Here is a 112,173-nt window from a genome sequence, read left to right as displayed (position 1 = left end):
TGCTGGGTCGACTGCCACGTGGACGATCCGGCCGCGGCCGGGACGTTCTACGCCGGACTGTTCGGTTGGGATGTGCAGGGCGCCGACCAGGAACCCGGCGGCTATCTGATGGCGCTGCGGGAGGGCCGGGCCGTCGCGGGCATCGGACCCACACCCGAATCGGGCATGCCCGCGGCGTGGACCACCTACTTCGCGGTCGAGAGCGCCGACGCCACCGCCGAACGGGTGCGCGAGGCCGGTGGCACGCTGCTGCTGCCGCCGTTCGACGTCCTGGATTCCGGGCGCATGTTCGTCGCCGTCGATGTCACCGGCGCGCCGTTCGCGGTGTGGGAGGCGCGGGCGCACAACGGGGCCGCCGTCCACAACGAGCACGGCGCGTACCTGTGGAACGATCTGCACACCGGCGCCTACGAGGCCGCCAAGCGGTTCTACGCCGACGTCTTCGGTTTCGGCTACACCGAATACGACAACGAGGTGATGCGCTACGCGGTGTTCGCCCCGCCCGGCCGCGCGGAGGGCACGGGGGGTATCAGCGACGCCAGCCGGGACGGCGACGCGCCCGCGCGCCCGTACTGGCTCACCTGGTTCCGATACGACGGTATCGACGAAGGGGTCGCGCGGGCCGAGGAACTCGGCGCGACCGTACTGCTCGCCCCGGCGGACGGGCCCTTCGGCCGGATGGCGATTCTGGCCGCACCGCAGGGGGAGCTGTTCGCGCTGTCGGACCCGAGCCGGGCCGTCGGCGAGCTGCCCGACCCGATCGGGTGACCCGGCGTCATGGTACGCGCATACGCCGAGGGCCGGACCGATCACACGGTCCGGCCCGGCCCGGCGGGCCCGGGGCTACCTCGCTCCGGGCGATATCGGAAGTCGGTTCAGCGCACCGCTTCCGGGATGCGGTCGGCGGCCGCACCCCGCTCGCGGGCGTCACCGACCGGCGACAGCGCGGGCACCGCACCGGATTCCCGGCGGTCCGGGGCGACCAGAATGGCCGTGATCGGAATCGCCAGCGCCAGTGAGCCGATGATGAAGAACGGCACGAAGAAGCTGAACAGGTCCACACCCTCCGGGGTCGGCGCGGCATGGTCGACGTCGAAACTGACGCCGACCAGGCCGGTGTAGTGCATACCCGTCACGACCAGTGCCCACAGGGCGGCACCGCCCAGCATCAGCAGCGATGAGCGCACGGTGAGGCTGAACCACAGCACCGCCACCGACAGCACCAGCGCGATGGCGTACACCGCGATGATCGACAGCACATTGCGCTCCACCTCGCCCTGGACGTGCACCGCCAGCAGCACGACCAGTTCCATGGAGCCGAGTCCCGCGCCCATCACCGCCGCTCCGATCCCCAGCCGCACCCAGTTCAGCGTGCGCCCGGCGATGACGAGCGCGGCCAGCACTGTGGTCCCCGACAGCGCCGAGAAGACCGCGATCAGCATGCTGTCGTAGCGCACCGGACTGCCGTGCGCCCCCACACCCAGCATGGAGACGAAGATCGGCATGGCGACGCCGACGCCGCCGATGGAGCAGGCGGCCACGAACATCCACACGAACCGGAACCGTGCGGTCACCGACTTGGTGGACTGCCGGATGCAGGCCAGGCCGACCGCCGCCCCCGAAGCCGACACGATCAACGCCAGCGCGATGATCCAGTAGCCCATTGCGAAGTAGATCACGCGGTAAATACTCCCAGGTCTGTTCTGTCTGTCCGGTCCGCGCCCCGCCTGCCAACGGGGTACGGCTGCCTAACCGCGCCAGGCGCTTTCGCGCTGCTGGGCCATGAGACGTTCGATGGCGTACTCGGTGACCGCGGCGAGGGAACGGCGCACCTCATCGGGATCACGGGCGTCGATGTCGACGATCGGCACACCCTCGCGGATGCTGAGCGCTTCGCGGAGTTCGCCCACCGGGAAGCGGGGTGCGTCGGGGAAGCGGTTGACCGCGACCAGGAACGGGAGCTTCTTGGCCTCGAAGAAGTCGACGGCGGCGAAGCTGTCCTCGATGCGGCGGGTGTCCACCAGCACGACCGCGCCGATGGCACCGCGCACCAGGTCGTCCCACATGAACCAGAACCGTCGCTGCCCGGGCGTGCCGAACAGATAGAGCACCAGGTTGCCGGGCAGGATGATGCGGCCGAAATCCATCGCGACCGTGGTGGTTTCCTTGCCCGGCGTGGCGGCGAGGTCGTCCACGCCGTCGGACATCCCGGTCACCATGGCCTCGGTGCGCAGCGGCACGATCTCCGAGACCGCGCCGACGAACGTCGTTTTGCCCGCACCGAATCCGCCCGCCACGACGATCTTCGTCGAGGCGGTGCGGAATTCGCCGCCCTCACCGGGACGCGGGGGGTACTGCTGTGCCGCCCCGGTGTTCGGGTGCTGCGGGCCGCCGTTGTAGGGCGCGGCGTCAAAGCGCCCGGAGTCCATGCAGGGTCCTCTCCATCAAAGATCGGCGCTCGTCGAAGGAGGCCTGATCGCTCAGAGTCGAATGCACGCGCAGTGTTCCGGCGACCACCAGGTCACCGATCACCACACGTACCATGCCCAGTGGCCGCTGCAGGTGCGCAGCGATTTCGGCCACCGACAGCCGGGCCGTGCCGAGACGCAGGATCTCGGTCCGGATGTCGCCCGCCGGCCAGTCGAAATGGGCGGTGTAGGAGAGGGTCTCGACGACCGCCTCCAGCGGCAGTTCGACCGCCGGCTCGGTGCGGCCGGAGGTCAGTGCGTATGGGCGGACACGCGATGTCGGCCGGCCGGAGCCGTTCGGTGCGGACATGTGCGGTGGCCGATCACGCGGTCTGGCGGGCGGTGGCCTGCACCACGGACCCGACGCGGTCTACCAGGAGCGCCATCTCGTAGCCGATGCGTCCGATGTCGTGCTGCTTGTTGGCCAGCACCGCCAGGTGCGAACCGTTGCCGACACTCATGACGAGCAGGTAGCCGCGCTGCATCTCCACGATGGACTGCATCACCTTGCCGCCGTCGAACAGCTGGGCCGCGCCGGCCGACAGGCTGGCCAGACCGGCGGTGACGGCGGCCAACTGTTCGGCGCGGTCGTTGGGCAGGTGCGGACTGGTGGCCTGGAGCAGACCGTCGGCGGAAACCAGCACGGCGTGCGAGACCCCGGGCACCTCCCGGGTGAACCGGGTGACCAGCCAGTTCAGGTTCTCATCGGTTGTGGTGCGCTGTTCGGTCATGCGTGCCCTCCGTCGTTGTATGGGTCTCCGTCTTTGTGCTGGGCGTCTGCCCGTCCACTGAGAACCCCGCTCAGATGCCTGGTCAAGCTGTGACGAATCTCTTCCGGATTCCGCGCGCCCTCGTCGTCCGCGGGTACCGCCGCGCCGGGGACCAGCTGGGCGCCGGGGCGGCGAATCGGCAGGCCGCCCTGGGTCTTCCCGCCGGTCGTCGGTTCCATGGCCTGTTCGGCGGCGGCCCATCCGGCGTCCGAGGACGAGGTCCACGCGGCCCCGCCCTGCCCGCCGACCGCCGGTTCGACCAGCCATTCCGACACCATGCGCTGGAAGATGGGCGTCGGCGCCTCGCCGACCGGACGCAGCGCCTGGGCGGGCGCGGGCGGCCGCGGTGCGGTGGCCGGGCGCTCGGCGGCGCCGTCGGCGTTCGGGGCAGCGGAAGCGGTGCCGCCGCTGGTGGGAGAGTCGCCGCCGAATCCAGCGCCGCCGCTGGGGGAGTCGCCGCGCGCACCGAAACCGCCACCGCCGGTCGCGGAACCGTTGCCGTCGGTGCCGCTACCGCGGTTGCTGTTGCCGCTGTTGCCGTTACTGCCCGTGCCGCCATTGCCATTGCCACCATTGTCACGGCCGTTGCCGCCGATGGTGACGAAACCATTGCCAGGGGTGGTGGGACCGTTGTCAGGGGTGGCGGGACCGTTGCCCGGGATGGCGGCACCATTGCCGTTGCCGCCGAATCCGTACCCGCCGCCGGACCCGTTGCCGGTGGTGAATCCGGGGGCGGGTGCGAAGCCGCTGTCCCGGCCGCCGTCCGCGTTCTCGAAACCGTTGAAGCCCTGGCCGGCACCGGTCGGGGCCGCGGTGTCGGGTGCGGGCTGGTTGCGTCCGCCGCCGTGGGCGAGCCCCCAGGCCTCGACATCGCTGGCCTTGTACTGCTGGGTCTCGCTGTTGTCCCACTCCCGGTTCTCGCCCCAGAAGTCCACCGGCGTCGGTTCGGCGGGAGCGGCCTCCCGCGGCATCTCGCTCGGCGGTGGTTCGACCGGCTCGCTGGCGGGCGTACGCCGCTGCGGCAGGCCGGAACTGGTGACCCCGAACCGCGGCTTGGTTTCCGGCGGATTCGGCACCGGCATCAGCCGCGGCGGTGCGATCGCCGGGGTCGCGGGCGGGGTGATCGGCGAACTCAGGTTCGTGAACTGGGTGTTCAGCGCCGCGGGCTGACTCTGCGGATGCAGCGGCAGCGCGGGCGCGACCGGCAGCGTTCCGGTCAGCGGATAGCTGCCGGTGCTGCTGTCGTTGCGCTCCGGCGCGGGGGAGACCAGGCTGCCCGGCAGGTGCACGCTCGCGGTGATGCCCGGCTGTGCCACCATCGCGGAGGTGCGGCGCAGGCTGACCGTGATGTTGTGCCGCTTGGCCAGACGGCCGACCACGAAAAGGCCCATCCGGCGCGCGGTCTCGACATTGACCTCGCCACCGGAGGCGAGCCGGTCGTTGATGGACTGCAGGTCCTCGGCGTTCATGCCCAGGCCGCGGTCGGTGATCTCGATGAGGTAGCCGCCGTCCACGGCCCGTGCCACCGACACCGCCACCGGTGTCGTCGGTGGCGAGTAGCGCAGCGCGTTGTCGATGAGTTCGGCCAGCAGGTGTTCGATGTCGACCGCGGGCTCACCGGCGACGATGCCGTCGGGCACGGTGCCGATCTCGACGCGCTGGTAGTCCTCCACCTGGGAGACCGACGACCACAGCATGTCCGACAGCGGCACCGGCGGCAGGTGGCCGCGGCGCAGCGCGGTACCGGCGAGCACCAGCAGGTTGTCGCCGTTGCGGCGCATGCGGGTGGCGAGGTGGTCCAGGCGGAACAGCGATTGCAGCCGCTCGGAGTCGTCCTCGTCGCGCTCCAGCTCCTCGATCAGATTGAGCTGCTGCTCCACCAGGGATTGGCTGCGGCGGGACAGGGTTTCGAACATATTGCCGATCTGCAGGCGCAGTCGCGCCTGTTCACCGGCGAGGTGCAGCGCCTGGGCGTGGATGTCGTCGACGGCCCGGGCCAGCTGGCCGATCTCCTCGGTGGTGTGCACGTCGACCGGATTGATCTCGGGGGTGGTGCCGCCGGAACGCACCACCTCGAGCTCCTGCGGCAGGTCGATGTGCGCGACCTGGAGGGCGTCGCGGCGCAGGCGGCGGACCGGGACGACCAGCGAGCGCGCCACGACGAGCGCGATGGCCAGACCGGCCAGCAGCATGCCGATGACGATCGAGGTATCGCGCAACACGTTGTTGCGGGCCTCGGTGCTCAGGGCGGCGAGATTGTCGTCGAGAGCGGCGGCGAGTCCGGTGGCTTCGCGGTGGTAGGCGTCGACGCTGGTGTTGATGGACTCCGTCATGGCCGGGACGGCCATGGGGTCGGGCACGTTCTGCATGAGGATGCCGATGCGGGCCTGCGCGGCGTCGGTGAGCGTGGTGTAGGCGGCGGCCTGCTCGGGCTGCATGCCGCGGTACACCTCGAGCATGGTGACCTCGGCGCCGATGGCGGTGAGCAGCCGGGTCCGCAGCGCCGGGTTGGTGCCCGCGCCCGGGGTGGCCAGCATGATGCGCTCCTGCGTGAGCAGGCGGCTCGCGGTCATCACGGTGCCCATCTGCAGGAACAGCTGCTGCACCCGGAGGTCGGCGACGGACTGCGAGGTCGACAGCGCGTTCTGGATCTTGCCCGAGACGGTGTCGGCCTGTTCGCCGATGGTCTGTGCCGAACCGGTGCGCAGCGAGTTGCGCATGCTGCGGGCGATGGCGAGAGTCTGGGTCAGTTCGTCCGTGACGGCGGCGCCGGGCTTGGCGGTGCGCAGCACGGTCTCCAGGTCGGCGGCGGCCTGGTCGAACGTGGTGGTGGCGGTGTCGATCAGGGGGTCGGCCGCCGGATTGCCGAATCCGTTGATGGCCGCGACGGCGAGTTCCTGCGTGGCGGACTCGAACTTGATGGTGGGGTCGAAGACCACGGCCTGTTCGGTGCCGGTGCTCAGTTGGTTGATGGTCTGCAATTCGCCGTTGATGCGCAGCACCGCGAAGGTCGAGGCTAGGAGCACCGGTAGCACCAGTACGATGCCGACCTTGCGAGTGACGGGCCAGTTGGACAGGCTGAATTGCCAGGACCGGGGTGCAGCTTCCATCCCGTTTCCGTCGCCTCCGCTTTCACGAGTGGACCCCGGGGTCGTATGCGGTTGTACGGATGTGGGGTTCAACCCGCGCGGAACCAACTAAGGGTCTTCTTTTACGGCACGCAACATACCGCGAGAAGTGTGCATCGGCAATTCGGACGACTCACCGTGACGGACTCCGAAAGTAGCTGGGCGCAACATCTTTCGAATTCGCATTCGCGCACCAGAGCCGACACGCATCACTGTCGAATAGAAAGACGCAGGTCACTCCATGGTGTCACTCGGCGTGTCGGATGCCGCCTTCTCAGTCACCTCTCAGTCGCTGCGGTCAGACTGGATGCCATGCGCATTCTGGTAGTCGACGACGACCGCGCGGTTCGCGAATCGCTGCGGCGTTCGCTGACCTTCAACGGCTACACCGTCGACCTCGCCGTCGACGGCGTCGACGCCCTGGACAAGGTGGTCGGACAGCGCCCGGACGCTCTGGTGCTGGATGTGATGATGCCGAGGCTGGACGGCCTCGAGGTGTGCCGCCGCCTGCGCAGCACGGGTGACGATCTGCCGATTCTGGTTCTCACCGCGCGGGATTCGGTATCGGAGCGAGTGGCCGGCCTCGACGCGGGCGCGGACGACTATCTGCCCAAGCCCTTCGCGCTCGAGGAACTGCTCGCGCGACTGCGCGCACTACTGCGCCGCACGACCGCCGATCCGGCGGATTCCTCGGAGACGATGAAGTTCGCTGATTTGTCGCTGGATCCGGTTACCCGAGAGGTGTGGCGCGGTGAACGACAGATCTCGCTCACCCGCACCGAATTCTCACTGCTGGAAATGCTGATGGCGAATCCGCGGCGCGTGCTGACGCGCAGTCGCATCCTGGAGGAGGTGTGGGGGTACGACTTTCCCACCTCCGGCAACGCACTCGAGGTGTACATCGGATATCTGCGCCGTAAGACCGAGGCCGATGGCGAGCCGCGACTCATCCACACCGTGCGCGGCGTCGGCTATGTGCTGCGCGAAACCCCTCCGTAGGAGTCGCGCTCGTGGGTAGAACCGTTCCGCGGCGGCCGGTGGTCGCCGGAATCGGGCATCCGGCCGGTTCCTTCGGCAAGGACGCGGCCGAACTGCGCCCGCCCATGCCGCTGACCCGGTCGGTATCGCTGCGATGGCGGGTGACGCTGCTGGCGGCCTCGCTGGTGGCGGTCGCCGTCGCGGTCACCTCCATCGCCGCCTACGCCATGGTGGCGCGCTCGCTGTACGCCGACGTGGACGCACAGCTGCGAGCCCGCGCCGCACTGATGATCGACAACAACTTCGACAGCCTCGGTTTCCAGTCCATCGTGCTGGCCGGGCTGTACTCCAGCGACGTGGGCGTGGCGCTGATCTTCCCGGACGGTGCGGATCTGCAGCGCTATGTGCCCCCGCAGGCCACCAAACCGCCCATCGGCTCACAGGAGGAGGCGGTGGCGCGCGGCGAACTCGGCTTCTCGCTGCGCACCGTCGACAATCAGCGGGTGCTGGCGCGGCGCACCAATTCCGGCTCCACCCTGGTGGTCTCGCAACGGCTGCAACCCACCCGCGAGGTGCTCGATCGGCTGGCCTGGCTGCTGTTCGTGGTCGGCGGCTGCGGCGTGGTGCTGGCGGCTGCGGCCGGAACGGCGGTGGCGCGCACCGGTTTGCGTCCGGTCGCGCGGCTCACCGCGGCGACCGAGCGGGTGGCCCGCACCGATGACCTGACCCCTATCCCGGTGTCCGGTGACGACGAACTCGCCCGGCTCACCGAGAGTTTCAACACCATGCTGCGCGCCCTGGCCGAATCGCGGGAGCGGCAGCGCAGATTGGTGTCCGACGCCGGGCACGAACTCAAGACCCCGCTCACCTCGCTGCGCACCAATATGGAGTTGCTCATCGCCTCCAGCCGCCCGGGCGCGCCGCGTATTCCGGACGAGGACATGGCCGAACTGCGCGGTGACGTGATGGCGCAGATCGAGGAACTGTCCACGCTGGTGGGCGATCTGGTGGATCTGGCGCGCGAGGACGCCCCGGAGACGGTGTACGAGCAGGTCGATATCGGGGACGTGGCCGAACGCGCGCTGGAGCGGGTGCGGCGGCGGCGCACCGGCATCGAATTCGACGCCGCCCTGCGGCCGTGGTTCGTCTACGGCGACGAGGCCGGCTTGGAGCGGGCACTGCTCAATGTGCTCGACAACGCCGCCAAATGGAGTCCGTCCAAGGCCAAGGTCTTCGTCCGCATGACCGAGAACGGGCGCGGGCTGCTGGAATTCACCGTGGACGACGCCGGGCCGGGAATCCCGCCCGCCGAACGGGAACTGGTCTTCGAGCGCTTCTACCGCACCACTGCCTCGCGCTCCATGCCCGGTTCCGGGCTGGGCCTGGCCATCGTCAAGCAGGTGGTCACCAAACATGGCGGCACCATCACGATCGACGGTTCCGACCGCGGCGGCGCGTTGATCCGTATCGTTCTTCCCGGGACGGGCGCACCGCCTCCGGTAACCGCTTGACCTGGCACGAATGCTCGGCGAAAAGCCAGCGCGATCTCAGTCCGCTCTCAGCCGTCGCCACCAGGCTGGTCGTCAGACTCGAGGAGAAACGAGAGATATGACCGACGATTCGAAGGACAAGCGCAGCGATCGGCCCGAAGTGCCCGGCGCGGCCCACCCGGCCCCCGGCGACCCGGCCACCCGTCCGTTCGGCGATACGCCGGGCGACCCGGCCACCCGGCAGTTCGGCGACGCGCCGGGCGATCCGGCGACGCGGCAGTTCGGCGATGCGCCCGGTGGTCCGGCGACCGAGCAGTTCGGCGGTGCCTCCGATGACCATGCGACGTGGCAGTACGGCGGTGCGCCGGGGCAGCCGCACGGCGGCGGTAGATCCTTCGGCGGGGCAGTCCCTTTCGGCAGTGGGGCCACCCCGTACGGCCCCGGCACTCCGGCATACGGCGCGGCGGGGCAGGGCGCGGGCCACGATGTGTCGGGAACCGCGGAGATTCCCGTCGGTGAATCGCATCCGGCTGGGTATGCGTCGGGTATGAGTATTTCCGGGCAGGGCGGCTACCAGACCGGGTCGCACCCGACCACCGCTATGAGTGCGGGAGGTCCGGGTGGCCCCGGATATGCCGGTGGACCGTTCGGCTCGGGTAGCCCCGGCGGCCCCGGCGGCGCTGGTGGACCAGGCGGATTCGACGGCCCCGGCGGATTCGACGGACCTGGTGGGTCGGGCGGTCCCGGTGGGCCGGGTGGACCCGGTGGGCCGGGGCAGCACGGTTATCCGGGCGGCCCTGCGCCCAAGGGCGGCAAGCGCACCGCGCTGGTGGCGGGCGCGCTGGTGCTGGCGCTGGTGAGCGGTGGTGTCGGCGGCGTGGTCGGCGGCTCGTTGGCGACGCGCGACGGTGGTGGCGGCCCGGCCGTCACCAATGCCCTCGACGCCCCACGCGAGAAGGCCACCAATGTCGCCAACGCCCCCGCGGGGTCGGTGCAGGCGGTGGCCCAGAAGGTGGTGCCGAGCGTGGTCATGATCCGAGTGGAGGGCAATCGCGCCGAGGGCGAGGGCTCCGGCGTGGTGCTGTCCACCGACGGCCTGATCCTCACCAACAACCACGTGGTCAGCGGCGCGGGCCCGAACGCCCGGATGGAGGTCGCGTTCAGTGACGGCTCCACCGCTCCGGCCACCCTGGTGGGCACCGACCCGGTCTCGGACCTGGCGGTCATCAAGGTGAGCGGGAAGTCCGGTCTCACCCCGATCGAACTGGGCAGCTCGCAGAACCTCCAGGTGGGTCAGTCCGTGGTGGCGGTCGGCTCGCCGCTGGGCCTCGCGGGCACCGTGACCACGGGAATCGTCTCCGCCCTCAATCGCCCGGTGTCCACCAGCGGTGATGCCGGTTCGACCGGCACGGTGATCGACGCCATCCAGACCGACGCCGCCATCAATCCGGGTAATTCCGGTGGCGCGCTGGTGGATATGAACGGCAAGCTGATCGGCATCAACACCGCCATCGCCACCCTCGGCGTCTCCGATCTGTCCGGCGGCCAGAGCGGTTCCATCGGCCTCGGCTTCGCCATCCCGGTCGACCAGGCCCGGCGTGTCGCCGATGAGCTGATCAAGACCGGCAAGGTCACCTACGCCCAGATCGGGATCAAGGTGCGCGGCCAGGACGACGTGAACGGCGCGCGGGTGGTGGAGGTGACCCCGGACGGCGCGGCCGCCGCGGCGGGCATCCCCAACGGCGCGATCATCACCAAGCTCGATGACCAGGTCATCGATTCCGGTAACGCGCTCATCGCGGCGGTGCGCTCGCACCAGCCGGGCGACAAGGTGAAGATCACCTACACCGATGAGCAGGGCAACAATTCGAGAACCGTCGAGGTGACCCTCGGCGAGGTAGTGGAGGGCGGCCGATGAGCCAAGTACGCAGCAGACCGATCGCGCTGGCAGCGGAGCGAATCCTCCGAGACGGGGGTTGGGAGCCGTTGTCGGACAAGGACGCTACGGTGAGCACCATGGAAATCGATGCCGCTGTGGCGGGCCGTGCTCTTGTCGTGGTCGTCGACGACCGAACCGCCCATGGCGGGGTGGACTCGCTGGGTCCGCTGGTCACCGAGCTACTCACCGAGGCGGGCTTCCTGGTGGACGCCTCGGTGTCGGTTCAGGCCGACGAGGTCGAGATCCGCAATGCGCTCAATACCGCGGTGATCGGCGGCGTGGATCTGGTCATCTCGGTGGGCGGCACCGGCATGTCCCCGCGCGACTGCACCCCCGAGGCCACCGCCGAGGTGCTGGATCGGGAACTGCCGGGGATCAGCGAGGCACTGCGTGCCTCCGGACTGTCCGCCGGTTCGGTGGACGCGGGCCTGTCCCGCGGTCTGGCGGGCGTCTCGGGCAGCACCCTGGTGGTCAACCTGCCCGGCACCCGCGCCGCCGTCCGCGACGGTATGGCCACCCTCGGCCCGCTGGCGATCCGGGTGATCGAGCAGCTGTCCGGGCTCGCGGATGAACTCTGACGCCGATCGCGATCCCGAGCCGCCACGGCGCAAGAAGCTCTCCGTGGCCGAGGCGGCTCGACTCGCGCGGGTCTTCGGCGACACCCTGCCAGCTACCACCCGGGACGAACGGACGCCGGAGCCGAACTCGGGTGCGTCCGACGACTGGTTGCGGTCGCAGGTGCCGCCGCATCACGGCTGAAATTGATCCGGGTGATCTGCGCCGGCTATCGCCGGCAAAGGCTCGACGCTTAGCGTCGAGCCTTTTCGTTGTTTCTACGACTTCCCTGCTCACCGCACTTATGCAAATCAAGTGATATGAGAATCATGGTCACTGTGATCCAGATCACATGGCGTTTACCAACTCTTACATTGCTCAGTCATTGCCTGAGTGTTTAATGTCCCACTTCGGGCTGTACAACCCGTGGGTTCTCCAGTCTCGGAGTGTGGCGTTGCCGCGCCCACTGCACCAGGAACCTGGCCCGGGTTCCTGTGGCTGAACTCGCTTGGAGCACAAAATTTGTCATTAGTTACACAGTGGCAACAAAAAGGCGACAAACTGAGCTGGGCCTGAGAGGACCCCATTTCAGCCTCGGGTGTCGAGGCTGACCGCTAGAAACCTGATGAGGGGAAGTATGAGCGAGAACCGCACCAACGGTCTGCGTCGTGGTGCCCGGATCGCGGGCGCTGGCGCGGCTGCGGCCGTTGCCATCGGCCTTATGTCGACCGGTGCTGCCCACGCGGATACCTTCGTGCCGTTGCCGGACGGCCAGAAGACGAGCCCGGGTGGCGAGGTCACCATCACGCGTACGGGCGAGCAGGCGATCGTGTCGCCGTCCTTGGCGGCCAACGGTGCCGGGCGCACCGTGTGGGTGAGTGGCAATGCCACCGCCGATGTCCGTAGCACCCCCGAGGGTGAGCCGGGCCCCTGGAACGGCCCGTCGGGTCGTGACGGCTCCAACAACTCGTCCACCCACGGCGCTTCGCGGATCAGCACCGGCTACATCATCGGCTGCCAGGTCAGCATCGGTGACGAGGCCATCTCCGCGGGCGTGTCGGCGAGCATCAACCTGAGTGATCTCGGTGGCGGCGTGTCCATGGGCCTGGAGCTGGGCCCCGGCCAGGTCAAGTGGGTCGAGGTCGAGGGCAAGGACATCCTGAAGCCGGGTGTCTACTCGGTCGAGTACATGGATGCCGAGATGCAGATCCAGGGCTGCGCGGGCTACGCGCAGGCCCGGTCCTACACCGTGGTCGAGATCATCGGCGACCACTACTCGAAGACCACCCTCTACGGTATGCCGTTCAGCATTGGCTGACGCGTCCCGGTCTCGCCAAATCACTTCTCGCGCAAGCGAATTCAAACCCTTGAGGGAAAACAATATGAACATCCGTAAGACCGTGGCTCGGCTGGCCGGTGTGGGTGCCACTGCCGCCGTCGCCCTGGGCCTGTTCTCCACCGGTGCCGCGAACGCCGACACCTTCGTGCCGCTGCCGGGCGGCGAAATCACCAAGACCCTGTCCGACGGCACCGTGGTGACCGTCCGCCTGGTCGGTGAGTCCGCGCTGATCAGCCCGTCCATGGGTTCGACCCCGCTGCACCGCAACGCCTGGGTCTCGGGTTCGGCTCAGGTCGAGCTGTCCGGCGCCAGCAAGGGCAAGATCTACCCCGGCTACGTGGTCGGCTGCCAGGTGAACATCGGCGGCGGCGGCGTCGAGGGCGGTATCGAGGGCAGCGTTCCGCTGGAAGAGAACGGCAGCGCCTCCCTCGGTGCCTCCACCGGCGGCAGTCTGTCGCTCGGCCCCGGCCAGGCGGCCCGCTTCTATGTCCTCGACATCGAGAAGCCGGACGACTACGGCAACGAGGACCATGCCACCAACAACTCGTTCAAGGGTCAGCACGGCTCGGTGACCTGGGCCGACACCACCATCGGCCTCGGTGGCTGCGCCGGTTACGCGCAGGCGCGTGCCTTCGTGACCGTCAAGGTCGAGACGGACAACGTCATGAGCACGGTCACCCTGTGGGGCCAGCCGTTCAGCCTCGGCTGATCGACGCCTGATCCGAGAATGGGCCCGGTGCGTTTTCGCACCGGGCCCATTTTTGTTCAGCGCCGCTTGTTCACCGGGTGGTGGGCTGCCGTTCAGGATTCGTGTTTGCCGCCGCTGCGTTCGGGACCCGCGGCGAGCAGATCGCGAATCTCGGCGAGCAATTCGAGCTCGGTTGCCGTGGCTTCGGCTGTGCCCCAGCGCTTTTTGGCCTTGTTCGCCGGAACCACCACGATGAAGTAGAGCAGGGATGCGATGATGACGAAGTTGAGCGCGGCCGTGATGATGGGGCCGATGGCGATGAAGGTCGCCGGTTTGTCGGCCACGAGTTGGAATCCCAGCCCGAGTTCGTCACTCTCGCCGAATACGGCCAACAATGGGTTGATGATGCCATTGCTGAAGGCGGTGACAATGGCGACGAATGCGGTGCCCATGACCACGGCGACCGCCAGGTCCACGACATTGCCGCGCAGCAGGAAATCCTTGAATCCCTTGAACATGGCCGAAACTCCCTCTGCCTGATCGCCGCGCCGGGGCGGGTCGGATACGAGCGTCGGACGGTGCGTCCGGTGGAGCCGTGCACTGGTGTTTCATCAGGGGTTTACCGGAATGGTAATCGACCGGCGGTGCCGGTCAGTGGAACACCACCGTGAGGGCGGTTTGTAGCGAGGCGGCGGCGACCGCGGCGGCATGTCGGGCGTCGAGCGCCACCAACACCACCCGATCACCGGCATCGCGTGGCTCGTCGGCCCCGGACACCAGGATCACCGCGGCATCGGTCGCCAGCACGCGGACCGGTCGCGCGGCGTCGGCTCCGGCCGTCCGCCGCGATCGCTCCTCCCATGCCGCTTCGGCCGGAGCCGCCTCGGCCGGAGCCGCCACCACGTCCACGCGGTCACCGGCGCGCAGTACCGACGCGACCGCGTCGTCCGCCAGGCGGATGGGGACGATGCGCGCGTCGGGGGTACCGGCCGCGGCGGCGGCCAGTCTGGGGCCGACGACGCGGACATCGGTGAGGATCTCACCCGCGCGCACCGCGCCCGTCAGCGTCGCGCCCAGCACCGCGGCGGGATCACCCGCGAAACCCTCCGGCAGGCCGGCGGTTTCGCGGCCGACGGTGCGGACGTCCGACGGGCCGAGTGTATGTCCGGGCGGTAGCTCCCGGGCGGCGACCACCACATCGGTGCGCCGGTCGTCCGGGTCGCCGCGCAGTGCCAGTACGGCCGCCGTCGCCAGCAGGCCCACCGCCACCAGGCGGCGCGGGACGACACCGTCCGACCACGGTGGTCGTGGCAGGTCGGCGAGCGCGGAGCGCAATCGGTTCATGGCCCGGAGCCTAGGGCCGCGCACGGTCCAGCCGACTCCGCGGACGGCTGCCGCAGGGGTCGGTTGTGGATAACGAAAGCGGTGTGGACAGAGCCTGTTTCGGCCCGGGTCCGTCAGGCCGCGGAGGTGCTGGAGCCGGTGCTGGAGCCGGAGGAGGCCGTCGACGCGGTGGAGGTCGAACCGCTGGCCGCGGAGCCGCTGTCGGAGGACGCCGCCGCCTTGGCCGGTTCGCTCGAGGTCGACCCGTTGCGGCTGTCGGTGCGGTAGAAGCCGCTGCCCTTGAACACGATGCCCACCGAGTTGAACAGCTTGCGCAGCTTGCCGTCGCACGCGGGGCAGACGGTCAGTGCGTCATCGGAGAAGGACTGCACGATGTCGAACTTGTTGTCGCACTCGGTGCAGGCGTACGAGTAGGTAGGCATCGGGTAACCTCCACGGTCTTTGTCGACTTAGCACTCTACAGCCGATAGTGCCAACGCAGGTAATCGACCGCTTGTTCCGTGCCGCCTCTCCGCGTCTTCAGCGGGCTTGCCCGCCTCTCCGCGTCTTCAGCGGGCGGCATAGTGCCGTGGGGGCTCATGCACCCGTGCCGGCGGGTCGGGAGCGAACCTATTGTGGGCGTACCCGGTGAGTTACCCCGATTCTTGCGAGATCAGTGGTCGCGTTTGTGACGTGCGATCGGGTGGTCGCGTTTGTGGGTGGGATCGGCGGTTGTGGCTCTCGTTGAGGGAGGCCGGTGGTCGTACGTGGGTGAGGCTGGGTGGAGGGTGATCAGCGGGTGCGTGTGGGTGGGGGCTGGCGGATGCGGGATCGGCGCGAGTCCTGCTCACGGGGACCGGCGTACGGGTCTTCGGGTGAGAGCGGAGTGGTCCGCGCTGGTGTCTGCGCGTCGGGGGGCGTGTGCCGGTTGCTTGGGGGTGTTCGCTCGTGCGCGGCTCGGCGGCCGGTGCCGGTGCCGCTGGTGCGGGGGGCTACGCGTGCCGACCGGGTCCTTCCCGGGAGCGAGGTGGTCCGCATGCGGGAGATCGGGCACTGGTTTCGGGATGGGCGCTGCGATTTCTCGGGTGTCACCCGGGTGGGCGTTGCCGCCGGGGTGCGGTCAGTCGTCGGCTGCCAGTTGTCGGAGGCCGTGGTGGGGGGTCAGGGCCCAGCCCATGCGGTGGTCGTGGGGTTCTTCCGGGAGGTGGTCCACCAGTTCGTCGTCGCGGACCACGGCGATGAGGCGGGCGGTGGGGTGGGCGGCGTGCAGGGTGCGGTCGTAGTAGCCCGCGCCGCGGCCCAGGCGGACGCCGCGGCGGTCCACGGCCAGGGCGGGAATCAGGATCAGCTCGGCCAGGCCCATGGCGTCGGGGACGGGCGGGCCGTCCGGTTCCAGCAAGCCGTAGCGGGCGCGGCGGAGGCGGTCGCCGCCGAGGTATTCGGCCCAGGTAAGCGGGCCGGGTGGGCCGGTGACCGGGAGCAGCACCCGTGCGCCACCGGCGCGCAGTGCGTCGAGCAGGGCGAGCGAGCCGGGCTCGGTGCCGACCGGGACGTAGGCGCACACCCAGCCGCTGGCACGCAGTGCCGTCACTCCGGCCGCCAGGGCCGCGGCCTCGGTCGCGTGCTGCTCGGCGGAGACGGCGGCACGGCGTGCCAGTATCTCGGCCCGCCACGCCTGCTTGTCCCATTCGCCGGTCGTCGTCACGGCCTCACCCTAGGTGTTGCCGGCGCCGTCCCCCGACGCCGGTACGGCGGTGTGATAGGTGTCGCAGTGTCCGATTTTCGACCTGAGACTTCCGCCGCCAGCTGCGAATATCGCTGTTGCCGCGCGATAGCGGGGCGCTGTGGACGGTTTCGGCACCCCTCCGAACGGGCAGCTTATCCCCGTGTGAGCAGTGACGTTCGACGCGCTCGTCACGGTTTCGCCGCATAGGCTCTCCGGCATGTCGGAGCGCTGTCGAACGCGTCTTCGGCCCAGGTGACGGATGGATAGGGTGTGTTCATGACAGCAGATGCCGGACAGTCCGGGAACGGGTCGTGCTTCCGCACCGCGGTGGTGCCCGCGGCCGGACTCGGCACCAGGTTCCTGCCCGCGACCAAGACCGTGCCCAAGGAACTGCTACCGGTGGTCGACACCCCCGGTATCGAGTTGGTCGCCACCGAGGCCGCCGACTCCGGCGCGAGCCGACTGGTCATCGTGACCTCGCCCGGCAAGGACGGGGTGGTCGCGCATTTCGTCGAGGATCTGGTCCTCGAGGGCACGCTCGCCGAGCGCGGTAAGTTCGCGCTGCTGGAAAAGGTGCGCAAGGCCCCGGCCCTGCTCGACGTCACCTCCGTCGTGCAGGAGGAGCCGCTCGGGCTGGGACATGCGGTCGCGCAGGCGGAGTCGGTGCTCGACGACGACGAGACGGCCGTCGCGGTGCTGCTGCCCGACGATCTGGTGCTGCCCAGCGGCGTGCTGGCCGTGATGAATCGGGTGCGCGACACCTTCGGCGGCTCGGTGCTGTGCGCCATCGACGTGCCCAAGGATCAGGTGAGCGCCTACGGCGTGTTCGACGTCGATCCGGTGGCGGGCGGCAATCCGAATGTGCTGAAGGTCAAGGGCATGGTGGAGAAGCCCAAACTGGAGGACGCCCCCTCGACCTACGCGGCGGCGGGCCGCTACCTGCTCGACCGCGCCATCTTCGACGCCCTGCGCCGCATCGAGCCCGGCGCGGGCGGTGAGCTGCAACTCACCGACGCCATCGCACTGCTGATCGCCGAGGACCACCCGGTACACGTGGTGGTGCATCGTGGGTCGCGCCACGATCTCGGCAACCCGGGCGGCTATCTTCGTGCTGCGGTCGATTTCGCTTTGCAACGCGAGGAATACGGCCCCGCCCTACGCGAGTGGCTGGAACAGCGCCTGCGTCCGGATTGGGATCCGCAGCCGACCTCGTACGAATGATCCGCGTGACCGGTTGGGTCGGGTTGGAACGAGGAAGGGCTGAATGCGCTCGGTTGAGGATCAGCAGATCAAGGTGACCGCGGCGGCCGTCGCGCCGCGCCCGGTACGGGTGGCGATCTCCGAGGCTCAGGGACTGCTGTGCGCCGAGGACGTGGTGACCGAGCGCCCGCTTCCGGGCTTCGACCAGGCGGCCATCGACGGCTACGCCGTGCGCAGCGTCGACGTCTCGGGTGCGGGCGCCGATATCCGGGACGAGGACGGCCATCCCATCGATCTGTCCCTGCCGGTGGTGGGAGAGGTGGCGGCCGGATCGCGGCAGCCGATTCGCCTGCAGCCCAGGCAGACCGTGCGCGTCGACACCGGCGCCCCGCTGCCCACGCTCGCCGACGCGGTGCTGCCGCTGGACTTCACCGACGGCGGCCGGGCGCGGGTGAAGGTCTACGAGCCGGTGCGCACCGGCGACTACGTGCGCCGCATCGGCGACGATGTGCAGCCCGGTGATCTCGCCGTGCGCGCGGGCACCATCATCGGTCCGGCGCAGGTGGGCCTGCTGGCGGCGGTCGGCCGCGACAAGGTGCTGGTGCATCCGCGCCCCCGGCTGTCGGTGCTGTCGGTGGGCGGGGAACTGGTCGACATCGACCGCACCCCCGGGCCCGGTCAGGTCTACGACGTGAACTCCTATGCCCTGGCCGCCGCCGCACGCGACGCCGGAGCCGATGTGAACCGGGTCGGCATCGTGAGCGGCGACGCCAAGCGGCTGCGCGATGTGGTCGAGGGGCAACTGGTGCGTTCCGAGGTCGTGGTGATCGCGGGCGCGGTCGGCGGTTGGGCCTCGGAGCAGATCCGGGAGGCGCTCGAGGGCCTGGGCGAACTGGAGATCACCCGCGTCGGCATGCATCCGGGCTCGGTGCAGGGGTTCGGGCGTTTGGGGCGCGATGAGGTGCCCACCTTCCTGCTGCCCTCGAATCCCGTCGGCGCGCTGGTGGTCTTCGAGGTGATGGTGCGCCCGCTGATCCGCATCGCGCTGGGCCGCCGCCACCCCATGCGCCGCATCGTGAAGGCGCGCACCATCCTGCCGATCTCCTCCATTCCCGGGCGGCGCGGTTATCTGCGCGCCCAACTCATGCGCGACGAGCAGACCGGCGAATATCTGGTGCAGCCCCTGGGCGGCCCCAACGGCGCGTCCTCGCACCTGCTGGCCACGCTCGCGGAGGCCAATTCGCTCATCGTGATCGATCCGGAGGTCACCGAGGTGCGCACCGGTGACGAGGTGCGGGTCGCCTTTCTCGCGCAGCGTGGGTGAGCGGCGGCATGAACGGGTCAGGCCCGAAGGAGGCAGCTTGCGTAACCACGCAGGGCCCCCGGTCGTGCCAGATGGGCACAGCATGAATGTCTTCCGGGCTGGTCAGCATCCCGGGTGGCCCGCTCATCTGGGTCCGGTGCGGGTGGCGGCCGGGCGCGTGACGCTGCGCCCCATTCGTTTGCGGGATGCGAGCGCCTGGAGCCGGATTCGGCTGCGTGATCGAGAACACCTGGAGCCGTGGGAGCCGACCGGGCGCGGCTCCTGGGAGGCGCGCAATCACGCGTCGAACTGGCCGGCGCTGTGGTCGAGTCTGAAGGCCGAGGCGCGGCGCGGCGCGATGATCCCGCTCGTGATCGAGGTCGAGGGCCAGTTCAGCGGTCAGCTGACGGTCGGCAATATCGTGCGCGGCGCGTTGCGCTCGGCCTGGATCGGCTACTGGGTGTCCAAGGAGGTGGGCGGTCAGGGCGTGGCCACGGCCGCCCTGGCGCTGGGTCTGGACCACTGCTTCGGTGAGGTCGGGCTGCACCGCGTGGAGGCCACCGTGCGCCCGGAGAACCTGGCCAGCCAGGCGGTATTGCGCAATGTGGGGTTCCGGGAGGAAGGGCTGCTGCGGCGCTACCTGGACGTGGACGGCGCGTGGCGTGACCATCTGCTCGTCGGCATGACGGTCGAGGAGGTGTCGGGCACGGTGGTGAATCGCCTCATTCGTACCGGACGGGCAACCCCGGGTTAACTCCTGTGACTAGTGTGGCGGGTGTGGACGGCGCGCCTGCCGGGAATTCCTATGTTGCCGAATTAGCCTACGGACGTCGGTGGTGCGCCTGTACCACCATGCGGCGCATGTCGAAGGGACTGCTGTCGAAGGGACTGGGGCCTGGCGGGACGGAGGTGGAGCACGATGCCGAATTCGATCTTGTGGATCGGTCTGGTGGTGCTCTGGGTATTCGTGCTGTTCCCCATGCTCGCCGGACGGCACCCGCGCATTCGGCAGACCACCGACGCGGCCCTGGCGACCCGGGTGTTGCATCGTGGTGACGCCAAGCGACTCATCAGGAAACGGCCCGCCGCCGGCCACGACACCGACCCCGACTATGTACCCACCCGGAGAGTTGAGCATCCCCACACCGATGATGCGGAGGATCGGATGACGAGATCGGACGACGAGACCGCCACCGGCGACGACGATTTCGAGGCCGACCGCGAAGTCGATACGGTTGTCGCGCCGAACGCGGAGTCCGGCGCGGACCTCGACGACGAGTTCGTCGACGCGGACGAGGATCGGGTGGAGGCGGCCGACGAGTTCGATGCCGATGGCCCCGCGATCCGCGACGAAGCCCCGGTCGACGCGGACGATGTCGACGATGACGAGCGGGATGCCGCCTACGAGGCGGATATGCTCGACGACCCCCACTCCGACTACGACGCCGAATCCGCCCCCGACTATGCCGCCGGATCCGCTTCCGGCGCGGACGATTCCGACCTCGCGGCGGACGACGAACCCGTTCCGGCCGCCGCGCGGGCCACGGCCGTCATGGCCCGGATTCCCGCCGCCCCCACGCCGGAACCGTACGACGAGGACGAATCCGAATACGACGAGCGGGATTTCATCCCCTCGCGGCGCGGTCGCGGCGGCTACGACCCGGAGGCCGATGCCATCGCCCGCGCCGCCCGTTACCGCTTCCGCCAGCGGGCCGTGCTCGGACTGGCTTGCAGTGTGGTGCTTTTCGCCGCGGGCGGGCTGCTGGTGTCGTCGCGGGTGTGGGGGCTGTGCGCGCTGTCCGCGGCCGTCCTGGTGGGTTATCTGGCCTACCTGCGCAAGCAGGTGCGGATCGAGGAGGATATCCGCCGCCGCCGCGCCGCCCGTTTGGCCCGCAACCGCCACCGCGGGGACGCGGACGACGACGAGGAGGAGTCTCCACGCCGCGTCGTCGATCACCGTTCACCCGACCGGGAGAGCGCGCGCACCCGACTGCGCCGCGCCACCCTGCTGGAACCCGACGACGAGGATCCGATGTTCGAGCATCTGGAGATGTTCGACGCCGCAACCGCCCGTGAAACCCGCGAGCGCGCCGCGGGCGCCCGCATGCGCCGCGCGGTGGGCGAGTAGACCACCCGATCTCCCCGCTGACACCGAGGCCCCGTGTTCCAGGTCGGGGCGCACGCAGTGATCCCGCCTTTCGGGTCGCGGGCACTGGACTAGTGCCCGATCACCGAACGTGTCCGCCCGAGTCGAGGGGCGCGGACGAGCCGCTCGCCTACTCCGGGTCGCGGTACGGCGGATCGTTCGAACCCGGACCGGGTGCGACGGGGCGCGCGGCCGGTCGCACGGACGCGTGTACGGCCGCGGCACCGCGTGGTGCGTCGTCAGCCGATCTGCTGCTCGATTCGTTCGGCCAGAGTCCGCAGTGCGGCGGCGAATTCGCGGGCGGCGGCGGGGTCGCCGCTGGACTCGCGGACCGCGCGGCGGGTGAGGGCGGCGAGGCGCGCCTCCATCGCGGCGAAGGGTCCGGCGCGGCGGGTGGTCGTGGATTCGGGGCGGTCGCCGCGCTGCCAGGCGCGCAGTCGTTCGACCACATCGGCTTCGTCGAAGCGCGGCGGCAGCAGCGCCACCGCCTCGCGGAGAGTGGCGGCGGTGATCTTGACGTTCTCGGCGGCGAGGGTGGTGTAGACCGTCACGGCCGCGTCGTCGCCGTGCTCGGCCGCCACCGGCAGCAGTTCGCGAATCTGGCCCTCGTTGATGGCGGGTGCGTGCCGGTGCAGGCGCGCGGCCAGCGGCCAGGCGCGAATCAGCTTGTGGGCGTAGGAGCGCCGCATATCCCAGCGCTGCTCCACATAGTCGTCGAAGGTCGCGTACCCAGTGCGGTAGAGGCGGCCGTCGCGGACGATCTGCAATGCCCGACCGGCCGACCAGAATGCCTGGCGCAGCGTATCGATCGACGATTCGCAGGCGGCCAGCTGCGCGTGCTCGCATTCGCTCAGCGGTCCCTCACCCGCCGCGAGCGAGGGTAATTCCAGCACGGTGGGAGCGGCCTCCTGTGGCGGCGGTACCGTGCCCAGCCGAATGGCTGTCGGGCTGCCCTCCGCAATGCCGTCCTCGAATTCCGATCGCGGCCATCCGATATTGCGCGACGGCGGGTATTCGGCACTGTCGGACGAGGATTTCCGCATCAGGCCGAAACCTCGTCCAGGAGACCGTCGCGTGCGCCGAACTCATCGCGTTCACGGGGGATTGCCGCAGTTCCAGGGGGTTTGATCATGAACAATCCTCCAAAGATGAGGAGCGTCGGCGGATGCCGGAAAAGTCTCGCATGCATGCGTGCGATGCCTCCGGATTGGGCGCCGAAAATCGCCGTGACGACCGGATTCTCGTGCCTGCCGCCCGGGCCGCTGTGTCCAATTGGACACAGCGATGCGCCGCATTGTGGTGCGTTACGTTAGTCGTTCGTTACCGAAACTCGCGTGTCGGACTGTGTATAACCCTGTGAACAAGCGAACCATGCAATGTCGAAGTGTGGATGTGATGAGTGTCAACCGAGTAGCTCACAGCTCGATCGGAGGACTGCATCATGGAAACAGGCGGAGACAGACAACGGTTTCGTTTCTTCGCACGGCACATTTCTTGGCGGCCACTGGTGGTCGGGGCGCTCGGCGCCGCGGGCCTCGCCGTGGCTCTGCTCTACTCCGCTGGTTCGGCGAAGGCCGAGCCGGTGGCGGTGCCCGGCTTCGGCGTCATCGAGATCCCGAACGAGATCGCGGGCAGCTTCGGCTTCGGCCCGAGGCCCGCGCCGGGCGCATCGACGTTCGATAACGCGCCGGGCGTGCTCACCGTCCCCGACGCCGGCCCGGCGGCCATGGCACCGCCAGCGCCGCAACCAGCCGCCGCCCCGGCGGCTTCCCGTAGCGTCACCGTCGCGGGGCTCGGCACGTTCCCCGTGCCCGACGGTGTGCCCCCACTGGTCGGCATCCCCGGTGTCACCGACAATCCGGCCCCCGTGGCGGTTCCGGACCGTGCGACCACGGGGGAGCGGGCCGTCGAGGCCGCCCGCTCCAAATTGGGCACCGCCTATCGCATGGGCGGTACGGGGCCGGACTCCTTCGACTGCTCCGGTCTGGTGCAGTGGTCCTACCGCGAGGCGGGAGTGGATCTGCCGCGTACCAGTCAGGGCCAGTTGGCCGTCGGCACCCCGGTCGGCGTGGACGAGCTCCAGCCTGGCGATCTGGTGTCGTTCTACGGCGGCGGGCATTCGGCGCTGTACGCGGGTGACGGCCGGATCATCCACGCCGCCACCTACGGCGTCGGCGTCACCGAGACCGAACTCGGCGATATGCCGATCACCGGTGCTCGCCGGTACTGACCGATCGACATCCGATGGCCGGAACGCCGACGTCCCGGTCGGATACATCCGACCGGGACGTCAGCGATTGCGCTCAGGAGCAGCCGGTTCAGTTCCGGCGCTGCTTGGTGGTGCGGGCGCGACGGCGCTCGGCCTGCATTTCGGCGAGTTCACGCTCGAGGTCGTCCGCGACGCGGAACTGACCCGTGTCGTAGATATCGCTCGCGTCGGAGCCGTCCTTGTCGTCCTTGTTCTTGCCCGCGATCACCGGCGAGCTGATGGTCTCGGCCCAGATGGCGTCCAGCTCGGCGGCCGCAGCGGCCGACGCGCGGGTGGTCTCGGCCGCCGTGGTGCGCTTCTCCGGCGCCGCAGGGGCCGGGATGGTGTTCGTGGCGGCGGTGGCCGACGCGGTGCCGTTGCGCTTGGGTGCGGCACCGTTCTTCGTGGTCGCCGGGGTGCCCTTGCGGTCGGCCGGGGCGGCCTCGAGGGCCGGAGTGCGGCCCTTGCCCGCGGCTTCGGCATCCTCGGCGGGAACCGTTTCCGCGTCCAGCACCGGATCTTTCGGGCTGCCCTCCTTGGTCTCGGTGCGCTCGGGTGCCTTCTCGACGGCCTGGTGCGGCGCGGTCATCTTGTAGTCCGCCATGGTGGAGAGCCTGCGCACCTGTAACTTCTGCCGGATCTGCTCGGCCGGATCGGGCAGGCCCCGAATCTGTTCGGTGGCATGGCCGATGGCTTGGCCGTAGCGCGCGCTGACGGCATTGTGGATGAGCAGCGCGACGCCGATCATGACCGGCGCGACGGCGTGCACCGCGGTCTCGTACCAGTCCCCGGCGGCCACGTACGGGTAGGTGTTGAGGCCGACGGTCAGTGAGAGCAGGGCGAATTCGGCGATGTGCACCTGGCGGCGGTTCTCCAGCACACCCCATTCGGCCACCTTGTTGGTGCCGATCATGATGATGATCAGACAGACGCTGATCATGCCTTCGAGCAGGTAGCTGAACCAGAACAGCGGATTGCCGGGGCCGCCGGGCGCGATGTTCTGCTGCACGTTGACCGCGGACCACAGCATGCCCGCGCCGACCACGCCGGCCAGGGCGCGCAGGGACCACGCCCGGTGCTTGTAGAGCGAGGCCAGTTTCGCATGCGGGCTGGATTCGCGTCGCTGCGCGGCGATGGCCTTGCGCGCCATCAGCAGATCTCGCATATCGGCCTTCTCGATCTCCTCGCCGGTCGCCCTGGCGCGGTCGGCCGCCGCCGCGGTGGCCTGGACCTGCTTCCATCGCTGTTCGCGGTCCTGGATGCGAATCCGTTCGGCCAGCTCCCGTTCGGCAGCCAGCTCGTCTTCGGACAGCGCTTCGGTCAGGGCAGGATCGAACTGATACGCCAGCCGTCCCCGCGCCTTCTCGACGCGATTGGCTAGCTGCGTGACATCGTCCTCGAACGGAAACTCGATCGTCATATCTCCTCCCGCAGCAGACGATCCGACCCTGGACAGGTGTTCACGAGTGGCAATCGCACATGCCATTAATAGTCGATGGCTCGCTCAGACGAAACTGGGGATTTGCCCTCAGTCCAGTCCGTCTCGGCGTGCCGCGCGCGACACGCCCAACAATCGCTCGATTACGCACCGTTAGGTTCGGTCGGATGACCTGCAACGAAACGGACATAAAGGTTTCGGATCGCGCGTGTCAGGGTACGAGCTCCGTGCTGTCGATCCGGTACGCGTCATCCGCCCGCACCAACTGAGCCCGCCGGGTTTCGGTTCCGGTCCGACCGTCGGCGTAGCGGAGTGAGAGTCGGTAGGTGACCGTCAGATCCGCCGGATTCGGACTTACCTCCGAAACCGTGACGGAACCGACTGTGCCCCAGAAGTCTTGATACGCGGCGTAGCCACCGACGAAGTCCTGATAGCGCGGTGTCAGGCGGGCCCACGCGGCGGCGGTGTCGGACGGCAGCAGGGCGTAATGGTCGCGGACGTAGTTCGCCAGCCCGACAGCGCTCGACTCCGGAGTGGCGACTTCGGTGGTCGTGTCGGCCCGCCACGGGCCCAGTGCGGGCGCGGTCGGTGTCAGGGGCGGTGTCGTCGCACCGGTTGTCGCCGCGACCGTGGTCGTCGCCAGCGGCGGCGGGCCCGGACTCGCGCTGCCGGTCGGCCCCGCCGAGGACGACTCGCGGTCCACGAGCAGGCCGATCACCACCGCCGCCACGAGCAGCAGAGCGACCCCGGTGCTCACGGCCAGCACGGTCCGGCGGGTCGACGCGCCCGGTGTCGCCCTGGTGCGGGTCCACACCGGATGCGAATACGGCGGGGTGGGTGGGGGCGCGGGCGTCGTATCGAGTTGCGTGGCGGCCGTTCTGGACGACCCGCCGCCCGCCTCGGCCACGCCGCCCGTCAGCGCCTCCCGCGCGGCCGCGGCCAGCGCACCCGCGGACGGATAGCGCTGCGCCGGGTCCTTCGCCATTCCGTGCGCGATCACCTCGTCGAAGGTCGCCGGAATCCGCGCGTCCACCAGCGAAGGACGCGGCGGCGGTTTCGAGAGATGCGCGGCGATCTGCCGTTCCACACTGTCCCCGGGAAACGGCTTCGCCCCGGCGAGGCATTCGTAGAGCACGCAGGCCAGCGAGTACACGTCGGCCCGGCCGTCGCACTCGTCGTGCGCGAGCCGCTCGGGAGCCATGTACGCGAAGGTGCCGACCGCCGCGCCCGTGGTGGTCAGGCTGCTGTCGTCGCCGCCGCGTGCGATCCCGAAGTCGATGAGGTACGCGAAACCGTCCGCGGTGGTGAGCACATTGGAGGGCTTCACATCCCGGTGCAGCAGCCCGGCCCGGTGCGCGGCATCCAGTGCCGCGGCGATCTGGCCGACATAGGACACCGCCGTGGTCGGGGACATGGGGCCGTCGGTGGCCAGCCGGGTGGACATGTCGATGCCCTCGACGAGCCGCATGTCGAGGAAGAGCCGACCGTCGATCTCGCCGTAGGCGTGGATCGGAATGATGTGCGGCTCGGTCAGTTTGGCGGCCGCCTGCGCCTCCCGGCGGAATCGCTCCCGGTACACGGGATCGTCGGCGAAGTCGGGCGGCAGCACCTTGAGTGCCACCACACGATCGGTCTCGGTGTCGTAGGCGCGATGGACCTGCCCCATTCCGCCCTCGCCGAGCAGTCCGAGGAGGCGATAGCGCCCGAAGACAGTTCCCTCCACCCCGACAACCCAACCACACTCGCCGCGAATCCCACAGTGCCCCAGCGACGATGCCGAGGCCCGCAGCCGTCGCCCTCGTGGGTGGAGGATCCCGTCGGCGGGCAGGTGCGCCTGCCGATGGGGTATCGGCCGCCCGGCCTCGCGGCAATGGCCCGGACGCTACGTCGTGGGCGCACTGCCCGAATTGCCGTTCGCCACGGCAGCTTTCGGAACGTCCCGGCGGCAGGAGCCACGCGTCCGCGACGATGTGCGCTCCGGCACCCTCGCCGAACTCGCGGAGCACGGCTGCGAGGGGCTGGTGGTCGGAGCTGAAATCGCTGGTGAGTGGGCTTGTTCCCGATCGGCGGCGGAAATCGACGGCCGGGGGTGCCGTGCGAGGCCGCAGCGTGGGGCGCGGCGGGCGCGGAACGCTCAGGTAGCGAGTGCACCGCGGTGCGCACCGGAAAGCGGCGACTACGCGAGCATCCCGCCCGCCAGGGGGCTGATGCCCACGGTGTTGGGGTCGTGTCGGGGTGGCGGCGCTCGCATACGGTGGCGTCGTGAAGGCGAACGGGGTGTGGCAGGAGCGCGAACTGTCGGGGGTGGCGGAAATGACGTCGCGGCGCTTCCTGACGCCGGAGGAGGTCCACCACGTGGCCAGGGCGCAGCGGGGTTCCGCCGCGGCGCTCTCTGGGGAGCCCGCGGGCGCGCGGGAACGCGAACCGGCGCACCGGTTGCGCGGTCTGCTCTACCGGCTGGTGTGCGGGTCGAGCGTGAACGCCGGCGGCACGCCCCGGCACAAGGCGGCCCCGGCGCAGATCGTCGCCGAGTGGCGTCCGGTCGCGGCCGCGCTGACGCTGTGGGGATTGGCCCGCTGGATCGGGCCGGACACCCTGGAGGCGACCGAGGCCGGGGTGGAGTGGATCGCCGCCGATCTGCGGCTGCGCGGCGTGGAGCTGACGCCGTGAGCTAGCCGTGCAGCACGTTCAGGGCGCGGTCGACATCGTCCTCGGTGTTGTACAGGTGGCAGGCCAGTCGCAGCCGTCCGGCGCGCAGCGAGCCCACCACCTTGGCCGCCCGTAGCCGCTCCAGCGTGTCCGGGGTGACGGCGAGCGAGACCACCGCCGAATCGCCCTCGGGCAGGCCCAGACCCGCGCGCAGCCGGTTGGCCAGTGCGACATCGTGGCGGTGGATGGCCTCGATGCCGACGGCCTCGATGAGGTCGAACGCCGGGCGCTGCGCCAGCACGGCGGGCCAGACGGGGGAGACGTCGAAGCGGCGGGCGTCCTCGGCCTGCCGCAGCGGGCCGTCGTAACAGGTCTGCCACGGATCGAAGCCCGAGTACCAACCGGCGGCCAAGGGGCGCAGCGTGTTCAGTGCCTCGTCGGTGCCCGCGAGGTAGGCGGTGCCCTTCGCGCCGAGCAGCCACTTGTATCCGACGCTGACCACCCAGTCGGCCCCGGTGTCGTGCACCGGGTACCAGCCCGCGGCCTGGCTCAGATCGAACAGCGTTCGCGCCCCGTGGGTTCGGGCGGCGGCGACGGTGGCGGGCAGATCGAGCACCGCGCCGTCGGCGGACTGCACCGCCGCGGCGGCCACCAGATCGTCCTGCGGGCGAACGGCTTCCGGGAGATCGGCCAGTGCGGCGGTGCGCACATGCAGCTCGGGCCGGGCCAGGAACGGCCACAGCACCGAGGTGAACTCCCCCTCGGGCACGAGCACGTGCGCGCCCGCGGGCAGGCTCGCGGCCACCAGGCCCACCAGTTGCGACACCTGCGATCCGAGGGCCACCTGATCGGCCCGCATTCCGATTAGTCGCGCGAACGACGCCCGGCAGGAGGCGGCCACGGCGTCGACGGCGGGAATGTCGAATTCGCCGCGCATGCGTTCCCGTTCGGCGGCTCCGGCCGCGTCCACCGCGGTGACCGGCATCAGGCCGTAGCTGGCGGCGTTCAGGTAGGTGACGGCGGGTGCGAATGCTTCCCGGACCGAGGACGGCAGCAGGGCGGATTCGGCTGGCATCCCCTCATCGTGCGAGCGGCCGGGCGGCGGCGACAAGAGCCAGCACGGCGAATCTGGCCCGAATCGCCGGTTGTATAGCCCGGCGCGCCGGGTTGTGCGCAGCCCCACGCCCGGATGTGGCGGTGAGTTGCTCCCGGGGCGCTAGACTGTCTCAGACGTTGAATCGGCAGGAAGGACGATGCGATGGGAGCCCAGACGGTGGTCGCCGATGTCGCGGACGAGCTGGCTCGTCGCGTCGTCGCGGGGGACTACGAAGCGGGTGACCTCATGCCCTCGGTGCGGCAGGTCGCGGAGGAGTTCGAGATGAACCGGGCCACCGCGCAGCTGGTGCTCGGCAGACTGGAGTCCTACGGGTTCGCGCAGGCGTATCGGGGCAAGGGTTTCGTGATTCGGGATGTGCGCGCGGACGGGGGCGCGGAGGTCTACCGTCGGGTCTTCCAATTGTCGCTGGGCACGCCCGAGGTGGCCGCGGAGATGTTCCGCGACATCGTGGCCGAGGAACGCGGCATCGTCCTCGATGCCCTCGTGGCCTACACGGACGGCGCGGAGCGACTCCATCCGGGCGAGCTGACGGCCGCCGTGGACGAGCTGGAAACCCTGGCCCGCACCCCCGAGCCGGATCATCGCGCCATGCTCGCCCTGGAACTGGATCTGGTGCGACGGCTGCTCACCGTGCTCGACCACGGTCTGCGCCGGGCCGTGCTGAATTCCATCGGCGAGACGGTGCTGGACGTACCCGCGGCGGTCGCCGCGTACTACGCCGCCGGACCCGACCTGCACGTCCTGGTGTGGCGGGCGCTGCTGGCGGTGTGGGAGTCCGACGGCGGGCCGAGCGCGGCGCAGCTCGCACTGTTCGAGGACCTGTTCGAGATGTACCACGCCAAGGTGGTCGCCCGCTTCGCCGAACTGGTCGGGGCATCGGGTGAGCCGGAGGCGCGGCGGTCGGTGCGCACCGCCTGAGTGTTCGGAGCCGCGCCGGGCAGCCGCGCCGACCGCACTCACGGTGTGCCGCAGGACTGCTCCGGACCGCAGCGGCGTGTCACAAGCGGCGCAGGCGGGCCAGCCAGGCGGCCACGTTCACCCGACCGTCCCGTACCTGGAGTCCCTGTGCCTCTTCCGCCACCGGTTCGGTGACCCGGCCGAGATAGCGGGACGGGCTCAGCTCCTCCAGTTCCCAACCGTCGGTGAACGATTCGCGGATGATGTCGTCGCCGATGCGGGGGCCGATGCCGGGCTCGCGATTCGACAGCGCCAGGAGGTGCAGCCGCCCGCCGGGCTCGCACACCGAGTGCAGGCTGCGCACGTACTCGGCGCGCAGTTCCGGTTCCTCGCCGAAGATGTGGAACAGCGCGCTGTCGACGATGGTGTCGAAGGCGGGTGGTCGCCCGTTCACGGCGAGTGCCTCGGATTCGGCCAAGCGCAGCGCGTCGGCCACGTCGAAGCGCGCCGACGGCACGCCCTGTGTCGCGGCGTTGCGCCGCGCGTATTCCACCGCGCTGGGGGACAGGTCCACCCCGCGCACGTCGTAGCCCAGGCGGGTGAGCAGGATGGTGTGCTCACCGGCCCCGCTGCCGGGGTCGAGTACCCGCCCGCGGATCCAGCCCGCGCGCTCGAGGGCCACGATGGCGGGCTGTGGTTCTCCGATCACCCAGGGCGCGGTGTCGTTGTCGTAGACGGCATTCCAGGTTTCGACTGACGGGTTCATGCGGTCGAGCCTCCCCCCTCAACCTGGGTTGAGGTCAACCCGTGACGGAACACATAACGGACCGTAATCGTCTGAGACGGATGAATCAACCAGTAGACAGGCACATTCGCTCGACATTACCGTTGATTAATCGGCGATCGGGCCATCGTGGCCCAGACAACGATGTCGAGAGGATGCTCCATGGCCGCGCCCATCACCCCGGCTCCCGTACCCCTACCGCCCGACACCCGGTTCGACATCGGCCCGGAGCGGTATCCCACCGTGCACGTGGACACCACGGTCACGATCCCCATGTCGGACGGCGCGGTGTTGTGCGCCGATCTGACCCGACCCGCCTACCGGCGCACCGAGGTGGTGCCCGAGGCGTTTCCGGTGGTCGTGAACTTCACGCCGTACAACCGGATGGGCAATCGAGTCGCCGGGCGGTTCGGGCGGGTGGCGCGGCGTGCGGGAAACGCGGTGCGGCCGTCGGATCGGCGTCGCTTCCGCGGCCGCGACCTGCTGCACACCCCGGCCGGGGGCGCGGTGGACGTATGGGCGTCCAACCGCACGCTGGTGTCGCGCGGATACGCCGATCTGGTGGTCGATGTGCGCGGTACCGGTTCCTCCACCGGCACCTGGGATTTCTTCAGTCCGCGCGAACATCAGGACTATGTCGAGGTGCTGCGGTGGATTCGGGAACAGCCCTGGTGCGATGGACATCTCGCGATCACGGGCATCTCCTATGGCGGCATCGCCGCCCTGATCGCGGCGGGGCAGCGGCCGGAGGGGCTCGACGCCGTCTTCGCCATCGTCGCCGGTGAGGACCCGGTGCGGGAGCTGGGGCTCACCGGCGGTGTGCCGACGCCCGGCATGGCGGTGTGGCTGGCGGCGGTGAACGCCGGGAAGTTCGTGCCCTCCCCGCGCGGCATGGTCCGCAACCAGGTGCTGCGGCCGTACCTGCGGGATCGGTTCCGCTATCCGGCGAGCGGTTTGGGCTTGGCCGCCCGCATCGCCACCGGCGACGGTCATCCCGACGGCTTCCTCAACGACCGGTGGGCGGCCCGGCTGCCCCGTTTCGAGGACGTCACGGCGGCCACCTGGATCCACGGCGCCTGGCACGACGTCTACAACCGCTCCAACTTCCACATGTTCGACCGGCTCGCGTTGACCGACGGCGCCAAGCAGGTGCTCGTCGACGACGGCTACCACATCAGCGTCGGCAGCGGATTCGGCGCGGCCGGCAACCCGCCCGCCCTGGACGAACTGCAGTGCGCGTGGTTCGACAAGTGGCTCAAGGGAATCGACAACGGCATCGACGGGTACGGGCCGGTGACCGTGCGGCGGCAGGGCGGCGGCGGATGGGTGTCGCGGACCCGGTTCCCTGATCCCGCCGCCGAGGTGCGGCGGCTGTACCTCACGGCGCGGCCGAGCGGCGCCGCCGACCACGCCGACACCGATGCCTCACTGGATTCCCTTCCGCCCGAGGAGATCACCCGGTTGCCGCTGCCCACCGCCCGCGGCAGCCTGGCCTCCGGCAATACCGCGCTCATGTCCCTGGGTCTGGCCACCCTGTTCGGCCGCCGCTTCGGCACCGACGACCGTCGCGCGGAGGCCACCGCCGTCACCTTCACCACCGAACCGCTGGATTCCGATCTGGTGCTGTCCGGTCCGCTCACGGTGCATCTGCGAGTGGAAGCCCATGGGACGGACGCCTTCTGGTCGGTCACCGTCACCGATGTGGAGCCCGACGGTACCTCGGCCGTGCTCACCCGGGGCGCACTGCTGTCCTCACTGCGCGCGATCGACGAGCAGCGCAGCCGCTACGTGAACGGGGAACTGGTGTTCCCGCATCACACGCTGCGCGCGGATTCGGTGCTGCCGGTGGTGCCGGGGGAGCCCTTCGACATGGATATCGAGATCAACGCCACCGAGGCGGTCCTGCGCGCCGGTCATCGCCTGCGCGTCGCCGTGGCACCCACCAGCGTCCCCCGGCACTTCCTGCCGCCCACGGTGAAACGAAAGATCAACGGCCAGACCATAGTTCTCGACCCCGACCATCCCAGCTACCTCACCTACCTGGCGGTGTCCCCGGACTAGCGCCGCCCGGAGACCGGCTCCGGCCCCCGGAAGGCGCCGCGATACGCCGAGGGCGTGGTGCCGAGCGTGCGCGCGAACTGTTCGCGCATGGTCACCGCGCTGCCGAACCCGCACCGCTCGGCAATGCGTTCGACGGTGAGGTCGGTGGTCTCGAGCAACCGCTGCGCCAGGGCGACGCGCTGGGTGGCGATCCAGTCACCGGCGCCGGTGCCCATGGTCTTTCGGAAGTGTCGGGTGAAGGTGCGGCGACTCATGGCGGCATGCGCGGCCAACCGGTCGACGGTCAGCTCCTCGTTCAGATGCTCGATCGTCCAGTGCAGCGTGGCCGCCAGCGGATGTTCCGAATCCGTTGGCGGCAACGGGTGTTCGATGAACTGCGCCTGTCCGCCCGCCCGATGCGGCGGCATGACCAGCCGTCGCGCCACCCGATTGGCGAGTTCGGCGCCGTGCTGGCCGCGCAGCAGATGCAGGCAGGTGTCGATGGCGGCCGTGGTGCCCGCCGAGGTGACGATATCCCCGTCGTCGACATACAGCGATTCCCGATCCAGCAGCACCTGCGGAAATCGCCGTGCGAACACCTCGGCCCACTTCCAGTGTGTGGCGGCGGGGCGACCGTTCAGCAATCCGGTGTCCGCCACCACGAACGCCCCCAGACACAGCCCGACCACCCGGGCGCCACGGTCGTGTGCCGTCCGAATCGCCGTGAGTATCTCGGTCGGCGCGGCCAACTCCGGATCGGGCCAGCTCGGCACGATCACCATCGCGGCGTCCGCGATCTCCTCCAGGCCGAAACCGGTCGACACCGTGAACCCGGCGGTCGTCACGATCGGAGCCGCGTCGGGCGTGCACACCCGGACCTCGACCGGCGGCAGCTCCGACGACGGCTGCTCGGCCCCGAACACCAGACACGGCACCGACAGGTGGAACGGATTGATCCCGTCGAACGCCACGACCGCGATCACATCCACGGCGACCCTTCCGCTATCGATGGCCCGATTCCGTCGATTGTAGGCACGTAAGCCACTGTCGAGTGCGTTCGGGATGCGCGATCGTGAACTCCGTCAAGTTCACCCACCGAAGGGACACACCGAGATGACCAGTGCCGCACCGACTCTGCGCACCGTCAGCGGCCTCGACTCGCAGCCGCCCCGGCTCGCCGAGGCCACGCTGGTGATGATCGACTTCCAGAACACCTACACCACCGGCGTCATGGCGCTCCCGGACGCCGACGCGGCCCTGGCCGCGGCGGCGCGGCTGCTGGCGGCGGCCCGGGACTTGGGCCGCCCGATCGTGCACATCGTCAACGACGGCGGGCCCGGCGGCCCGTACGATATTCGCGCGGACATCGGCGCGATCCACCCCGCCGTAGCGCCGCTGCCGGGGGAGCCGGTGGTGGTCAAGCGGGTGCCGAACGGATTCCATGACACCGAACTCGCGGATGCGCTGCGCCGGCTCGGCTCCGGAACGGAGTTGGTGCTCGCCGGATTCATGACACATATGTGCGTGCAGTTCACCGCGGAGGGGGCCTGCTACCGCGGCTACCGACCCACCGTCGTCGCCGACGCGACCGCCACCCGGCCGCTGTCGGGTCCGGACGGCACCACGGTGTCCGCGGCTGATTTACAGACCGCCGCCCTCACCGCCATCGGCGACCTGTTCGGTGTGGTCGTGCCGTCGGTCGACGCGCTTACCCCGTGAGTCGCTCGGTGAGGAAGGCGATGATCTCGTCGCGCGCCCGCGTGGTGGGCTCGCCCTCGGCGTCGACGAGGTGGGCGGTGACGACGCTGTGCGGGCTGGCGACATGCTGGGCGAAGAAGGGCGGTGGGGCCGGATTCGCCGCCGAGTCGGGGAGGACGCGGGGTTCGAAGCGGGGGCCGAGTGCCGCGGCGTAGGCGGCGAAGCGCTGGGCGGTGCAGAAGCGGTCACCCGCGAAGCGGCAGGCGCGCACGGTGAGGTCGTCGCGGTCCAGGCGCTGTCGGATGGTGGACAGCTCCTCGGGGGAGATCTCCAGTCCGCCGGGATCGTCGAGGGGGAGCGAGGGCTGGCACAGGACCGGCGCGAGCGTCGTGGGCTCCAGCATCATGGTGAGTGCGAAATTGCCGGTGAAGCACATGCCCAGCGCGCCGACGCCCGGTCCGCCGCATTCCTCGTGGGCGAGGCGGGCCAGCGCGCGCAGCCATCCGGTGACCGCGCTGGACCTTCCCGCGCCGAACGCGCGGAATTCCGCACTGACACAGACCTTCCGGAAAACCTCGGCCCCTTCGTCGGCGTGTGGATACGCGCCGTCGCGACCGAACAGCGAGGGCAGGTAGACGGTGAGCCCGGCGGCGCGCACCCACCGCGCGAAGCGGGCCACGTCCGGACTGATGCCCGGCATCTCCGCCATCACGATCACCGCGGGGCCGGTGCCGCTCACCCGGACCGTACGGGTGGTGTCGTCGAGGGTGATCTCCCGGCGCGTGAAGTCGTCGAGCGGATCATCCGAGGAATGTCTCATCACGATGTGCACCCTGCCGGTGTCGGACCGGCTCCACCATTGACCGGAACGCCATACTTCGGTCTAATCTCGCCATATGATCACCCACCTGGTGTTGGACGGAGTGCTGGAGGGCGCGCTGGGGTTGGGGATCGACGTCGTCGATACGGCGGCCGGGTTCGCCGACGATCTCCGTCTGCGCCAGCGGGTGGTATCGGTGGACGGCGACCCGGTGCGGTCCGGCACCGGGCGCGATATCGCGGTGACGAATCGTATCCCCCTGGTAGGCAATGAATTCGGGCCGGGCGATGTGCTGGTGCTACCCGGTCCGTCGGCCGCCAGCGCATCCCGCGTGCGCGCCTTGCTGGCCCGCCCCGACACGCTGCGCGCCATCGACCTGATTCGCGACGCCGCCGCGAACGGTGCCACGGTGGCCGCCTCGTGCTCGGCCACCTTCGTGCTGGCCGCCGCCGGTCTGCTCGCGGGGCGCGAGGCGACCACCACCTGGTGGCTGGCCCCGCTGTTCACCAGGATGCATCCCGACATCACCGTCCGCGCCGACCGTATGGTGGTGGACGGCGGCTCCGTCCTCACCGCTGGCGCGGCCTTCGCGCACGCCGACCTGGTCCTCGCTCTGCTGGCCCGGCTGTCCGGTCCCGATCTGGCTCACCGGGTGGCCCGCTACCTGGTCCTGGACGCCCGCATGTCGCAGTCGCGCTACATGGTCCTCGAGCACCTGCGCGCCTCCGACCCCACTCTGCGCGCCGTCGAACAACATGTCACCACCCATCTCCACCGCCAACTGACCCTGACCGAATTGGCCAGCGCCGCAGCCGTTTCCCCGCGCACCCTGACCCGCCGCACCCACGAGCATCTCGGCATCACCCCCACCGAATTCGTCCACCGCCTGCGCGTCGGCCACGCCGCCACCCTGCTCACCACCACCCGCGACCCCATCGACGCCGTAGCCGCCGCCGTCGGCTACGCCGACCCCGCCGCCTTCCGCCGCATCTACCGCCGCCACACCGGCGAAACTCCCACCACCACCCGCTCCCGCGCGAACCATCAAGCCTCCGAACGGATCTCGTCGCCCGTCGTGGACGGTGCATCGGTGATCGACCGGACTCCTCGGTCGATCACCGGCCGCTCACGCCGTCGATGAGCTAGCGGGCGATGTCGGCGTACCCGGCGTGGCGGGCGGTCTTCCCGATCGTGTGGACGAGTGCCCAGCGCGCGCCAGCACCCTGGATGATCCCCGGAGTATCGTGCAGTCAAGCAAGATGCAAAAAGTCAAGCGCGGCGGAGGAGGGCCATGGCACAGCGGTCCTACGGTCAATATTGCGGGCTGGCGCGGGCGCTCGATGTGGTCGGCGCGCGGTGGAGCCTGCTCATCGTGCGGGAGCTGCTGGTCGGTCCGGCGCGCTACAACGAGCTGCTGAGCGGGCTGCCGGGGATCGCGACGAATCTGCTCGCCTCCCGGCTGCGGGAGCTCGAGGAAGTGGGCGTCGTCGCGCGCACCCTCGACACCGAGAGCAACGGTGTCGCGTACACGCTCACGCCCTGGGGCAGGGAGCTCCGCGATACCGTTGCCGCGCTGGTGAAATGGAGCACCCCGCTGATGATCTCCGGTCCGGGCGACGACACCTTCCGCGGATACTGGCTGGTGGTCGCCCTCGACGCGCTGCTGCGCGACCGGCGCACCGACGCGCCGACGACCATCGGGTTCACCGTCGATGACGAGACCGTCGTCGTGCACGTGGACGAGACCGGCGCGAGCGTCGAGCGCAGCCGTGGCGACGAGCCCGACACGGTGCTGCGCGGGGATTCCGCCGTCGTGTTGGGGTTGGCCTCGGGCATGCTCACCGTCGAGCAGGCGCTCGCGGCGAGTGAGTTCCGGGGCCGGAAATCGGACCTGCTCACCGTATTCGGGGGCGCTCGAGTGCGGTAGTCGAACGTGTCGGCATTCGAGTCGGGTGCGAACCCGACCCGTCTGCCGGGAGTGTGCGTCGTGGGCGGTCTGTCGCCCGGAACGTGCGCGCCATCCGAGGTCGCCGAGATCAGCGCCGCGGTAGTCCGTGCGTGATCGGGGCCGGTTTCGGACCGACGTCAGGTGTTCGGTGGGTCCGGCACCCGCACCTCGATCTCGCCGCCCAGCTCGAAACCGTTCTCCAATCGCAATTCGTCCCCGCTCCAAAACCGGCCCGGGTCATACCAATTGGGGCTGCGGCGCTGCGGTAGCAACCCCATCGGCGGTATGCGGATTCGGCCGCGCAGCCAGCGTCCGGCGAGGCTCGCGGTGGACGGGAAGGGTGTCCCGTCGAGCCGGGCGATGGTGCGCAGCAGGCTGTCTTCCATCTCGCGGGTCACCGGACGATCCAATTGCCGCAACCAGGCCCGCTGGCCGTAGCGGTGCGCCCACACCAGCACGGCGTCGCGCAGATTGTGCAGTTGGACGCCCCGATGCGCCGTACCCGTCCACATATCGGGCAGCGACCGACCGAGCTCCGCGTGCCAGATCAGCGCGGGCAGATCATCGAGCACCACCGACATGCCGACATGGTTCACCGGACTGTTCGTCGTCATCCGAATCGCCCGATCGGCCGCCGAATACCCACGAAACAACCAGATGTCACCGGTCCTGGTGAGCTCGATCGCCCGGTCGAGTCCGATGCTCGTCCCCGTCATGGACGTAGCCTATGCGGTATGAGGTGGTGGAAGGCAGTGGGATTGGCGGGTGCGGCCGGCGTCGTGGCGACCGGCGTGGTGATCGTGCGCGCCGAGCGCCGCCGCCGCGCGTACACCCCGGACCAGGTCCGCGAACAACTGCACATCCGGTACGTGCAGGCGACCGCGGCGGAACAGCCCCCCACCGTCCCCGCGTCCGAGACCCCCGTCGGCGTCCGCGCCCGAATCCGCCAGCGACTGCGCCGCCGCAAACCACAGAACCCGTCCGTCTAGGCGACGCACCCGAAGACCGCATCGCAGATCACGCCGGGCGGTCGAACTCCCCGTGTGCCGTGCTCGCGGTGAAGGCATCCCACGCGCCGGGGGTGAAAACCAGGGCCGGGCCGGTCGGATTCTTCGAATCCCGCACTCCGACACGGCCTTCGGGCAGCCACGCGATCTCGACACAATCGCCTTGGCTGCCGCTGTGGCTACTCTTGAACCACGCGGCTCCGGACAGGTCAATGCTCGCCATGCTCGAACTCCTTCGTAACCCGGCGAATGAGATTCCGGGTCGGTGTGTCCTCCAGCGCCGTGCTTCGGATAGCCGAAGCCAGCTCACTATAGAGTCGCACTTCGTCCGGCTTTTCCAGATACACGTCCTGAGTAGGCCCGCCCTCGATGTACACGATCGGCGGTTCGCCGACGCCTCCATCGGCGGCGTCGAACTCCAGAACAGTGAACGATCCACGTGGCATTCCCCAGGTCAGCCCGGCAGTGTAGGGGTGAATTCGCAGGGTGACGTTGGGCAGCTTCGACACCTCGGCGAGGTGACGCAGTTGAGTCGCCATGACGCGCGGGCCGCCGATCACGCGGTGCAACGCAGATTCGTGCAGTAATACCTCCAGCAGGACGGGTCTCGTCTTGCGAGTGACGATGGTCTGTCGTCTCATCCGATGCTCGACGCGACGGTCGATATCACTGGCGTCGGTGAAACCGGGATACGCACCGATCACGGCACGCGCGTAGTCGGCGGTCTGCAGCAGGCCGGGGACGTGTTCGTGGTAGGTGATCAGCCGGTACGCGGCGGCCTCGAGTCCGGTGTACATATTGAACGCCTCGGAGTACAGGCCACCGTAGGCGTGATACCAGCCTTGGGTCCGAGCTAAAACAGCCAGGTCGATGGCCGCGGCGGTGTCGGCGGGACCGACACCGTATACCTCGCACAGCGCGCGCACGTCCTGCTTGCGCACCTTCTGAGTCTGTCCGGCCTCGATGCGCTGGAGCGCGGATGTGGACAGGTCTACCAGGCTTGCGGCAGCAGCGAGGGTGAATCCGTTGGCGTCACGCCACTCCCGTAGGAACCGGCCGAGTTGTCGGCGTGGAAGCGTTGAACTCGAGGCTACTTCAGCAGGGTCGTCGTCATGTGCGGTGGCCATCGCGTGCTCCATCACGGTCGAAATCGGGTCGAGCCGGTCGCGGAATCGGGTGCTGCTCACAACATTTTCGGATTGGCACATGGGAGTTTGGACGAATCTTCATCGGATACCCGGTTTCACCCTAACCCTGTACGGCTCGGTGGTGTCCTGAATCGAGCGACGACAGGGAGGTATCGAAATGTCCGGCTATAACCCGTGGTCGGTGCAGGCGATCATCGACCGCATCGAACGTGAGAGACGGCAGACTCCCCAGGCTGAACCGGCGACCGGCGCGACCGCCCCCATCGGGTACGCCGTGCGTGGATTGGGGTCGTGCCACACAGATCCGGGTGACCTGACGGCCGACCGGGCCCACCGCGCCATGCAGGTGCATCTCGCATGCGGAACGGATCGCTGTCGAGTCCGGCGGCGCGCCCGCGATGCGCTGGTCGCGACCGGACGGATGGTGCTCGATCCGCGCGCCACCCCCACGTCCGTCACACCCTCCAGGTCCTGGCTGGCACACGTGCGGAACCTGTTCGGCTACGGCGCAACATTTTTCGGCGGCCGCCATGCCCTGCGATGACACCGACCGAATCGAGATCCAGGTCATCGTGGACGTCCTCGACACCATCGACGCCCGATTGCGCGCCCGCGAACGCCACGGCTGGCGCCTGACCGTCCCCCGCACTCACATCTACGCCGCTGTCCTGCACGCGGTCATCCGCAGTGCCCGCGCTACCCACATCTTCCCGCCCACTCTCGACCGCGCCGCCGTCCTCGACACGATCTTCGACGGCATCGAACCGTCCGCGGTCGGCGAGGGCTGCCCGGTCACCGCCGCCATCGCGGATCACACCGTGAATACGAACTGAATACGGGGTCCCGCGCAGTTCGGCGCGATCACTGTGCGACAGAACGACTTTCAAGGGCCTACCGCTGAACGCGGTGCGCGGGCCGGGGGAGTCTGTACCCGGCCCGCGCGATGACGCGGTCAGTGGCCGCCGTGGCTGTGCTGGCCGCCCTTGACCTTCGCCTCCTGCGGCTGGGCTTCGGCACCCTTGCGCCCGGCCTCGTGCGGGTCGGCGGCGTTGGGTTCACCGAAGCTGCCGGTGCTGGCCTGTCCGCCCTTGCTGGCCGCCTCTGCGGTGTCGGAGCGGTTGCCGAACTGTCCGGGGTTGTTCGGATCAGCCATGTGTCACACCTCCTGTGTCGGGAGTTATGAAGTGGATGCGCCCGGTGTGGCCATCCACGTTCAGGCTCTACCCGCCGAGCGACGAACAAACCATCAGCTACTCGAGTAACAGGTCACTGCACCGGTTCGGTGATGTGCCCGCGGCCGCGGCGTAGACAGCGCGAACGGGGATAACCCATCGATACCGGTCGGGTTGAGAAACCAGCCCACCGGTCCCGTGCAGCGGTGGAATCCCGAGGAGGACGCCGAGGCGCGCGCGGAGGGTCATACTTGCGTGATGACAGATACTGTCGACCCTGCTCGAAACGCCTCGCCGTACCCGGGCACCACCGGTGAGCCGAACCAGCTCACCTCGAACGAGCGAGGGTTCGGCAGCTTCCGCTTCTGGTTCGCCACCCAACGCTGGGAATGGTCGCCCGAGGTGTACCGCATGCACGGCTACGCCCCCGGCGAGATCGAACCGACCACCGAGCTGCTGTTGGCGCACAAGCATCCGGACGATCGCGAACAGTTCGCCGAATCCATCGCGCGGTCACTGACCAAGGGCCAGCCCTTCTCGAGCCGCCATCGCTTCCTCGACACCGCCGGCGTCGAGCACCGCGTAATGCTGGTCGCCGACCACATCCTCGACGCCACCGGCACACCGGTCGGTACCTCGGGTTACTACATCGACCTGTCCGACACCCTCGCCGAGGCCGAACGCGAAACCCTCGACACCGTGATCCCCGAAGTGGTGGAGAACCGCGCGGCGATCGAACAGGCCAAGGGCGTCCTGATGCGGATGTACGACATCAACTCCGACCAGGCGTTCAAGGTCCTGAAATGGCGCTCCCAGGAAACCAACACCAAACTGCGCGACCTGGCCGAAGCCCTGCTCGACGCCCTCCCCCAACTCCCACCCCCACCCCCGAACACCGTGGCCGCATTCGACCACCTGCTACTCACCATCCACGAACAGATCCCCTGACGCCCCGGACGACCAGTCTTCCGCGTCCCCTCATCACGGCGTCGTCGACGGGATGCGCACCGATTCCGCGACCGTCCGCTCGGCAGCATCGGGCAGGCTGCAGTTCTTCGTGACCATCGTCGTCGCCGCCCGCAACGCCATCGACGGCCCATCACCCTCCACCGCCTCGAGCTGCCAGCCCGGCTTGTTCTGCACCGCCCGCTCGACCGCATCGAATTGCTCGGCGCTGCTCATCCGCAAGAACTCAGCGCAGGTGACGGGCGACGCCTGCTCGTCGGCGCTCGATTCGCCGGAACCGCAACCGGTGAGCACGCCGAGAGCGGTCGCACCGCCGAGCACGAGGTGGAGGAGATACGGCTGTCGTTGGCAACGCATGCCCGTACTGTAGGTCAACGCTCGTCGTTCACCGCTCTCGAAAGACATTGGTAGGACTCGGTATCAGTACTACCGTCTCCGCCCGCCGACCCCCATCAGGCGATCGGTGGGTGCCTGATGGGGGTCGGCGGGCGGAGGACGCGCTCAGGCAGCGGGGCTGCCGTCCCAGGACACGAGCTTCCAACCCTTGCCCGGCTTCCCCTTCACGACCACCCGTCCGGTGTTCTGAATCGGGTCGGTCTGCAGTTTGCTCACGTCCACGTTGTCGAGCGACATCACCGCCCAGACCATCATGGCGCCGCCGTGCGAGAAGACCACCGCACGCTTGGTGCCGCGATCCTGGATGCCCTGAATGGAGGCGTCCATCCGCTGCTTGAACTCATGGCCATTGATCGAGCCGGGGATGCGAGCATCCAGGTTGCCCTGCATCCACTGGAGCGGAGCGGCGAAATAGCCCCGCATCGCATCCCGCTCCGGGGTGCCCTCGTAGATCCCGGCCTCGATCTCGTGGAAGCCGCTCTCGACGACCGCTGGACGATCACACCGCTCCGAGACCGGCTTCGCCGTCTGCTGGGTCCGCACCATCGTCGAGACGTACACGCCGTCGATGAACTTGCAGTCCCCCAGCGCCCCGGAGACAGCCTCAGCTTGTACCCACCCCTTGTCGGTCAGCTCAGGACCGGGGACGGAGGTGTCGATGAGGCCGGACGCGTTGCCGGCCGACTCCGCATGACGGATGAAGGTCAGAGTCATTTCACCAGGCGGTGCCGCTACCGCGGTACCGCCTCCAGCCGCCACAACTGCCACCGCCGCGACGACCGATCCGACCATCGTGGACAGGCGGGATGCGATTGATTGCATGGATACTCCTCGAGTGATGCGGCCCACACCGGATAGCGATATGGCCTGCTCAGGGACGGTAGGTCCGGGTGCCGACGGCCGCAAAGAGGTGTCCCGGTGAATGGGTTGACCCAATCCGTCGAGCCCGATGCGACGAATCAACCGCACACCGGGCGACCGATCTGCCGACGGGCTGGCCGACACTCGCGTCGCCCTCATCAATATCGGGCAGTGTCGGAACCGATTGCGGCGACTTGGAGTGGAGGCTGCGGGGACGTTCCGTCCCTAACCTGCGTTCGAGCAGCACATCGCTGCCGTGGGTCGGCGCTGACCGGTCGGTTGGCGGTGACCGGCGTGGTGTTCAGCTGGTCGGGGGAATCGAGGACGAGGTATGCGTAGTCGCGCCACGTATTGGTGAGTGCCGTTGCGCGGTGCACGAGGACTCGATCGGGAACAGCGAGAGCCCGATGTGTACCTGGCCGCAGCGATTGCGACCGCTCGCACGCCCCTGGCCGCCCTCGATAGCTCGTATTCGTATCTGCGGAAGTTCACCCCGGCGGTGTTGTCGGCGGTCCGGTTCGTCGGCGACACCGCTGCGACGGAGTTGCTGACCGCAGTGAATATGCTGCGCGAGCTGAACGCGACCGGTCGCCGCAAGGTGTTCGACGACGCGCCAACAGGGTTCGTGCCGACCAAGTGGCGCTCCGGTTGCGGGACGGCCTGCGCAGCGGGGATGTGTTCGTGCCGGGGTCGCGCCGCTACGCCGATCCGGCCGCCTACCTGCTCACGCCGCAGCAGTGGGAGCCGCAGCGCGACGAATTCTGCCGGCTGGTCGACAAACCGGCCGACCCGGCTGCCGCGTTGGCCGCGCTCACCGACGAATGGCACGGCGCGGTCGGAGAGTTGGCGCTCGCCCAGCTCGGGCCCACCGGTTACCGCCCGTTGCGTGTCCGCGACACCTCTTCTGACCTCGACCCGATGCTCATGCCATCGCTCATCAACGGCCTGTAACCAGCCGAGCGGTGCGTGTTCGGGGGCGATTCATTCTCTGCAAAACCTGTTGGTGAACCACGGCGACCACTGTTACCTTTTCGGAGGCCGTGCAAGAGACCGAGGAGGTGGTACCCGTGAACGCAGTATCGACATGGGTGCTCCCCTCGTGGATCATGGTCGGGCGATAGGTCGTCCGGGAGCGCCGTTCACCAGCACTCCCGAAAGGCACTATCGTGCAATTCAATTCCGAAAACCGCCTCGACGACAGCGTTCGCGAGCACAATGTCACCGCTGGTGACGTCTCCGACCGCCGGTCGCTGTCCTCCGACACCGATCGCACGCCCCTCACGTTCGACGTGATCATTGCCGGATGCGGACCAACCGGCGCGATGCTGGCCGCCGAACTGCGTCTGCACGACGTGCGGGTACTCGTTCTGGAGAAGGAAACCGAGCCCGCGTCGTTCGTGCGCATAGTCAGCCTGCACATACGCAGTCTCGAGCTGATGGCGATGCGCGGACTGCTGGATCGCATTCTCGAACACGGAAGGCGGCGTCCGGTCGGCGGTATCTTCGCCGCCATTCCCAAACCCGCGCCCGAAGGCCTGGATTCCGCGTACGCCTATCTGCTGGGCATCCAGCAACCGGTCATCGTTCGCCTGCTCGAAGAACATGCGATCGCGCTGGGTGCGCAGGTCCGGCGCGGTTGTGCGGTGGCCGGTTTCGAGCAGGACGACGAAGGGACGACCGTCGAGCTTGCCGACGGTGAGCAGTTGCGTGCGCGTTACCTCGTCGGCTGCGATGGCGCGCGCAGCGCGGTACGCAAACTGCTCGGCGTCGGCTTCCCCGGCGAGCCCTCACGCAACGACACCCTGATGGGCGAGATGGAACTGGATGTGTCACAGGAGGAGATCGCCGCCAAGGCGGCCGAGATATACAAGACCAACAAGCGATTCAGTCTCCGGCCCGTGGGTGAAGGGACCTACAGCGTTGTCGTCCCCGCTGCGGGAGTCAGTGATCGCGCGGAGCCTCCCACCCTCGAGGACTTCAAACTACAGTTGCGCGCCCTCGCCGGAACCGATTTCGGCGTACACTCCCCGCGCGGGTTGTCCCGCTTCGGCGATGCCACTCGGCTGGCCGAGCGCTATCGGGTCGGGCATGTGCTGCTGGCCGGCGATGCGGCGCACATCCATCCGCCCGCCGGCGGTCAGGGCTTGAACCTGGGCATTCAGGATGCGGTTAACCTCGGCTGGAAACTGGCCGCACAGATCCGCGGCTGGGCGCCGGAAACACTGCTGGACACCTACCAGGCTGAACGCCATCCGGTCGCCGCGGACGTGCTGGACAACACGCGCGCCCAGATGGAACTGCACGCCACCGAACCAGGCCCGCAGGCGGTGCGCAGGCTGCTCACCGAATTGATGGACTTCGACGAGGTGAGCCGCTATCTGATCGAGAAGATCACCGCGACCGGCATCCGCTACGACTTCGGCGAGGGGCCCGACCTGCTCGGGCGCCGACTGCCCGACATCGACCTGCAACAGGGCCGCCTCTACGGTCTGCTGCATCGCGGGCGCGGCCTGCTGCTGGACCGCACCGAACGCCTGACCGTCGGCGGCTGGTCAGACCGGGTCGACTACCTCGCAGATCCCGCTGCGGAACTGGATGGTCCGTGCGTCCTGCTACGCGCCGACGGCCATGTCGCCTGGATCGGCGACGATCAGCAGGACCTGGACGACTGTCTGTCCCGCTGGTTCGGCGAACCTGCCACTGAATTCACGTTCGAGCAACCGAAAGCCTGTGAGGAGGATCGGGCGGCCGCTGAGGACTGACCAGCGGAAGGCGTGTGAGGCGGCCAGGCCGCCTCACATGCTGCGACACACGTGGATGATCACTCGAGTCGAAAACGATCGTTGGTGAGACACGGTGCGACCCAATCCGTTCCCACAGATCGGGGCGCCTCGGATTCGTAAAGATTGCCATGTCCGCGTCAACGTCAACCTGTCGGGGGTGCGCAATACACTCCCCGCCATGCGAATCGGCAACGGGCGGGTCTCCACCCGCGACCAGCACCCCGAAGCCCAGCACGACGTGTTCACCGCCGCTGGCTGTGAGCAGATCTTCATCGACGAGGCCTCTGACAAACTCGCCTCCCGCCCCGAGTTGATCCAGCTGACCCGATGGCGGCACTGCAACGGCCGCGTCCTGGGGCGCACGCCACAAACCAGGCCCGTGGATGTCTGGTCTTGAGCCTGCCCTCGCACGCAGTCAAGTCCCTGGAAACGGCGGGGCTCCTCCGGACCGACTACACTCCATACCAGTCGGTCTTCAAGCCGGAATCGTTCCCCATAATTGCCATGCTGTTGGCCAGTGGCGAAGCGCATTGGTCCATATACCCCGCAGGGTGAGGTGCGCAATGAGGGAAACTCAGCCAGACAGATATGCGGACATGCCGATCCAGCTCTTCCACTTCCCCGACCCGGTCCTGGTCGATGGGTGGTGGCGCAGCGACTGGCGGTTCACCCTCCCGGAAGCAGCGGACCTCTCGACCTTCGAGATTCCGGTGCCGCAGGAAACCTTCAGGGAGGCGGTCGTCGTGATCCGCACGACCGAAGGTGGATCGGAGTTCACGGTTCGAACGTACGACCGTGCGGGGCCGGAAATCGCCGTGTCGTTGATTACCTACCTGAGCCTGTTTGCGTTGAGCTTGAAAGAGGAATTCGGCGACGAGGTGGCGTTCGAAGGCCAGCGAGACCATCCGCTTTTCACCATCTCACGGAGGCCCCCAGGCCCTTCCCCAGCCTCTATCCGCGAGTAGCGCGGGACAGGCCGGATTGAATCGTGATTCAGGATAGGTCTGGATGGGCAGTAGGCAGGGGCTTTGGGGGCGTTCAGTTGCTGGCAGGCCGGATTGTGTGCATGTCGTGGCAGAGGCTGCAGTTGGTCACTGGGGGGATCGGGTTCGGGGAGATCGGGGTGACGTCGAGGAGGGCTTGGGTCGTTCGCCGTCGGCGATACGGTTCCAGCGGGCGTCGAGGGTGAGCCAGGCATCGTTGGGGGTGAAGCGCACGCGGGCTCGTGTATCGGCGGACGTTGGTCGCGAGTTCGTAGCAAGTGGTGGCGGCCAGCATGTGGCTGCCGTTATCGAGTTCGGGATTGTGGTGACGCCATCCGGCCAGCGGGCTATCGGGTTCGGTGAGCCATGGTGCGGTCGGGGCCGGTGCCGGAGGCGTGGGCGGCGATGTGGAGCTGGTGGGCGTTGCCGTCTTCGTAGATTTTGGTCGCGGTTCCTGCCCATCGGTCGGTGGGGTTGTCGAGGTTGAACAGGGAGAAGAAGCCTGGCCTGTCGGTGAAGTTGTGGAAGCCTGCCAGCTTTCGGGCACCGTGTGGGCGGCGGGTGTGTCGAGGTAGGACAGTCGCAGCAGGTATTGAGCCGGAGGTGTGCTGGTCGCGATGCCTGCGGCGTTCCACTCAACGGACCCGATTTTCGGGATTTCAGGAATGGGGTCACTGCGGGCACGGTCCACACGGCGACGGCGTTCACCGATCCGAAGGGCCCGAGGACCGGGATGGCGATCATGCGCAACTCCCGGCCTCCGGTGACGGTGAAGCATTCGGTTTCGGCGGCACCGAAGGTGGTGCACGACCCTGGCGGGCGCATGTCGAACCGCGCTGGGCGACAACCGCGGTGCGCGATATCCGCACTCCGGCCGTGCGGGCTTGGGTCGCGGAGATGGTCGACAACGGCGCGGGGGTGTCGACTATCGAGAACGCGGTCGGCATCCTGCGCGGTATCTGTGAGGCCGCGGTGGAAGAGCGGCAGATCCCGCGTAATCCGTGTGCTCGGGTGAAGCTGCCCAAACGTCGGCACCGGCGCCGCGGGTACCTCACCCACCTCAGGTCGCGCAGCTTGCCGACGAGGTGACCGAAAATGCTACGGCGGTAAGGTTTCTCGCCTATGCCGGGCTGCGCTGGGGTGAGATGGCGGCCTTGCGTGTGGCGTTATTCGACATGCTCCGCTGCCGCGTCGATATCCGCGAAGCTGTGGCGGAGGCGGACGGCCGTCTGGTGTGGGATACCACGAAGGGCTACAAACGCCGTTCGGTCCCGTTCCCGCGGTTCCTGGTCGCCGAACTCGCCGTGCTCATGCGGGGCAAGGATCGCGATGCGTTGGTGTTCACCTCCGCCGAGGGGGAAGTCCTGCGGGTGTCGACCTACCGGCCGCGCGTACTGGTACCGGCGGTCCGGCGGTTCCGAGCAGCCATCAAACGGGCTCGCGCGGAGGAGATCACGAAGACGGGGGAAGCCAAGACGCCGGAGTTCCCCATCGTCACCCCGCACGACCTTCGGCACACCGCTGCGTCGCTGGCGATCAGCGCGGGCGCGAACCCCAAGGCGGTACAGATCATGCTCGGGCACAAGTCGGCAGCGATGACCCTCGATACCTACGCCGATCTCTCCCCCGATAATCTGGAGGCGGTCGCGGACGCTCTCGACCGCGCGGCGCGGGCAGCTAACACCGACGCTGCGGACGGACTGCGGACCGGCACCGACGAACAAGATTCCAGCTAGTCCCGGAACAGCAAACCGCCCCTGACCCTTACCAGGTCAGGGGCGGTTTTTTCACTGCCTCTGAAAGTGGAGCTAAGGGGAATCGAACCCCTGACCTCTTCGATGCGAACGAAGCGCGCTACCAACTGCGCTATAGCCCCGTGCAGTCCGTTTCCGGTCTGCGGTGAAGAACTTTAGCAGGTGGGTTCAGGGGAGGACGAATCGGCTGGTCAGAGGGGTGTTTGGGGCGGAAAATCGGTTGTGGGGGTGTTTAGGATTCGGGGGTGGACATGAGTGCGAGTATCGAGCTGCCGGGGGATTGGGACGGGCGGGTTCGGGGGGCCTTGGCGGGGGCCGGGGAGTTGGGGGTGGAGTTGGCCGCGGGGGAGATCGCGGTGTTGGGGGCGGGGATGGAGAGTGTGGCGATGATCGTCGCGGTGGGGGAGCGGCGGTATGTGATGCGGTTGCCGAAGGGGGAGTGGGGGGCGGAGGGGATGGTGCGGGAGGCTCGGTTGCTTCCGGAGTTGGGGCCGCGGGTGGGGCTGCCTATTCCGCGGTTCGCGTTCACGGCGCCGAATCCGTTGGGGCCGGGGGAGTTCTGTGTGTATCCGGTGGTACCGGGTGAAGTGGTGCTGCCGGAGGAGTGGCATCGGCGTGGGCTGCTCGGGGCGGGGACGGCGCGGCAGGTGGCGGAGTTTCTGGAGCAGGTGCACGCGTTTCCGGTGGAGCGGGCGGTCGAATTGGGGGTGGAGGTGGCCGATTTCCGGGCGGACTTCTCGGAGACCCTGGACATGCTGGAGGACGAGGTCGTGCCGCTGTTGGATGCGCAGCGGGGGCGGCGGTTGGTGGCGGTGTACGAGCGGTACCTGGGCGATGCGGAGAATTTCGCGTACCGGCCGACCCTGATCCACGGGGATGTGAGCCTGGATCATCTGCTGATCGAGGGCGATCGCATCAGCGGAGTAATCGACTTCGGGGATACGCAGGTCGGGGATCCGGATTACGACCTGTGCTACCTGTGGGCGGAGGCGGGTGCCGACTTCGTGCGGCAGGTGCAGCAGGGGCGCGGGCGGGAGCTGGACGCGTCGCTGGTGCGCAAGCTGGAGTTCTGGACCTGCGCCGACCCGGCCGACGACATCCTGCACGGGATCGAGAACGATATGCCGGACCTTCGGGAACAGAGCCTCGGCCGCCTGGTGCGGGCGCTGGACGGGCTCACGGATCAGGCGGGGGTGCTGTAGGCCAGCACGACCTGGAGGAACAGGTCCACCCGTCCCTCGCGGACGGCGGGATTGTCCGGTTCCAGCAGGCATTGGGCGAGGGTGCCGTCGTGGACGGCGACCAGTGCGCGGCCCAGGGCGCGCGGATCGGGGACGATGCGTCCCGCGCGTTCCAGCAGCGTCACGATCACGGGGATCAGGGCCGCGGCGATCGACTCCTCCCGAGCCACCATGGCCCGGCGCAGCGCCGGGGTGCGCAGGGCGTGCGCCGTGAACTCCGAGGTGATGCGAAACCACTTGTCGTCCACGGGAACCGCGGCCAGCACATGCTCCACCACCTGTCGCGGCTGCGACACCGTCACCGCGGCGGGCGCGTCCAGAACCGCCCGCACCTCGCTCAGCATCCGGCTGGAGCGCTGCTCCCACATGGCGAGGAACAGTTCCTCGAGCGAGGTGAAATTCGAATAGAACGCGCCCCGGGTGAACCCGGCCCGCTCACACACCTGCTCGACCGAACACCGCCCGAACCCCTCATCCGCGAACGCGTCGAACGCGGCGTCCAGCAACCGCTGCCGGGTCTGCTCCCGCCGCCGCCCGCCGCGCGGCTCGGCCACCTCGGCGGCGACCTCATCCACACTCTCGTCACCCCTGCTCACGCCCGCATCGTAACGAGCCGCGCCGCGTGGCCGACCGGACTACCGATCACGCCCGCCGCCGGAGCCGCCACCAGCACCCGTCGAAGCCACGCCCGCGATGGGCGAGTAGGGCACGGCGGTCGCGAAGTCGTCCGCGACCGGATGGACCGCCAGCCGCGCACACGCCATCAGCGGCCGGAACTTCGGCGATCGCCGTACCGGTTATCGATCATCGAGACCCGCGGCCGATTTCGCCTCGGCCAGCACGGCTTCCAGCATGGCCGGAGTCAGGCGGCCCGTGAAGGTGTTCTGCTGGCTGACGTGGTAGCTGCCGAACAGGTGCAGGGGTGTGCGGTCGGGGTGGGCGGGGGTGATGGTGGTGTGGACGCCGTGGCCGAACTTGGGTCTGGGTTTCGGTAGTGCCCAGCCGGATTGGGCGAGGGTCGGAAGCAGGGCCTGCCAGCCCCAGCCGCCCAGGACCACGATCGAGCGCAGCGTGGGGGCGAGGAGGTCGAGTTCGGCTATCAGCCAGCGGCGGCAGGTGTCGCGTTCGGTGGTGGTCGGTTTGTTGTCGGGCGGGGCGCAGTGGACGGGTGCGGTGACGCGGGCGCCGAGCAGGCGCAGGCCGTCGCCGCGGTGTACGGCGGTCGGTTGATTGGCGAGGCCGACGGCGTGCATGGCGGCGTAGAGGACGTCGCCGCTGCGGTCCCCGGTGAACATCCGTCCGGTGCGATTGCCGCCGTGCGCGGCCGGAGCCAGGCCGACCACCAGCAGTTTCGCATCGTCCGGGCCGTATCCGGGCACCGGCCGACCCCAGTACGCCTCGTCGCGGAAGGCCGCGCGCTTCTCGTCGGCGACCCGTTCCCGCCACGCCACCAGACGCGGGCAGGCTCGGCACTCGACGAGGTCGTCCTCCATGTCGGAGATCGTGCGGAACACGGTTCCAGCCAACCATGCCGCCCGCAACACCGTCCCATGACAGGCCGAAATCGGGCATCCGGGCATACTTAGCCCGATTGCCGAATATTTGCGACATGGAGGGTGCGTACATGGCCTACCTGGCGGAGCTGGGCGGTGCGGCCGGTATCGCACAGGAGGTGGGAGATCTGCTGGGGGTCTTCGCCTTTGCCGTGTCCGGTGCGCTGCTGGCAGTCCACAAGAGATACGACCTGGTCGGTATTGCCGTGCTGGCCGTCTGCACCGCACTCGGCGGCGGCATCATGCGCGATCTCGTCATCGGGGCGACGCCACCGGCGGCCTTCGTCCATCTCCGCTATCCGGCCACCGCGCTGCTGGCCGCGCTGATCATCTTCTTCTGGCACCCGCCGCGGCGACTCGTTCGCACCCCGCTCGCCATGGCCGACGCGGTCGGCCTCGCCAGCTTCTGCGTCACCGGCACCGTCACCGCCTACCACCACGGACTGTCGGCCTTCTCGGCCGCCGCGCTGGGCGTGCTCACCGCGGTGGGCGGCGGTGTCGTCCGCGATGTACTGGCCGGACGCACCCCGAGCATTCTGCGTCCCGACGAGGAGGTTTACGCCATCCCGGCGCTGGTCGGGGCCGCCGCCACGGCGACACTGCTGTATTTCGGCGTCTACACCTACTGGACGGGCGCGCTCGCGGGCGCGGTCGCCTTCGGCGTGCGGGTGGCCGCACTGCGCCTGCACTGGCGCGCCCCGCTGGCCCGTCCGCATCGCCGCCGGGACGCGGCGCCCGACGCACCGTGACACCCTGCTCGCGGTCGTGTCGCCAAGGCTGGGCTAACTCGGTTGATAGCATGTCGATGCTGGCCGACGCGGGCAATACGGATTGCGCACCTGCCCATGCGATCACACCTCGAGAGAGTTTCTTCCATGCAGTTTGAGATCGTCGAGCGGGACGAGACGTGGGTTGCCGGTCTGCCCGTGCGCAGTCCGAAACGCGCGCTCGGTGAACTGCGCGACCACGATCTGGAGGTGGCCTGGGCGGCGGTGCTGCATCAGGAACTCGGCGGCCCGCTGGCGGCGGCCTACACCGACTTCGCGGCCGAACTCGGCACCTACAACACGCAGATCGTCGGCTACCAGTGCGGTTCGTTCGACGAGGTCACCCGGGGGCATGTGGTGGCGCGGCTGCCGCGCGGCACGTACGCGCGGTTCTCCTCGGTCGGCAACTTCCCGCAGATCATGACCGATCTCTGGACCCAGATCGCGTTCGCCGAGGAGCACAAGCAGATCAAACGCACCTACACCGGCGACTTCGAGTGTTATCCGCACGCCTACAAGATCGACCTGTATCTGGCGGTCGAAGCCTCATGAGCTATTCGATCGTGGTGCGCCCCGGCGCGATCTACGGCGGCCTGGTGGTGCCGCGGGTCCGGCCCAGCTTCAAGGTGAGCAACAGTGAGCTCATCGAGTTCCTGCGCGACCGGCTGCGCGAGCGCAACGGCCTCGAACCGCCGCTGGCCACCGTCTACGTGCCGGATCCGGCGGGCAACTACAACGTGCTGGTGTCCTACGAGTACCCCGACGTGCACGAGGTGCCCGTCGGCGATGTGCTGATCAAGGTTCCCAAGGGCGTGTACGCCCGTTTCGAACCCAACGGCGACTATCACGATCCGGTCGAGGACGTCTGGGCCCAGGTCGACGATGCGACGGCATCGGCGGAGATCACCCGCGCCTACCGCGAGGAGATCGAGATCTGGCGCGGCACCTCCGAGGTGGAGCTCTTCATCTCCATCCTGATCTGATAGCTGCTAGTTAACTAAATTGGAACCAACCAGTCTTGTGGTTGTATTTCGTGACTGATAGCAATGATCTGACCGGGCGAAGTTTCCGCATGCACATGAGGGTTTCGGGAGATTTGCCAGACGCCTGGACAATTCCATGTGCGTGGCGGATACTCCCCTAGGTGCCTGCGTCGCGCGCGCTGGATGCATGAGCGTATCGGGACGAGAGTGTGTAGTGGCGCGATATGTCGCGTAGCAACGGAGTAGGAACTGTATGGCTGTCGATGTGATCGCGGAAAGCATAGGTCCGGACTTGCTGCGATTCAGAGATGAGCCGTCGGGGTGCATGTTCTACATCGGCACGCCGCAGGCGCATCCGCGGCTCTGGCGTCGCAACATCGACGGAGCGCTGGGCGTTTACCGGCACTACGGCGTCGATGTTGCTCTCGATTACGACAATGTGATCGACGGGCATTCCACCGCCCTGTTCATGACGGCCATCGATGCTGAAGGCCAGGTGGTCGCGGGCCTGCGTGCGCAGCGGCCGTACCGGCATGTCGACGAGGCCGCTGCCCTGCTGGAGTGGTCGGGACATCCCGGCGAAGCCCAATTCCGGAGGATGATCGCCGAGCGGATTCCGGCGGGCGTCGTCGAATTGAAGGCGGCTTGGGTCGCCCGTGATACCGAGCATCGGGTCGAACTCGGCGCCGCGATCCCTAGGGGCGCCGTCCATCTCACGAGGCTGCTCGGTGCGCGCTACGGGCTCGGGACTGCCGCCTCGCATGCCGCTGACCGGTATCGCACCGCGGGCGGCGTCATCGCGTGGTGGGTTCCCGCCGTTCCCTATCCGGATGAGCGCTACCGGACCGTTCCGATGTGGTGGGATTTGCAGAACCTCCGGTCCGTTGCGGAACCTTCGCAGATGGTCCTCATCGACTCCGAAACCGACCAGTTGTCAGGGTGTTTGGTGCATGGGTATGCCCACACCGCATGTCGGGGAGGGTCGGCGTAGGTCATGGCGACCGGTGATCCTGCGGCCGAACAGTATCGGCCGCTGTTCTTCGACGAATCCGACCCTGCGAACGCTGCGGACCTGGCACGGTTGCGGGCCGACCCCGCCGTTGTCTTTCGTGACTTGCGGGGTTTGCTGCACACCGAGTTCGGTGGGTTGGCGGACAGGCCGACGCGGGTGGAACCCGCCGATTGCGATCGCTGGGTCTACTACCCGTGGCGGGGGCTGGTGCTCGGCCTGCCGGGACCCGAGACGATGCGAACGATTCGCTTGGACCGAAATAGGAACAAAATCACGCGGGGCGAGCAGGAAATCCTCGCGCGGCAAAAGATCGGCATCGTCGGACAGAGCGTCGGTCATTCCATCGCGCATGTACTCGTGATGGAGGGCACATGCTGTGAGTTGCGTCTTGCTGATTTCGATGCTGTCGAGCTATCCAATTTGAACCGTTTGCCGGGAAGCCTGTTCGATATCGGTCTGAACAAGGCCGTGGTAGCTGCCCGCAGAGTTGCTGAGCTCGACCCCTACCTACCGGTACAGGTCTTCACGGGCGGCATCGATAGCGACAATGTGGACGTCTTCCTGGACGGCCTGTCCCTCGTCGTCGAGGAATGTGACTCCCTGGACATCAAGCTCGTGGTGCGGGAGGCCGCGCGTCGGCACGCCATCCCGGTCATCATGGATACCAGCGACCGTGGTCTGCTCGATGTGGAGAGGTTCGACCTGGAACCCTCCCGTTCGCCCTTCCATGGTTTGCTCGGCGATACGCGCGCTGCGGACTTGCGTGGATTGTCGAACCGTGACAAGGCACCGCACGTGGTACGGATTCTCGACGCTGCGGGCTTCTCGGTATCGATGGCGGCCAGTTTGGTCGAGGTCGGTGAAACCATCTCGAGTTGGCCGCAATTGGGCGGTGATGTGCATTTGGGGGCGGCGATCGCCGCGGCGGCCGTGCGGCGCATTGGAGTCGGAGGGAAGCTGCCCTCCGGTCGCACCCGCGTTGATCTGGAGAGTTGCCTCGATGCGATCGTCGAGCCGGTTCCGCCGGGCGACGCCGCTTGGGCGGACGATGAGCCGCAGTCGAAGCAGCGCAGCGGGGTCGCCGCGGTGCTGGTGGCCGCGCAGCGGGCACCGTCCGGTGGTAACGCGCAGCCTTGGACGCTACGACGCACCGTCGACGGTGTCGAAATCGCTCTCGCGCCGCAGCGATCGACTGCCATGGATATCGGATACCGCGGGAGCGCGCTCGCGGTCGGCGCGGCGCTGTACAACGCGCGAGTGGCCGCAGCCTCGGCAGGGCTGCTCGGTTCCAGTCGACTGCTGACGGACGGGCCTGTGCCACTGACCGCGGTACTCGCGTTGGGTGACGGCAGCGACCCGGCCCTCGCGCGCGACTACCCGGCTATTCTCGATCGCCACACCAACCGGCACTTCGGAACGGGCGCTGCGCTGGATGCCGATGTCCTGGCCGGTATCGCGGGGGTTGCCGAGGCTGCCGGTGGGTCGCTGCGGTGGGCCGCCACCCGGCCTGCGGTGACAGCGGCTGCGGATCTGCTGGGCGCGGCCGACCGCTGTCGGTACCTGACGCCCCGGATGCATGAGGAGATGTTCGCCGAGTTGCGCGGTACCGGCGACGATCTACGCACGGGTCTGGACCTGCGTAGTATGGAGTTCGCCCCTTACGAAGCGGCAACAATCGATCTCGTACGACGCGCCGACGTCATGGCCCGTGTGCGGGCATTCGACGGTGGCGCGGCGCTGGGTTCGTACACCCGCGACCGGGTGCTGTCGAGTTCGGCCGTCGTCGCCGTGACTTGTTGTATGCCTGCGCCCGACGATCGAGACGAACTAGCCGGGTATGCCCGTGCCGGTGAGGTCGTGCAGCGGGTGTGGATCGAGGCTGAGCGGTACGGTTTGGCCGTTCAGCCGGTATCGCCAGTCTTCCTTTTCGCTCGGCGGCCGGCGGAGTTGTCCACGGTTTCCCCGGAGTTCGCCGATACACTAACGTCACTTCAGGGCCGTTTCCTTGACCTACTGGAAGTGCCTGAGCACGAGACCATGGCATTGGTGCTGCGCTTGAGCTACGCGGCCGATGCCACGGTCCGCAGCCGGCGACTTCCGGTACCGGACGCGGACACCCGCGGTTAGTGAGATCGGAGACAACGTGCCTCGGCGGACGCTCGACTCACTGGTGACCCAGGTTGCCTCCGAGTTGATGGGTGTCGACGCCACCACCATGGTGGCGGCGAGCGAGCGCGTGCTGTCCTGGCTGGTCGAACACTTCGACGTGGATTTCAGCTACCTGCGGCACACCGATCGTGAGAAACGCGCGTCGATACTGATCGCCGAATGGCCGCACCGTCCCAGCTCCATCGAGCCGGACCCCCTACAGGTCATTCACTTCGAGGCTGCCGACTCGGTGTTCGCCATGAGCGAGAACCAGCTCGACGTCATGATCGTGCGCCCCAGCCACCCGTTCGACGACTATCAGGACACGATCGCGCGGTCCTCCGGCATCGCCAATGTGTCCACGGCGGCGGTACCGCTGGTCTCGCGCGGCGAATCGACCGGGCTGCTGGGATTCATCAAGCAGGGGGACCGGGAATGGTCCACCCGCGAGATCAATGTGCTGAAGGCGATCGCCGCGCTCTTCGCACAACTACAGGCTCGCGTGGTGGCCGAAGACCGCCTGCGCTACATCGCCATGCACGACGACCTCACCGGCCTGGCGAACCGCCGCGCACTGCTCGAGCATATGGAGGAGCGGTTGCGGCCCGGGAATCTGGGGCCGGTGGCGGCGTTCTTCCTCGATCTGGATCGGTTGAAGGCGCTCAACGACTTTCTCGGGCATACGGCGGGGGACAACTTCATTCGGACGCTGTCGGCACGACTACGCGAGAATCTGGATCCGGCGGATATGATCGCCCGGCTCGGGGGTGACGAGTTCGTGATCGTGCCGGCCAAGCCGATGGACGCGGTGGCGGCGGAGAGTGAGGCGGCGCGGATTCGGCAGCTCATCGGGCGGCGGGTCACCGTGGGTGGGGAATCGGTGAGTCGGGGAGCGAGTGTTGGTGTGGCCGTGGGGATTCCGGGGGAGACCACGGTGGCGGATGTGCTACGGCGGGCCGATCACGCACTGTTGTCGGCGAAGTCGAGCGGGGGCAACGGGGTCGCGGTGTTCACCGACGCCATGCGGGCGCAGTTCGAACTCCAGGACGATGTGGAATTGAATCTGCGCGGGGCGGTGGCGGACGGATCGCTGCTGTTGCACTATCAGCCCGAGGTGGATCTGCGGACCGGGCGGGTGGTGGCGCTGGAGGCGCTGGTGCGCTGGCAGCATCCGACCCGGGGGTTGCTACCGCCGGGGGCGTTCGTGGGGGTCGCGGAGGCCACCAACCTCGCGGGTGAATTGGGGCGCTGGGTGATTCGCTCGGCCTGTGAACAGTTCGCGAAATGGCGGCGGCGGGGGCTGGCGTCGAATGTGGTTATTCGCATCAATGTGTCGCCGGTGCAGCTGGTGAGTCTCGACTTCGTCGAGACCATGGAGGATATTCTGCGTCGCTTCGGCATCGACGGCTCGTCGGTCTGCCTGGAGATCACCGAACATGTTGTGGTGCAAGATCTCGCGCGCACCCAGGTGACGCTGCGCGGGCTCAAGCGGATGGGCGTGCAGATCGCCATCGACGATTTCGGCACCGGCTACTCCTCGCTGTCGCACCTCAAGGCGCTGCCGGTGGACGCGGTGAAGATCGACCGGGGTTTCGTGCAGCGGCTGGGCGCCAGCGCCGACGACCTGGCGATTGTGAAATCCATTGTTGGGCTTGCTGGTTCGTTCGGTCTCGGCGTCGTCGGCGAGGGTGTGGAGACGACCGTGGCGGCCCGCACGCTGGTCGCTCTGGGCTGCTATCGCGCCCAGGGATTCCTCATCGCGCGCCCCATGCCCGCCGAGGAGGTCCAGGCGCATCTGGCGGCCGGGCGGATCGCGTTGGATCTCGACCTGCCGGGGTCCGCGCCGCGCTAGGTACCTGGACGGCCGTCCGGTTGTTGAAATCGACGCGACCCCGGAAATAGGGGCGTTGTCATGGGACTTTCCAATGGCGAACAACTCTGTTCGCGGGTAGCGTGCCCCTGCGACAGGGCTGTCAACTTCGAGGGATGGATCAGCGTGCGTGGTCGTAAGCTCAGCGGCAAGAAGACTGTGATTACCGGCGCGGCGAGCGGTATCGGCCGGGCCACCGCTCTGGCGGCGGCGCGGAAGGGGGCGCGGCTGGTCCTCACCGATGTGAACGAGCAGGGCCTCGCCGAGGTCGTGGACCAGGTGCGCGCCGAAGGCGGGGTGGTCGAGAACTCGCGCGCACTGGATGTCAGCGACTACGAGGCCGTGACCGAGTGGGCCGAGCAGGTGCACGAGCAGCTCGGCTCCGTCGACGTGGTCATGAACATCGCGGGCGTATCCACCTGGGGCACCGTGGAGAACCTGGAGCATCGGCACTGGAAGCGCATGGTGGACGTGAACCTCATGGGCCCCATCCACGTGATCGAGAACTTCGTGCCCCCCATGGTCGCGGCCGGACGCGGGGGCGCGCTGGTGAACGTGTCCTCGGCGGCCGGACTGCTGGCCTTCCCGTGGCACGCCGCCTACAGCGCCAGCAAGTTCGGGCTGCGGGGGGTGTCGGAGGTACTGCGGTTCGATCTGGAGCGCCACGGCATCGCGGTGCACCTGGTGGTGCCGGGCGCGGTGGACACACCCCTGGTGCACACCGTGGACATCGTCGGCGCGGATCGCGACGATCCGCGAATCCAGGCGTGGATCAAGCGGTTCCGGCGGCACGCCAAGCAGCCCGAGCAGGTGGCCGACATCATGGTGCGGGCGGTGGAGAAGGGCACCTACCTGGTGCACACCCAGTTCGACATCCGCTTCGGCTACTGGTGGGCGCGGAAGTTCGCCTGGCCCTACGAATTCGTCATGCGCCGGGCCAACGACCTGTTCACGACGTTTCTGCCGAAGCAGGAGCGCACTCCGGATCAGGTTTGACACAGGTGTCCGCGGCGTGGATGTCGAGCACCCGGGCACCGGGCCCCTCGTCGCCCAGGTGATCGTGGGCGTTGACGATCTTGCAGGTGCCCAGTGACAGGCAGCCGCAGCCGATGCAGCCGGTGAGATTGTCGCGCAGCGCGATCAACTGTGCGATGCGGTCGTCCAGGTCGGCGCGCCACGCCGTGGACAGGGTCTCCCAGTCCCGGCGTGTCGGGGTACGGCCGTCGGGCAGGTTGTCCAGCGCCTTGCGGATCTCCGCCAGTGGGATGCCCACCTGCTGGGAGATGCGGATGAAGGCCACGCGGCGCAGCGTCTCACGCGGGTAGCGGCGCTGATTGCCGCTGGTCCGACGGCTGTGCAGCAGGCCCTCGCGCTCGTAGAAGTGCAGGGCGGAGACCGCCACGCCACTGCGTTCGGAGAGTTGTCCGGGCGTCAGTTCCTTCGCCTGCCATGACGCGTGTTGCATACCTGAACAGTACTCGAGGTTGTCAGGGTGCGCTCTCGCGCGGGCCGCGCGGCACCCGTGCTCTGGATGCGATGCGGCTGTTGTCCGCGGTGCTGCACCGTGTGCTCGCGTGCGATGCGGCTGGTTGGCTCTGCCTCTCGCGGCTCGGGTGCGGCTACCGCGGGCCCGGCTTGCGGGCGGGCCGCAGCCGGCGTGCGGCGGTGGTGCGAGCGGGTACGGACAGCCCCGCGTGCGGCGGCGCGAGCCCCGTGCGACGACCAATTCCCTGCCTTCGGCGCGAATGCGAACTACCGTCGTGTCATGGGAACTGAGGCTGCGCCCGCCGCGCGACCGTTTTCCGTGACCTCCGAGGTCGGCGCGCTGCGCACGGTGCTGCTGCATCGGCCGGGCGACGAGTTGCGGCGATTGACGCCGCGCAACAACGACCAGCTGCTCTTCGACGCCATCCCGTGGGTGGAGCGGGCGCAGCAGGAACACGACGCCTTCGCCGACGTCCTGCGCGGGCGCGGGGTGGAGGTGCTGCTGCTGGCCGATCTGCTCACCGAGACCCTGCGGGTGAGCGGGGCGGCGCGGATCCAGGGCATCTCCGGCGCGGTGGACGCGCGGCGGCTCGGGCATGTGCTCGCCGATGAGCTGGCCGCCTACCTGCGCACCGTGCCCGCGCCCGAGCTGGCCCAGATCCTCATGGCCGGAATGACTTTCGACGAACTGCCGTTCGGGCCGGACGCCACCTCGCTGGTGCGGCGCATGCACCACGGGCACGACTTCGTCATCGACCCGCTGCCGAATCTGCTGTTCACCCGCGATTCCTCGTTCTGGGTGGGCCGCCGCTTCGCCATCACCTCGCTGGCCATGCCCGCGCGGGTGCGCGAGACCTCGCTCACCGACCTCATCTACGCCTTCCACCCGCGCTTCCTGCACGTGCGCCGCGCCTACGAATCGCACACCGCCCCCATCGAGGGCGGCGACGTACTGCTGCTGTCACCCGGCGTGGTGGCGGTCGGGGTGGGGGAGCGCACCTCCCCGGCGGGCGCGGAGGCCCTGGCGCGCAGCCTCTTCGAGGACGACCTCGCCCATACCGTGCTCGTGGTGCCGATCGCCCAGACCCGTGCCACCATGCATCTGGACACGGTGTGCACCATGGTCGACGTGGACGCGGTGGTGATGTACCCGGCGGTGCAGGACTCCCTGTGCGCCTTCGCCATTCGCAAGACCGACGGCGGCGGTGTGAGCATCGGCGGCCCCGACCCCTTCCTGCGGGTGGCGGCCGACGCCATGGGAATCGGCAAACTGCGGGTCGTGGACACCGGTCTGGACGGTGTCACCGCCGAACGCGAACAGTGGGACGACGGCAACAACACGCTCGCGCTCGCGCCCGGTGTCGTCGTCGCCTACGAGCGCAATGAGATGACCAACGCGCGGCTCGCGGACGCGGGCATCGAGGTATTGCAGATTCCGGGGTCGGAACTGGGTTCCGGTCGCGGCGGTCCACGCTGCCTGTCCTGTCCGCTGTCGCGTGAGGAGGTGTGAGACGACCATGCTGGACATCCCGGTCGACCACCACTCGACGGTGCCGCCCTACGAACAGCTGCGGCAGGGCGTCATCGCCCGGGTGCGATCCGGTGAGCTGGCCGCCGGGACCAAGATCCCCACCGTGCGCGCGCTGGCCGCCCAGTTGCGGCTGGCCCCGAACACGGTGGCGCGGGCCTACCGGGAGCTGGAACAGGACGGTGTGCTCGAAACCCGGGGCAGGCTGGGCTCGTTCATCGCCTCCTCGGGCGACCCGACCAGCGATACGGCGGGCCGCGCCGCCACCGAGTACGTGAGCGTGATCCGCCGCCTCGGCCTGGACGACGAGGCGGCGGTGCGCTATCTGCGGGCCGCGCTGGGGGAATCCGACCCCGGTTGACCGGACGCTACCGCCAGCTCGGCAGCCACAGGTGGTCGTGCCAGTTGCCGATCGTGATCGGATAGGCCGTGAGAATCGGCCACAGCCAGATGAAGTTCGCGATCACCAGCGCCAGATACAGGCAGACGATGAGCAGGCCCAACCCCTGCCGCTCACTGGTCGGCGTGAACCGCTGCCACTCCAGCGCGCCCGATAGTCGTCGCCCGCTCGGCGCGGCGTGCCCGAGAATGTCGCCGAGCACCAGGGCCACGGCCATGGCCAGGAACGGGGCCAGCGGCACCGCGTAGAAGAAGTACATCTGCCGGTCCAGTGACAGGAACCAGGGCAGCAGGCCCGCGCCGTAGCCCACCAGCACCGCCGCGTACCGCCAGTCGCGCCGCACCAGCGTCCGCCACAGCGCCCAGCCCAGCACGGGCAGCGCCACCCACCACAGGGCGGGCGTGCCGATCAGCATAATGGCCTTCACACACTGCGAGCTGCCGCAGCCGGTGACGCCGGAGTCGGCGTAGTAGTAGAGCATCGGGCGCAGGCCCATCGGCCAAGTCCACGGTTTCGATTCCCACGGATGGTGATTGCCCGCCGAATTGGTGAGTCCCTCGTGGAAGCGCAGCACCTCCGCCGAATAGAACCAGAGCGAGCGCAGCGCGTCGGGCACCCAGGCGAACAGGCCGTCGCTGCCGAGTTTGGGACTGCCTACCACCCAGCGGTCGTAGGTGGTCTCGCCGCCGAACCAGGCCCACCAGGTGGCGAGGTAGACCAGCACCGGGACGACCACCAGGGCGTAGGCGGTGGGGACGAGATCGCGCACCGCGGTGCCCTGCCAGGGCAGGCGCACCCGGTAACCGCGCCGGGCGGCGAGGTCGAAGGCCAGGCTGAGCAGGGTGAAGGCCGCCACGAAGTACAGTCCCGACCATTTGGTTCCACAGGCCAGGCCGAGCAGCACGCCCGCGCCGAAACGCCACCAGCGCACTCCGAAGCGCGGACCGTACGGGCTGTCCCCGATCCGGCCCTCCCGGTGCACCCTGGCCATGCGGGCGCGCATCTCGTCGCGATCCACGATCAGGCAGCCGAACGCGGCGACCACGAACAGCGCCTGGAAGATGTCCAGCATGCCGATGCGCGAGGACACGAAGGTGACCCCGTCGGCGATCAGCAGAATGCCCGCGAACGCGCCCACCAGCGTGGAACGCGTCATCCGCCGCACGATGCGGATCACCAGCAGCACCAGCACGGTGCCGCAGACGGCGGCCGTGAACCGCCACCCCCAGCCGTTGTAACCGAAGATGGCCTCGCCGATGGCGATCATCTGCTTGCCGACCGGCGGATGCACGACGAGCCCGTACCCGGGATTGTCCTCGACCCCGCCGCCGGTCAGCACCTGCCAGCCCTGCGGCGCGTAATGCTTCTCGTCGAACACCGGCGTCTTGCCGTCGGTCGGATACCCCAGCATGAGGAACCGGGTGAACCCCGCGATGGCGGTGAGCACGAGCGTGACCACCCACCCGCGCACCCGATCGGTGGGCCCGATCTTCAGCGACGGTGTGAGCGGTGCCGGGCTGGACGTCGCCACCCCATTGTCCGGGGCGGACGGTCGAGTATCGGTCACCTGGGTCACGACCCGATGGTATGCGGTGCGCCGGTGGCGGGGCGCGGCCGGTGAGTTCGGGCGCGAGCCTCCGGCCTGAGCATGCGGCGCGCTCGTCTGTGGACGCCGGGTGGCGAGAGTGCGCGGGTCGCGGCCCCCGCACGATGCGGGTGTGTCGGCTTCGGCGGCGTCCGTATGCTGGGCGCGGCGGACGGGCGCATCCGGCCGTGTCGCTGTCGGAGCCGCCGCGGTCTGTCTTTCGGGCCGCGTGGCTCCTGCGTCGTACCCGGCGAGCGAGCGTCGCGGGTGGTTGTACGCGGCTTTCGAGACGATGACGAGGAGCGGTGAGCGATATGGGTGAGGCGTCGGGGCGGCTGGTGCTGGCCGCTACGCCGATGGGGGATGTCGGTGACGCCTCGCAGCGGTTGCGGGATGCGCTGGGCGCGGCCGATATCGTCGCGGCGGAGGACACCCGGCGCACGCGGTCGCTGGCCAAGGCGCTCGGAATCGAGATCACGGGGCGGGTGGTGAGTTTCTACGATCACGTCGAGACCGCTCGAATTCCCATGCTGCTGGCGGAGATCGAGTCCGGTCGCACGGTGCTGCTGGTCACCGACGCGGGAATGCCGTCGGTCAGCGACCCCGGCTACCGCATGGTCGCCGCCTGCGTCGAGCATGAGCTTCCCATCACCTGCCTGCCCGGCCCGTCGGCCGTGACCACCGCCCTGGCCCTGTCCGGCCTGCCGGTCGAGCGGTTCTGCTTCGACGGTTTCCCGCCGCGCAAATCGGGGCAGCGCAAGGAGTGGCTGCGCACTCTCGCCACCGAACCCCGCGCCTGCGTGTTCTTCGAAGCCCCGCACCGCCTGGCCGACTGCCTGGCCGACGCGGTGGAAATCCTTGGGCCCCAACGCCGCGCGGCGGTCTGCCGCGAACTCACCAAGACATACGAGGAGGTCGTCCGCGGCACCCTGGCCGAACTGGCCGCCTGGGCCGTCGACGGCGCGCGCGGCGAGATCACCGTCGTTCTGGAAGGCGCACAACCGGTTTCGGCCGCCCCCGAAGACCTGGTCGAGCGCGTGGAGGGCCTGGCAGCCAAGGGTCTGCGACTCAAGGACGCCTGTGCCGAGGTAGCCGCCACCACGGGCGCGTCCCGCAAGGAACTCTACGACGCCGTACTGGCCGCACGTGCGGCCGAATAGGTCCGTTCTACGCCTACCGCCGGTACCTGCGTGCCTCCCGCGTGAGGGCGGTGATCCGTTCCGGCCGGTGCGCCCCATTCAGTTCCGCGACCAGTGCGTCCGGGCACAACTCGTACACTTCACCCCACCAGCGGCGAATCTTGTTGTCCCAGATGCGGTAGCCGCCCGACACCCCGCGCGGCACATAGCGGCGGCGGCTGATCGGCGGTCCCTCCTGTCGTACGGCGCGAATTCTACTCGCTATCCCCGCACCGGGACGGTCTCCGCCGGGGCGGTGGCGGTGGTCGATTCCGGCGGCTTCGGCGGGCGGCGGCCGGGCATCCACCAGTTGGCCTCGCCCATGAGTTTCACCAGGGCGGGGACCAGGAGCATGCGGACCAGGGTGGCGTCGATGATCAGCGCGATGACCATGCCGAGGCCGAGGAAGCGCATGGGGGTCAGGGGGGAGATGGTGAACGCGCCGGTGATGAGGACGAGCAGGGTCGCGGCGGCGGTGATCACCCGCGCGGTCTGCACGGTGCCGGTGCGGACGGCCGCGGTGGTGTCGGCCCCGGCGTCGTGGGCCTCCTTCATGCGGGACAGCAGGAACACCTCGTAGTCGGTGGACAGGCCGAAGACCACGGCGATGATGAGCACCATCATCCCGCCGGAGAGCGGGCCGGGGCTGACACCGAGCACATCCGCCAGATGGCCCTGGTCGAAGATCCAGGTCAGGATGCCGAAGGTGGCGGCGAGGCTGAGGAAGGCCATGAGGACGGCCTTGAGCGGGAGCACCACGGAGCGGAAGGCCAGCAGCAGCACCAGCAGGGTGGCGGCGACCATGACCACGAGCATCAGCGGCATGGCGTCGAGGACGCCGGTGACGCTGTCCACGGTGGCGGCGCTCGCCCCGCCCACCCGCAGCTCCACACCGTCGAGGCGCAGCGCCCGAATGTCTTTCACGATCTCCTGGGCGTCCGGTGAGCGGTCGGGCGCGGCCAGGGCCGCGTGCAGGACGGCGGCATCGTCCCGTGTACCCAGCGAAAGCACCTGGCGCACACCGGGTACCGCCCCGATGCCACGCAGTCCCGCGGAGATGTCGGAGCCGGCGGGTGCGCTTCCGTCGGCGCGCGTGAGCAGTACGGTGGCGCCGCTGTTCGCGGCGGCGAAGTCGGCGCTCAATTCCTCGACGGCGATCCGCTTCTCATTGCCGGGCGGCAGCGCGGTGTGGTCGATATCGCCCAACCGCACGCCGGTCAGCGGTGCGGCGAGCACCAGCAGCAGTCCGCCCACGGCGATGGCGACCGTACCGGGCCGCCGCATGACCGCGGTGACCACGCGACCCCAGAACCGTTGCGCCCGTTCCTCGGCGCGCTCGTAGGCGTCCGCCCGCCAGCTCCACCGGCGAATCCGCGGTCCGAGCAGCATGAGCGCGGCGGGCAGCGCGCTGACCGACAGCAGCGCGGCCAGGCCCACCGCCGCGATCGCCCCGAACCCCAGCGAGCGCAGCACCGCCTGCGGGAAGACGAAGGTGCCCGCGAAGGCGCACATGAGCAGCAGCGCCGAGAAGGTCACGGTCCGTCCGGCGGTGAGCAGCGCCCGCGTCACCGCCTCGTCCACGGCGCGACCCTGCCCGAGCTCCTCCCGGAACCGCCCGACCACGAAAAGCCCGTAGTCGATGGCCAATCCGAGCCCCAGCAGCGACACCACGTTCATGGCGAACACGCTGACCTCGGTGACGTGGGCGATGAGGCCCACCGCGCCCAGCGCCCCGATCACGGCCAGCGTGCCCACCGCCACCGGCAGCAGCGCCGCCACGATGCCGCCGAACACCAGCACCAGCACCACGGCCGTGAGCGGAATCGAAATCGCCTCCGCGACGATGAGATCGCGCCGCGACTGCTGGCTGATCTCATCGGCCAGGGCGCTGTACCCGGTCAGCTGGGTGCGGATGCCCGGCACCTCGAGTTCGGCCGCGATCTCCGGGTACACCGCGATCCGCCGATTGTCGTCCCCGGCGGCGAACACCACCGCCAGGGCGCGCTGCCCGTCGGGTGCGCGCAGATACTGCTGTCGCGCACTGTTCCAGTAGGTTTCGACCGGGCGGTCGAGCAGTGCCGGGTCGATCCGCTGGACCGCCTGCTGAATCCGGGGACCGATGTCGTCGAGGGTCTGCCCCTCGGGCGCGGTGTAGATGGCGATGATGTCCGGGTTCTGCGGGCCGAACCGCTCCGTCACCCAGCTGTCCACCGCGGTGGACTCACTGCCGGGGTCCTGGAATCCGGCCGCACTCACCTTCTCGGCCAGCCCGGCGGCGAAGATCCCGGACAGCAGTGCGAACAGCACGGCGGCGGCCAGCACCAGCCGCGGCCGGGCCACCACCATCCGCGCCCACCGCGTCATGACGCCGCCGAATCCGTCTGCGCGAATTCGCTTTCCAGCGTGTGAACGATCTTGTCCAACAGCGCCTCGAGGCGCTCCGGAATGCCCCGCCCGCTGCGCGCCGACACGGAGAGTTCGGTGCGCCCGTCGCCCTCGGTCATACCGAACAGCAGCGGCATTGCCACACTGTGCTGCGGCAGCACCCGCACGGCGGTCGGACGGAAACCGGGCACCGCGAGTTCGTCGAAGTCGTAGCGTCCCATATGGGAGACGGTGGCCGAGGCGAGGTTGTAGCCCCACCGGGAGCCGACGAAGTTCAGCGTCCGCAGCAGCGAACGTCCTACGGCGGGCGGTAGTTTGGTGAGCCCGCTGTTGTCCATCTGATTGAGCTCGCGGCCCTCGCGCAGCCCGGCCTTCTTCATCTCGTTGAGCTGTGCCACCGTGGCGACGCCGCGCACATCGAGGAACAGCGGCAGCGCGAGATTCGCGGTGGAGCGCAATTCCGGATCGTGGCGGCGCAGATCGACCGGAATCATGATGCGCGAGCGCGGCCCACCCCACTCGGTGAGGATGGCGGCGACCCGCTCCAGCGCGCGCGGTCCGGTGGCGTTGATGGTGCGGCAGCGCAGCAGATGCCGAGGCTCACCCGGCTCCTGTCGCCCGTGACCGACCGCCGAGCGGAAGCTCGGGTTCATGAGCGTCGGCCGCCCCGGCGCGCCGACCTTGCGCACCAGTTCGGCGTCGGCGATGGGATCGGCCGCGCCCACCGGCTCTTGCCCGCGCAGCACCCGCAGCACATCGGTGACGAACATGATCATGCCCATGCCGTCCATCACCCCGTGGAACACCCGGAAGACGACGGTGGTCGGCGCGGCCGTCAGCAGCAGCACCTCCACCGTCGATTCCGGTGTGGGGCCGATCGGGCTGGTGAGCACCGGATCCGCCTCCAGCTCCGGGAACCGCAGCGCGTGGTCGACCACCCGCACCGCGGGCGCGATGCCGCTGTCCACCCAGTACTTCCCGTCGCGCACCAGCCGCGCGCCCGGATTGGCCTGCGCCGCCGTGGCCACCGCACGCCGCAGCTCGTCGGCGTCGAGGGTGCCGGTGCCCTCGATCGCCAGCTGCATGAGGAACGGCGGAGCCAGATCCCGCATCGGGAAGTAGATGAGCTCGGTGGGGGAGATGGGTCGGCGGAAACCGGTGTCGTTGCTCATGGCCTGCTCTCAATCACCGAATGTTCTTGGTCAATTCCTCGACGCCGCCCTGGGTCTCGAGCCAGGCCAGCAGTTCGCGCAGCCCCTGCGCCCGGTCCACGACCGGCACGTACCCGAAATCGCGGGCCGCCGCCGAGGTGTCGTAGGTGGCGGTGCGGGTCATCAGCGCCACCACGTAGCGCGACAGCGGCGGCGACCAGCGGGTGGCGACGGCCGGTACCCGCCAGATGGTTTCGATGACCGACACCACGGCGTCGAGCACCCGCCGGTTCGGCTGCCGGCTCGGTCGCTCGTAGCCGAGGTCGGTGGCGACCTCGCCGAGGAAGCCCCACACGTCGGTCTGCTCGGCGTCGGCGACGAAATACGCCTTCCCGCCGACCCGGTCGGACGCGGCGGCCTTGACGCTGGCCTCCACGATGTTCTCGACGTGACACAGCGAGGCGAATACCTGTTTGCCGTAGGACAGATCCGGCAGCGAACCCTCGGCCGCCTTACCCAGCAGCCGCACGATCGGTCCGCTGCGGTCGCCCGCGCCCCAGATGGCGCGCGGGCGCAGCGCGCAGGTGGTGAAGGTTTCCGAATTCGCCGACAGCACCGCGCGTTCGGCGGCGGCCTTGGTTTCGGAGTAGAGATTCAGGTAGCGGCTCGGGTAGGGCACCGATTCGTCGATCGAGACTTGATCGCCGCCGTCGCGGTCCATGAGCGCACTGGGACTGGAGATGAAGACGAAGCGGGAAGCCCCGTTGCGCCGCGCGGCGGCCAGCAGTTGCACGGTGGCGCTGACGTTCTCGGCCCAGAACTGCCGCCGGGTGCCACGCTCGTCGACCCGCGCCGCGCTGTGGAACACCACGTCCACGCCCTTGGTGGCCTCGTCGAGCGATCCGGCGTCGGTGAGATCGCCGGTGACGATCTCGATGCGGTCGATGACGTCGGCGAGGTCACGCAGATTGCTGGTGGGCCGCGCCAGGATCGCCACGTCGTAGTCGCCGTCGCGGACCAGGCGGCGCACGATGGCGCCGCCGAGGAATCCGGACGCGCCCGTCACGAGTGCTTTCACGCCGCCACCTCCTGCGTCTTCCACCAGGTGAGCCCGAAGATCTGGGTCAGCACGGCGGTTTCGACCGGTGACGTGCCGCTGCCCTCGGCGGCGCGCAGCGCGGCCGGGATCTGGGCCGCGTGCACCACGATGCTGAGGAAGGCGTCGATCCAGAAGACGGCGCGCAGCAGCCGATTGGCCGGGGCGCGACCGGTCAGCGCGGCGATCAGGCCGACCACCAGGTACAGCCAGCCCAGGATCGGGACCGCGCGCAGTGCGAGAACCTTCATTACCTCTCCGTCCCTAGTTGCCGCTGCGCCCAGATCGCCAGCTGCTCGCGGCCGATCTTGGCATTGTGCCGAATATCCACCGGGAACTTCGGGTGGAACAGGAAGCGGGAAACCTTTGCGGTGACTTCGAATTCGGCGGCACGCTGGCGCAGGGCCACGGCGACGGCGTCGACATCGGCACCCGGCTCGGCCTCCACGCACAGCACCGGCGTCTGCCCGCCGCGCGGTCCGACCCCGACCAGCGCCGTGCGGGCCACGCCCGGCACCGTATTGAAGACCTGTTCGACCTGCACGGTGAACATGGGCCCGTCGGCGGTGTGCACGCGCTGGCTCTTGCGGCCGCAGAACCAGATTCGGCCCTCGGCGTCGATCCAGGCCAGATCGCCGGTGCGGTGCCAGACGGTGTCGCCGTCGTGGATCTTGCCCGCCGTATTGGCCTCGGGCGGCCAGAAGTAGCGGGTGCTCACATTCGGCCCGGAGACCACGAGTTCGCCGATTCCATTGGTGGCGTACAGCTCCGAGGACAGCTCCTCCACCCGATCCCAGGTGGGTAGCGGGTCGTCGGTGATCGCGACCACCCGGGCGCGCACCCGGTCGCTGGGACGGCCGATGCAGGTGCCCTCGCCGCGCTGCGCACGCTCCACCAAACCGTCGAACAGCTCCCGCGATTCGATGGTGGACATGGGCAGCGCCTCGGTGGAGCCGTAACCCGCGTGGATCTCGGCGTCCGCGGCGAGCACCTTTCGCAGGCCCGCGATGCACCAGTTCGGCACCGGCGCACCACCGGAGTAGATGCTGTGCAGGCTGGGCACCGCCGCCCCGGTGCGCTCCAGGTGCCGCAGCAGCGGGATCAGCACGGCCGGGGAGGCGAACATGGTCCGCACGCCGAACCGGTTGACCGCATCCACCACGTGCGCCGGATCGGTGGACCCGACCCGGCTGGGAATCAGCGGCGGCAGCACACAGCGCGCGCCGAGCAGCAGGTCCAGGATGCCGACCAGCGGCAGGGTGATGAGCGAGGTGTCCGGTGGGACGTGGCCGCGCGCGGCGTGCACCTGCTCGACCATGGCCGACAGATTTCCGTGCGTCATCTCGACGGCTTTGGCCGGTCCGGTGCTGCCGGTGGTGTAGGCGATGAGCAGCAGCTCGTCATCGGGAGCGGGTTCGCGCTGCCGCAGGGTTCCGGTCGGTCGGGTGCCCCAGCTGGCGAGGGTGGGGCCGCGCCAGAACCAGCGCCTGCCGACCGTCACCGTCACCCGCACGCCGCGGAAGTAGTTGCGGAACAGCACCCGGGCCGCGTGCGCGGGCGGGATGCCGATGAACGCCTCGGCATCGGCCGCGCGCAGGCAGCGCAGCATCTTGCGCAGGCCCATGCCCGGGTCGATGGCCACGGGTACCGCGCCGATCTTCAACAGCCCCAGCATGATCGCGTACAGCTCGGGGCTGGGCAGCACCAGCACGATGGTGCGGGTGCCGCGCCCGACACCGGCCGCGCTCAACCGTTCGGCGATGGCGTCGGACCAGGCGTCGAGTTCGCGATAGGTGAGGTACCGGTAGTCCGGCAGCCCGGACGGGTTCTTGCCACCCGGGAAGATCACGGCCTCGCGATCCGGCTGGTCGGCCACGACCGCCCGGAAGCGGTCGATGGCCTTCCAATAGGTGCCCGCCGTCACGCGGCGGCCCCGGCGAGGGCGGGCAGGCGGTAGAGCACCGCGGCGGCGGCCGGACCGGCGCCGGCGGCCACGAAGAGCACCTGACGGTACGCCGACAGCGAATCGTCCTGTGCGGCGGCGTCATAGGCCAGCGGCAGCGCGGCGGTGTGCGGATCGCCCTGGGACAGGTCGGGAGTCCGCACCGCCTCGGGGGCGATGCCCAGTTCGGCGGCCAGCCGGGCCGGGAACGCCGCGCTCGGCGTGGAGGCGATCACCGCCGTATCGGCCGGATCGATGTCACCCGCCTCGTCGAGCGCGGCTCGCGCGGCCCGCACGGCGACCGCGAGCAGCCGGTCCTCGGCATCGGCGTCGCGCTCCACGGTCATCAGACCGCGGCCCACGGTGCCCATGGTGGCGACGTCGACATAGGACTCGACGGCGGGAGTGCCCGCACCCGAGACCGTGTGCACCCGGCCGAAACCTTCCGGCTCGTCGGTGAATTCCAGCAACAGTGCGGCACCCGCGGTGGCGTAGGGGAATTCGTCGTCGGCGGCCGACCGCGTCAGCGACGGGTGGGTGTCACCGGAGACCACCAGCACGTGTTCGGCACTGCCGGTGGCCAGTACCGACTGGGCCACCTGCACGCCGTTGAGCACGCCGACCGCGCCGTTCATGAGGTCGAAGGAGAACGACCGGGGGTCCTCCTTGGCGTAGTCGAGCCCGATTCCGGCGGCCTTCTGAATGAGCGCCGAGACAGCGGGTTCGACGGTGTTGGAGTCGCGGAACACGCCGGTGTTGATCAGCACCCCCACCTGGTCGGGCCGCACACCGGCCCGCTCCAGGCTCTGCCGCGCCGCGCGGGCGCTGTGCTCGACGATGCTGAAAGTGTCGGTGTCCCGGCTGGTTCCGGTGGATTTGATGCGCACGCCCATAGCAGATTCAGACCTTCAGCGAAGAAATCGTGGTGGACAGGAATCCGGCGACCACGCCGGAGGCGGCCGGGACCATGAGCAGCTTGGCTCCGGCCGGAATGGCCTGCTGGCTCAGTTGGTCGTGCAGCACGATGAAATGTGAAGTGGTGGAGGTGTTTCCGTACTTGTGGATGACATTCAGATCCGGCGGCATCGGGACGCCGAACTCCCGCGCGGCGATGGCGTTGATGAACGGCACCGCGCCCGCGCCGAACTGGTGGTGGATCATGTAGTCGAACTTCTCGTCCGCGAAGGTGGTGCCCTGCTTGTCCAGGTAACCGCTCTGCGTATCGGTCCACAGCAGGAAGCGCGACTCGTTGTGCATCTTCCGGTTGTCGGTGTAGAGCGCCACACCCTGTGACTTGTCACTGGGCATGCCCAGGCACAGGTGCGAGTACTCCGAGGCCGTGGTCAGCTCGATGTAGTGGATCTTGTCGGCGTCGTCGACTGCCTCATCCAGTACGACGGCCGCACCGGAATCGCCCACGGTGAGTGAGGCGAATTGCAGATCGTATTTCTCGGAGATTTCTTCGACGGCGGTTTCCGCAATGGGGGTGATGGCCTCGCCGCTGACCACGATTCCGCGCCGCACCGCGCCCGAGCGAATCATTCGATCCAGAATGTAGGTGCCGGTGAGCATACCCGCGCAGGCATTCGACAGATCGAAGGTGATGACATCTTCGCGCGCGCCGATGGCGCGGCCGATCGCACCCGCGAAGGAGGGCTCCATATACATCTTGGTGCCGTCCTTGGACCGCGTGATCGAGGTGGAGATGATCACGTCCAGATCCGAGGCAGCATACTGTGACCTGGACAGACAGTCCTCCACCGCATTCATGGCGAGGGTGAAGGAATCTTCGACGTTCCCGGGTTCGGTGGAGCGGAACCGCCGCTCCTGGACACCCGTGATCTTTTCGAGATCGAAGCCGGGTGCGGTTTTCAATTGCGATACGAGTTCTTCGGTGGTGACTCGTTTGGACGGCAGATATGCGCCGATCGCCTCGAATCGTGAATACGGCACGGGGACTCCTCGGAAGTAGGGAGCAATTCATTCGATAGCGGGGACGCATGGAAGGCTACCCGAGGGTAACTTCGTCTGCGACATCGTTGATCGAGGCCAACTGTCTGAGACATTTGGGTTTGTCACAATTTCTGTAACCGTGAGTCTCACGAACCGCATGCGATTCGGCTATCAGTGCTTCACCTCGGGTGATCAGGTGATCTTGGTGTCGGCGTGGGCTCGGGGCCAACCGTCGGCTACCCGGGAAAAACTGTGCGAACGACCAGTCTTGATTATCGGACTGACGGTTTCGCTGTGAGAGACTTCACCGCCTCCGGACCCCCGAACGCAGAGCGGCCGGGCACGATTTCTCGTACCCGGCCAGGGGTGAGCAAACTGTCTGGGCGACAGCCCTTTCCGAGCGATTATGCCTTGGGCTCCACGAACTTCGGGAAGACCACCTCCGGCGCGGGCAGCGCGATGCCCGGCTGGATCGGCGTGGCGATATCGGCGAAGGTACGGCCGGTCTGACCCAGCAGGTCCAGGATCTTGTTCGCCGAACCCGGAATCACCGGCTGCACCAGGATCGAGACGATGCGCAGCACCTCCATGGTCACATAGAGGATGGTGCCCTCCCGTGCGGTGCCCTCCGGCGTACCGGCCTTGGCCAGTGTCCACGGGGCCTGCGCGGAGAAGTAGCGGTTGGTCTCGCCGAGCATCAGCCACAGCTGTTCCAGGCCGAGGTGGATCTGCTGCTGGTCGAATTCGGCGCGCACCTTCTCCAGCAGCCCGTTCGCCCGGTCCAGCAGCGCCTTGTCGTCCTCGGTGAACTCACCGGGCGTCGGGGCCACGGGACCGAAGTCGCGGGCGACCATCTTCAGGCAGCGCTGCGCCAGGTTGCCATATTCGTTGGCCAGGTCGGTATTGATGCGCCCGACGATGGCCTCGTGGCTGTAGGAGCCGTCCTGTCCGTAGGAGATCTCACGCAGCAGGAAGAAGCGCACGGCGTCGAGGCCGTAGGTGTCGACGAGTTCCATCGGATCGACCACATTGCCGACCGACTTCGACATCTTCTCGCCCTTGTTGTACAGGAACCCGTGCACGAATACGCGTTTCGGCAACTCGATACCGGCCGACATCAGGAAGGCGGGCCAGTACACGCAGTGGAAGCGGGTGATGTCCTTGCCGATGATGTGCAGATCGGCGGGCCAGAACTTTTGGAACGCGGCGGAATCGGTATTCGGAAAGCCCGCGCCGGTGAGGTAGTTGGTGAGCGCGTCCACCCACACGTACATGACGTGCGCCGGATCGCCCGGCACCGGCACGCCCCAGTCGAAGGTGGTGCGGGAGATGGACAGATCCTTCAGCCCGGCCTTGACGTAGGAGACGATCTCGTTGCGCCGGGTGGCGGGCGCGATGAAGTCCGGCCGCGTCTCGTACAGCTCGAGCAGACGGTCCTGGTAGTTGGACAGCCGGAAGAAGTAGTTCGACTCCTCGGTCCACTCCACCGGCGTCCTGGTCTCGGTGGAGACCCGGGTGCCGTCGTCGAGGACGGTGGTCTCCTCCTCGGTGTAGAACGCCTCGTCGCGCACCGAGTACCAGCCCGAGTAGGTGTCGAGGTAGATGTCGCCATTGGCGGCCATCCGCTCCCAGATGGCGATGGAGGCGGCGTGGTGGTCCTCGTCGGTGGTGCGGATGAACCGGTCGAAGGAGACGTCGAGGGCCTTGTCCATCCGCTCGAACACGTCCGAGTTGCCCGCCGCGTACTCGCGCTCGGGCACGCCCGCGGCCTTGGCAGCCTGCTGCACCTTCTGGCCGTGCTCGTCGGTGCCGGTCATGAAGAACACGTCGAAGCCGTCGAGCCGCTTGAAGCGAGCCAGGGCATCGGACGAGATGTACTCGTACGCGTGCCCGATGTGCGGCGCACCGTTCGGGTAGGCGATGGCCGTGGTGATGTAGAAGGCCGGTGCTGAGGCGCCAGGGGTGGCTGTGCGGTCGGATGCGCTCATGGTGTGTCCTACTGTAATCGGCGTGCCTGCTGTCGCTCCCCTCAATATCCCTGTAAGCGGTGGTGTCGATGAGTAAGAAGCGACCCGCGCCGGAACCGCCCGAACCGCTGTCCCCGCTCGTGGACGCGCACACCCATCTGGACGCCTGCGGCGCGAGCGACGCGGAATCGGTTGCCGCCATTGTGGATCGGGCCCAGGCGGTGGGCGTCGGACAGGTCGTGACGATCGCCGACGACCTGGAGGCCGCCCGTTTCGCGGTGCGCGCCGCGCACTGGGATCAGCGGGTCTACGCGGCCGTCGCACTGCATCCGACCCGTGCCAATGCGCTCGACGACGCGGCCAAGGGCGAGTTGGAGAAGCTGGCCGCCGATCCGCGCGTGGTGGCCGTCGGCGAGACCGGACTCGACTACTACTGGCCGGGCAAGCTGGAGGGCTGCGCCGATATCGAGGAGCAGGTCGAGGGCTTCCGCTGGCATATCGACCTGGCCAAACGGCTGGGCAAACCGCTCATGATCCACAACCGGGAGGCCGACCATGATCTGCTCGCCGTCCTGCTGGACGAGGGCGCGCCGGAAACGGTGATCTTCCATTGCTTCTCCTCCGACGCGAACATGGCCATCGCGTGCGTGGAGGAGGGCTACTACCTGAGTTTCTCCGGAACGGTGAGTTTCAAGAATGCCCACGAATTGCGGGAGGCCGCGAAACTGGTGCCGGAGGATCGGATTCTGGTCGAAACGGACGCGCCCTTCCTGACCCCGCATCCCTTCCGTGGCGCGCCGAACGAGCCGTACTGCCTGCCGTACACGGTGCGGGCGCTGGCCGAACTCCGCGAACAGGATCCGGTGCGGCTGGCCAAGATCACCACGGCGAATGCGCGGCTGGTCTACGGAATCTGAACTCGCATGATTTCTGCGAGAAAGTCACGGGTTGCGAACTTTCCACCCGTGAGTCGCGCGGTGTGGCTTCGCTCACTATGATCTAGCCGAATCGTGACCAACCAGCGCTTCGATATCGGGTCGTTATTCTGAAACGCCCCGGTACGCGTGGAGTGGTTGTCAATTCATGACCCCCTCGTTATCGTACTGTGACCATGCCGGGATTTCCGATGAACGCTCTGACGAAGATCAACTCGTCGCGCTCGCCGTTGCTGTACGGCGCCATCGCGGCGATGCTCGTCACGCTCGTCGTCGGCGCCGGGCTGGCCATCGTGAACCACAAGACGGTGACCGTCGTGGTCGATGGGCAGAAATACCTCCAGAGCACCATGTACCGCGATGTGCGCGGGGTGCTGAAAGCGGCCGGATTCTCGGTCGACGACAAGGACGATGTCAGCCCGGCCGCGAACGCCACCGTCGCCGACGGTGCCACCATCACCCTCAACCGCGCCCGCGAGGTCGCCCTGACCGTCGACGGTCAGCAGCAGAAGGTGTGGACCACCGCGCTCACCGTCGCCGAGGCGCTGGTGAAGCTGAGCCTGCCCAGCGATGTGTTCACCTCCCCGGCCCGGCCCACGCCGCTGCCGCTCGAGGGTGGGCAGCTGCTGGTGACCAGCCCGCGCACGCTGGAACTCTCCGACAACGGCCGCCCGCCGACCCTGGTGCGGCTGGCCGCGCCGACCGTCGGCGAGCTGCTGAAGGTGCAGGGCCGCCCGCTGGTGAATCAGGACACCGTGGAGCCCGCTGCCGACACCCCGCTCACCGACGGCATGAAGATCGTCGTCACCCGTCGCGTGATCGAGAACCGCACCGAGCGAATCCCTTTGGATCCGCCGGAGAACATCATCGAGGATCCGGAGCTGAACATGAGCCGGACCGTGGTGGAGAATCCGGGTAAGCCGGGCGTGCACGACGCGACCTTCGCCGTCTCCATCGTGAACGGCCAGGAGGCGGGCCGGGAGCTCATCGACTCGACCGTGATCGTTCCCGCCGAGCCGAAGACCATCCGCAAGGGCGCCAAGCCGGGCACCGAAGTGCCGCCGGTCAAGGACGGCGCCATCTGGGACGCGTTGGCCCAGTGCGAGTCCGGCGGCAACTGGGCCATCAATACCGGCAACGGCTACTACGGCGGCATCCAGTTCGACGCGAACACCTGGGCCCGGCAGGGCGGACTGCGCTACGCGCCCCGCGCCGACCTGGCCACCCGCGAGGAGCAGATCGCCATCGCCGAGGTGACCCGGCAGCGGCAGGGCTGGGGAGCCTGGCCCGCCTGCACCAGCCGCCTGGGTCTGAGCTGAGCTGGGCCACCCGCTTCGGCAATTCCCATCGCCCGCGCGGGCATCTGCCCGCATGACCGAAGCGGCCTGTCACGTATACGACCTGCTCGGGCTGCCGCATCGCCCGTGTGCCGCTCGGGTTGTCGCATCGTCTGTATGGCCCGCTCGGGTCGCCGGCCGCTACATGAGCGCGCCGCCGTCCACGCGGAGTTCGGTGCCCGTCATATAGCGGCCGTCCTCGGAGGCCACCATGGCCACCACGCCCGCGATGTCCTCGGGCTTGCCCAGCGCACCGCCCTCCAGCCAGCCGGGCAGTCGGGCCATCAGCGTCCAGTCCGCGTCGGCGGGAATGTCGAGGTTCGAGGTGATGGCGGTGCTGATGCCGCCGGGCACGATATTCACCGCGCGCAGACCCTTTTTCGAGTACTCGAGCGCGATGGAGTGGGTGAGTGCGTTCACCCCGGCCTTGGACGCGGCGTACGCGGCCATATACGGGGCCGCGCCGAACGCGCTGGTGGAGGAGAAGTTCACCACCACCCCGTGCTGTGATTCCAGCAGGTGCGGCAGGGCCGCCTGGATCATGAGGAAGGTGCCGGTGAGGTTCACGGTGAGCACCTGGTTCCAGGTCTCCAGGGGCAGTTCGTGGGTGTGCCCGCCGCGCATGATGCCCGCCGCGTTCACGAGTACGTCCAGGCCGCCGAGGAATTCGGCCGCCTCGGCCACGGCGGTGCGGGTGGACTCCTGATCGGCCACGTTCACCGTCAGGGTGCGCAGCCGATCGCGCTGGTCGGCGGGGGCGGCCTCGGCGGTGGAGGTCAGTCCGGTCTCGTTGATGTCGGCGGCGACCAGCTGCGCGCCCTCGGCCAGTAGTCGCAGGGCGATGCCCTGTCCGATGCCGGAGCCCGCTCCGGTGACGAGTACGCGACGGCCGTCGTATCTGCGATCCATCGCCCGAAATTAGAACAAGTTACAGGCGCGGTCAACGACGGATTGCCAGAGAATTTTCAGACTGGACTGTCGTTCAGTTCATTAGGCTGCATGGCGGTTCGAAAGTCGTTCCCGGGTCGGGACCTGATGGAGGATTGCATGCGAGTGTTCGGCGGGTGGACACGTGTCCTGGCCGCGATCACGATGTCGGCGGGTGCGCTGCTGAGTGTTCCGGGAGCCCCGGCACAGGCGGCCACGGCGGGCACCCCGATCGCGGCGGCGGCGCAGCCACCCGGATGGCGGGGGATGGCCAACGGGTACTCCGTCGACTACTGGACCACGCGCTCCAATGGCGAACCGGTGCAAGCCAGTGGGGCGCTGATCGTTCCGGAGGGCGTGCCACCCGCGGGCGGCTGGCCGATCATGGCCTACGACCACGGCACCTCCGGACTCGGGCCCGGCTGCGGTGGGCAGAGCGCCGGGAGCCGATTCAGCCGGCCCAAGGAGGACGCGGTCCTCCAGTACTTCGTGAACAAGGGTTTCGCCGTGGTCGCGCCCGACTTCCTCGGCCTCGGCCGCTTCGACACCGGACCGCACCCGTACCTGGAACTGCGCACCGAGGCAACCGCCACCATCGATCTGGTGCGGGCGGCGCGCGAGATCCGTTCGGATCTGTCGCGGTCGTGGGCGGTCACCGGCTTCTCACAGGGTGGCCACGCGGCGCTGGGCACCGCGCACCTGCAATCGGCGCTGCTGCCGGACCTGGACTTCCGCGGCACCATCGCGGTCGATCCAGCTTCGGATATCGAGAAGGTCGCGCCGTTCGTCGGACCGTACGTGCCCGCGGTGCCGGGCCAGCTCGGCACCGCCGTCAACGGTTTCGTGGTGAGCATGTTCGCCGGACTGCGCGACACGCGTCCCGAACTCGATCTGAACAGCTACCTCACCCCGCGCGGCCGCCAGGTCCTCGATGACGCGAGCGGGCTCTGCTTCGACGGCATCATGAAGGTCGTGGACGGCATCTCGGTGGGTGAGATGCTGGCCCGACCGCTCGCCGACGAGCGCTTCCGCACCGCCGTCACCGACTACATGGCGGTGCCGACCAGCGGCTACGACGCCCCGATCCTGTTGCTGCTCAACGCCACCGACAAGGTCGTCCCCTCCCCGCTGCACGCCGCCCTGGCCGCGCAGTTCACCGCCAACGGCGTCGACTACTCGACGGTTGTCGGCATGGGCGAGCACACCGAACTCAACCCGCAGATGTGGGCGGCCATCGAAGGCTTCGTGGCCCGCGTGCTGTCGACGCCGACGCTGCCGTAGGTCACCCGAGCCCGCGGTCCGGTCACCGCGCGGGCAGGTGCGGGCTCGGCGCGGCCGGGTTGATACGTTTGCTGGCGTGTCCGAGTCCGATATCGCCCGTGGTCGAGCCGCTCTGCTGGGTCCCGCCGAAGTGCGGGAGCTGGCCGAACGGCTCGGGGTGCGGCCGACCAAACAGCTCGGTCAGAACTTCGTGCACGATGCCAACACCATGCGGCGCATCGTGACCACGGCGGGGGTCGGTCCCGAGGATGTGGTGCTCGAGGTCGGGCCCGGACTCGGATCGCTGACCCTGGCCCTGCTCGATGTGGTCGATCGGGTGATCGCGGTGGAGATCGATCCGGTGCTCGCCCGCGCCCTGCCCGATACGGTGGCGGCGCGGGCGCCCGAGCTGTCCGACCGACTGACCGTGGTGCTCTCCGACGCCATGAAGGTCACCGCCGCCGACCTGCCCGCCGCGCCCACGGCGCTGGTGGCGAATCTGCCCTACAACGTCGCGGTCCCGGTGCTGCTGACGCTGATGGCCGAATTCCCCAGTATCCGAACCGCACTCGTCATGGTGCAGTTGGAGGTGGCCGAACGTCTGGCCGCCGAACCCGGTGGTCGTGTCTACGGCGTCCCCAGCGTCAAGGCGGGGTTCTTCGGCCCGGTCCGCCGTGCCGGAACCGTTGGCCGCCAGATCTTCTGGCCGGTCCCGCAGGTCGAATCCGGTCTGGTCCGCATCGACCGCTTCACCGTGTCCCCCTGGCCGCAGGACGCCGAGTTCCGGCAGCGGGTCTACGCGGTCGTGGACGCGGCCTTCGCGCAGCGCCGCAAGACGCTGCGCGCCGCCCTGGCGGGCTGGGCGGGTTCCCCGGCCGAAGCCGAAAGACGCCTCGTCGCAGCGGGAATCGCGCCCACCGCACGCGGCGAAACGCTCGACACCGCCGCTTTCGTCCGCCTCGCCGAACAAGGCTGAGGCGCAATCATACGGGGCCGATCCGCCAACGCCTCGCGGCTGAGCCGTGACGCCCCCGAGGTTGGGTCGTGGCGCTGTGAGGCTGGGCCGTGACGCCTTGAGGCCGAGGCCGAACGCACGAACTCGGGGCGGACCGCGCGGAGGTGGGCAGGACGCGCAGCGCTGAGAGGCAGTGCGGTCGGGCTGTGGCCGCCACGCAGCGCGCCGGGCTGGATACCGCCGCGCTGGGTCGAGGTCGCCGCGTCGGGCTCGATGCCGCCGCGCTGGGGTGGGGCCGCCGCGCCGGTTTCAGGCCGAGACGGCCAGCCCCGCGACAATGGCCGCCGCGTCGGCGCCGTCGTGGTCGGCGCGGGTGGTGACGGTCAGCTGCACCAGATACCGGTCCTCGACGATGACGTAGCGGTTGTAGGCCCACAGGGTCATCGGCGCGACCACATAGGTGCCGGTGATCGCCGAGGACGGAAAGCCGTTGAACTCGCCGGTGTGGGTATCGAGCTCCTGCCACTCCGGCAGCCGCCGCGCATCGGTGAACCCGCACTCCAGCAGTTTGGACGAGTCCATCGGTTCGGAGAACTTCGCGACCAGCACCACGGCGTTGTCGGCCCAGCCGCCCTCCGGCGCGGTCGCCCACACCCCGTACGCGCCGGGGAACTGCGCCGGGTTCATCTGCTGCCACCCCTCCGGCACCGGAATCGAGATCTGCGGGGCGCCAGGGGCTTCGGGCGCGACGGACTCCACTTGCACACCTGCCGATGCGAGGTATTCGGCAATGCTGGGCAGCCCATCGGGGCCGGTGGGGGTGGTCACGAGAGGTCCTCTCGGATCGACTACGGATGGCCGCAGGGGAGTCTGCCATGAACGGGCGCGCGACGATCGGCGACCGGGTGGATCGGGTCGAGATCGGCCGTGTGATCGGTACGAGACCCGTGTGGATCGGATCGACACGCAAGGGCATACGACGACCGGGTCGGTCGGTGCCGCCGCTGGGGCGGGTACCGACCGACCCGGTCGATTCGCGTGTCGCCTAGGCGAAGCGGCGCAGACGCAGGCTGTTGCTGACCACGAAGACGCTGGACAGCGCCATGGCAGCACCCGCGAGCATGGGGTTGAGCATGCCCGCGGCGGCCAGCGGGATGGCCGCGACGTTGTAGCCGAAGGCCCAGAACAGGTTGCCCTTGATGGTGCCCAGGGTGGCCCGGGACAGTCGGATGGCCGCCGCCACCGTGCGCAGGTCGCCGCGCACCAGGGTGATGTCGCTGGCCTCGATGGCCACATCGGTGCCGGTGCCCATGGCCAGACCGAGATCGGCCTGAGCGAGCGCGGCGGCGTCGTTGACGCCGTCGCCGACCATGGCGACCACCTTGCCCTCGTCCTGAAGTCGTTTGACGACGTCCAGCTTGTCGCTGGGCAGCACCTCGGCGATCACCTCGGCAATGCCCACCTGGCCCGCCACCGTGCGGGCGGCGGCGGCATTGTCGCCGGTCAGCAGCACAGGGGTGAGGCCGAGTGCCTTCAGGTCTGAAATAGCTTCGGCGCTGGTGGATTTGATCGCGTCGGCGATCACCAGCACACCGCGAGCGGTGCCGTCCCAAGCCACCACGATGGCGGTGTGCCCGGCGGCCTCGGCCTGAACCTTGGCCTGCGCCAACGACTCCGGCAGTGTGATCGACCAATCCTCGAGCAGTGCGGTGCGTCCGATCACCACCGCGCGCTCACCGACGAGACCCTGCACACCCTTGCCGCCGTGGGAGACGAACTGCTCCACCGGATCCGGGGTCAGGCCCTTGGCCGCCGCACCGTCCACCACGGCCTTGGCGACCGGGTGCTCGGAACCGTGCTCCACCGCCGCGGCCACCGCGAGCAGTTCGTCCGCATCCTGCCCGGCGGCCGGGATCACCTGCGCCAGCGTCATCTTGCCGGTGGTCACGGTGCCGGTCTTGTCCAGCACCACGGTGTCGATGCGCCGGGTTGATTCCAGCACCTGCGGGCCCTTGATCAGGATGCCCAGCTGCGCGCCACGCCCGGTGCCGACCAGCAGCGCCGTCGGAGTGGCCAGGCCCAGGGCGCACGGGCAGGCGATGATCAGCACCGCCACGGCCGCGCCGAACGCGGCGGCGGTGGCCGTCCCGGTGCCGAGCCAGAAGCCGAGCGTCGCCACCGAAATGGCGATGACGATCGGCACGAAGACCCCGGCCACCCGGTCGGCGAGCCGCTGCACCTGCGCCTTGCCGTTCTGCGCGTCCTCCACCAGCTTGGCCATCTGCGCCAGCTGGGTGTCCGCGCCGACGCGGGTGGCGCGCACGGTCAGCATGCCGCCCGCGTTCACCGTCGCCCCGACCACCTCGTCGCCGGGCCCGACCTCGACCGGCACGGACTCACCGGTCAGCATGCTCATATCGAGGGCCGAACTGCCGCTCACCACCACGCCGTCGGTGGCGACCTTCTCCCCGGGACGGACGAGGAATTCCGCGCCGACCGTCAGATCGGCTACCGGGATGCGGGTTTCGACGCCGCCGCGCAGTACCGACACCTCCTTGGCGCCCATTTCGAGCAGGGCGCGCAGCGCCGATCCGGCCTTCTCCTTCGAGCGGGTCTCGAAGTACCGGCCCGCCAGAATGGCCACGATCAGCACGGCCGCGACCTCGAAGTACAGCGTCGAGGCCGAATCCGTGCGCGAAATGCTCAGGGTGAAGGGGTGTTTCATGCCGGGCATGCCCGCGTCGCCGAAGAACAGCGCGTACACCGACCAGCTGAAGGCCGCGATGGTGCCCAGCGAGATCAGCGTGTCCATGGTGGCGGTGGCGTGCCGGGCGTTCATCCAGGCGGCGCGGTGGAACTGCGCGCCGCCCCACACCACGATGGGTGCGGTCAGCGTGAGCGAGAGCCACTGCCAGTTGTCGAACTGGAGCGCCGGGATCATGGACATCGCCACCACCGGCAGTGCGAGCGCCAGGCTCACCAGCAGCCGGTGGCGTAGCTCCGCGGTGGCGCTGGGACGGGAATCATCCTCGGCCGCCTCGGTTCTCGCCGGTTCGGTGGTGTGCACGGCCGCGGTGTATCCGGCCTCGGTGACCTGCTCGATGAGGTCGTCGGCGGTCACCGACGCCGGGAAGCTGACCTTCGCCTTCTCGGTGGCGTAGTTCACCGACGCGGTGACGCCCTCGAGCTTGTTGAGCCGCTTCTCGATGCGGGAGGCGCACGAGGCGCAGGTCATACCGCCGATCTCGAGTTCGACGGACCGCTCGGTAGTGGGTGCGCTCATCAGTGACCTCCTTCGTGTTCTCCGTGCCCCACCGGATCGACCGGTGCGGGGGCGGTGGTGGCGGTAATGGTGAATTCGGCGGTGTGCACCGCGTTGCCGTGCGAGAAGTCCAGGTACAGACGGTAATCCCCGGCTGTCGGCGCTTCCGCGTGGAATGCCACCTCCGGTCCGGCCGGTGTCGTGCCGACCTCACCCTGCGGATGGACGTGCAGGTAGGCGAGGTCGCTGGCCCGCAGCGCCACCAGGTGCGCGTACGCGCCCAGATAGGGCCGCAGATCGGTGACCGGCTTGCCGTCCCGGGTGACGGTGAAGCTCAGCTGGCTTCCGGTGGTGGTCAGCTCACCGGTGAGGGTGACCCGGTACCCGTCCACCTCGGCGGTTCGCGACGGCGGCGGCAGGGGCTGGAGTGCGGCCTGCCCGGTGACGGTGACGGTCCGGCTCAGGGTGAGCCCGCCCGGCCCGCCGGTCGGCGCGAAATCGGCGAACACCCGATAGGTGCCCGGTTCCTTCCAGGTCCAGTCGATGGACCAGGTGCCGTCCGCGGCCAGCTCCGGATGCACGTGCCGGAACTGGCCCGCGTCGGTGCGGGCCACGATCAGATGCAGGTCCTTCTCGTGCTGTTCGTCGTAGGCGGTGACGGTTCCGGACGGTCCGGTGATCCGGAAGCTCAGTACGCCGGGTTGATTCGCCGTGTTCGGAGCGCTGATCTCACCGAGGGTGTAGCCGGATTCGCTGTCGGCCAGGCCCAGGGAGTCGGCATCGGCCGCCTGGCTCTGCGCGGTGTCGTGCCCGGGGGCCGGGCTCGGGTCGCCCACCAGGGCGCCGATCCCGAGCGCGGCCCCGAACAGCACGACCAGTCCGCCGCCGAACGCGGCGAATCTCAGTCGATCGTTCATCTCAGCCCGCCACCTGGTAACCCGCCTCGTCGACGGCGGCCACGACGTCGGCGTCCGCGAGGGGAGTGTTCGACTCCACCTTCACCAGACCGCTCGCGAGGTCCACGTCGACATTGGTGACGCCGTCGATCTTGCCGATCTCCTTCTGGACCGAACCGACGCAGTGGCCGCAGGTCATCCCGGTGACGGTGTAGGTGCTGGTGGCCATGTCAGACTCCTTCTCGCGTTCGTCATACGGTGTGGGGGTATCCCCAACACCGATGAACATACCCCCAAGGGGTACCCGAAGCAAGGCCCGTCGGCGGAAATCTCAGCGCGCGATCTCCTCGGGCCAGGCGCGCATGGCCAGTTCCGCGGCTTTGTCCAGTTCGGCGGCGGTCGCGCCGTCCCGGGCGCTCTGGGACATGCCCTGCAAGACCGCCGCCGTGTACCGCGCGAGTGCGGCGGGATCGGTGTCCCCAGGCAGTATTCCGGCCGTGACATCGGCCCGGATGCGTTCCTCGAGCATGGCCACGTTGTGGTTGCGCTTATCCCGGAGCAGTGCGGCGATCTCGCTGTTGGTGGTGTTGGCCCCAGCGCTGATCACCATGCATCCGGCCGGGCGGCCGGGTTCGGTGTAGGCCGCCGCGGCCTCGCGCAGGAGGCGTTCGGCGGCGCCGCGCGCCGTGGGTGCTTCGGCGAAGGCGCGCATGGCGAAGCCGCCGTAACGCTCGCCGAAGCAGTGCACCGCCTCGGTGAACAGCTGCTGCTTGTCGCCGAAGGCGGCGTACAGGCTGGGTGCGCCGATGCCGAGCTCCTCGGTGAGGTCGCGGGTGGAGGTGGCCTCGTACCCCTTGCGCCAGAACAGGCGAATCGCCTTGTCCAGTGCGGCGTCTCGATCGAAGGAGCGGGGGCGTCCCCGCGTCGGTGCGGCCATGAATCTATTTTATAGCGCTCGCTATTCAATGTGCTATCTTCCTTCTGTAGCGACTGCTAGAGAAAGGCATGCACATGGGCGCACTGACAGGGAAGACCGCACTGGTGACCGGCGGCAGCCGCGGCATCGGCCGCGGTATCGCGGAACGACTCGGCCGCGACGGGGCACGGGTCGCGGTGCACTACAACGGCGACGTGGCCGCCGCGAAGGAGACCGTGGCCGCCATCGAGTCGGCGGGCGGTTCGGCCTTCGCCATCCAGGCCACGCTCGGGGTGCCCGGAGACGCGCGCACCCTGTTCGACGCCTTCGACGCGCAGGCGGACGGACTCGACATCCTGGTGAACAACGCGGGCATCGACGGCATCCGGGAACCCATCGGGGGTACCGACGAGCAGTCCTTCGACCGGGCGTTCGCGGTCAATACCAAGGCCCCGTTCTTCATCACGCGGGCGGCCCTGGAGCGCATGCGCGACGGCGGTCGCATCGTCAATATCTCCACCGGGCTCACGCACGGTGCCCGCATGCCCGAGCTGATCGCCTACACCATGACCAAGGGTGCGCTGGACGCGTTCACCGCCATCCTCGCCAAGGAGGTCGGACCACGCGGCATCACCGTCAACGCGGTCGCGCCCGGCATCGTCGACACCGATATGAACGCCGCCTGGCTGCGCAACGACGCGGCCCAGGCGAACGTGGCGGCCATGTCGCCGCTGCGGCGGGTCGGGCAGCCCGCGGATATCGCCGATGTGGTCGGCTTCCTGGCCTCGGCCGACTCCCGCTGGGTGACCGGCCAGTGGATCGACGCCACCGGCGGCGCGCTGCTGTAGTCCGAAGGCCCCGGATCGGCCGGTGGGTGGTACTTCCGCCGATCCGGTGACGGCGGCACGGTGCGTCGGCGCGATGTCCGGCGGGCTGTGCCGCCGTTCGTTATCGGCGGCCGGTGCGCACTAGGCTTGGCCCGTGCTGTCTGTCGTACCCGGTCCCGTGGTCGTGCGCGCCCCGTCGAAGGTGAATCTGCACCTCGGGGTGGGCGATCTGCGCGACGACGGATACCACGACCTCACCACGGTTTTCCAGGCGCTGTCGCTGAGCGACGATGTGCGCCTGGCTCCGGCGGGCTCGCTGGCGGTGAAGGTGACGGGGGAGGGCGCGGCCGAGGTGCCGACCGACCGCACCAATCTGGTGTGGAAGGCGGCGGTCCGGCTGGCACATCTGGACGGCCGCGCGCCGCTGGTGGAAATCGCCATCGACAAGGGCATTCCGGTCGCGGGCGGGATGGCCGGGGGCAGCGCCGACGCCGCGGCCGCGCTGGTGGGCCTCAACGACCTGTGGGAGCTGGGGCTCGGCCGCGAACAGCTGCTGGACATCGCCGCGGAACTGGGCAGCGATGTGCCGTTCGCGCTGCACGGCGGCACCGCCCTGGGGCGCGGGCGCGGCGAGAAGCTGCTTCCGGTGCTGTCCCGCAACAGCTTTCACTGGGTGTTGGCGCTGGCGAAGGGCGGCCTGTCGACGCCTGCGGTCTTCCGTGAGCTGGACCGGCTGCGCGAGGTCGGCGACCCGCCCCGGCTGGACAGCCCCGAGGCGCTGCTGCAGGCATTGGCCTCCGGCGATCCGCATCAACTCGCACCGCTGCTCGGCAACGACCTGCAGGCCGCGGCGCTGTCGCTGAAACCGGAGCTACGCCGGACCCTGCGCGGTGGCGTGGCTGCGGGCGCGCTCGCGGGCATCGTCTCCGGCTCCGGCCCGACCTGCGCCTTCCTCTGCGAGAGCGAGGAGGTCGCGGTGGCGGTCGCCGCCGAACTCTCGGGCGCGGGCGTGTGCCGCAGCGTCCGCACCGCCACCGGCCCGGTGCCCGGCGCGCGCGTCATCGGCGAAGCGGCGGGCCGAGGCTGATCGTCGGCTGCCGAACCACGGATCGCAGCCGCACGGCCTGGTCTCGGTACGCTGGCTGACGGCAAACGCCACCTCTCGGCACACAGCGCCGTACGACCCAGAAGGATTCATGGTTAACCTGATCAACTTGGAACAGGTCGGCAAGAGCTTCGGCATCAAGCCGCTGCTCGACGATGTCTCGCTCGGTATCCACGAGGGGGACCGGATCGGGGTCGTGGGCCTGAACGGCGGGGGTAAGACCACCCTGCTGGAGGTGCTGACCGGTATCGAGGAGCCCGACAAAGGCCGGGTGAGCCGTATGGGCGGGCTGCGCATGGCGGTGGTCACGCAGCGCGGTGTGCTGCCGGATGGGGCGACGGTCGGCGAGGTGGTGCTCGCGGGCTTGGCCGAGGATCAGCTGGCGGCGGGTGGGTCCGACGGGGTGGCCGAACACGAGTGGGCGTCCGATCCGCGGATTCGCTCGGTGGTCGAGGGCATCGGCATCGCCGACCTGGGCATGGACACGCTCGTCACGAACCTCTCCGGCGGCGAACGCCGCCGGGTCGCGCTGGCCGCCGCGCTGGTGCGCGATCTCGATCTGCTGGTGCTGGACGAGCCCACCAACCACCTCGACGTGGAGGGCGTGCAGTGGCTGGCCCGGCATCTGCTGGCCCGGCGTAGCGCGCTCGTGGTCGTCACCCACGACCGCTGGTTCCTCGACACCGTCGCCACCCGCACCTGGGAGGTGGTGGGCGGTAAGGTGGAGACCTACGAGGGCGGCTACAACGACTGGATCTTCGCGCGCGCCGAACGGGCCCGGCAGGCCGACGCGGCCGAGGCGCGGCGGCAGAATCTGGCCCGCAAGGAACTGGCGTGGCTGCGGCGCGGCCCGCAGGCGCGCACCTCCAAACCGCGCTACCGGGTGGAGGCCGCCGAGGCGCTGATCGCCGATGTGCCGCCGCCGCGCGACACCGTCGAACTGGCCTCCTTCGCGCGTAAACGCCTGGGCCGCGTCGTGATCGAACTCGAGGACGTCACCCTCGCCACCCCCGACGATCGGGAGCTGGTGCGCGATCTGACCTGGCGGCTCGCGCCCGGCGAGCGGGTGGGCCTGGTCGGCGTGAACGGCTCCGGCAAGACCACGCTACTGCGCGCCCTGGCCGGTGACGCGGACCCGAAGGCGGGTAAGCGGATTCAGGGGCAGACCGTCCGCATCGGCTGGCTGCGACAGGAACTCGACGACCTGCCGCTGGATATGCGGGTGCTGGAGGCGGTTCAGGATGTCGCGCAGCGAATGATGCTGGGTGACAAGGAGATCTCGGCCGGTCAGCTGGCCGAGCGGCTGGGCTTCACCCCGGCCAAACAGCGCACCCCGGTCGGCGACCTCTCCGGCGGTGAGCGGCGTCGATTGCAGCTCACCCGCATTCTGATGAGCGAACCGAATGTGCTGCTGCTCGACGAGCCCACCAACGACCTCGATATCGACACCCTCCAGCAGTTGGAGGACCTGCTCGACAACTGGCCGGGCACCCTGGTGGTGATCTCCCACGACCGCTACCTGATCGAGCGCATCTGCGATTCCACCTGGGCGCTGTTCGGCGACGGCAAGCTCACCAATCTGCCCGGCGGCATCGAGGAGTACCTGCGCAAGCGCGCCGCCCTGATCGAGGCCAGGAACGCCCCCGCCAAACCCGCCGCAGCCCAGGCGAATACCGCCGCTCCGACCACGGATTCGGCCGCCTACCGCGCCGCCCGCAAGGAACTCGCCAAACTGGAACGCTCCATCGAGAAGCTCACCGAACGCGAGCAGAAGCTGCACACCGCCCTCGCCGAGGCGGCCACCGACCCGGACAAGCTCATCACCCTCGGCGGCGAGCTGAAGCAGGTGCAGGCGGAGAAGGACGCGGCGGAGGAACGCTGGCTCGAACTGGCCGACAACGCCTGAGCCAGCCGATCACCCCGCCTGAGGCAGCCGATCCCCCTGGCCGCTCATCGGTGGCGACCGCGGGCGGTGGCCTTCGAGCGTCTGCCAGATACCGGCAGCCGCTTGGCAATGTCGCCGTGGGCCGCTCCGGTCGGCTGCTGCCGCGAACGACGGTGGGGTGGCGGCGGAACCGTGGCGGGCTTTCGGTGGCGACCTACAGCGCCTGATCCAGGCTGGGGATCGGGAGGCAGGTGCGCACGAAGCCGCCGCCGAAGCTGGTGAGTTCGATGGTGCGGTAGAGGACCTTGGTTCCGAAACCGGTCCGCTTCAGCAGCTTTCGCGCCTCGGGCAGGGCCTCCAGCAGCTGGTACCGGTTGGGATTGCCGAGCGGTTCGCGGCCCAGGTCGATCAGGCCCAGGCGGCGCAGATTGGTGAGGTATTCGTCGGTGCGGTTGGGGTAGCGCAGGCCCGCGTCCTCACCGAGCAGGTTGAACCAGCCGCCGCGGGTGCCGGCGGTGCGACTGACGCGGATGTCCATGGCGGGCTGCGGCCCGTCCAGGTAGAGGAATCGAACTATCCGGGCCTCGTCGGGGGCCAGCTCACCGAGGATGCGGGCGTAGGCGGGATGGCTCTCCTCCGCCCCGTGCAGGTCGGCCGACTGCCGTAGGAGTTCGGCTCCGCGCGCCCGCAGGGCGGTGACCGTGGCGGTATCGGGCACCGGCTCCGGCCCGGGCGTGGGATGCACCCCGAGCGCCTGCCGTAGCGAATCCCGCACCTGCGCACCGGCTTCGGTCAGGATCGTGCGGGGCGGGTGCCCGGACATGCTGCCGCGCAGCACGGTTCCGGTGACGCCGAGCGCGGTGCCGACGCCCCAGGCCGTCACCTCCGTCAGCGCCGACCACGCCACCCGCACGACGCCGGTGGTGGTGCGCACGGTGCTGGTGCGCTCGGGTTCGGGCACGACCGGTACGGGAGGTGTCGGTCGTACGGCGAGTTCGGTCGAGTACTCCCGATCGTCGCCGTCCGCATCGGATTCGCTCAGATCCATGTGGTCGCTACTCCTGTTCCGAAGACCAGGATGTGAGCGTAGCCCGCGAGCAGCCCGAGCGCGCCGCCATGGACGAACAAAAGCCATTCGTCTTGTTTGATGGCCGATCGCAGCATGTCCACGAACTCGGGCGGGCTCAGCGCCGACATTTGTTTGGCGATGTACTCCGAGACCTGTTTGCCCTGTTGCACATTGAACGACGGGTCGGCGAAGGCGATGGGCGCGATGCGTGTGGCCTCGGCGGTGAGGGTCGACTGGAGGGTGTCGTACTCGCGACTGCCGAGCATGAACTTGACCGCGCCCTTGGCCGGACCGAGCGCCCGGTCGGCGGCCGGGCGCAGCATGTCCTCCAGCATCTGCACGGTCCGGTCCGAGCGCGGGCCGTTGAGCAGCTCGTCACCGATATTGGCCACGGTCATGATCTCCCGCGATACCAATTCCGCATAACCCTCGGTGATCTCGGGCTGTCGCTTGATCAGCAGGCCCTGTCGCCACGGGCACCACCACTTCGGGTAGGCGGGTTCGAAGATCAGGTTGATGCCCACCCAGTTCACCACCCAGCCGATGATGACGCCGCCGATGGGGAGCACCACCCAGGTGTTCAGCCAGCCGATCTCGTAGATCCGACCGGTCTGCAGGATGGCGACCAGGACCAGGCCCATGGGTGCGCCGAAGTAGAAGCCGAAATTCTGCATGAACCGCAGTTCCTTGGCGCCCAGCACCTGGAAAACACTGTTCAGCAACTGCGGCCGCGCTTGGAAGTAGCGAATCACCATCTGCTTGACATCGAGCAGTTGATCGATGTTGGCGCCGAGTTCATCGGTGAGCTCCCGCAGAATCTCGGGCAGCTGCTGCCGGACGCGTTCGTGAATCAGCTCCCGAACCTGCGTGGGCAGGTTGTACCAGAGTTGCGGATGTTCCCGCTTCAAGATCTCTTCAACGATGTCGCGGATCTGAAGTTCCGCTATTTCGGTCAGATGTTCAGCCAGTTTGTCGGGTTCCAGTTCCCGATAGAAGTCCGCGACGCTCCCGAGTTTGGCCAACCCCTTGTCCACCGCGATGGACGCCATCTTGTCCGCACGTGACGGAACGATCCCCTGCCAGCCCATCCGCCCGTCGTACTGCAGCAGCGGCAGCACCTGAATTCGCTTGGGCAGGTACGGAAACAACGCCGCCAACCCGGGCATCCGGATGCCGTGGAAGTTGAGCGGTTTGAACAGCATCAGCACACCGGTCCAGTTGGTGATGTAGCCGATGACCCCCGTGAACAACGGAATAGTAATGATCTCCAGCAGAATGGTCGGGTGGATTCCGAAAACACTCTCTAGCACGACACCCTCCTGCCGACCCCTACCGGTACGAGCCGCTGTACCGGCACGCTCAAGTTAGCACCCCGTCGGCAGTCGGACCTTACTGTCGATTCAGGTAGCCGGTCCACTCGCGGTTCGCGCGCTCCGAGATCTCGGTCACAAAGACCCACCCCGATGTGTCGTCGCGCGGACACTGCCGCCACAATGGCGGGGACCACAGCCATATCCCATTCGGTTGACGGTGTCGGGGGTCATGTTGGGCGGGTGTCGCCGGGCGAGGACGGGGTAGCCTTCGCATGGCTGACCGGTTCACCGTGCCTGGGGTCTGTCGGCGGCATAATCTGTGAACGGTTTCGTTCACCTGGCGAACTTCGGAGTAGACGTGGCAGACGACAGGACCGGGCACGCGGTGGTCCGTCCGGGTTCCCGTGCCGTGGAGCGCAGCTCGGATGTGGAACAGCGGCAGATCAGCAATGAGGCCCGGCTGATCCGCGGGGCGTTCCGGGCCGCCGGGCTCGCCGTCGGCACCGCGGTGCGCAGCGGGCAGTGGGCGGTCGACACCTCGTTCGAGATCACCAAGCAGCTCACTCAGGCAGCGTTGGACGGCGAGTCGTCGGCCGATATCGCCGAACGGACCGGGGCGGCGCTGCGGTCCATCGCGCGCAGCGCGCTCGGCGTCACCGAGGGGTCGGTGCGCGAGATCGTCAGCTATGTGCCCACGCCCGTGGGCCCGGCGCAGCAGGCGCTGCCGGTCAACGGCAGCCTCATCCGCTCGGCCAGCGCGGAGGATCTGCGCCGCCGCGGCGACGCGCTGCTGGCGCGCTCGGCGGATGTGTACTTTACCGAGGACGTGCATCCGGCCTACGACCGCATCCTGGACGAGCTGGCCCCCGACGAGGCGCGCATCCTGCGGTTCATGGCCTTGAACGGCCCGCAGCCGTCGGTGGACGTGCGCACCAACCGGCCGCTCGGCATCGGTTCGGAGCTGGTCGCGGGCGATCTGACCTCGGTGCCCGAGCAGGCGGGCGTGCGCTATCCGGACCGGTCGCGCCTCTATCTGATCAACCTGAACCGGCTGGGTCTGACCATGACCTCCGACGATCCGGTGGTGCTGAGCCGCTACATGGTGCTCGAGGTGCAGCCGGTGGTGGAAGCGGCCCTGAAGCAGGCCGGTCGGGTGCCCAAGATCGTGCGGAAGAGTCTGCGGCTGACCGAGTTCGGCGAGGACTTCTGCCACACCTGCTTCAGCATCGACTCGTAAGCATCGACTCGTAACCGCCGATCCGGCATTCGATACCGCTGGGATGCCGGGGCGATAGCGAATCGGTACAGATCTGCGCCAATCGGCGAGAATCCCGTATCCCTGATGGGATTGTGGGAGGTATGGACGCCGATGCCGTCGCCGCGATCAGCCGGCTGAAGTTCCGCTACCTGCGCGCCCTGGACACCAAGGCGTGGGACGAGTTCGCCGACACCATGGTCCCGGAGGCGACCGCCACCTACAGCGAGTACCTGCAATTCGAGTCCCGCGACGCCTTCCTCGCCTTCATGCGGAACACGCTCGGACCACACGTCATCACCGAACACCGCTGCGACCACCCGGAGATCGACGTCGACGGCGATACCGCCACCGGCACCTGGTACCTGGCCGACACGGTGCTCATTCCCGGCCACAATATGCTGCTACGCGGGGCGGCCTTCTACACCGACAAGTACGTGAAGTGCGACGACGGGGTCTGGCGGATCGCGCACACCGGCTACGAACGCACCTACGAGGTGGTGCTGTCGCTGTCCGATCTGCCCAGTCTGCGACTCACCTCCAGCCGCTGGGGGCTCATCGCCCGCGAACCCGCGGATGCCAACCGTACCGAGCCCAGTCCACCCGAAGCGACCATGGGCTGAGCGGCCTGCCGTCGCCGCGGCCTCGCCCGCGCGGCCGCTCTACTCCGCGCCCGCGACCAGCGGCTCGAGCGTGAGTTTCGGCAGTTCTTTCTGGATGTACTGCAACTTCCACTTGTCGCCGAACAGCGCCAGCAGTACGCCGTCGCTGCGGGTGAACACCTCCACGCCGCGTTGGCGGGACAGCTCCGGGGCCGATTCGGCGTCGGTGCGGCGGGCCAGCGAGTAGGGGAGGCGGTCGAGCTGGGTCTCGACATTGAATTCCGCCTGCATGCGGGCGGTGACGACCTCGAACTGCATCGGGCCGACGGCGGCCAGCACCGGGGTGGCGTCGCCGCGCACGTCGTTGCGCAGCACCTGCACCACGCCCTCGGAGTCGAGCTGGTCGATGGCCTTGCGGAACTGCTTGTACTTGCCCGCGCTCCGGGCGCGCAGGGTGGCGAAGTGCTCCGGCGCGAAGGACGGGATGGGCGGGAACTCCACCTTCTTCCCGGCGAAGAGGGTGTGGCCCGGGGCCAGCGCGTTGGCGTTGACGAGGCCGACCACATCGCCCGGGTACGCGGTGTCGACGGTGGTGCGTTCGCGGCCGAAGACGGTGAGCGCGTACTTGGTGGCGAAGGGACGTCCGGTCTGAGCGTGCGTCACCACCATGCCACGCTCGAACTCGCCGGAGACCACGCGCATGAAGGCCAGCCGGTCGCGGTGCGCGGTGTCCATCCCGGCCTGCACCTTGAACACCACGGCGCTGAACGGATCGGTGGTCTCGCGCGGCGTGCCCGTCACGTCCTTGCGGGCGGCGGGCGGCGGGGCGAGCCGCACCAGCGTCTCGAGCAGTTGGCGCACACCGAAATTCAGCATGGCGGAGGCGTAGATGACGGGGGAGGTGTGGCCCGCGAGGAACAGCTCCTGGTCGTGGTCCTGCCCCGCGGCGGAGAGCAGTTCGCTCTCCTCGACGGCGGTGACCCAGACATCGCCCTCGCGCTCGAGGGCCTGCTCCGGGGTGTAGTGCTCCTCGGGTGCGATGGTCGCGCCGCCCGCGGTGCGGGTGAAGTGGATGTACTCGACGGGAGCGCCCTCCTCGCCGCGCCGCAGCAGGCCGCGGAAGTCACCCGCGATACCGACCGGCAGGAACAACGGCGTGGGGGTGAGGCCGATCCGGTCCACGATCTCGTCGAGCAGTTCGAGCGGGGCCTGACCCGGCCGGTCCCACTTGTTGATCACGGTGACGACCGGAATGCCGCGGTCGCGCGCCACCTGGAACAGCTTGAGCGTCTGCGGTTCCAGACCCTTGGCGGCGTCGATGAGCATGACCGCGGCGTCGACCGCGGTGAGCACGCGATAGGTGTCCTCGGAGAAGTCGGAGTGACCCGGAGTGTCCACCAGATTGATCACGCAGTCGCCGTACTCGAACTGCAGCGCGGTCGAGCTGACGGAGATGCCGCGCGCCTTCTCCATCTCCATCCAGTCGGAGACGGTCGACTTGCGCCCGGACTTGCCGTGGATGGCTCCGGCCTCGGAGATCACCTTGGCGTGCAGGGCGAGGGCCTCGGTGAGCGTGGACTTACCGGCGTCGGGATGCGAGATCACCGCGAAGGTGCGCCGCCGAGCAACCTCATCGGCCAACCGTCGCGGGACGGCGTCGGTCGGGGTGGTCGGGGAAGTCACGGGAGCTCCTTCGAGGCATCGGCAACCGCTCCAGGGTAACGGGCCGGGCCCACCATCCCGACCGTGGGTTGGCGCCTCGGCCCGACAAGATCAGGGGGAACTGGTGGCGGGGTCCACTCGGCCGATGCCGCCACCAGTTCCCCCTGGGCGCGTTCAGGTCCGGGGGTGGAGACCGAGGCGGGTGAGGTTGGCGGTCAGAGTCAGGCAGAAGGGGTGTCCGGCGGGGTCCAGGAGTACGCGGAAGCGGTCGGGGGCGGGCTGTTTCGCCACCGGGGTGGCGCCGGCGAGGACGGCCTCGGCCTCGGCCGCGTCCAGGTCGTCCGCTCCCAGGTCGAGGTGGATCTGTTTGGGAAGGGTGTCCTCGGGCCAGGTGGGCGGGCGGTAGTCCTCGACGCGGGTCGCGGATATCAGCAGATCGCCGACCCGCGCCACCGCGACGGTCGCGGTGGAGTAGGTGATCTCCCCGCCGAGCAGTGTGGACCAGAAGGTCGCCAGTGCGGCGGGGTCGTCGCAATCGAGGGTGATGGATCCCAGGCGCGCCATACTCACCCCCGCGATTCTAGGCCGCACCGATCCCGGACCTGGATCCCGCGAGCGGGCGCGGACAGCGGGCGTTTCCGTTGTCCGCCGGGGCCGGGCGGGGCATGCGGTTGTGTTGCGGACGGTATGCGACGCGGCCAGCGAATGGTGCGGTGGCGACACCGGGGTGGGCGGACGGGTGCGCGGTGAAGAGACCGACCGGTTGAGAAATTCGGGGTGCGGGTCGCGCGAGAGGCATCTAGGCTTCGAAGTGGCGCGTGTGGCATGTCCCGGGACGGGGGTGCGTTTTCGGGGTGCGTTCGGCGCGTGTTAATCTCTTCGGGTTGTCTCGGCGAGGGTGTTGGCACCTGTGCCCACCGTGATCGACGCGGCTCGGCTATCGGCCGTCCATGTTCGTTCTCCCTTGCCGGACGAGCAGACCAACACCAACCGGGGATGGGTCCCCTGGTGTGCAGCCGACAGAGTCCGAGCCGTAGGAGTAGACCTCTCATGTCCGACGCCAACCTTCTCGAAGCCACCGTACGCACCGAGTTCGGCAAGGGCGCCGCGCGTCGCACCCGTCGCGACGGCAATGTTCCCGCCGTGCTGTACGGCCACAACTCCGATCCGCAGCACCTGGCCGTGAACGCCCAGGCGTTCGCCGCCATCCTGCGTGAGCACGGCACCAACGCCATCCTGAGCCTGGACATCGCGGGCAAGAAGCAGCTGGCGATGACCAAGTCGGTGGTCGTGCACCCGATCCGCCGCTACATCGAGCACGCCGACCTGCTGATCATCAAGCGGGGCGAGCGCGTCGTCGCCGACGTGCACGTCACCCTGGTCGGCGAGGCCGCCGCGGGCACCCTGGTCACCCAGGAGGCCACCGTCCTCTCGGTCGAGGCCGACGCCATGAAGCTGCCCGAGGCCATCGAGGTCTCCATCGAGGGCATCGAGGCCGGCACCCAGATCACCGCCGGCGGCATCGAGCTGCCCAAGGGCGTGACCCTGGCCGGTGACGCCGACGCCCTGATCGTCAACATCATCGCCGCCCCGGCCGCCGAGGCCACCGAGGGCGAGGGTGAGGCCGAGGGCGAGGCCGCCGCCGAAGCCGCCGAGTAATACTGCTCCGCAACGGTTCACATGACCGAGGCAACAGCCGGGCCCGCGCTGGTGGTCGGTCTGGGTAACCCCGGACCCGAATACGAGCGCACCCGGCACAATGTCGGTTTCCTGGTCGCCGACGTGCTCGCGGGGCGCGTCGGCGGTCGTTTCACCGTGCACAAGAAGTCCGGCGCCGACCTGTTGGAGGCGCGCCTGGACGGGCGCAAGGTGCTGATCGCCAAGCCGCGCACCTTCATGAACCTGTCCGGCCGCCCGGTCGCCGCGCTGGCCCGCTTCTTCTCCGTGCCCGCGACCGAGGTCATCGTGGTGCACGACGAACTCGATCTGCCGTTCGGCACGGTGCGTTTGAAGCGCGGGGGCGGCGAGGGCGGCCACAACGGTCTGCGCTCGGTCTCCCAGTCGCTCACCACCAAGGACTATCTGCGGGTCCGCTTCGGTATCGGCCGTCCGCCCGGCCGTCAGGACCCCGCCGATTTCGTGCTGAAGCCCTTCTCCGGCCCGGAACGCAAAGAGGTCCCGGTGATCGTCGAGCAGGCCGCCGACGCGGTGGAACTGCTGCTGCGCGTCGGACTGGAAACGGCGCAGAACCAGCTGCACTGATTCGATCGAATCAGCGCCTGCCCATCTGCTCGATCACCAATTCCACGAAAGTCTCGACGGGCGTGGACGTCTCGTCGTGCCGGGTGGCGCAGTACCAGGTTCGCCGCTCCGGGACGGCCCCCACGCGGACGGCTGTCACATCGTCGCGCTCGCGCGTCCGCTCGGCCACCCAGGCGGGCATGACGGTCACCGAATCACCCGCCGCCACGAGTTCGATGATCACATCGAATCCGGTCGCCACCGTGGTCAGCCGACCGTAGCGCGCGCCCTCCGGCACCGGCAGCGGTGGCGCCGGAATCCGTTGCTGATCATAGGAATCCGGTAGCACCAGGTGCACGTCGTCGAAATCGGCGACGGTGACGTGATCGCGCCGCGCCCACGGATGATGAGCCGCCACCACCGCGCGCATCTCGTCGTCGAACAGCCGCTCCAGCCGCACCCGGTCCATGCGGCGATCCAGTTTGGCGATCATGGCGACATCGAGCCGATCCTCGAGCAGCGCGTCGATCATCTCGTCGTCGCGCACGGTTTCGATGCGAACCTCGGCGTCGGGCATGCGCTGGCGAAAGCGGCTGAGCACCAACGGCATCCACTCGTAACTGGCCGCGCACTGGGAGGCGATGCGCACCGGCCGGGTGCGGCCCGCGCCGAGTTCGAGTAGATCCATACGCGCCGAACGTAATTCGCCGAGTGCGCTCCCGGCGGCCTGGAGCATGCGCCGACCGGCGTCGTTGGGCACCAGATTCCGTCCGCGCCGGTCGAACAGCGGTAGGCCGAGGCGGTCCTCCAGGCGTAGCAGCCGCTGACTCAGCGCGGGCTGGCTGACGTAGAGGTGGCGGGCGGCCGCGGTCAGGGTGCCGTGGCTGCCGAGCGCCTCCAGCAGTTCGAGATCGCGGATATCGACATCCATAACGTCAGCTTATATCCGGTATTCAAACTATGTCGTGGTGTTATCGCTGTGCGGTTCCTAGCGTTGATCTCACCACCTGTTGAAAGGAACCGCATATGAGCACCATCGCCGTCGTCTACCACAGCGGCTTCGGCCACACCCGCGAGCAGGCCGAGGCCGTGCGCCGGGGCGCGGCGGCGGTACCGGGCACCGAGGTCACCCTCGTCTCCGTCGACGAGTACGAATCCGCCTGGGCCGCCATCGACGCCGCCGACGCCATCATCTTCGGCACCCCCACCTACATGGGCGGACCGTCGGCTCCCTTCAAGGCTTTCCTGGACGCCACGTCGGGCCGGTGGGCGCGGCAGCAGTGGCGAGACAAGCTGGCGGCGGGATTCACCACCTCGGCGGGGGTGAGCGGCGACAAGCTGGCGACGCTGCAGGCGCTGTCGCTGTTCGCCATGCAGCACGGCATGGTGTGGGTGGGGCTCGGCCTGCTGCCCGGCGACTTCGAATCCGCCGACGACCTCAACCGCATCGGCGGCTTCCTCGGGGCCATGGCGCACGCACCCGCCGACGCCGCACCGGAGACCGCTCCCGGGCCGGGCGACCTCGCCACCGCCGAACACCTGGGCCGCCGCGTCGCCGCCGCGGCGATGCGGTGGACGGGCGACCGCTCGCTCGCGCGGGTCGGCTCATGAGCGTCGGGAGGACGGCGGACTCCGGCGGTGCCGAGGCGGATGTCCGGGCGGCGCTGCGGTTGTACTTCGACGGGCTCTACTTCGGCGATACCGCCCTGCTGGACCGGGTCTTCCATCCGCAGGCGATCTACGCCACCGCCACCGAGGGGCCGCTGCTGCGGCTCACCATGGCCGAATACTTCCCGATCGTCGCCGCCCGGGAAGCGCCCGCGGCCCGCGGTGACGAGCGGCACGACCGCATCCTGTCGGTGGAGTTCGCCGGTCCCGTCACCGCCCTGGCGCGCGTCGAATGCGCGCTCGGGGCAAAGCGATTCACCGATCTGCTCACCTTCGTTCAGGTGGACGGCCGCTGGCGGATCATCGCCAAGGTGTTCCACTACGACCTCGTGGAGAACTGATATGCCCTACGTCAACATCAAGGTCACCGACGAGGGTGTCACCCGCGCGCAGAAAGCGGAACTCATCGCGGGCGTCACCGACCTGCTGACCCGGGTGCTGCACAAGGACCCCGCCACCACCTTCGTCGTGATCGACGAAGTGGCCCTGGAGGATTGGGGAATCGGCGGCTTGCCGGTGCCGGAGTATCGACGCTCAGCCGGGCGCTGACGGTCCGGGGCCGCGGGACAGCTGGGCGGTGGCGGAGCGGCGGAGTTTGCCGGAGGAGGTCTTCGGCAGCGCCCCGGGGCCGAGCACCGTCACGCTGCGCGGGCGCACGCCCACCTCGGAGAACACGGCGTGCACCACCTCGTGCTCGATACGCCGCACCTCCTCCGGATTCTGGTGCTCGTTGCTCTCCACCACCACGGCGAAGCTCTCACGCTTCTGGCCCGCGTCCAGGCGCACCGCCACCGCGTTGCCGGGGCGAACGCCGGTGACCCGCATGGCCGCCCGCTCGATATCGGTGGGGAAGATGTTGCGGCCGCCCATGATGATCACATCCTTGATGCGGCCGCACACCACCACCAGATTCTCCTCGGTGAAATAGCCGATATCGCCGGTGTCGAGCCAGCCGTCCGCGTCCTGGGCGCCGCGGAAGCCGTCCACGGTGACATAGCCGGCAGTCACCGCCGGACCGCGCAATTCGATGACGCCCACCGAGCGCACCGGCAGCGGCTGCCGGTCGGCGTCCACCACCCGGCCCTCCAGATTGTCGACCAGGTAGCCGAGGGTGGGCAGGCGGCGCAGATTGCCGTAGTGGTGTTCGGGATGCCGGACGGGGACCGCCTTGCCGATCGCCTCCAGCAGGTCGGCGTCGACGATGTCGACCACCTGCCCCAGGCCGGGATCCGGAATCGACACGGCCAGCGTGGTTTCGGCCATGCCGTACACGGGGGTGAGCGCCATGGGGTTGAGTCCGAAGCGTTTACCCGCCGCGGCTAGAGCGTCCATGGTGTCGGGATCGACCGGTTCCGCGCCGTTCCACATGTAGCGCACACTGCTGAGATCCACCGCGCCGTCCGCGGCCATCCGCAGTTTGCGGGCCAATAGCGAGTAGGCGAAATTAGGTGCCGCGGTGACGGTTCCCCGATACGTGGAAATCAGTTCCGCCCACAGCATCGGTCGCCGCAGGAAGTCCAGCGGTGTCACACACACCACTTCCGCGCCGAATTGCATCGGCACACTGAGGAATCCGACCATTCCCATATCGTGGAACAGCGGCAGCCAGCTGACCATCACATCGTCGTCGAGTTGGAATTTCACCCGATCGAACATGGCGTAGGCATTGACGAAGAAATTCCCGTGCGTGATCCGCACCGCCTTGGGCGAACCCGTGGATCCGGAGGTCAGCTGCTGCAATGCGATATCGGATTCCTCGGTGGGCAGCGGATCGGTATCCGCACCGCCGCGCAGCTCGTCCATGAGCACCACCGCTATCCCGCGTTCGACCAGCAGCGGCGCGGCGGCCTCGAAGGGCGCGCCCAAGACGACGGCGCGGGCGTCGATCATGCGCAGCACCGTCTCGGTATCGCGCGCCCAGAGTTCTAGATCGGTGCGCGGCGTCGGCTGATGCAGCATGGTGATGGACGCCCCGCGCATCCAGACGGCCTGGCAGGCGGGGGCGATATCCACCGGCATCCCCGCCAGCACGCCCACCGCGTCCCGGTGCCCGATGCCCGCGGCGGCCAGCCCGCCCGCCATACGCCGGGCGATGGCATGGATCTCGCCCCAGGTCTGGCGCAGCGGGGCATCCGGCTCACCGGTCACCAGCCCGCGAACCGATGTCCGCGCCGTCGCATACATTTCCTCGGTGAACCGGCTCACGTCGCACTCCCTCACCCTGTCTCCGCGGTCGGGGACACTCCCACTATCCCGCCGACACGCGGGTCTGTTAACCCGGTTTCGCCCAACAGGAGGGTGTACGTCGGCGTGTTACCGATTGGTTCGTTTCGTGAGTGTCGTGACCGCTGCGACGAATCGATCCAGGTCGTCGAAGCTGACGAAGCAGTGCGGTGAGGCGCGGACCACCGCGCGCAGGTCGCGGGCGGTCATATCGAGCAGGGTGGATCCGCGCTGGCTCACGGTGACGGTGACCGATTCGGCGGCGAGCCGATCGCGCACGTCCGCGGGCTCGTAACCGGCGACGGTGAAGGACACGATGCCCGCGTGCTGGGTGCCGCGGTCGTGTACGGTGACGCCGCCGATCTCGGCCAGTGCCTTGCGCAGATACTCGGCGCGTTCGGCGATGGCCTGGTAGACCTGGGCCGGGCCGAGGTCGAGCAGGTACCGCACGGCCGCACCCAGGGCGAGGCGGGCGGCCACGTCGCACTCCCAGAATTCGAAGCGCTTCGCCCCGTCGGCCAGGCGGTAGTCGTGCGGCGCGGTCCATTCGGCACTGTGCAGATCCAGGCGGCCGGGTTCCATGGTGGCCGCGAGTTCGGGGCGCACGTACAGGAAGCCGGTGCCGCGTGGGCCGCGCAGCCATTTGCGGCCGGTGGCCGACAGGGCGTCCACCTCGAGTTCGGCCACGTCGAGGGGGAGCTGCCCGGTGGACTGGCAGGCGTCCAGCAGCACCAGCGCGCCCGCCCGGTGTGCGATGCGGGTGGCGTCGGCGACGGGGTTGACCAGGCCGCCGTTGGTGGGCACGTGCACCAGCGACACCAGCTTCACCCGCTCGTCCAGCATGCTCGCGAGGGCGTCCAGATCGAGTTGGCCGCTGCCGTCACCGGGGATGGCCTCCACCGTGGCCCCGCTGCGGCGGGCGCGCTGGAGTGCCGCGATGGCATTGCTGCCGTAGTCCGTGCCCGAGATGAGGATGCGGTCGCCCGGCCCCAGCGGCACCGAGTAGAAGAAGTCGCTCCACGCCCGGCTGGCGCTGTCGCTGAGGGCGATGGCGTCGGCGTCGGCGTTGATCAGCGCGCCGATCGCGGTCTTGACGGCGTGCAGGTCGTCGAGGCGTTCATTGGCGGCGCGGTAGCCGCCGATCTCCGCTTCGCGGCGCAGATGGGCGATGGCGGTGTCGACGACCGTGCGCGGCGGCAGGGAGGAGCCGGCGCTGTCGAGGAATACCTGCCCCTCGCAACCGGGGGTGTCGGCGCGCAATTCGGAGAGATTCAGCATGTCATCGACCATATCGACTGGTCCGGAAAGACCCGTTCGTTTGGTCGGAAATCAGACACGATGGTGACTCGGAATCAACCGTCCGGCCTGCGGTGTTCCCCATTTCGTCACTTTTGGTGTCGGACACCGTCGCTACTCTGGTTTGGTCGGCGTGCGTCGCCCCGACCCGAGAGCGGAGGTTGACATGGCTGTGACCGCATCCCGCACGAAGCCGCCGGGCGCGGTGCTCACGGATGCGCGTGCGGATTCCGCACCCGAGGTGGGGCTGTCCTCCCGGGCCGCGGCCGAGGCGTATATCGGAGGTGTCTGCTTCAAGCTCGGTCCACCGGCGCTCATCGGAGCCGAACTGGAATGGCTCACCGCCCGGGGTGAGTGTTCGGCCCGCGATTCGCGTCCGGACCCGACTGTGCTCGCGGACGCGCTGGGACCCTATGCGCCACAGTCTATTTCCCCCGATTCTCCGGCCGTCGAACTGCCCGGGGGAAGCCGGGTCACCCTGGAACCGGGTGGCCAGATCGAATTGTCCAGCGCCCCTTTCCCGAATGCCGCGGAACTGTGTGAGCGCCTGCGATACGACGCCTCCCTGCTGCGGGAGCTGCTCGAATTCCGAGGTATCCGAACCTTTTCCGCCGCCGCCGACGCCGAGCGCGCGGCCCGGCGGGTGCTGCGGCTGCCGCGTTACCGCGCCATGGAGCGGGCCTTCGCCGGTATCGGGCCCTACGGCCTGCTCATGATGTGCAATACCGCCGCCACCCAGGTCAGCGTGGACGCGGGGGCCGATGCCGCGGAGGTTTCGGCCCGCTGGACCGCCCTCTACACCATCGGTCCGGCGCTGGTCGCCGCCTTCGCCTGTTCTCCGGCCCTGCACGGCGCGCCGCAGGGGGAGTGGGCGTCGCAGCGCATGCGCACCTGGCTGCGGTTGGACAATCCGCGCACCCGGCCGCCGGTGCACGAATGGGCGGATCCGGTCAGCGGTTACGCGCGCTGGGCCCTCGATGTCCCGCTGCTGTGCGTGCGCTGCGACGGCGGGGACTGGTCGGCGCCGCCGGAGGCGACCTTCGCGGACTGGCTGTGCGGGGCGCTGGACGACGAGATCGGGCGGCGACCCGACCTCGCCGACCTCGACTACCACCTGACCACGCTGTTCCCGCCGGTGCGGGCCTCCGGACATCTGGAGGTCCGGTATATCGACGCGCAGCCCGGTGCCGGGTGGACGGTGCCCATCCACGCCGTGGAGGCACTGCTGTCGACCCCCGACGTGGTGGCGGAGGCGACGGCCGTGGCCGCACCGACCGCCGGGCGCTGGGCCGAGGCCGCGCGCGGCGGACTGGACGATCCGGAACTGCGGACGGCGGCCGTGGAACTGCTCGAACTCGCCGCCGCGCACGCCGCGACACCCGAGGCCGCCGCGGAACTGGCGGCGGCGGCGCGACGCTGCGCGCGAGGTATCAGCCCGACCGAGGAATTCGGAGCTCTCTCATGACGATTCACCTACCCGGCAGCGATCGCGCCGAGACCGAACGGCTGCGCGGACGGATCGCCGACGTGCTGGAACGGGCCCGGCGGCGCACCATCGCCCTCACCGACTGCGTGGACGAGGCCGAACTCGTGGCCCAGCATTCGCGCATCATGAGCCCGCTGGTGTGGGATCTGGCGCATATCGGCAATCAGGAGGAACTCTGGTTGGTCCGCGATGTGGGCGGGCGCGAGCCGGTGCGCGCCGATATCGACGAACTGTACGACGCGTTCAAGCACGCGCGGGCGAATCGTCCGGCGCTGCCGCTGCTGTCGCCGTCGGAGGCCCGCACGTACGTGGGCACCGTGCGGGACAAGGTGTGGGATGTGCTGGACCGCAGTCCCCTACACGGTGGTGAGCTGGTCGAGCAGGGATTCGCGTTCGGCATGATCGCCCAGCACGAGCAGCAGCACGACGAGACCATGCTGGCCACGCATCAGCTGCGGACGGGGGAGGCGGTGCTCTCGGCACCGCCCGCACCGTCGGCGCGGGTGCCGGTGAGCGGGGAGATCGTGATCCCGGCGGGTGAGTTCACCATGGGTACCGACACCGACCCGTGGGCGCTGGACAACGAGCGGCCCGCGCATTCGGTGTGGGTGCCGGGCTTCGCCATCGATGCCGCACCGGTCACCAACGAGCAGTATCTGGAGTTCATCGCCGACGGTGGCTACGACCGGCCCGAGCTGTGGTCCGAGCGCGGCTGGGCGCACCGGATCGAGGCCGGGTTGGTGGCACCGCAGTTCTGGGAGCAGGACGGCGGCGGCCGGTGGTGGCGAAGGGTTTTCGGCACCATGGCCCCGGTGCGGCCGCGGCAGCCGGTGGTGCACGTGTGCTGGTTCGAGGCCGAGGCGTACGCCACCTGGGCGGGCAAACGGCTTCCCACCGAGGCGGAATGGGAGAAGGCGGCCCGATTCGATCCGAATATCGGTCGCTCCCAGCGCTATCCGTGGGGCGAGGACGAACCTTCGGAGGCCACCGCCAATCTCGGGCAGCGGCACCTGGAACCGGCGGAGGTCGGCGCGTATCCCGCCGGTGCGTCACCGCTCGGCGTCCACCAGCTCATCGGTGACGTCTGGGAGTGGACCGCCTCCGGTTTCGACCCCTACCCGGGTTTCCGCGCCTTCCCCTATCGCGAATACTCCGAGGTCTTCTTCGGCGGTGACTACCGGGTGCTGCGCGGCGGCTCCTTCGGCGCGGACCCGGTGGCCTGCCGCGCCACCTTCCGCAACTGGGACCACCCCATCCGCCGTCAGATCTTCTCCGGCTTCCGCCTGGCCCGCGACCTCCGATCGGACGACCGCTGATGTGCCGCCACATCGGCTATGTCGGCCCGCCGATCTCCGTCGGCGACCTGCTCACCCGCGGCCCCCACTCCCTGCGCACCCAGTCCTGGGCACCCCGCGACATGCGCGGCGGCGGCACCATCAACGCCGACGGTTTCGGCGTGGCCTGGTGGCTCCCCACCGCGGCGGCCCCCGCTGACCACGGTGCGGGCACCGCCTGGCACGGCGGCACCGCCCTGGACGTGACCGCCTTCGCCCGCGCCGAGGCGCACGCGGCATCCGAACCCGGCGCGACGGATGCCGCGGCCGGGACGAGTGGCCGTGGTGATCCGGTGCCCTTGTCGGTCAGCCGGTACCGCAATGCCGCGCCGATCTGGACCGATCCGGCCGTGGACGAGGTGCTGCCGCAGATCCGTTCCACGGCCGTGCTGGGTGCCGTGCGCTCGGCCACGGTCGGACTGCCGCTGGATCGGGGGGCCTGCGCGCCGTTCACGCGCGGTCGCTGGGCCTTCAGCCACAACGGGGCCATTCCGGGCTGGCGTGATGTGCTGGCCGATATCGCGGCGAAGTTCGACTCGCCGCCCCTGCTGGGGGCGGAGTCGCTGACCGACTCCGCCGTGCTCTGGGTGATCCTGCACGACCTGCTCGAACGGATTTCCGCCGGTTCCGCCGAATCCATTGCGCACGTGCGGGCCTCGACAGGCCATCCGAGGGGGCGAGGACGTGGTGAGACCGGCCCGGCGGTGGCGGCCGTGCGCGAGCCCGGTGGTCTCGGCGCGGGAGCGGGCGGCGATCCGGTCGCCGTGCTGCGGCTGGTGGTGGCGGCGGTGCTGGAGCGGTCACCGCGGGCGCGGCTGAATCTGCTGCTGGGGGATGGACGGACATGGTGGGCCACGACGTGGCATCACTCGTTGTCGGTGCTGGCCACCGACACTTTCGCGATTGTCGCCTCGGAGCCTTACGACGACGATCCACGGTGGCGGCCGATCGCCGATCGCCAGGTGGTCGTCGCGGGGCCGGGGCGGCTGGTCGTGGAGGACTTGGCTATCGAAACGGGAAGGGCGCGCTCATGACTGCCGCGACGCTGGAGATTCATCTGACCGACGACGACCTGACCGCGGCGCTGCGGTCGGACGCCCGGACCGGGCTCACCGCGACACCGAAATGGCTGCCGCCCAAATGGTTCTACGACGCGCGCGGCAGCGAACTGTTCGAACTCATCACCGAACTGCCCGAGTACTACCCGACGCGCACCGAGCGGGCGCTGCTGGAGCGGGTGGTGGGGGAGATCGCGCGCACGGCGCAGGCCGAGGTGCTGGTGGAACTGGGGGCCGGATCGGCCGCCAAGACCCGTCTGCTGCTCAGTGCGTTGAGCGCCGAGGGTCCGCTGAAAACATATGTGCCGCAGGATGTGTCGGCCACGGCGCTGCGGGCGGCGGCGGATGAGATCGCCGCCGAGTTCCCCGCGCTCGCCGTACACGGCGTGGTCAGCGATTTCACCGCCACCCTGGACAATCTGCCGCGCGGCGGGCGGCGAATGATCGCCTTCCTCGGCGGCACCATCGGCAATCTGGTTCCCGCCGAGCGCGCCGAGTTCCTGGCCGGAATCCACGCCGTGCTGGAGCCCGGGGAGCAACTGCTGCTCGGTGCGGGACTGGTCATCGACCCGGCGGTCCTGGTGCCCGCCTACGACGACGCCGCCGGAGTCACCGCGGAGTTCAACCGAAACGTGCTGCGAGTGCTGAACTCTCGCCTGAACGCCGACTTCGATCCGGAGAAGTTCGCCCATATCGCACTGTGGGACACCGAGAACGAGTGGATCGAAATGCGCCTGGAGGCCACCGAGGCCATGACCGTGGCAATCCGCGACCTCGACCTCACCGTCGATTTCGCGGCGGGCGAGCAGATGCGCACCGAGATCTCCGCCAAGTTCCGCCGCGAAGGACTCGAAACCGAACTGGACGCAGCGGGTTTCGCCACCGAGCGGGTATGGACCGACCCGGACAGCCGCTTCGCACTCGTACTCGCCGAGCGGCGCTGATCATCCGGCCGAGCGACGCTGACCACCGGGGTGAAGGTCGGCACCGCGCTGAAATATGGGTAGGCCATGTACACCAGGCCGATGAGCAGCACCAGCTGGATGATCTGATTGCGGGAGAACCGGGTGATCTGCGCGGCCTCGATGCGGTCCTGCCCGGGTCTGGTGCGCCACCTGATCGCGTGCGAACGCCGCAGTGTGGCGGGTGGGCAGGAGGGCCGAGTTGCCGCGCAGAGGCGCTACTGCGGTGTGCCGCGCGATGGGATCGCGGGCGGTGTGCTGAAGGGCGGCGGACCCACGGCGTGCCGAACGGTGAGACCGCAGCGGGCGACGGTAGCGGGGTCGCGGCGGGCGACGGTAGCGGGAACGCGGTGGGCGGCCACGACAGCGGTACGGCGGACAATTGCCGGTCTGCGGCGTATCGCGTGGACTTTGTCGGGTCGCGGTGGGGCGGCTGATGGTGGCGGAGTGGTGGATTCGGAGCGGGGTTGTGGCGTGGTGGTGGGGCTGGGGTGGCCGTTGTGCGGACGGTGGTCAGCGCTGGGCCGTGACCGCTGCCAGCCACTCCACCAGGGGCCGCAGGTCCTCCCAGGCGGTGCGCACCTGTCCGGCGGCCTTCGCGGTGGTCAACCAGGCGGGTGCGCCGAAATCCCGGGTGGCGACGAGGGATTGGTGGCGCAGCAGGTCGATGCGGGGGTGGTCGGCGGTGAAGCCCTTGGGTTTCGTCTTCAGCTTGTCGCCGCCGATGGTGTATCCGGCGGCATTCACCTGGTCGAGCAGGCGTTCCAGTTCCGCCCCGCGCACCGCGTCGTCGATGGCGGTGCGCAGGGCGGCCCGCTGCGCGGGCGAGGCCGTGTACAGCCCACCCGCCACGAACAGTCCGCCCGCGCCGATCTGCACGTACCATCCGCACGATTCGGCGGTGTGCACCACCGCGCCCTGGTGGTTCTTGTACGGCGACTTGTCCTTCGAGAACCGCACGTCCCGGTACGGCCGGAAGATTTTGGCCGGGCCGAAGTCCGGTTCCAACTCGGCTGTCAGCGCCCGCATGGGGTCGCGCACCGACTCCTCCCAGATCCGCTTGTGCGCATTCCAGAAGGTCTTGGAGTTGTCGGCCTCGAGATCCTCGTAGAAGTCGAGTCCGGCGAGCGGAAATCCGGTGAACTCCATCGCGATCAGTTGGGCACCAGATCGGTGCCGACGATGGCGAGCCCGATGAGGAGGCCGAGGACCATGCAGATACCGGAGGCGATGGCCGCCCACTTGCCCAGCGGTTCGCCCTTGCTGTTGCCCACCAAGCCCAGGATGATGCCCGCGATACCGAATCCGGGCGGACAGAACAGCAGCGCGATCCCCGCGCAGACGAATCCGATGATGGAGAAGATCTGGGTGCGGGGCTGCTGCGGCGTGCCGTATGCCTGCTGCGGGTAGGGCTGGTACCCCTGCTGACCGTAAGGCTGCTGCCCGTACGGCTGCTGGCCATAAGGCTGCTGCCCGTACCCGGACTGCTGCTGTCCGTACCCGGGTTGCTGCTGTCCGTACCCGGGTTGCTGCTGCCCATAGGGCTGCTGCCCGTATCCCGGCTGGCCGTAGGGTTGTTGCCCATACGGCGGTTGCTCGGCGGGCTGTCCGTACGGCTGCTGCGGATACCCGCCCTGAGCCTGCGGATCACCCGACGGGTAGCCGTACTGCCCGCCCGCGGGATACTGCGGCGGTTGCGGGTACTGACCGGGCGGCGGCGCGCTCTCCCAGGACGACGGTGCGCCTTCCCCGGACGGCGGCTGGGCCTCCCCGGACGCCGGTGCGCTCTCTCCGGGCGGCGGTGCCCCCTTCTGGAGCGACGGGGTGCCGCTGTCGGACGGACGCTCCCCGGTATCCGAACCGCCGGGAGCCTCCGGGTCCTGCCCGGGCAGCCCGTACTGCGGCACACCGGGCGTGGAGTCCGGAATGCGCCGTGTCACGTCGTCTCCCGGCTCGTCACCGGCCTTCGGGTCGTTCGGTGGGGTGCTCATGACGCGCCCTCCTCACTGGTGCTGTGAACGCTTTCCATGGGTATCACAGCGCAGGGGGTTTCGGCGAAAGAGCGCCGGTTCAGTCGCCCGGCTCGTCCACGATCTCGAGGGCCGCGACCTCGGCGGGCCGGTCGTCCTCGGCGCGTGCTTCCTCGCGTCGGCGTCGGCGCGTCCACTCCTGGTCGAGTTCGCTCTCGATGCCGAGGCGGCCGTGGTCGTCGTTCTCGCGATTGCGGATGATCAGGTCTTCCGGCGGGTCGGAGATGTAGCGCTCGTACTCGCGGACCTCGTCGGCCTGGTCGTCGTCGCCGAGGTCGTAGTCGAGGTCGGTGTCGTCATCGTCCATGTCGAGGACCTCGTCCATCAACTGGTCGTCGTCATCGGCCATGGGCCACCACCTCTCCGTGCTACAGCACACCGGCAGCAAACAGGCGATCACCTGCTTCGGCTCAACGCTACCGGAAAACCGCCCCGGAAACGGCAAACCCCCGGCACCGATATCGGTGCCGGGGGCTTGCCCTGCGGACCTCAGGCGTTGCCGTTGAAAAGCCCGGTGACGGAACCGTTCTCGAACACCTCGCGGATGGTCTGCGCCAGCAGCGGCGCGATCGACAGCACGGTCAACGTCGGGAACTTCTTCTCCTCGGTCAGCGGCAGCGTATTGGTGACCACGACCTCCTTCGCCCCGCACTTCGCCAGCCGCTCGGCGGCCGGGCTGGAGAGGATCCCGTGGGTGGCGGCGATGACCACATCGGTCGCGCCCGCCTCCTTGAGCACGTTCACCGCGCCGGCGATGGTGCCGCCGGTGTCGATCATGTCGTCGATCAGGATGCAGGTGCGGCCCTCGACCTCACCGACCACGCGGTTGGCCACCACCTGGTTGGGCACCAGCGGGTCGCGGGTCTTGTGGATGAACGCCATCGGTGCGTCGGCCAGCGCGTTGGCCCACTTCTCGGCGACCTTCACGCGGCCCGCGTCGGGGGAGACGACGGTGACGTTCTCCAGCGGGTAGTTGTTGCGAATGTGCTCGACCAGCTGCACCTGCGCGTGCATGTGATCGACCGGGCCGTCGAAGAAGCCCTGGATCTGATCGGTGTGCAGGTCGACGGTGATGATGCGGTCCGCGCCCGCGGTCTTGAGCAGGTCCGCGATCAGGCGGGCGGAGATGGGCTCGCGGCCGCGGTGCTTCTTGTCCTGGCGGGCGTAGGGGTAGAACGGCAGCACCGAGGTGATCCGCTTGGCCGAACCGCGCTTGAGCGCGTCCAGCATGATCAGGTGCTCCATGACCCACTGGTTCAGCGGAGCCGGGAAGCTCTGGATGACGAATGCGTCGGAGCCGCGCACCGATTCCTCGAACCGGACGAAGGTCTCGCCATTGGCGAAGTCCCGGGCGGTCTGCGGGGTGACGTGGACATCGAGTGCCTTGGCCACCTCCTCCGCCAACTCGGGATGAGCGCGTCCCGAGAACAGCATCAGGTTCTTCTGGTTATCGGTAGAGAACGCGGTCACTGACGTTCGCCATCCTTTTGCTCGTTGGTTGTGTCTGCGGCCGCGAGAGCGGCCTCGGCCGCGCGGGCGGCTTCCGTGCCGGGCCGGTTGCGCTGCACCCAGCCCTCCATATTGCGCTGCGCACCACCGGACACGGCGAGCGCACCCGGGGGGACGTTTCTACGCAGCACAGTACCCGCCGCGGTATACGCCCCGTCACCCACCGTCACCGGTGCCACGAACATGGTGTCGCTGCCCGTGCGCACATGGGATCCGACCACCGTGTGGTGCTTCTTCACCCCGTCGTAGTTGACGAAGACGCTGGACGCGCCGATGTTGCTGTGCTCGCCTATCGTCGCATCTCCGACGTAGGTCAGGTGCGGAACCTTGGAATGCGCGCCGATGGTGGCGTTCTTGGTTTCGACGAAGGCTCCGAGCTTGCCGGAGACCCCCACCACGGTGCCCGGCCGCAGATAGGTGAAGGGTCCGATATTCGCGCCCGCCCCGATGGTCGCGCCGTCGCCGTGGGTGCGCACCACCCGCGCGCCGTCGCCGACCACCACATCGGTGAGAGTACTGTCCGGCCCGATCTCGGCGTCCTCGCCGATCACGGTGTCGCCCAACAGCTGTACGCCCGGTCGGATCACGGCGTCGCGACCGATGCGCACACTGGCGTCGATCCAGGTGGTGGTCGGGTCGATGACGGTGACCCCGGAGCGCATGTGCCGCTCCACGATGTAGCGGTTGAGCGTGCGCCCGGCCTCGGCCAGCTGCACCCGGTCGTTGACTCCGGTGACCTTGGCCCAGTCCAGCAACCGCGCCCCGTGCACCGCGTGCCCGGCCTCGCGGGCCAGCTTCAGCACATCGGTGAGGTACAGCTCGTGCCGGGCGTTGGCGGTGTCGATGCGGCCGATCATGACCCGCAGCACCGCGGCGTCGAACACGTAGACGCCCGAGTTGACCTCGGTGATGGCGGCCTGTTCGGGGGTGGCGTCGGCGTGCTCCACGATCTCGAGCACCCGGCCGTTCGCGTCGCGCATGATGCGGCCGTAGCCGTTCGGGTCGTCGGGCTCGAAGGTGAGCACGGTGACGGCGGAGCTGTCGGCGTAGCTGCGGTGCTCGTCGAGCAGGGCGTTGAGGGTGTGCCCGTCCAGCAGCGGCACATCGGCGTAGGTGACCAGCAGGTCGCCGGAGAAGTCGGCGGGCAGGGCGGTGAGCGCGCACTGCACCGCGTGCCCGGTGCCGCGCTGCTCCTCCTGCACGGCGAGGGTCACCTCACGTCCGAGTTCCGCGCTCACCCGCCCGACGGCCGCTCCCACTTGTTCGCGGTCGTGCCCGACCACGGTGATGAGATGCGCGGGGTCGATCTCGTTCGCCGCATGCAGCGCGTGCGCGAGCATGCTTCGGCCGCCCAGTGGGTGCAACACCTTGGGGGTCTTGGACCGCATTCGGGTTCCGGCTCCGGCGGCGAGAACGACGACGGCGGTCTGCTGTGGCATGGATCTCCCTCGGCTGCCTGTCATCGTTAGTGGGGCTGTCGTGGTGGGCACATGGCCTTCCCGTTGGCAAGACTTGCTCCGCCGCCAGGACTCGAACCTGGACAAACTGAACCAAAATCAGTTGTGCTGCCATTACACTACGGCGGATTGCACACCGGCGGACCGTTTGGTACGCCCGTGCGTCGTGGCATGCGGGAACGATCCTCGCATGAAGACGCGGCCACCCGCCACTCTCCCCCGCCGCCCCGCGTCGTTCGCCGGTCGTAGGGTGCTCCGCGACCCTCGCCGTGGACCGGCGGTGGACGACGTGGCCGAGTTTTGGTCGTTCCCGGTGAGTTACCCGGAACCATGCTAGATCAGTTGTTGCGTTTCACGAACGCGAAGGAGCGAATCGCACGGGTGGATGAGCGCCGAGGCGGCACGATCTGAAACAGTTGTAGGACAGTCGGTTGGATCGCAGGGAGGCGAAGCGGTGGGTTCGGGTGAGGGGAACCGCGTGTCGCGCCCGCGTATGACCGGGACCCAGCGGCGGCAACAGTTGATCGAGATCGGGCGGGCGCTGTTCGCCGAGCGGGGCTACGACGCGACGTCGATAGAGGAGATCGCGCAGCGGGCCCAGGTCTCGAAACCCGTGGTGTACGAGCATTTCGGGGGTAAGGAAGGGTTGTACGCGGTGGTGGTGGACCGTGAGATGTCCACCTTGCTCGACATGATC

The 112,173-nt window shown here is 68.8% G+C and carries 108 protein-coding genes, 2 tRNA genes and 2 pseudogenes (2 of these 112 running past the window's edge); 58 read left to right on the top strand and 54 right to left on the bottom strand.

The window, feature by feature from the left end; translation table 11 throughout:
* Window positions 1–768, top strand: the 3' portion of a protein-coding gene (locus ON31_RS25165) for a VOC family protein (protein WP_039817162.1). It extends 39 nt beyond the left edge of the window; 768 of the gene's 807 nt are visible here — the last part of the coding sequence; its start codon lies beyond the left edge, outside the window; its stop codon occupies window positions 766–768.
* Window positions 769–875: 107 nt separating this feature from the next.
* On the opposite strand, the gene ON31_RS25160 is transcribed toward ON31_RS25165, so the two are convergent.
* The 5 genes from ON31_RS25160 to ON31_RS34885 all read right to left on the bottom strand — a co-directional run bounded on the left by ON31_RS25160 (window position 876) and on the right by ON31_RS34885 (window position 6,348).
* Window positions 876–1,679, bottom strand: coding sequence for an MHYT domain-containing protein (locus tag ON31_RS25160; protein WP_051037718.1), 804 nt, complete (start codon window positions 1,677–1,679; stop codon window positions 876–878).
* Between the two features lie 69 nt (window positions 1,680–1,748).
* A complete protein-coding gene (locus ON31_RS25155) occupies window positions 1,749–2,429 on the bottom strand; it encodes a GTP-binding protein (protein ID WP_029931162.1) in 681 nt (226 codons plus the stop codon).
* Window positions 2,410–2,778, bottom strand: coding sequence for a DUF742 domain-containing protein (locus tag ON31_RS25150; RefSeq protein ID WP_029931163.1), 369 nt, complete (start codon window positions 2,776–2,778; stop codon window positions 2,410–2,412). Before ON31_RS25150 ends, ON31_RS25155 begins: the two co-directional genes overlap by 20 nt.
* Before the next feature lie 13 nt (window positions 2,779–2,791).
* Complete coding sequence (locus ON31_RS25145) at window positions 2,792–3,199, bottom strand: roadblock/LC7 domain-containing protein (RefSeq protein WP_029931164.1); 408 nt, start codon at window positions 3,197–3,199, stop codon at window positions 2,792–2,794.
* The gene (locus ON31_RS34885; RefSeq protein ID WP_051037717.1) at window positions 3,196–6,348 is read right to left on the bottom strand and encodes a sensor histidine kinase; all 3,153 of its coding nucleotides are present in this window, start codon (window positions 6,346–6,348) and stop codon (window positions 3,196–3,198) included. Before ON31_RS34885 ends, ON31_RS25145 begins: the two co-directional genes overlap by 4 nt.
* A 330-nt stretch (window positions 6,349–6,678) precedes the next feature.
* Between ON31_RS34885 and ON31_RS25135 the strand changes: the two genes are divergently transcribed.
* The 7 genes from ON31_RS25135 (at window position 6,679) to ON31_RS25105 (ending at window position 13,376) form a co-directional block, all read left to right on the top strand.
* Window positions 6,679–7,365, top strand: a complete 687-nt coding sequence (locus ON31_RS25135; RefSeq protein ID WP_029931166.1) for a response regulator transcription factor — start codon at window positions 6,679–6,681, stop codon at window positions 7,363–7,365.
* 104 nt (window positions 7,366–7,469) lie between these two features.
* On the top strand, window positions 7,470–8,855 hold the full coding sequence (locus ON31_RS25130; protein WP_081592722.1) for a sensor histidine kinase: 1,386 nt from the start codon (window positions 7,470–7,472) through the stop codon (window positions 8,853–8,855).
* 97 nt (window positions 8,856–8,952) lie between these two features.
* On the top strand, window positions 8,953–10,752 hold the full coding sequence (locus tag ON31_RS35840) for a S1C family serine protease (protein ID WP_081592711.1): 1,800 nt from the start codon (window positions 8,953–8,955) through the stop codon (window positions 10,750–10,752).
* Between the two features lie 98 nt (window positions 10,753–10,850).
* Complete coding sequence (locus tag ON31_RS25120) at window positions 10,851–11,351, top strand: MogA/MoaB family molybdenum cofactor biosynthesis protein (protein WP_178070443.1); 501 nt, start codon at window positions 10,851–10,853, stop codon at window positions 11,349–11,351.
* Window positions 11,341–11,532 carry a hypothetical protein gene (locus tag ON31_RS25115; protein WP_039817161.1) on the top strand — a complete coding sequence of 64 codons (192 nt, stop codon included), beginning with the start codon at window positions 11,341–11,343 and terminating at the stop codon, window positions 11,530–11,532. The genes ON31_RS25120 and ON31_RS25115 overlap by 11 nt, the downstream gene beginning before the upstream one ends.
* A gap of 433 nt (window positions 11,533–11,965) precedes the next feature.
* Entirely contained in the window at window positions 11,966–12,646 is a 681-nt protein-coding gene (locus tag ON31_RS25110) for an MspA family porin (protein ID WP_029931171.1), read from the top strand.
* A gap of 64 nt (window positions 12,647–12,710) precedes the next feature.
* Window positions 12,711–13,376, top strand: a complete 666-nt coding sequence (locus tag ON31_RS25105; protein ID WP_039817160.1) for an MspA family porin — start codon at window positions 12,711–12,713, stop codon at window positions 13,374–13,376.
* Window positions 13,377–13,468: 92 nt separating this feature from the next.
* Here ON31_RS25105 and mscL read toward each other — a convergent pair whose 3' ends face one another.
* The 4 genes from mscL to ON31_RS25085 all read right to left on the bottom strand — a co-directional run bounded on the left by mscL (window position 13,469) and on the right by ON31_RS25085 (window position 16,383).
* Window positions 13,469–13,873: a large conductance mechanosensitive channel protein MscL gene (gene mscL, locus ON31_RS25100; RefSeq protein WP_029931173.1), complete on the bottom strand. Its 405-nt coding sequence runs from the start codon at window positions 13,871–13,873 to the stop codon at window positions 13,469–13,471.
* 133 nt (window positions 13,874–14,006) lie between these two features.
* Complete coding sequence (locus ON31_RS25095) at window positions 14,007–14,699, bottom strand: SAF domain-containing protein (RefSeq protein WP_039817159.1); 693 nt, start codon at window positions 14,697–14,699, stop codon at window positions 14,007–14,009.
* Between the two features lie 113 nt (window positions 14,700–14,812).
* Entirely contained in the window at window positions 14,813–15,121 is a 309-nt protein-coding gene (locus ON31_RS25090) for an FmdB family zinc ribbon protein (protein WP_039817158.1), read from the bottom strand.
* A 677-nt stretch (window positions 15,122–15,798) separates the two neighbouring features.
* The gene (locus ON31_RS25085; RefSeq protein WP_039817157.1) at window positions 15,799–16,383 is read right to left on the bottom strand and encodes a 5-formyltetrahydrofolate cyclo-ligase; all 585 of its coding nucleotides are present in this window, start codon (window positions 16,381–16,383) and stop codon (window positions 15,799–15,801) included.
* A 297-nt stretch (window positions 16,384–16,680) separates the two neighbouring features.
* Between ON31_RS25085 and ON31_RS25080 the strand changes: the two genes are divergently transcribed.
* From ON31_RS25080 to sepX, 4 genes are all read left to right on the top strand, one after another.
* The gene (locus ON31_RS25080; RefSeq protein ID WP_039817247.1) at window positions 16,681–17,625 is read left to right on the top strand and encodes a UTP--glucose-1-phosphate uridylyltransferase; all 945 of its coding nucleotides are present in this window, start codon (window positions 16,681–16,683) and stop codon (window positions 17,623–17,625) included.
* A gap of 43 nt (window positions 17,626–17,668) precedes the next feature.
* Window positions 17,669–18,928, top strand: coding sequence for a molybdotransferase-like divisome protein Glp (gene glp / locus ON31_RS25075; RefSeq protein ID WP_029931178.1), 1,260 nt, complete (start codon window positions 17,669–17,671; stop codon window positions 18,926–18,928).
* Window positions 18,929–19,010: 82 nt separating this feature from the next.
* The gene (locus ON31_RS25070; protein ID WP_039817156.1) at window positions 19,011–19,661 is read left to right on the top strand and encodes a GNAT family N-acetyltransferase; all 651 of its coding nucleotides are present in this window, start codon (window positions 19,011–19,013) and stop codon (window positions 19,659–19,661) included.
* 165 nt (window positions 19,662–19,826) lie between these two features.
* Entirely contained in the window at window positions 19,827–21,035 is a 1,209-nt protein-coding gene (gene sepX, locus ON31_RS25065) for a divisome protein SepX/GlpR (protein WP_039817155.1), read from the top strand.
* Window positions 21,036–21,292: 257 nt separating this feature from the next.
* Here sepX and ON31_RS34880 read toward each other — a convergent pair whose 3' ends face one another.
* The gene (locus ON31_RS34880) at window positions 21,293–22,096 is read right to left on the bottom strand and encodes a hypothetical protein (protein ID WP_051037714.1); all 804 of its coding nucleotides are present in this window, start codon (window positions 22,094–22,096) and stop codon (window positions 21,293–21,295) included.
* A 464-nt stretch (window positions 22,097–22,560) separates the two neighbouring features.
* Between ON31_RS34880 and ON31_RS35835 the strand changes: the two genes are divergently transcribed.
* The gene (locus ON31_RS35835) at window positions 22,561–23,283 is read left to right on the top strand and encodes a C40 family peptidase (RefSeq protein ID WP_255222244.1); all 723 of its coding nucleotides are present in this window, start codon (window positions 22,561–22,563) and stop codon (window positions 23,281–23,283) included.
* A gap of 88 nt (window positions 23,284–23,371) precedes the next feature.
* Here ON31_RS35835 and ON31_RS25050 read toward each other — a convergent pair whose 3' ends face one another.
* Entirely contained in the window at window positions 23,372–24,721 is a 1,350-nt protein-coding gene (locus tag ON31_RS25050) for a hypothetical protein (protein ID WP_039817154.1), read from the bottom strand.
* Between the two features lie 229 nt (window positions 24,722–24,950).
* The gene (locus ON31_RS25045; protein ID WP_051037713.1) at window positions 24,951–26,462 is read right to left on the bottom strand and encodes a protein kinase domain-containing protein; all 1,512 of its coding nucleotides are present in this window, start codon (window positions 26,460–26,462) and stop codon (window positions 24,951–24,953) included.
* A 539-nt stretch (window positions 26,463–27,001) separates the two neighbouring features.
* Here ON31_RS25045 and ON31_RS25040 point away from each other — a divergent pair.
* A complete protein-coding gene (locus tag ON31_RS25040) occupies window positions 27,002–27,409 on the top strand; it encodes a hypothetical protein (RefSeq protein ID WP_147287000.1) in 408 nt (135 codons plus the stop codon).
* Window position 27,410: 1 nt separating this feature from the next.
* Here ON31_RS25040 and ON31_RS25035 read toward each other — a convergent pair whose 3' ends face one another.
* Entirely contained in the window at window positions 27,411–28,463 is a 1,053-nt protein-coding gene (locus ON31_RS25035) for an aminotransferase class V-fold PLP-dependent enzyme (protein WP_039817152.1), read from the bottom strand.
* A 183-nt stretch (window positions 28,464–28,646) separates the two neighbouring features.
* Between ON31_RS25035 and ON31_RS25030 the strand changes: the two genes are divergently transcribed.
* Window positions 28,647–29,423 carry a GntR family transcriptional regulator gene (locus ON31_RS25030; protein WP_039817151.1) on the top strand — a complete coding sequence of 259 codons (777 nt, stop codon included), beginning with the start codon at window positions 28,647–28,649 and terminating at the stop codon, window positions 29,421–29,423.
* Between the two features lie 79 nt (window positions 29,424–29,502).
* Here the strand turns inward: ON31_RS25030 and ON31_RS25025 are convergent, their stop codons facing one another.
* Window positions 29,503–30,168 carry a class I SAM-dependent methyltransferase gene (locus tag ON31_RS25025; protein ID WP_039817150.1) on the bottom strand — a complete coding sequence of 222 codons (666 nt, stop codon included), beginning with the start codon at window positions 30,166–30,168 and terminating at the stop codon, window positions 29,503–29,505.
* Between the two features lie 180 nt (window positions 30,169–30,348).
* On the opposite strand from ON31_RS25025, the gene ON31_RS25020 reads away from it, so the two are divergent.
* On the top strand, window positions 30,349–32,247 hold the full coding sequence (locus tag ON31_RS25020; protein WP_051037712.1) for a CocE/NonD family hydrolase: 1,899 nt from the start codon (window positions 30,349–30,351) through the stop codon (window positions 32,245–32,247).
* Here the strand turns inward: ON31_RS25020 and ON31_RS25015 are convergent.
* Complete coding sequence (locus ON31_RS25015) at window positions 32,244–33,215, bottom strand: GlxA family transcriptional regulator (protein ID WP_255222243.1); 972 nt, start codon at window positions 33,213–33,215, stop codon at window positions 32,244–32,246. The genes ON31_RS25020 and ON31_RS25015 overlap by 4 nt on opposite strands.
* A 124-nt stretch (window positions 33,216–33,339) precedes the next feature.
* On the opposite strand from ON31_RS25015, the gene ON31_RS25010 reads away from it, so the two are divergent.
* Complete coding sequence (locus tag ON31_RS25010; protein WP_039817148.1) at window positions 33,340–33,945, top strand: isochorismatase family protein; 606 nt, start codon at window positions 33,340–33,342, stop codon at window positions 33,943–33,945.
* On the opposite strand, the gene ON31_RS25005 is transcribed toward ON31_RS25010, so the two are convergent.
* Window positions 33,935–34,744 (bottom strand): dienelactone hydrolase family protein, encoded by an 810-nt coding sequence (locus ON31_RS25005; RefSeq protein WP_039817241.1) that lies wholly within the window; start codon window positions 34,742–34,744, stop codon window positions 33,935–33,937. The genes ON31_RS25010 and ON31_RS25005 overlap by 11 nt on opposite strands.
* A gap of 76 nt (window positions 34,745–34,820) precedes the next feature.
* Between ON31_RS25005 and ON31_RS25000 the strand changes: the two genes are divergently transcribed.
* The gene (locus tag ON31_RS25000; protein ID WP_063821562.1) at window positions 34,821–35,885 is read left to right on the top strand and encodes a GlxA family transcriptional regulator; all 1,065 of its coding nucleotides are present in this window, start codon (window positions 34,821–34,823) and stop codon (window positions 35,883–35,885) included.
* A gap of 150 nt (window positions 35,886–36,035) precedes the next feature.
* Window positions 36,036–36,671, top strand: coding sequence for a winged helix-turn-helix transcriptional regulator (locus ON31_RS24995; RefSeq protein ID WP_039817147.1), 636 nt, complete (start codon window positions 36,036–36,038; stop codon window positions 36,669–36,671).
* A 158-nt stretch (window positions 36,672–36,829) separates the two neighbouring features.
* Here the strand turns inward: ON31_RS24995 and ON31_RS24990 are convergent, their stop codons facing one another.
* Entirely contained in the window at window positions 36,830–37,408 is a 579-nt protein-coding gene (locus ON31_RS24990; RefSeq protein WP_039817146.1) for a hypothetical protein, read from the bottom strand.
* An 18-nt stretch (window positions 37,409–37,426) separates the two neighbouring features.
* Between ON31_RS24990 and ON31_RS24985 the strand changes: the two genes are divergently transcribed.
* On the top strand, window positions 37,427–37,681 hold the full coding sequence (locus tag ON31_RS24985) for a hypothetical protein (protein WP_039817145.1): 255 nt from the start codon (window positions 37,427–37,429) through the stop codon (window positions 37,679–37,681).
* A 28-nt stretch (window positions 37,682–37,709) separates the two neighbouring features.
* Here the strand turns inward: ON31_RS24985 and ON31_RS24980 are convergent, their stop codons facing one another.
* Window positions 37,710–37,922 carry a DUF397 domain-containing protein gene (locus ON31_RS24980; protein WP_039817144.1) on the bottom strand — a complete coding sequence of 71 codons (213 nt, stop codon included), beginning with the start codon at window positions 37,920–37,922 and terminating at the stop codon, window positions 37,710–37,712.
* Complete coding sequence (locus ON31_RS24975; RefSeq protein WP_255222250.1) at window positions 37,909–38,838, bottom strand: helix-turn-helix domain-containing protein; 930 nt, start codon at window positions 38,836–38,838, stop codon at window positions 37,909–37,911. Before ON31_RS24975 ends, ON31_RS24980 begins: the two co-directional genes overlap by 14 nt.
* A 190-nt stretch (window positions 38,839–39,028) precedes the next feature.
* Here ON31_RS24975 and ON31_RS36925 point away from each other — a divergent pair, with 190 nt between their 5' ends.
* Both ON31_RS36925 and ON31_RS24965 read left to right on the top strand, forming a co-directional pair.
* A complete protein-coding gene (locus tag ON31_RS36925; protein WP_147286999.1) occupies window positions 39,029–39,391 on the top strand; it encodes a hypothetical protein in 363 nt (120 codons plus the stop codon).
* Window positions 39,378–39,680 (top strand): hypothetical protein, encoded by a 303-nt coding sequence (locus ON31_RS24965; RefSeq protein ID WP_039817143.1) that lies wholly within the window; start codon window positions 39,378–39,380, stop codon window positions 39,678–39,680. The genes ON31_RS36925 and ON31_RS24965 overlap by 14 nt, the downstream gene beginning before the upstream one ends.
* A 119-nt stretch (window positions 39,681–39,799) precedes the next feature.
* Here the strand turns inward: ON31_RS24965 and ON31_RS24960 are convergent, their stop codons facing one another.
* Window positions 39,800–40,000 (bottom strand): hypothetical protein, encoded by a 201-nt coding sequence (locus ON31_RS24960; protein WP_029931197.1) that lies wholly within the window; start codon window positions 39,998–40,000, stop codon window positions 39,800–39,802.
* Window positions 40,001–40,277: 277 nt separating this feature from the next.
* Between ON31_RS24960 and ON31_RS24955 the strand changes: the two genes are divergently transcribed.
* Complete coding sequence (locus tag ON31_RS24955) at window positions 40,278–40,967, top strand: PAS and ANTAR domain-containing protein (protein ID WP_081592720.1); 690 nt, start codon at window positions 40,278–40,280, stop codon at window positions 40,965–40,967.
* Between the two features lie 33 nt (window positions 40,968–41,000).
* Here ON31_RS24955 and ON31_RS24950 read toward each other — a convergent pair whose 3' ends face one another.
* Entirely contained in the window at window positions 41,001–41,390 is a 390-nt protein-coding gene (locus ON31_RS24950) for a hypothetical protein (RefSeq protein WP_157533769.1), read from the bottom strand.
* Between the two features lie 96 nt (window positions 41,391–41,486).
* Window positions 41,487–42,203, bottom strand: a complete 717-nt coding sequence (locus ON31_RS24945; RefSeq protein WP_039817141.1) for a histidine phosphatase family protein — start codon at window positions 42,201–42,203, stop codon at window positions 41,487–41,489.
* A 409-nt stretch (window positions 42,204–42,612) separates the two neighbouring features.
* Here ON31_RS24945 and ON31_RS38445 point away from each other — a divergent pair.
* From ON31_RS38445 to ON31_RS34870, 5 genes and pseudogenes are all read left to right on the top strand, one after another.
* Window positions 42,613–43,154, top strand: a pseudogene (locus ON31_RS38445) (Tn3 family transposase); the annotation flags it as partial.
* Between the two features lie 377 nt (window positions 43,155–43,531).
* Window positions 43,532–45,004: an FAD-dependent monooxygenase gene (locus ON31_RS24935; protein WP_303621448.1), complete on the top strand. Its 1,473-nt coding sequence runs from the start codon at window positions 43,532–43,534 to the stop codon at window positions 45,002–45,004.
* Window positions 45,005–45,203: 199 nt separating this feature from the next.
* On the top strand, window positions 45,204–45,422 hold the full coding sequence (locus tag ON31_RS37620; protein ID WP_039817137.1) for a recombinase family protein: 219 nt from the start codon (window positions 45,204–45,206) through the stop codon (window positions 45,420–45,422).
* A 199-nt stretch (window positions 45,423–45,621) separates the two neighbouring features.
* On the top strand, window positions 45,622–45,990 hold the full coding sequence (locus tag ON31_RS24925; protein ID WP_147286998.1) for a hypothetical protein: 369 nt from the start codon (window positions 45,622–45,624) through the stop codon (window positions 45,988–45,990).
* A gap of 1,103 nt (window positions 45,991–47,093) precedes the next feature.
* On the top strand, window positions 47,094–47,744 hold the full coding sequence (locus ON31_RS34870) for a tyrosine-type recombinase/integrase (RefSeq protein WP_255222242.1): 651 nt from the start codon (window positions 47,094–47,096) through the stop codon (window positions 47,742–47,744).
* A 67-nt stretch (window positions 47,745–47,811) separates the two neighbouring features.
* Here the strand turns inward: ON31_RS34870 and ON31_RS24915 are convergent.
* A tRNA-Ala gene (locus ON31_RS24915) sits at window positions 47,812–47,884 on the bottom strand.
* Window positions 47,885–48,013: 129 nt separating this feature from the next.
* Between ON31_RS24915 and ON31_RS24910 the strand changes: the two genes are divergently transcribed.
* Complete coding sequence (locus ON31_RS24910; RefSeq protein WP_147286997.1) at window positions 48,014–48,964, top strand: phosphotransferase family protein; 951 nt, start codon at window positions 48,014–48,016, stop codon at window positions 48,962–48,964.
* Here the strand turns inward: ON31_RS24910 and ON31_RS24905 are convergent.
* Together ON31_RS24905 and ON31_RS24900 are read right to left on the bottom strand one after the other, a co-directional pair.
* On the bottom strand, window positions 48,946–49,578 hold the full coding sequence (locus tag ON31_RS24905; RefSeq protein ID WP_039817134.1) for a TetR/AcrR family transcriptional regulator: 633 nt from the start codon (window positions 49,576–49,578) through the stop codon (window positions 48,946–48,948). The genes ON31_RS24910 and ON31_RS24905 overlap by 19 nt on opposite strands.
* Window positions 49,579–49,800: 222 nt before the next feature.
* Window positions 49,801–50,496 (bottom strand): uracil-DNA glycosylase, encoded by a 696-nt coding sequence (locus tag ON31_RS24900; protein ID WP_051037730.1) that lies wholly within the window; start codon window positions 50,494–50,496, stop codon window positions 49,801–49,803.
* A gap of 116 nt (window positions 50,497–50,612) precedes the next feature.
* Between ON31_RS24900 and ON31_RS24895 the strand changes: the two genes are divergently transcribed.
* The 7 genes from ON31_RS24895 (at window position 50,613) to ON31_RS24865 (ending at window position 58,332) form a co-directional block, all read left to right on the top strand.
* Window positions 50,613–51,305, top strand: a complete 693-nt coding sequence (locus ON31_RS24895) for a trimeric intracellular cation channel family protein (RefSeq protein WP_039817132.1) — start codon at window positions 50,613–50,615, stop codon at window positions 51,303–51,305.
* Window positions 51,306–51,431: 126 nt separating this feature from the next.
* Window positions 51,432–51,875, top strand: a complete 444-nt coding sequence (locus tag ON31_RS24890) for a GyrI-like domain-containing protein (protein ID WP_029931205.1) — start codon at window positions 51,432–51,434, stop codon at window positions 51,873–51,875.
* Window positions 51,872–52,306 carry an effector binding domain-containing protein gene (locus ON31_RS24885; RefSeq protein WP_039817131.1) on the top strand — a complete coding sequence of 145 codons (435 nt, stop codon included), beginning with the start codon at window positions 51,872–51,874 and terminating at the stop codon, window positions 52,304–52,306. Before ON31_RS24890 ends, ON31_RS24885 begins: the two co-directional genes overlap by 4 nt.
* Window positions 52,307–52,559: 253 nt before the next feature.
* The gene (locus tag ON31_RS24880) at window positions 52,560–53,297 is read left to right on the top strand and encodes a hypothetical protein (protein WP_051037708.1); all 738 of its coding nucleotides are present in this window, start codon (window positions 52,560–52,562) and stop codon (window positions 53,295–53,297) included.
* 3 nt (window positions 53,298–53,300) lie between these two features.
* A complete protein-coding gene (locus ON31_RS24875) occupies window positions 53,301–55,445 on the top strand; it encodes an Rv1355c family protein (protein WP_051037707.1) in 2,145 nt (714 codons plus the stop codon).
* A gap of 67 nt (window positions 55,446–55,512) precedes the next feature.
* Window positions 55,513–57,318: a putative bifunctional diguanylate cyclase/phosphodiesterase gene (locus ON31_RS24870; RefSeq protein WP_051037706.1), complete on the top strand. Its 1,806-nt coding sequence runs from the start codon at window positions 55,513–55,515 to the stop codon at window positions 57,316–57,318.
* Window positions 57,319–57,462: 144 nt separating this feature from the next.
* The gene (locus tag ON31_RS24865; RefSeq protein WP_039817129.1) at window positions 57,463–58,332 is read left to right on the top strand and encodes an SDR family oxidoreductase; all 870 of its coding nucleotides are present in this window, start codon (window positions 57,463–57,465) and stop codon (window positions 58,330–58,332) included.
* On the opposite strand, the gene soxR is transcribed toward ON31_RS24865, so the two are convergent.
* Window positions 58,286–58,801 carry a redox-sensitive transcriptional activator SoxR gene (gene soxR, locus ON31_RS24860; protein WP_051037705.1) on the bottom strand — a complete coding sequence of 172 codons (516 nt, stop codon included), beginning with the start codon at window positions 58,799–58,801 and terminating at the stop codon, window positions 58,286–58,288. The two genes, ON31_RS24865 and soxR, sit on opposite strands and share 47 nt — an antisense overlap.
* A gap of 300 nt (window positions 58,802–59,101) precedes the next feature.
* On the opposite strand from soxR, the gene arcA reads away from it, so the two are divergent.
* Entirely contained in the window at window positions 59,102–60,331 is a 1,230-nt protein-coding gene (arcA, locus tag ON31_RS24855) for an arginine deiminase (RefSeq protein WP_051037704.1), read from the top strand.
* Between the two features lie 7 nt (window positions 60,332–60,338).
* Window positions 60,339–60,710, top strand: a complete 372-nt coding sequence (locus tag ON31_RS24850; RefSeq protein WP_039817128.1) for a GntR family transcriptional regulator — start codon at window positions 60,339–60,341, stop codon at window positions 60,708–60,710.
* Window positions 60,711–60,717: 7 nt separating this feature from the next.
* Here ON31_RS24850 and ON31_RS24845 read toward each other — a convergent pair whose 3' ends face one another.
* Window positions 60,718–62,325: a dolichyl-phosphate-mannose--protein mannosyltransferase gene (locus ON31_RS24845; protein ID WP_039817126.1), complete on the bottom strand. Its 1,608-nt coding sequence runs from the start codon at window positions 62,323–62,325 to the stop codon at window positions 60,718–60,720.
* A gap of 323 nt (window positions 62,326–62,648) precedes the next feature.
* Here ON31_RS24845 and rsmI point away from each other — a divergent pair, with 323 nt between their 5' ends.
* The gene (gene rsmI, locus ON31_RS24840) at window positions 62,649–63,494 is read left to right on the top strand and encodes a 16S rRNA (cytidine(1402)-2'-O)-methyltransferase (RefSeq protein ID WP_039817124.1); all 846 of its coding nucleotides are present in this window, start codon (window positions 62,649–62,651) and stop codon (window positions 63,492–63,494) included.
* A 240-nt stretch (window positions 63,495–63,734) separates the two neighbouring features.
* On the opposite strand, the gene ON31_RS24830 is transcribed toward rsmI, so the two are convergent.
* From ON31_RS24830 to metG, 8 genes are all read right to left on the bottom strand, one after another.
* Complete coding sequence (locus tag ON31_RS24830) at window positions 63,735–65,876, bottom strand: MMPL family transporter (RefSeq protein WP_039817122.1); 2,142 nt, start codon at window positions 65,874–65,876, stop codon at window positions 63,735–63,737.
* Window positions 65,873–67,069 carry a peptide synthetase gene (locus tag ON31_RS24825; RefSeq protein ID WP_039817121.1) on the bottom strand — a complete coding sequence of 399 codons (1,197 nt, stop codon included), beginning with the start codon at window positions 67,067–67,069 and terminating at the stop codon, window positions 65,873–65,875. Before ON31_RS24825 ends, ON31_RS24830 begins: the two co-directional genes overlap by 4 nt.
* 13 nt (window positions 67,070–67,082) lie before the next feature.
* The gene (locus tag ON31_RS24820) at window positions 67,083–68,126 is read right to left on the bottom strand and encodes an NAD-dependent epimerase/dehydratase family protein (RefSeq protein WP_081592704.1); all 1,044 of its coding nucleotides are present in this window, start codon (window positions 68,124–68,126) and stop codon (window positions 67,083–67,085) included.
* A complete protein-coding gene (locus ON31_RS24815) occupies window positions 68,123–68,395 on the bottom strand; it encodes a hypothetical protein (protein ID WP_029931219.1) in 273 nt (90 codons plus the stop codon). Before ON31_RS24815 ends, ON31_RS24820 begins: the two co-directional genes overlap by 4 nt.
* Entirely contained in the window at window positions 68,395–70,068 is a 1,674-nt protein-coding gene (locus ON31_RS24810) for a fatty acid CoA ligase family protein (RefSeq protein ID WP_039817118.1), read from the bottom strand. The genes ON31_RS24815 and ON31_RS24810 overlap by 1 nt, the downstream gene beginning before the upstream one ends.
* Window positions 70,065–70,979 carry a beta-ketoacyl-[acyl-carrier-protein] synthase family protein gene (locus ON31_RS24805; protein ID WP_039817115.1) on the bottom strand — a complete coding sequence of 305 codons (915 nt, stop codon included), beginning with the start codon at window positions 70,977–70,979 and terminating at the stop codon, window positions 70,065–70,067. Before ON31_RS24805 ends, ON31_RS24810 begins: the two co-directional genes overlap by 4 nt.
* A gap of 7 nt (window positions 70,980–70,986) precedes the next feature.
* Entirely contained in the window at window positions 70,987–72,039 is a 1,053-nt protein-coding gene (locus ON31_RS24800; protein WP_039817114.1) for a 3-oxoacyl-ACP synthase III family protein, read from the bottom strand.
* A 404-nt stretch (window positions 72,040–72,443) separates the two neighbouring features.
* Entirely contained in the window at window positions 72,444–74,027 is a 1,584-nt protein-coding gene (gene metG, locus ON31_RS24795) for a methionine--tRNA ligase (RefSeq protein WP_039817113.1), read from the bottom strand.
* Between the two features lie 68 nt (window positions 74,028–74,095).
* Between metG and ON31_RS24790 the strand changes: the two genes are divergently transcribed.
* Window positions 74,096–74,923 carry a TatD family hydrolase gene (locus ON31_RS24790; RefSeq protein ID WP_039817112.1) on the top strand — a complete coding sequence of 276 codons (828 nt, stop codon included), beginning with the start codon at window positions 74,096–74,098 and terminating at the stop codon, window positions 74,921–74,923.
* A 209-nt stretch (window positions 74,924–75,132) separates the two neighbouring features.
* Window positions 75,133–76,260: a resuscitation-promoting factor gene (locus ON31_RS24785; protein WP_039817233.1), complete on the top strand. Its 1,128-nt coding sequence runs from the start codon at window positions 75,133–75,135 to the stop codon at window positions 76,258–76,260.
* A gap of 159 nt (window positions 76,261–76,419) precedes the next feature.
* Here the strand turns inward: ON31_RS24785 and ON31_RS24780 are convergent, their stop codons facing one another.
* Entirely contained in the window at window positions 76,420–77,187 is a 768-nt protein-coding gene (locus ON31_RS24780; RefSeq protein ID WP_039817111.1) for an SDR family NAD(P)-dependent oxidoreductase, read from the bottom strand.
* A 138-nt stretch (window positions 77,188–77,325) separates the two neighbouring features.
* Between ON31_RS24780 and ON31_RS24775 the strand changes: the two genes are divergently transcribed.
* Window positions 77,326–78,486, top strand: a complete 1,161-nt coding sequence (locus tag ON31_RS24775; protein WP_039817232.1) for an alpha/beta fold hydrolase — start codon at window positions 77,326–77,328, stop codon at window positions 78,484–78,486.
* A gap of 76 nt (window positions 78,487–78,562) precedes the next feature.
* A complete protein-coding gene (gene rsmA / locus ON31_RS24770) occupies window positions 78,563–79,441 on the top strand; it encodes a 16S rRNA (adenine(1518)-N(6)/adenine(1519)-N(6))-dimethyltransferase RsmA (RefSeq protein WP_039817110.1) in 879 nt (292 codons plus the stop codon).
* Between the two features lie 288 nt (window positions 79,442–79,729).
* Here rsmA and ON31_RS36920 read toward each other — a convergent pair whose 3' ends face one another.
* From ON31_RS36920 to ON31_RS24745, 5 genes are all read right to left on the bottom strand, one after another.
* Complete coding sequence (locus ON31_RS36920) at window positions 79,730–80,248, bottom strand: LpqN/LpqT family lipoprotein (protein WP_039817109.1); 519 nt, start codon at window positions 80,246–80,248, stop codon at window positions 79,730–79,732.
* Between the two features lie 217 nt (window positions 80,249–80,465).
* Window positions 80,466–82,703: a heavy metal translocating P-type ATPase gene (locus ON31_RS24760; protein WP_051037703.1), complete on the bottom strand. Its 2,238-nt coding sequence runs from the start codon at window positions 82,701–82,703 to the stop codon at window positions 80,466–80,468.
* Window positions 82,703–83,599, bottom strand: a complete 897-nt coding sequence (locus ON31_RS24755) for a DUF8832 domain-containing protein (RefSeq protein WP_039817107.1) — start codon at window positions 83,597–83,599, stop codon at window positions 82,703–82,705. The genes ON31_RS24760 and ON31_RS24755 overlap by 1 nt, the downstream gene beginning before the upstream one ends.
* Window position 83,600: 1 nt before the next feature.
* Window positions 83,601–83,807 (bottom strand): heavy-metal-associated domain-containing protein, encoded by a 207-nt coding sequence (locus ON31_RS24750; protein WP_039817231.1) that lies wholly within the window; start codon window positions 83,805–83,807, stop codon window positions 83,601–83,603.
* 102 nt (window positions 83,808–83,909) lie between these two features.
* The gene (locus tag ON31_RS24745; RefSeq protein WP_039817106.1) at window positions 83,910–84,515 is read right to left on the bottom strand and encodes a TetR/AcrR family transcriptional regulator; all 606 of its coding nucleotides are present in this window, start codon (window positions 84,513–84,515) and stop codon (window positions 83,910–83,912) included.
* Between the two features lie 74 nt (window positions 84,516–84,589).
* On the opposite strand from ON31_RS24745, the gene ON31_RS24740 reads away from it, so the two are divergent.
* From ON31_RS24740 to ON31_RS24730, 3 genes are all read left to right on the top strand, one after another.
* Complete coding sequence (locus ON31_RS24740; protein WP_039817230.1) at window positions 84,590–85,342, top strand: SDR family oxidoreductase; 753 nt, start codon at window positions 84,590–84,592, stop codon at window positions 85,340–85,342.
* Between the two features lie 133 nt (window positions 85,343–85,475).
* Window positions 85,476–86,408, top strand: coding sequence for a 4-(cytidine 5'-diphospho)-2-C-methyl-D-erythritol kinase (locus tag ON31_RS24735; protein ID WP_039817105.1), 933 nt, complete (start codon window positions 85,476–85,478; stop codon window positions 86,406–86,408).
* A 109-nt stretch (window positions 86,409–86,517) separates the two neighbouring features.
* The gene (locus ON31_RS24730; RefSeq protein ID WP_039817104.1) at window positions 86,518–88,332 is read left to right on the top strand and encodes an ABC-F family ATP-binding cassette domain-containing protein; all 1,815 of its coding nucleotides are present in this window, start codon (window positions 86,518–86,520) and stop codon (window positions 88,330–88,332) included.
* 193 nt (window positions 88,333–88,525) lie between these two features.
* Here the strand turns inward: ON31_RS24730 and ON31_RS24725 are convergent, their stop codons facing one another.
* Together ON31_RS24725 and ON31_RS24720 are read right to left on the bottom strand one after the other, a co-directional pair.
* Window positions 88,526–89,359 (bottom strand): Abi-alpha family protein, encoded by an 834-nt coding sequence (locus ON31_RS24725; RefSeq protein ID WP_081592702.1) that lies wholly within the window; start codon window positions 89,357–89,359, stop codon window positions 88,526–88,528.
* Window positions 89,350–90,690, bottom strand: a complete 1,341-nt coding sequence (locus ON31_RS24720) for a DUF445 domain-containing protein (protein WP_051037702.1) — start codon at window positions 90,688–90,690, stop codon at window positions 89,350–89,352. Before ON31_RS24720 ends, ON31_RS24725 begins: the two co-directional genes overlap by 10 nt.
* Before the next feature lie 361 nt (window positions 90,691–91,051).
* Here ON31_RS24720 and ON31_RS35810 point away from each other — a divergent pair, with 361 nt between their 5' ends.
* Window positions 91,052–91,930 carry an Abi-alpha family protein gene (locus ON31_RS35810; protein WP_081592701.1) on the top strand — a complete coding sequence of 293 codons (879 nt, stop codon included), beginning with the start codon at window positions 91,052–91,054 and terminating at the stop codon, window positions 91,928–91,930.
* Between the two features lie 122 nt (window positions 91,931–92,052).
* The gene (locus ON31_RS24710) at window positions 92,053–92,571 is read left to right on the top strand and encodes a nuclear transport factor 2 family protein (protein ID WP_051037729.1); all 519 of its coding nucleotides are present in this window, start codon (window positions 92,053–92,055) and stop codon (window positions 92,569–92,571) included.
* Between the two features lie 39 nt (window positions 92,572–92,610).
* Here the strand turns inward: ON31_RS24710 and ON31_RS24705 are convergent, their stop codons facing one another.
* Together ON31_RS24705 and ON31_RS24700 are read right to left on the bottom strand one after the other, a co-directional pair.
* The gene (locus ON31_RS24705; protein ID WP_039817103.1) at window positions 92,611–94,233 is read right to left on the bottom strand and encodes a peptide chain release factor 3; all 1,623 of its coding nucleotides are present in this window, start codon (window positions 94,231–94,233) and stop codon (window positions 92,611–92,613) included.
* 153 nt (window positions 94,234–94,386) lie between these two features.
* Window positions 94,387–94,776, bottom strand: coding sequence for a VOC family protein (locus tag ON31_RS24700; protein ID WP_039817102.1), 390 nt, complete (start codon window positions 94,774–94,776; stop codon window positions 94,387–94,389).
* A 486-nt stretch (window positions 94,777–95,262) separates the two neighbouring features.
* Between ON31_RS24700 and ON31_RS24695 the strand changes: the two genes are divergently transcribed.
* Window positions 95,263–95,871 carry a 50S ribosomal protein L25/general stress protein Ctc gene (locus ON31_RS24695; RefSeq protein ID WP_039817101.1) on the top strand — a complete coding sequence of 203 codons (609 nt, stop codon included), beginning with the start codon at window positions 95,263–95,265 and terminating at the stop codon, window positions 95,869–95,871.
* A gap of 21 nt (window positions 95,872–95,892) precedes the next feature.
* Window positions 95,893–96,474, top strand: a complete 582-nt coding sequence (pth, locus tag ON31_RS24690) for an aminoacyl-tRNA hydrolase (RefSeq protein WP_029931244.1) — start codon at window positions 95,893–95,895, stop codon at window positions 96,472–96,474.
* A 10-nt stretch (window positions 96,475–96,484) separates the two neighbouring features.
* On the opposite strand, the gene ON31_RS24685 is transcribed toward pth, so the two are convergent.
* On the bottom strand, window positions 96,485–97,384 hold the full coding sequence (locus tag ON31_RS24685; RefSeq protein WP_051037701.1) for a LysR family transcriptional regulator: 900 nt from the start codon (window positions 97,382–97,384) through the stop codon (window positions 96,485–96,487).
* 95 nt (window positions 97,385–97,479) lie between these two features.
* On the opposite strand from ON31_RS24685, the gene ON31_RS24680 reads away from it, so the two are divergent.
* From ON31_RS24680 to ON31_RS24670, 3 genes are read left to right on the top strand one after another with little or no spacing between them, the layout of a single operon-like run.
* Window positions 97,480–98,064, top strand: coding sequence for a flavodoxin family protein (locus ON31_RS24680; RefSeq protein WP_039817100.1), 585 nt, complete (start codon window positions 97,480–97,482; stop codon window positions 98,062–98,064).
* The gene (locus tag ON31_RS24675; RefSeq protein WP_051037700.1) at window positions 98,061–98,462 is read left to right on the top strand and encodes a nuclear transport factor 2 family protein; all 402 of its coding nucleotides are present in this window, start codon (window positions 98,061–98,063) and stop codon (window positions 98,460–98,462) included. The genes ON31_RS24680 and ON31_RS24675 overlap by 4 nt, the downstream gene beginning before the upstream one ends.
* A 1-nt stretch (window position 98,463) precedes the next feature.
* Window positions 98,464–98,670 carry a tautomerase family protein gene (locus tag ON31_RS24670; protein WP_029931248.1) on the top strand — a complete coding sequence of 69 codons (207 nt, stop codon included), beginning with the start codon at window positions 98,464–98,466 and terminating at the stop codon, window positions 98,668–98,670.
* On the opposite strand, the gene ON31_RS24665 is transcribed toward ON31_RS24670, so the two are convergent.
* Window positions 98,656–100,326, bottom strand: coding sequence for a fatty acyl-AMP ligase (locus ON31_RS24665; RefSeq protein WP_039817099.1), 1,671 nt, complete (start codon window positions 100,324–100,326; stop codon window positions 98,656–98,658). The genes ON31_RS24670 and ON31_RS24665 overlap by 15 nt on opposite strands.
* 108 nt (window positions 100,327–100,434) lie before the next feature.
* Window positions 100,435–101,622, bottom strand: coding sequence for an aminotransferase class V-fold PLP-dependent enzyme (locus ON31_RS24660; RefSeq protein WP_039817224.1), 1,188 nt, complete (start codon window positions 101,620–101,622; stop codon window positions 100,435–100,437).
* Between the two features lie 184 nt (window positions 101,623–101,806).
* On the opposite strand from ON31_RS24660, the gene egtA reads away from it, so the two are divergent.
* From egtA to egtD, 4 genes and pseudogenes are all read left to right on the top strand, one after another.
* Window positions 101,807–103,105 (top strand): ergothioneine biosynthesis glutamate--cysteine ligase EgtA, encoded by a 1,299-nt coding sequence (gene egtA, locus ON31_RS24655; RefSeq protein ID WP_081592700.1) that lies wholly within the window; start codon window positions 101,807–101,809, stop codon window positions 103,103–103,105.
* A complete protein-coding gene (egtB, locus tag ON31_RS24650; protein ID WP_051037699.1) occupies window positions 103,102–104,442 on the top strand; it encodes an ergothioneine biosynthesis protein EgtB in 1,341 nt (446 codons plus the stop codon). Before egtA ends, egtB begins: the two co-directional genes overlap by 4 nt.
* Window positions 104,442–104,834: pseudogene (locus ON31_RS38615) on the top strand (hypothetical protein); the annotation flags it as partial. The gene egtB and the pseudogene ON31_RS38615, both read left to right, overlap by 1 nt.
* A 656-nt stretch (window positions 104,835–105,490) precedes the next feature.
* Window positions 105,491–106,462: an L-histidine N(alpha)-methyltransferase gene (gene egtD / locus ON31_RS24640; RefSeq protein WP_039817097.1), complete on the top strand. Its 972-nt coding sequence runs from the start codon at window positions 105,491–105,493 to the stop codon at window positions 106,460–106,462.
* 531 nt (window positions 106,463–106,993) lie between these two features.
* Here egtD and ON31_RS24635 read toward each other — a convergent pair.
* From ON31_RS24635 to ON31_RS24610, 6 genes are all read right to left on the bottom strand, one after another.
* Window positions 106,994–107,629: a DUF2461 domain-containing protein gene (locus tag ON31_RS24635; RefSeq protein ID WP_039817096.1), complete on the bottom strand. Its 636-nt coding sequence runs from the start codon at window positions 107,627–107,629 to the stop codon at window positions 106,994–106,996.
* Window positions 107,630–107,634: 5 nt separating this feature from the next.
* The gene (locus ON31_RS37470; protein ID WP_051037698.1) at window positions 107,635–108,471 is read right to left on the bottom strand and encodes a hypothetical protein; all 837 of its coding nucleotides are present in this window, start codon (window positions 108,469–108,471) and stop codon (window positions 107,635–107,637) included.
* Window positions 108,472–108,550: 79 nt separating this feature from the next.
* Window positions 108,551–108,859 (bottom strand): hypothetical protein, encoded by a 309-nt coding sequence (locus ON31_RS24625; protein WP_081592699.1) that lies wholly within the window; start codon window positions 108,857–108,859, stop codon window positions 108,551–108,553.
* A gap of 140 nt (window positions 108,860–108,999) precedes the next feature.
* Window positions 109,000–109,980 carry a ribose-phosphate diphosphokinase gene (locus ON31_RS24620; protein WP_029931258.1) on the bottom strand — a complete coding sequence of 327 codons (981 nt, stop codon included), beginning with the start codon at window positions 109,978–109,980 and terminating at the stop codon, window positions 109,000–109,002.
* Window positions 109,977–111,458 (bottom strand): bifunctional UDP-N-acetylglucosamine diphosphorylase/glucosamine-1-phosphate N-acetyltransferase GlmU, encoded by a 1,482-nt coding sequence (gene glmU / locus ON31_RS24615; protein ID WP_039817095.1) that lies wholly within the window; start codon window positions 111,456–111,458, stop codon window positions 109,977–109,979. The genes ON31_RS24620 and glmU overlap by 4 nt, the downstream gene beginning before the upstream one ends.
* 76 nt (window positions 111,459–111,534) lie before the next feature.
* Window positions 111,535–111,605, bottom strand: a tRNA-Gln gene (locus tag ON31_RS24610).
* Between the two features lie 364 nt (window positions 111,606–111,969).
* On the opposite strand from ON31_RS24610, the gene ON31_RS24605 reads away from it, so the two are divergent.
* A protein-coding gene (locus tag ON31_RS24605) for a TetR/AcrR family transcriptional regulator (RefSeq protein WP_029931260.1) crosses the window boundary here: on the top strand, window positions 111,970–112,173 show its start. Its footprint extends 411 nt past the window's final position; only the first 204 of its 615 coding nucleotides appear in the window; it begins with the start codon at window positions 111,970–111,972; its stop codon lies beyond the right edge, outside the window.

The sequence above is a fragment of the Nocardia otitidiscaviarum NBRC 14405 genome, assembly GCF_000308635.1.
GTDB lineage: Bacteria > Actinomycetota > Actinomycetes > Mycobacteriales > Mycobacteriaceae > Nocardia > Nocardia otitidiscaviarum.
The sequence above is the reverse complement of the archived record's forward strand: the minus strand, read 5'-3'. Positions and strand labels throughout refer to the sequence as shown.

Bases quoted from the DNA above. Each gene is read 5' to 3' on its own strand.
- ON31_RS25155 (WP_029931162.1), bottom strand. From the start codon at position 2,429: ATGGACTCCGGGCGCTTTGACGCCGCGCCCTACAACGGCGGCCCGCAG.
- ON31_RS25150 (WP_029931163.1), bottom strand. From the start codon at position 2,778: ATGTCCGCACCGAACGGCTCCGGCCGGCCGACATCGCGTGTCCGCCCA.
- ON31_RS25145 (WP_029931164.1), bottom strand. From the start codon at position 3,199: ATGACCGAACAGCGCACCACAACCGATGAGAACCTGAACTGGCTGGTC.
- ON31_RS34885 (WP_051037717.1), bottom strand. From the start codon at position 6,348: ATGGAAGCTGCACCCCGGTCCTGGCAATTCAGCCTGTCCAACTGGCCC.
- ON31_RS25135 (WP_029931166.1), top strand. From the start codon at position 6,679: ATGCGCATTCTGGTAGTCGACGACGACCGCGCGGTTCGCGAATCGCTG.
- ON31_RS25130 (WP_081592722.1), top strand. From the start codon at position 7,470: ATGCCGCTGACCCGGTCGGTATCGCTGCGATGGCGGGTGACGCTGCTG.
- ON31_RS35840 (WP_081592711.1), top strand. From the start codon at position 8,953: ATGACCGACGATTCGAAGGACAAGCGCAGCGATCGGCCCGAAGTGCCC.
- ON31_RS25120 (WP_178070443.1), top strand. From the start codon at position 10,851: ATGGAAATCGATGCCGCTGTGGCGGGCCGTGCTCTTGTCGTGGTCGTC.
- ON31_RS25115 (WP_039817161.1), top strand. From the start codon at position 11,341: ATGAACTCTGACGCCGATCGCGATCCCGAGCCGCCACGGCGCAAGAAG.
- ON31_RS25110 (WP_029931171.1), top strand. From the start codon at position 11,966: ATGAGCGAGAACCGCACCAACGGTCTGCGTCGTGGTGCCCGGATCGCG.
- ON31_RS25105 (WP_039817160.1), top strand. From the start codon at position 12,711: ATGAACATCCGTAAGACCGTGGCTCGGCTGGCCGGTGTGGGTGCCACT.
- mscL (WP_029931173.1), bottom strand. From the start codon at position 13,873: ATGTTCAAGGGATTCAAGGATTTCCTGCTGCGCGGCAATGTCGTGGAC.
- ON31_RS25095 (WP_039817159.1), bottom strand. From the start codon at position 14,699: ATGAACCGATTGCGCTCCGCGCTCGCCGACCTGCCACGACCACCGTGG.
- ON31_RS25090 (WP_039817158.1), bottom strand. From the start codon at position 15,121: ATGCCTACCTACTCGTACGCCTGCACCGAGTGCGACAACAAGTTCGAC.
- ON31_RS25080 (WP_039817247.1), top strand. From the start codon at position 16,681: ATGACAGCAGATGCCGGACAGTCCGGGAACGGGTCGTGCTTCCGCACC.
- glp (WP_029931178.1), top strand. From the start codon at position 17,669: ATGCGCTCGGTTGAGGATCAGCAGATCAAGGTGACCGCGGCGGCCGTC.
- ON31_RS25070 (WP_039817156.1), top strand. From the start codon at position 19,011: ATGAATGTCTTCCGGGCTGGTCAGCATCCCGGGTGGCCCGCTCATCTG.
- sepX (WP_039817155.1), top strand. From the start codon at position 19,827: ATGCCGAATTCGATCTTGTGGATCGGTCTGGTGGTGCTCTGGGTATTC.
- ON31_RS34880 (WP_051037714.1), bottom strand. From the start codon at position 22,096: ATGCGGAAATCCTCGTCCGACAGTGCCGAATACCCGCCGTCGCGCAAT.
- ON31_RS25050 (WP_039817154.1), bottom strand. From the start codon at position 24,721: ATGACGATCGAGTTTCCGTTCGAGGACGATGTCACGCAGCTAGCCAAT.
- ON31_RS25035 (WP_039817152.1), bottom strand. From the start codon at position 28,463: ATGCCAGCCGAATCCGCCCTGCTGCCGTCCTCGGTCCGGGAAGCATTC.
- ON31_RS25030 (WP_039817151.1), top strand. From the start codon at position 28,647: ATGGGAGCCCAGACGGTGGTCGCCGATGTCGCGGACGAGCTGGCTCGT.
- ON31_RS25025 (WP_039817150.1), bottom strand. From the start codon at position 30,168: ATGAACCCGTCAGTCGAAACCTGGAATGCCGTCTACGACAACGACACC.
- ON31_RS25020 (WP_051037712.1), top strand. From the start codon at position 30,349: ATGGCCGCGCCCATCACCCCGGCTCCCGTACCCCTACCGCCCGACACC.
- ON31_RS25010 (WP_039817148.1), top strand. From the start codon at position 33,340: ATGACCAGTGCCGCACCGACTCTGCGCACCGTCAGCGGCCTCGACTCG.
- ON31_RS25005 (WP_039817241.1), bottom strand. From the start codon at position 34,744: ATGAGACATTCCTCGGATGATCCGCTCGACGACTTCACGCGCCGGGAG.
- ON31_RS25000 (WP_063821562.1), top strand. From the start codon at position 34,821: ATGATCACCCACCTGGTGTTGGACGGAGTGCTGGAGGGCGCGCTGGGG.
- ON31_RS24995 (WP_039817147.1), top strand. From the start codon at position 36,036: ATGGCACAGCGGTCCTACGGTCAATATTGCGGGCTGGCGCGGGCGCTC.
- ON31_RS24990 (WP_039817146.1), bottom strand. From the start codon at position 37,408: ATGACGGGGACGAGCATCGGACTCGACCGGGCGATCGAGCTCACCAGG.
- ON31_RS24985 (WP_039817145.1), top strand. From the start codon at position 37,427: ATGAGGTGGTGGAAGGCAGTGGGATTGGCGGGTGCGGCCGGCGTCGTG.
- ON31_RS24980 (WP_039817144.1), bottom strand. From the start codon at position 37,922: ATGGCGAGCATTGACCTGTCCGGAGCCGCGTGGTTCAAGAGTAGCCAC.
- ON31_RS24975 (WP_255222250.1), bottom strand. From the start codon at position 38,838: ATGGAGCACGCGATGGCCACCGCACATGACGACGACCCTGCTGAAGTA.
- ON31_RS24965 (WP_039817143.1), top strand. From the start codon at position 39,378: ATGCCCTGCGATGACACCGACCGAATCGAGATCCAGGTCATCGTGGAC.
- ON31_RS24960 (WP_029931197.1), bottom strand. From the start codon at position 40,000: ATGGCTGATCCGAACAACCCCGGACAGTTCGGCAACCGCTCCGACACC.
- ON31_RS24955 (WP_081592720.1), top strand. From the start codon at position 40,278: ATGACAGATACTGTCGACCCTGCTCGAAACGCCTCGCCGTACCCGGGC.
- ON31_RS24950 (WP_157533769.1), bottom strand. From the start codon at position 41,390: ATGTCTTTCGAGAGCGGTGAACGACGAGCGTTGACCTACAGTACGGGC.
- ON31_RS24945 (WP_039817141.1), bottom strand. From the start codon at position 42,203: ATGCAATCAATCGCATCCCGCCTGTCCACGATGGTCGGATCGGTCGTC.
- ON31_RS37620 (WP_039817137.1), top strand. From the start codon at position 45,204: ATGCGAATCGGCAACGGGCGGGTCTCCACCCGCGACCAGCACCCCGAA.
- ON31_RS24925 (WP_147286998.1), top strand. From the start codon at position 45,622: ATGCCGATCCAGCTCTTCCACTTCCCCGACCCGGTCCTGGTCGATGGG.
- ON31_RS24910 (WP_147286997.1), top strand. From the start codon at position 48,014: ATGAGTGCGAGTATCGAGCTGCCGGGGGATTGGGACGGGCGGGTTCGG.
- ON31_RS24900 (WP_051037730.1), bottom strand. From the start codon at position 50,496: ATGGAGGACGACCTCGTCGAGTGCCGAGCCTGCCCGCGTCTGGTGGCG.
- ON31_RS24895 (WP_039817132.1), top strand. From the start codon at position 50,613: ATGGAGGGTGCGTACATGGCCTACCTGGCGGAGCTGGGCGGTGCGGCC.
- ON31_RS24890 (WP_029931205.1), top strand. From the start codon at position 51,432: ATGCAGTTTGAGATCGTCGAGCGGGACGAGACGTGGGTTGCCGGTCTG.
- ON31_RS24885 (WP_039817131.1), top strand. From the start codon at position 51,872: ATGAGCTATTCGATCGTGGTGCGCCCCGGCGCGATCTACGGCGGCCTG.
- ON31_RS24880 (WP_051037708.1), top strand. From the start codon at position 52,560: ATGGCTGTCGATGTGATCGCGGAAAGCATAGGTCCGGACTTGCTGCGA.
- ON31_RS24875 (WP_051037707.1), top strand. From the start codon at position 53,301: ATGGCGACCGGTGATCCTGCGGCCGAACAGTATCGGCCGCTGTTCTTC.
- ON31_RS24870 (WP_051037706.1), top strand. From the start codon at position 55,513: ATGGGTGTCGACGCCACCACCATGGTGGCGGCGAGCGAGCGCGTGCTG.
- soxR (WP_051037705.1), bottom strand. From the start codon at position 58,801: ATGCAACACGCGTCATGGCAGGCGAAGGAACTGACGCCCGGACAACTC.
- arcA (WP_051037704.1), top strand. From the start codon at position 59,102: ATGGGAACTGAGGCTGCGCCCGCCGCGCGACCGTTTTCCGTGACCTCC.
- ON31_RS24850 (WP_039817128.1), top strand. From the start codon at position 60,339: ATGCTGGACATCCCGGTCGACCACCACTCGACGGTGCCGCCCTACGAA.
- rsmI (WP_039817124.1), top strand. From the start codon at position 62,649: ATGGGTGAGGCGTCGGGGCGGCTGGTGCTGGCCGCTACGCCGATGGGG.
- ON31_RS24830 (WP_039817122.1), bottom strand. From the start codon at position 65,876: ATGACGCGGTGGGCGCGGATGGTGGTGGCCCGGCCGCGGCTGGTGCTG.
- ON31_RS24825 (WP_039817121.1), bottom strand. From the start codon at position 67,069: ATGAGCAACGACACCGGTTTCCGCCGACCCATCTCCCCCACCGAGCTC.
- ON31_RS24815 (WP_029931219.1), bottom strand. From the start codon at position 68,395: ATGAAGGTTCTCGCACTGCGCGCGGTCCCGATCCTGGGCTGGCTGTAC.
- ON31_RS24805 (WP_039817115.1), bottom strand. From the start codon at position 70,979: ATGGGCGTGCGCATCAAATCCACCGGAACCAGCCGGGACACCGACACT.
- metG (WP_039817113.1), bottom strand. From the start codon at position 74,027: ATGAGCGCATCCGACCGCACAGCCACCCCTGGCGCCTCAGCACCGGCC.
- ON31_RS24790 (WP_039817112.1), top strand. From the start codon at position 74,096: ATGAGTAAGAAGCGACCCGCGCCGGAACCGCCCGAACCGCTGTCCCCG.
- ON31_RS24785 (WP_039817233.1), top strand. From the start codon at position 75,133: ATGAACGCTCTGACGAAGATCAACTCGTCGCGCTCGCCGTTGCTGTAC.
- ON31_RS24780 (WP_039817111.1), bottom strand. From the start codon at position 77,187: ATGGATCGCAGATACGACGGCCGTCGCGTACTCGTCACCGGAGCGGGC.
- ON31_RS24775 (WP_039817232.1), top strand. From the start codon at position 77,326: ATGCGAGTGTTCGGCGGGTGGACACGTGTCCTGGCCGCGATCACGATG.
- ON31_RS24760 (WP_051037703.1), bottom strand. From the start codon at position 82,703: ATGAGCGCACCCACTACCGAGCGGTCCGTCGAACTCGAGATCGGCGGT.
- ON31_RS24755 (WP_039817107.1), bottom strand. From the start codon at position 83,599: ATGAACGATCGACTGAGATTCGCCGCGTTCGGCGGCGGACTGGTCGTG.
- ON31_RS24750 (WP_039817231.1), bottom strand. From the start codon at position 83,807: ATGGCCACCAGCACCTACACCGTCACCGGGATGACCTGCGGCCACTGC.
- ON31_RS24745 (WP_039817106.1), bottom strand. From the start codon at position 84,515: ATGGCCGCACCGACGCGGGGACGCCCCCGCTCCTTCGATCGAGACGCC.
- ON31_RS24740 (WP_039817230.1), top strand. From the start codon at position 84,590: ATGGGCGCACTGACAGGGAAGACCGCACTGGTGACCGGCGGCAGCCGC.
- ON31_RS24730 (WP_039817104.1), top strand. From the start codon at position 86,518: ATGGTTAACCTGATCAACTTGGAACAGGTCGGCAAGAGCTTCGGCATC.
- ON31_RS24725 (WP_081592702.1), bottom strand. From the start codon at position 89,359: ATGGATCTGAGCGAATCCGATGCGGACGGCGACGATCGGGAGTACTCG.
- ON31_RS24710 (WP_051037729.1), top strand. From the start codon at position 92,053: ATGGACGCCGATGCCGTCGCCGCGATCAGCCGGCTGAAGTTCCGCTAC.
- ON31_RS24700 (WP_039817102.1), bottom strand. From the start codon at position 94,776: ATGGCGCGCCTGGGATCCATCACCCTCGATTGCGACGACCCCGCCGCA.
- ON31_RS24695 (WP_039817101.1), top strand. From the start codon at position 95,263: ATGTCCGACGCCAACCTTCTCGAAGCCACCGTACGCACCGAGTTCGGC.
- pth (WP_029931244.1), top strand. From the start codon at position 95,893: ATGACCGAGGCAACAGCCGGGCCCGCGCTGGTGGTCGGTCTGGGTAAC.
- ON31_RS24685 (WP_051037701.1), bottom strand. From the start codon at position 97,384: ATGGATGTCGATATCCGCGATCTCGAACTGCTGGAGGCGCTCGGCAGC.
- ON31_RS24680 (WP_039817100.1), top strand. From the start codon at position 97,480: ATGAGCACCATCGCCGTCGTCTACCACAGCGGCTTCGGCCACACCCGC.
- ON31_RS24675 (WP_051037700.1), top strand. From the start codon at position 98,061: ATGAGCGTCGGGAGGACGGCGGACTCCGGCGGTGCCGAGGCGGATGTC.
- ON31_RS24670 (WP_029931248.1), top strand. From the start codon at position 98,464: ATGCCCTACGTCAACATCAAGGTCACCGACGAGGGTGTCACCCGCGCG.
- ON31_RS24660 (WP_039817224.1), bottom strand. From the start codon at position 101,622: ATGCTGAATCTCTCCGAATTGCGCGCCGACACCCCCGGTTGCGAGGGG.
- egtA (WP_081592700.1), top strand. From the start codon at position 101,807: ATGGCTGTGACCGCATCCCGCACGAAGCCGCCGGGCGCGGTGCTCACG.
- egtB (WP_051037699.1), top strand. From the start codon at position 103,102: ATGACGATTCACCTACCCGGCAGCGATCGCGCCGAGACCGAACGGCTG.
- egtD (WP_039817097.1), top strand. From the start codon at position 105,491: ATGACTGCCGCGACGCTGGAGATTCATCTGACCGACGACGACCTGACC.
- ON31_RS24635 (WP_039817096.1), bottom strand. From the start codon at position 107,629: ATGGAGTTCACCGGATTTCCGCTCGCCGGACTCGACTTCTACGAGGAT.
- ON31_RS37470 (WP_051037698.1), bottom strand. From the start codon at position 108,471: ATGAGCACCCCACCGAACGACCCGAAGGCCGGTGACGAGCCGGGAGAC.
- ON31_RS24625 (WP_081592699.1), bottom strand. From the start codon at position 108,859: ATGGCCGATGACGACGACCAGTTGATGGACGAGGTCCTCGACATGGAC.
- glmU (WP_039817095.1), bottom strand. From the start codon at position 111,458: ATGCCACAGCAGACCGCCGTCGTCGTTCTCGCCGCCGGAGCCGGAACC.